This window comes from Nonomuraea sp. NPDC050536 (assembly GCF_044457685.1).
Taxonomy (GTDB): domain Bacteria; phylum Actinomycetota; class Actinomycetes; order Streptosporangiales; family Streptosporangiaceae; genus Nonomuraea.
In genome coordinates this window covers 393245-504229 of the sequence record NZ_JBITHD010000005.1, presented here as the reverse complement: position 1 = coordinate 504229, position 110985 = coordinate 393245, and the positions used below count along the sequence as shown (strand labels likewise).

At 69.9% G+C, this 110985-nt stretch carries 108 protein-coding genes, 1 tRNA gene, 1 pseudogene and 1 riboswitch (2 of these 111 only partly in view); of the genes and pseudogenes, 54 read left to right on the top strand and 56 right to left on the bottom strand.

The features are described 5' to 3' along the window. Positions 1-797 carry the 5' portion of an FAD-dependent oxidoreductase gene (locus ACIBHX_RS18370; protein ID WP_397068282.1) on the bottom strand. 343 nt of this gene lie to the left of the window's left edge, so 797 of the gene's 1140 nt are visible here — the first part of the coding sequence; it begins with the start codon at positions 795-797; the stop codon falls past the left edge of the window. Between the two features lie 37 nt (positions 798-834). Here ACIBHX_RS18370 and ACIBHX_RS18365 point away from each other — a divergent pair, with 37 nt between their 5' ends. Both ACIBHX_RS18365 and ACIBHX_RS18360 read left to right on the top strand, forming a co-directional pair. Beyond that, positions 835-1401 (top strand): TetR/AcrR family transcriptional regulator, encoded by a 567-nt coding sequence (locus ACIBHX_RS18365; protein ID WP_397068281.1) that lies wholly within the window; start codon positions 835-837, stop codon positions 1399-1401. A gap of 35 nt (positions 1402-1436) precedes the next feature. Further along, positions 1437-1853 (top strand): hypothetical protein, encoded by a 417-nt coding sequence (locus ACIBHX_RS18360; RefSeq protein ID WP_397068280.1) that lies wholly within the window; start codon positions 1437-1439, stop codon positions 1851-1853. A gap of 58 nt (positions 1854-1911) precedes the next feature. Here ACIBHX_RS18360 and ACIBHX_RS18355 read toward each other — a convergent pair whose 3' ends face one another. Further along, positions 1912-3363 carry an FAD-dependent monooxygenase gene (locus tag ACIBHX_RS18355; RefSeq protein ID WP_397068279.1) on the bottom strand — a complete coding sequence of 484 codons (1452 nt, stop codon included), beginning with the start codon at positions 3361-3363 and terminating at the stop codon, positions 1912-1914. Between the two features lie 118 nt (positions 3364-3481). On the opposite strand from ACIBHX_RS18355, the gene ACIBHX_RS18350 reads away from it, so the two are divergent. Continuing rightward, on the top strand, positions 3482-4450 hold the full coding sequence (locus ACIBHX_RS18350; RefSeq protein ID WP_397068278.1) for an Lrp/AsnC family transcriptional regulator: 969 nt from the start codon (positions 3482-3484) through the stop codon (positions 4448-4450). Here the strand turns inward: ACIBHX_RS18350 and ACIBHX_RS18345 are convergent. From ACIBHX_RS18345 to ACIBHX_RS18335, 3 genes are all read right to left on the bottom strand, one after another. After that, positions 4447-6063 (bottom strand): L-lactate permease, encoded by a 1617-nt coding sequence (locus ACIBHX_RS18345; protein ID WP_397068277.1) that lies wholly within the window; start codon positions 6061-6063, stop codon positions 4447-4449. The genes ACIBHX_RS18350 and ACIBHX_RS18345 overlap by 4 nt on opposite strands. Before the next feature lie 66 nt (positions 6064-6129). Beyond that, entirely contained in the window at positions 6130-7581 is a 1452-nt protein-coding gene (locus ACIBHX_RS18340) for a DUF2079 domain-containing protein (protein WP_397068276.1), read from the bottom strand. Between the two features lie 19 nt (positions 7582-7600). Next, on the bottom strand, positions 7601-8689 hold the full coding sequence (locus tag ACIBHX_RS18335) for a glycosyltransferase family 4 protein (protein WP_397068275.1): 1089 nt from the start codon (positions 8687-8689) through the stop codon (positions 7601-7603). A gap of 38 nt (positions 8690-8727) precedes the next feature. Here ACIBHX_RS18335 and ACIBHX_RS18330 point away from each other — a divergent pair, with 38 nt between their 5' ends. The 3 genes from ACIBHX_RS18330 to ACIBHX_RS18320 all read left to right on the top strand — a co-directional run bounded on the left by ACIBHX_RS18330 (position 8728) and on the right by ACIBHX_RS18320 (position 14161). Continuing rightward, on the top strand, positions 8728-9546 hold the full coding sequence (locus tag ACIBHX_RS18330; RefSeq protein ID WP_397068274.1) for a PIG-L deacetylase family protein: 819 nt from the start codon (positions 8728-8730) through the stop codon (positions 9544-9546). A gap of 49 nt (positions 9547-9595) precedes the next feature. Continuing rightward, the gene (locus ACIBHX_RS18325; RefSeq protein WP_397068273.1) at positions 9596-10645 is read left to right on the top strand and encodes a lysylphosphatidylglycerol synthase domain-containing protein; all 1050 of its coding nucleotides are present in this window, start codon (positions 9596-9598) and stop codon (positions 10643-10645) included. 66 nt (positions 10646-10711) lie between these two features. After that, the gene (locus tag ACIBHX_RS18320) at positions 10712-14161 is read left to right on the top strand and encodes a BTAD domain-containing putative transcriptional regulator (RefSeq protein WP_397068272.1); all 3450 of its coding nucleotides are present in this window, start codon (positions 10712-10714) and stop codon (positions 14159-14161) included. On the opposite strand, the gene ACIBHX_RS18315 is transcribed toward ACIBHX_RS18320, so the two are convergent. Then, positions 14130-14636 carry a hypothetical protein gene (locus ACIBHX_RS18315; protein ID WP_397068271.1) on the bottom strand — a complete coding sequence of 169 codons (507 nt, stop codon included), beginning with the start codon at positions 14634-14636 and terminating at the stop codon, positions 14130-14132. The genes ACIBHX_RS18320 and ACIBHX_RS18315 overlap by 32 nt on opposite strands. 146 nt (positions 14637-14782) lie before the next feature. On the opposite strand from ACIBHX_RS18315, the gene ACIBHX_RS18310 reads away from it, so the two are divergent. Further along, positions 14783-15247 (top strand): DedA family protein, encoded by a 465-nt coding sequence (locus ACIBHX_RS18310; RefSeq protein WP_397068338.1) that lies wholly within the window; start codon positions 14783-14785, stop codon positions 15245-15247. An 8-nt stretch (positions 15248-15255) separates the two neighbouring features. Here ACIBHX_RS18310 and ACIBHX_RS18305 read toward each other — a convergent pair whose 3' ends face one another. Further along, positions 15256-15447 carry a YegP family protein gene (locus ACIBHX_RS18305; protein ID WP_397068270.1) on the bottom strand — a complete coding sequence of 64 codons (192 nt, stop codon included), beginning with the start codon at positions 15445-15447 and terminating at the stop codon, positions 15256-15258. 118 nt (positions 15448-15565) lie between these two features. Here ACIBHX_RS18305 and ACIBHX_RS18300 point away from each other — a divergent pair, with 118 nt between their 5' ends. Further along, entirely contained in the window at positions 15566-16402 is an 837-nt protein-coding gene (locus ACIBHX_RS18300; RefSeq protein ID WP_397068269.1) for a D-alanyl-D-alanine carboxypeptidase family protein, read from the top strand. Positions 16403-16405: 3 nt separating this feature from the next. Here ACIBHX_RS18300 and ACIBHX_RS18295 read toward each other — a convergent pair whose 3' ends face one another. Together ACIBHX_RS18295 and ACIBHX_RS18290 are read right to left on the bottom strand one after the other, a co-directional pair. Beyond that, positions 16406-16684: a hypothetical protein gene (locus tag ACIBHX_RS18295; RefSeq protein ID WP_397068268.1), complete on the bottom strand. Its 279-nt coding sequence runs from the start codon at positions 16682-16684 to the stop codon at positions 16406-16408. 32 nt (positions 16685-16716) lie between these two features. Then, positions 16717-16890, bottom strand: coding sequence for a hypothetical protein (locus ACIBHX_RS18290; protein ID WP_397068267.1), 174 nt, complete (start codon positions 16888-16890; stop codon positions 16717-16719). A 113-nt stretch (positions 16891-17003) separates the two neighbouring features. Here ACIBHX_RS18290 and ACIBHX_RS18285 point away from each other — a divergent pair, with 113 nt between their 5' ends. Next, positions 17004-18053 (top strand): LacI family DNA-binding transcriptional regulator, encoded by a 1050-nt coding sequence (locus ACIBHX_RS18285; protein ID WP_397068266.1) that lies wholly within the window; start codon positions 17004-17006, stop codon positions 18051-18053. Here ACIBHX_RS18285 and ACIBHX_RS18280 read toward each other — a convergent pair. The 3 genes from ACIBHX_RS18280 to ACIBHX_RS18270 all read right to left on the bottom strand — a co-directional run bounded on the left by ACIBHX_RS18280 (position 18043) and on the right by ACIBHX_RS18270 (position 21248). Continuing rightward, a complete protein-coding gene (locus tag ACIBHX_RS18280; protein ID WP_397068265.1) occupies positions 18043-19605 on the bottom strand; it encodes a flavin-containing monooxygenase in 1563 nt (520 codons plus the stop codon). The two genes, ACIBHX_RS18285 and ACIBHX_RS18280, sit on opposite strands and share 11 nt — an antisense overlap. A 91-nt stretch (positions 19606-19696) precedes the next feature. Continuing rightward, positions 19697-20446 carry a TrmH family RNA methyltransferase gene (locus ACIBHX_RS18275; protein WP_397068337.1) on the bottom strand — a complete coding sequence of 250 codons (750 nt, stop codon included), beginning with the start codon at positions 20444-20446 and terminating at the stop codon, positions 19697-19699. A 46-nt stretch (positions 20447-20492) separates the two neighbouring features. Then, the gene (locus ACIBHX_RS18270) at positions 20493-21248 is read right to left on the bottom strand and encodes a DUF4184 family protein (protein ID WP_397068264.1); all 756 of its coding nucleotides are present in this window, start codon (positions 21246-21248) and stop codon (positions 20493-20495) included. 228 nt (positions 21249-21476) lie between these two features. Here ACIBHX_RS18270 and ACIBHX_RS18265 point away from each other — a divergent pair, with 228 nt between their 5' ends. The 13 genes from ACIBHX_RS18265 to ACIBHX_RS18205 all read left to right on the top strand — a co-directional run bounded on the left by ACIBHX_RS18265 (position 21477) and on the right by ACIBHX_RS18205 (position 37361). Beyond that, entirely contained in the window at positions 21477-22031 is a 555-nt protein-coding gene (locus ACIBHX_RS18265) for a hypothetical protein (protein ID WP_397068263.1), read from the top strand. A gap of 136 nt (positions 22032-22167) precedes the next feature. Next, positions 22168-23943, top strand: a complete 1776-nt coding sequence (locus ACIBHX_RS18260; protein ID WP_397068262.1) for a substrate-binding domain-containing protein — start codon at positions 22168-22170, stop codon at positions 23941-23943. 138 nt (positions 23944-24081) lie between these two features. Then, the gene (locus tag ACIBHX_RS18255) at positions 24082-25743 is read left to right on the top strand and encodes a sigma-70 family RNA polymerase sigma factor (protein WP_397068261.1); all 1662 of its coding nucleotides are present in this window, start codon (positions 24082-24084) and stop codon (positions 25741-25743) included. A 294-nt stretch (positions 25744-26037) separates the two neighbouring features. After that, complete coding sequence (locus ACIBHX_RS18250) at positions 26038-26415, top strand: hypothetical protein (protein ID WP_397068260.1); 378 nt, start codon at positions 26038-26040, stop codon at positions 26413-26415. Beyond that, positions 26412-27539 carry a GNAT family N-acetyltransferase gene (locus ACIBHX_RS18245; protein WP_397068259.1) on the top strand — a complete coding sequence of 376 codons (1128 nt, stop codon included), beginning with the start codon at positions 26412-26414 and terminating at the stop codon, positions 27537-27539. The genes ACIBHX_RS18250 and ACIBHX_RS18245 overlap by 4 nt, the downstream gene beginning before the upstream one ends. A 157-nt stretch (positions 27540-27696) precedes the next feature. Beyond that, positions 27697-28530: a glycosyltransferase family 2 protein gene (locus ACIBHX_RS18240; RefSeq protein WP_397068258.1), complete on the top strand. Its 834-nt coding sequence runs from the start codon at positions 27697-27699 to the stop codon at positions 28528-28530. A gap of 16 nt (positions 28531-28546) precedes the next feature. After that, on the top strand, positions 28547-29476 hold the full coding sequence (locus tag ACIBHX_RS18235) for a glycosyltransferase family 2 protein (protein WP_397068257.1): 930 nt from the start codon (positions 28547-28549) through the stop codon (positions 29474-29476). After that, on the top strand, positions 29473-30267 hold the full coding sequence (locus ACIBHX_RS18230) for a polysaccharide deacetylase family protein (RefSeq protein WP_397068256.1): 795 nt from the start codon (positions 29473-29475) through the stop codon (positions 30265-30267). The genes ACIBHX_RS18235 and ACIBHX_RS18230 overlap by 4 nt, the downstream gene beginning before the upstream one ends. Further along, entirely contained in the window at positions 30260-31576 is a 1317-nt protein-coding gene (locus ACIBHX_RS18225) for a lipopolysaccharide biosynthesis protein (RefSeq protein ID WP_397068255.1), read from the top strand. Before ACIBHX_RS18230 ends, ACIBHX_RS18225 begins: the two co-directional genes overlap by 8 nt. A 92-nt stretch (positions 31577-31668) precedes the next feature. Beyond that, positions 31669-34506, top strand: coding sequence for a hypothetical protein (locus ACIBHX_RS18220; RefSeq protein ID WP_397068254.1), 2838 nt, complete (start codon positions 31669-31671; stop codon positions 34504-34506). A gap of 69 nt (positions 34507-34575) precedes the next feature. Continuing rightward, positions 34576-35778, top strand: a complete 1203-nt coding sequence (locus tag ACIBHX_RS18215; protein ID WP_397068253.1) for a DUF418 domain-containing protein — start codon at positions 34576-34578, stop codon at positions 35776-35778. A gap of 10 nt (positions 35779-35788) precedes the next feature. Continuing rightward, the gene (locus tag ACIBHX_RS18210) at positions 35789-36151 is read left to right on the top strand and encodes a YciI family protein (protein WP_397068252.1); all 363 of its coding nucleotides are present in this window, start codon (positions 35789-35791) and stop codon (positions 36149-36151) included. A 4-nt stretch (positions 36152-36155) separates the two neighbouring features. Continuing rightward, entirely contained in the window at positions 36156-37361 is a 1206-nt protein-coding gene (locus ACIBHX_RS18205; RefSeq protein ID WP_397068251.1) for an RNA polymerase sigma factor, read from the top strand. Positions 37362-37365: 4 nt separating this feature from the next. Here the strand turns inward: ACIBHX_RS18205 and ACIBHX_RS18200 are convergent, their stop codons facing one another. Beyond that, positions 37366-37866 (bottom strand): MarR family winged helix-turn-helix transcriptional regulator, encoded by a 501-nt coding sequence (locus ACIBHX_RS18200; protein WP_397068250.1) that lies wholly within the window; start codon positions 37864-37866, stop codon positions 37366-37368. Positions 37867-37946: 80 nt separating this feature from the next. On the opposite strand from ACIBHX_RS18200, the gene ACIBHX_RS18195 reads away from it, so the two are divergent. After that, a complete protein-coding gene (locus ACIBHX_RS18195) occupies positions 37947-38831 on the top strand; it encodes an EamA family transporter (RefSeq protein ID WP_397068249.1) in 885 nt (294 codons plus the stop codon). Positions 38832-38844: 13 nt separating this feature from the next. Continuing rightward, entirely contained in the window at positions 38845-39195 is a 351-nt protein-coding gene (locus tag ACIBHX_RS18190) for a hypothetical protein (protein ID WP_397068248.1), read from the top strand. 204 nt (positions 39196-39399) lie between these two features. On the opposite strand, the gene ACIBHX_RS18185 is transcribed toward ACIBHX_RS18190, so the two are convergent. Next, positions 39400-39540, bottom strand: a complete 141-nt coding sequence (locus tag ACIBHX_RS18185) for a hypothetical protein (RefSeq protein ID WP_397068247.1) — start codon at positions 39538-39540, stop codon at positions 39400-39402. A 296-nt stretch (positions 39541-39836) separates the two neighbouring features. Between ACIBHX_RS18185 and ACIBHX_RS18180 the strand changes: the two genes are divergently transcribed. After that, positions 39837-41264, top strand: coding sequence for a PLP-dependent aminotransferase family protein (locus tag ACIBHX_RS18180; RefSeq protein WP_397068246.1), 1428 nt, complete (start codon positions 39837-39839; stop codon positions 41262-41264). A gap of 7 nt (positions 41265-41271) precedes the next feature. Here ACIBHX_RS18180 and ACIBHX_RS18175 read toward each other — a convergent pair whose 3' ends face one another. From ACIBHX_RS18175 to ACIBHX_RS18160, 4 genes are all read right to left on the bottom strand, one after another. After that, positions 41272-41694, bottom strand: a complete 423-nt coding sequence (locus ACIBHX_RS18175; protein ID WP_397068245.1) for a nuclear transport factor 2 family protein — start codon at positions 41692-41694, stop codon at positions 41272-41274. Between the two features lie 62 nt (positions 41695-41756). After that, positions 41757-43151, bottom strand: a complete 1395-nt coding sequence (locus ACIBHX_RS18170) for a xylan 1,4-beta-xylosidase (RefSeq protein ID WP_397068244.1) — start codon at positions 43149-43151, stop codon at positions 41757-41759. A gap of 85 nt (positions 43152-43236) precedes the next feature. Next, positions 43237-43986, bottom strand: coding sequence for an SDR family oxidoreductase (locus ACIBHX_RS18165; protein WP_397068243.1), 750 nt, complete (start codon positions 43984-43986; stop codon positions 43237-43239). Further along, positions 43983-45014, bottom strand: a complete 1032-nt coding sequence (locus ACIBHX_RS18160) for a phosphotransferase family protein (RefSeq protein WP_397068242.1) — start codon at positions 45012-45014, stop codon at positions 43983-43985. The genes ACIBHX_RS18165 and ACIBHX_RS18160 overlap by 4 nt, the downstream gene beginning before the upstream one ends. 200 nt (positions 45015-45214) lie before the next feature. On the opposite strand from ACIBHX_RS18160, the gene ACIBHX_RS18155 reads away from it, so the two are divergent. Both ACIBHX_RS18155 and ACIBHX_RS18150 read left to right on the top strand, forming a co-directional pair. Beyond that, entirely contained in the window at positions 45215-46252 is a 1038-nt protein-coding gene (locus ACIBHX_RS18155; protein WP_397068241.1) for a GNAT family N-acetyltransferase, read from the top strand. Then, positions 46249-47358 (top strand): DegT/DnrJ/EryC1/StrS family aminotransferase, encoded by a 1110-nt coding sequence (locus ACIBHX_RS18150; RefSeq protein WP_397068240.1) that lies wholly within the window; start codon positions 46249-46251, stop codon positions 47356-47358. The genes ACIBHX_RS18155 and ACIBHX_RS18150 overlap by 4 nt, the downstream gene beginning before the upstream one ends. A 21-nt stretch (positions 47359-47379) precedes the next feature. Here ACIBHX_RS18150 and ACIBHX_RS18145 read toward each other — a convergent pair whose 3' ends face one another. Beyond that, positions 47380-48099, bottom strand: coding sequence for a hypothetical protein (locus ACIBHX_RS18145; RefSeq protein WP_397068239.1), 720 nt, complete (start codon positions 48097-48099; stop codon positions 47380-47382). Between the two features lie 43 nt (positions 48100-48142). Continuing rightward, positions 48143-49558: a PLP-dependent aminotransferase family protein gene (locus ACIBHX_RS18140; RefSeq protein ID WP_397068238.1), complete on the bottom strand. Its 1416-nt coding sequence runs from the start codon at positions 49556-49558 to the stop codon at positions 48143-48145. Positions 49559-49594: 36 nt separating this feature from the next. Here ACIBHX_RS18140 and ACIBHX_RS18135 point away from each other — a divergent pair, with 36 nt between their 5' ends. The 7 genes from ACIBHX_RS18135 (at position 49595) to ACIBHX_RS18105 (ending at position 57883) form a co-directional block, all read left to right on the top strand. Then, the gene (locus ACIBHX_RS18135; RefSeq protein WP_397068237.1) at positions 49595-50233 is read left to right on the top strand and encodes a pyridoxamine 5'-phosphate oxidase family protein; all 639 of its coding nucleotides are present in this window, start codon (positions 49595-49597) and stop codon (positions 50231-50233) included. An 86-nt stretch (positions 50234-50319) separates the two neighbouring features. Beyond that, complete coding sequence (locus tag ACIBHX_RS18130; RefSeq protein WP_397068236.1) at positions 50320-52608, top strand: serine/threonine-protein kinase; 2289 nt, start codon at positions 50320-50322, stop codon at positions 52606-52608. Positions 52609-52736: 128 nt separating this feature from the next. Beyond that, positions 52737-54380, top strand: a complete 1644-nt coding sequence (locus ACIBHX_RS18125; protein WP_397068235.1) for a protein kinase — start codon at positions 52737-52739, stop codon at positions 54378-54380. 25 nt (positions 54381-54405) lie between these two features. Then, positions 54406-55749 (top strand): hypothetical protein, encoded by a 1344-nt coding sequence (locus ACIBHX_RS18120; RefSeq protein ID WP_397068234.1) that lies wholly within the window; start codon positions 54406-54408, stop codon positions 55747-55749. 39 nt (positions 55750-55788) lie between these two features. After that, on the top strand, positions 55789-57078 hold the full coding sequence (locus tag ACIBHX_RS18115) for a DUF2510 domain-containing protein (protein ID WP_397068233.1): 1290 nt from the start codon (positions 55789-55791) through the stop codon (positions 57076-57078). Positions 57079-57147: 69 nt separating this feature from the next. Beyond that, positions 57148-57741, top strand: coding sequence for an oligoribonuclease (gene orn / locus ACIBHX_RS18110; protein WP_397068232.1), 594 nt, complete (start codon positions 57148-57150; stop codon positions 57739-57741). Positions 57742-57810: 69 nt separating this feature from the next. Continuing rightward, positions 57811-57883 (top strand) — tRNA-His (locus ACIBHX_RS18105). 39 nt (positions 57884-57922) lie between these two features. Here the strand turns inward: ACIBHX_RS18105 and ACIBHX_RS18100 are convergent. Then, positions 57923-58993 (bottom strand): hypothetical protein, encoded by a 1071-nt coding sequence (locus ACIBHX_RS18100; RefSeq protein ID WP_397068231.1) that lies wholly within the window; start codon positions 58991-58993, stop codon positions 57923-57925. Between the two features lie 231 nt (positions 58994-59224). Between ACIBHX_RS18100 and ACIBHX_RS18095 the strand changes: the two genes are divergently transcribed. Further along, on the top strand, positions 59225-59449 hold the full coding sequence (locus ACIBHX_RS18095; RefSeq protein ID WP_397068230.1) for a LuxR C-terminal-related transcriptional regulator: 225 nt from the start codon (positions 59225-59227) through the stop codon (positions 59447-59449). A gap of 470 nt (positions 59450-59919) precedes the next feature. Here ACIBHX_RS18095 and lat read toward each other — a convergent pair whose 3' ends face one another. From lat to ACIBHX_RS18070, 5 genes are all read right to left on the bottom strand, one after another. Then, positions 59920-61188 carry an L-lysine 6-transaminase gene (gene lat / locus ACIBHX_RS18090; protein ID WP_397068229.1) on the bottom strand — a complete coding sequence of 423 codons (1269 nt, stop codon included), beginning with the start codon at positions 61186-61188 and terminating at the stop codon, positions 59920-59922. A gap of 99 nt (positions 61189-61287) precedes the next feature. Continuing rightward, positions 61288-61821: an HdeD family acid-resistance protein gene (locus ACIBHX_RS18085; RefSeq protein WP_397068228.1), complete on the bottom strand. Its 534-nt coding sequence runs from the start codon at positions 61819-61821 to the stop codon at positions 61288-61290. 46 nt (positions 61822-61867) lie between these two features. After that, positions 61868-62233 (bottom strand): PPOX class F420-dependent oxidoreductase, encoded by a 366-nt coding sequence (locus ACIBHX_RS18080; protein WP_397068227.1) that lies wholly within the window; start codon positions 62231-62233, stop codon positions 61868-61870. Further along, complete coding sequence (locus ACIBHX_RS18075; RefSeq protein WP_397068226.1) at positions 62230-62877, bottom strand: hemolysin III family protein; 648 nt, start codon at positions 62875-62877, stop codon at positions 62230-62232. Before ACIBHX_RS18075 ends, ACIBHX_RS18080 begins: the two co-directional genes overlap by 4 nt. A gap of 20 nt (positions 62878-62897) precedes the next feature. Beyond that, positions 62898-64373 (bottom strand): penicillin-binding transpeptidase domain-containing protein, encoded by a 1476-nt coding sequence (locus ACIBHX_RS18070; protein ID WP_397068225.1) that lies wholly within the window; start codon positions 64371-64373, stop codon positions 62898-62900. Positions 64374-64471: 98 nt separating this feature from the next. Between ACIBHX_RS18070 and ACIBHX_RS18065 the strand changes: the two genes are divergently transcribed. Next, positions 64472-65317: a spermidine synthase gene (locus tag ACIBHX_RS18065; protein WP_397068224.1), complete on the top strand. Its 846-nt coding sequence runs from the start codon at positions 64472-64474 to the stop codon at positions 65315-65317. On the opposite strand, the gene ACIBHX_RS18060 is transcribed toward ACIBHX_RS18065, so the two are convergent. Together ACIBHX_RS18060 and ACIBHX_RS18055 are read right to left on the bottom strand one after the other, a co-directional pair. Further along, positions 65314-65982 carry a response regulator gene (locus tag ACIBHX_RS18060; RefSeq protein ID WP_397068223.1) on the bottom strand — a complete coding sequence of 223 codons (669 nt, stop codon included), beginning with the start codon at positions 65980-65982 and terminating at the stop codon, positions 65314-65316. The genes ACIBHX_RS18065 and ACIBHX_RS18060 overlap by 4 nt on opposite strands. Continuing rightward, positions 65975-67681, bottom strand: a complete 1707-nt coding sequence (locus tag ACIBHX_RS18055; RefSeq protein WP_397068222.1) for a sensor histidine kinase — start codon at positions 67679-67681, stop codon at positions 65975-65977. The genes ACIBHX_RS18060 and ACIBHX_RS18055 overlap by 8 nt, the downstream gene beginning before the upstream one ends. Before the next feature lie 109 nt (positions 67682-67790). Here ACIBHX_RS18055 and ACIBHX_RS18050 point away from each other — a divergent pair. Further along, positions 67791-68570, top strand: a pseudogene (locus ACIBHX_RS18050) (serine hydrolase); the annotation flags it as partial. Positions 68571-68938: 368 nt separating this feature from the next. On the opposite strand, the gene ACIBHX_RS18045 reads toward ACIBHX_RS18050, so the two are convergent. From ACIBHX_RS18045 to ACIBHX_RS18005, 9 genes are read right to left on the bottom strand one after another with little or no spacing between them, the layout of a single operon-like run. Then, positions 68939-70588 carry an amylo-alpha-1,6-glucosidase gene (locus ACIBHX_RS18045; protein ID WP_397068221.1) on the bottom strand — a complete coding sequence of 550 codons (1650 nt, stop codon included), beginning with the start codon at positions 70586-70588 and terminating at the stop codon, positions 68939-68941. Further along, positions 70588-71409, bottom strand: a complete 822-nt coding sequence (locus ACIBHX_RS18040) for a carbohydrate ABC transporter permease (protein ID WP_397068220.1) — start codon at positions 71407-71409, stop codon at positions 70588-70590. Before ACIBHX_RS18040 ends, ACIBHX_RS18045 begins: the two co-directional genes overlap by 1 nt. Before the next feature lie 8 nt (positions 71410-71417). After that, positions 71418-72347: a carbohydrate ABC transporter permease gene (locus ACIBHX_RS18035; RefSeq protein ID WP_397068219.1), complete on the bottom strand. Its 930-nt coding sequence runs from the start codon at positions 72345-72347 to the stop codon at positions 71418-71420. Next, entirely contained in the window at positions 72347-73642 is a 1296-nt protein-coding gene (locus tag ACIBHX_RS18030; protein ID WP_397068218.1) for an ABC transporter substrate-binding protein, read from the bottom strand. The genes ACIBHX_RS18035 and ACIBHX_RS18030 overlap by 1 nt, the downstream gene beginning before the upstream one ends. Positions 73643-73660: 18 nt before the next feature. Continuing rightward, positions 73661-74401 carry an SDR family NAD(P)-dependent oxidoreductase gene (locus tag ACIBHX_RS18025; RefSeq protein ID WP_397068217.1) on the bottom strand — a complete coding sequence of 247 codons (741 nt, stop codon included), beginning with the start codon at positions 74399-74401 and terminating at the stop codon, positions 73661-73663. Further along, positions 74398-75525 (bottom strand): ATP-NAD kinase family protein, encoded by a 1128-nt coding sequence (locus ACIBHX_RS18020; RefSeq protein WP_397068216.1) that lies wholly within the window; start codon positions 75523-75525, stop codon positions 74398-74400. Before ACIBHX_RS18020 ends, ACIBHX_RS18025 begins: the two co-directional genes overlap by 4 nt. 3 nt (positions 75526-75528) lie before the next feature. Then, positions 75529-77097 carry an aminomethyl-transferring glycine dehydrogenase subunit GcvPB gene (gene gcvPB, locus ACIBHX_RS18015; RefSeq protein ID WP_397068215.1) on the bottom strand — a complete coding sequence of 523 codons (1569 nt, stop codon included), beginning with the start codon at positions 77095-77097 and terminating at the stop codon, positions 75529-75531. After that, the gene (gcvPA, locus tag ACIBHX_RS18010; protein ID WP_397068214.1) at positions 77094-78407 is read right to left on the bottom strand and encodes an aminomethyl-transferring glycine dehydrogenase subunit GcvPA; all 1314 of its coding nucleotides are present in this window, start codon (positions 78405-78407) and stop codon (positions 77094-77096) included. Before gcvPA ends, gcvPB begins: the two co-directional genes overlap by 4 nt. Next, complete coding sequence (locus tag ACIBHX_RS18005; protein WP_397068213.1) at positions 78385-80313, bottom strand: beta-galactosidase; 1929 nt, start codon at positions 80311-80313, stop codon at positions 78385-78387. Before ACIBHX_RS18005 ends, gcvPA begins: the two co-directional genes overlap by 23 nt. A gap of 111 nt (positions 80314-80424) precedes the next feature. Between ACIBHX_RS18005 and ACIBHX_RS18000 the strand changes: the two genes are divergently transcribed. Continuing rightward, complete coding sequence (locus tag ACIBHX_RS18000) at positions 80425-81063, top strand: GntR family transcriptional regulator (protein ID WP_397068212.1); 639 nt, start codon at positions 80425-80427, stop codon at positions 81061-81063. 1155 nt (positions 81064-82218) lie between these two features. Here the strand turns inward: ACIBHX_RS18000 and ACIBHX_RS17995 are convergent. The 7 genes from ACIBHX_RS17995 to ngcE all read right to left on the bottom strand — a co-directional run bounded on the left by ACIBHX_RS17995 (position 82219) and on the right by ngcE (position 88256). After that, complete coding sequence (locus ACIBHX_RS17995; protein WP_397068211.1) at positions 82219-82542, bottom strand: nuclear transport factor 2 family protein; 324 nt, start codon at positions 82540-82542, stop codon at positions 82219-82221. Next, on the bottom strand, positions 82539-83633 hold the full coding sequence (locus ACIBHX_RS17990; protein ID WP_397068210.1) for a low temperature requirement protein A: 1095 nt from the start codon (positions 83631-83633) through the stop codon (positions 82539-82541). Before ACIBHX_RS17990 ends, ACIBHX_RS17995 begins: the two co-directional genes overlap by 4 nt. 567 nt (positions 83634-84200) lie before the next feature. Beyond that, entirely contained in the window at positions 84201-84728 is a 528-nt protein-coding gene (locus ACIBHX_RS17985; RefSeq protein WP_397068209.1) for a hypothetical protein, read from the bottom strand. A 54-nt stretch (positions 84729-84782) separates the two neighbouring features. Continuing rightward, positions 84783-85028 carry a 4a-hydroxytetrahydrobiopterin dehydratase gene (locus ACIBHX_RS17980; protein WP_214323193.1) on the bottom strand — a complete coding sequence of 82 codons (246 nt, stop codon included), beginning with the start codon at positions 85026-85028 and terminating at the stop codon, positions 84783-84785. A 10-nt stretch (positions 85029-85038) separates the two neighbouring features. Further along, positions 85039-85893: a carbohydrate ABC transporter permease gene (locus tag ACIBHX_RS17975; RefSeq protein ID WP_397068208.1), complete on the bottom strand. Its 855-nt coding sequence runs from the start codon at positions 85891-85893 to the stop codon at positions 85039-85041. Beyond that, positions 85893-86807: a carbohydrate ABC transporter permease gene (locus ACIBHX_RS17970; RefSeq protein ID WP_397068207.1), complete on the bottom strand. Its 915-nt coding sequence runs from the start codon at positions 86805-86807 to the stop codon at positions 85893-85895. Before ACIBHX_RS17970 ends, ACIBHX_RS17975 begins: the two co-directional genes overlap by 1 nt. A 3-nt stretch (positions 86808-86810) precedes the next feature. Further along, positions 86811-88256, bottom strand: coding sequence for an N-acetylglucosamine/diacetylchitobiose ABC transporter substrate-binding protein (ngcE, locus tag ACIBHX_RS17965; RefSeq protein WP_397068206.1), 1446 nt, complete (start codon positions 88254-88256; stop codon positions 86811-86813). A 163-nt stretch (positions 88257-88419) separates the two neighbouring features. Between ngcE and ACIBHX_RS17960 the strand changes: the two genes are divergently transcribed. Further along, positions 88420-89670: an alkyl sulfatase dimerization domain-containing protein gene (locus ACIBHX_RS17960; protein WP_397068205.1), complete on the top strand. Its 1251-nt coding sequence runs from the start codon at positions 88420-88422 to the stop codon at positions 89668-89670. A 152-nt stretch (positions 89671-89822) separates the two neighbouring features. On the opposite strand, the gene ACIBHX_RS17955 is transcribed toward ACIBHX_RS17960, so the two are convergent. Together ACIBHX_RS17955 and ACIBHX_RS17950 are read right to left on the bottom strand one after the other, a co-directional pair. Next, positions 89823-91037: an aminotransferase class III-fold pyridoxal phosphate-dependent enzyme gene (locus tag ACIBHX_RS17955; protein ID WP_397068204.1), complete on the bottom strand. Its 1215-nt coding sequence runs from the start codon at positions 91035-91037 to the stop codon at positions 89823-89825. Between the two features lie 78 nt (positions 91038-91115). Then, the gene (locus tag ACIBHX_RS17950) at positions 91116-92084 is read right to left on the bottom strand and encodes a carbohydrate kinase family protein (protein ID WP_397068203.1); all 969 of its coding nucleotides are present in this window, start codon (positions 92082-92084) and stop codon (positions 91116-91118) included. A 64-nt stretch (positions 92085-92148) separates the two neighbouring features. On the opposite strand from ACIBHX_RS17950, the gene ACIBHX_RS17945 reads away from it, so the two are divergent. Further along, positions 92149-92736 carry a TetR/AcrR family transcriptional regulator gene (locus ACIBHX_RS17945; protein WP_397068202.1) on the top strand — a complete coding sequence of 196 codons (588 nt, stop codon included), beginning with the start codon at positions 92149-92151 and terminating at the stop codon, positions 92734-92736. A gap of 95 nt (positions 92737-92831) precedes the next feature. Then, complete coding sequence (locus ACIBHX_RS17940; RefSeq protein ID WP_397068201.1) at positions 92832-93230, top strand: YybH family protein; 399 nt, start codon at positions 92832-92834, stop codon at positions 93228-93230. 35 nt (positions 93231-93265) lie between these two features. Here the strand turns inward: ACIBHX_RS17940 and ACIBHX_RS17935 are convergent, their stop codons facing one another. Then, a complete protein-coding gene (locus ACIBHX_RS17935; RefSeq protein WP_397068200.1) occupies positions 93266-94279 on the bottom strand; it encodes a saccharopine dehydrogenase NADP-binding domain-containing protein in 1014 nt (337 codons plus the stop codon). Between the two features lie 97 nt (positions 94280-94376). Between ACIBHX_RS17935 and ACIBHX_RS17930 the strand changes: the two genes are divergently transcribed. Continuing rightward, on the top strand, positions 94377-95012 hold the full coding sequence (locus tag ACIBHX_RS17930; RefSeq protein ID WP_397068199.1) for a class II aldolase/adducin family protein: 636 nt from the start codon (positions 94377-94379) through the stop codon (positions 95010-95012). A gap of 16 nt (positions 95013-95028) precedes the next feature. On the opposite strand, the gene ACIBHX_RS17925 is transcribed toward ACIBHX_RS17930, so the two are convergent. Next, positions 95029-96600, bottom strand: coding sequence for a DUF885 domain-containing protein (locus tag ACIBHX_RS17925; RefSeq protein ID WP_397068198.1), 1572 nt, complete (start codon positions 96598-96600; stop codon positions 95029-95031). Between the two features lie 22 nt (positions 96601-96622). On the opposite strand from ACIBHX_RS17925, the gene ACIBHX_RS17920 reads away from it, so the two are divergent. Beyond that, positions 96623-97837 carry a DUF4032 domain-containing protein gene (locus ACIBHX_RS17920; protein ID WP_397068197.1) on the top strand — a complete coding sequence of 405 codons (1215 nt, stop codon included), beginning with the start codon at positions 96623-96625 and terminating at the stop codon, positions 97835-97837. On the opposite strand, the gene ACIBHX_RS17915 is transcribed toward ACIBHX_RS17920, so the two are convergent. Then, entirely contained in the window at positions 97831-98436 is a 606-nt protein-coding gene (locus tag ACIBHX_RS17915; protein ID WP_397068196.1) for an NAD(P)-dependent oxidoreductase, read from the bottom strand. The genes ACIBHX_RS17920 and ACIBHX_RS17915 overlap by 7 nt on opposite strands. Positions 98437-98490: 54 nt before the next feature. Between ACIBHX_RS17915 and ACIBHX_RS17910 the strand changes: the two genes are divergently transcribed. The 5 genes from ACIBHX_RS17910 to ACIBHX_RS17890 all read left to right on the top strand — a co-directional run bounded on the left by ACIBHX_RS17910 (position 98491) and on the right by ACIBHX_RS17890 (position 100941). Next, positions 98491-98841, top strand: coding sequence for a winged helix-turn-helix transcriptional regulator (locus ACIBHX_RS17910; protein ID WP_397068195.1), 351 nt, complete (start codon positions 98491-98493; stop codon positions 98839-98841). A 128-nt stretch (positions 98842-98969) separates the two neighbouring features. After that, the gene (locus ACIBHX_RS17905) at positions 98970-99347 is read left to right on the top strand and encodes a roadblock/LC7 domain-containing protein (RefSeq protein WP_397068194.1); all 378 of its coding nucleotides are present in this window, start codon (positions 98970-98972) and stop codon (positions 99345-99347) included. Positions 99348-99350: 3 nt separating this feature from the next. After that, positions 99351-100145, top strand: coding sequence for a hypothetical protein (locus ACIBHX_RS17900; protein WP_397068193.1), 795 nt, complete (start codon positions 99351-99353; stop codon positions 100143-100145). A gap of 29 nt (positions 100146-100174) precedes the next feature. Continuing rightward, a complete protein-coding gene (locus ACIBHX_RS17895; protein ID WP_397068192.1) occupies positions 100175-100549 on the top strand; it encodes a roadblock/LC7 domain-containing protein in 375 nt (124 codons plus the stop codon). 20 nt (positions 100550-100569) lie between these two features. Next, a complete protein-coding gene (locus ACIBHX_RS17890; RefSeq protein WP_397068336.1) occupies positions 100570-100941 on the top strand; it encodes a hypothetical protein in 372 nt (123 codons plus the stop codon). Positions 100942-100976: 35 nt separating this feature from the next. Here ACIBHX_RS17890 and ACIBHX_RS17885 read toward each other — a convergent pair whose 3' ends face one another. From ACIBHX_RS17885 to ACIBHX_RS17870, 4 genes are all read right to left on the bottom strand, one after another. Then, positions 100977-101804 (bottom strand): alpha/beta fold hydrolase, encoded by an 828-nt coding sequence (locus ACIBHX_RS17885; RefSeq protein WP_397068191.1) that lies wholly within the window; start codon positions 101802-101804, stop codon positions 100977-100979. A 98-nt stretch (positions 101805-101902) separates the two neighbouring features. Continuing rightward, a complete protein-coding gene (locus ACIBHX_RS17880) occupies positions 101903-102688 on the bottom strand; it encodes a hypothetical protein (protein WP_397068190.1) in 786 nt (261 codons plus the stop codon). A gap of 212 nt (positions 102689-102900) precedes the next feature. Further along, positions 102901-103036, bottom strand: a riboswitch (cyclic di-AMP (ydaO/yuaA leader). 164 nt (positions 103037-103200) lie between these two features. Continuing rightward, entirely contained in the window at positions 103201-103401 is a 201-nt protein-coding gene (locus tag ACIBHX_RS17875) for a DUF5302 domain-containing protein (protein ID WP_397068189.1), read from the bottom strand. A gap of 35 nt (positions 103402-103436) precedes the next feature. Next, a complete protein-coding gene (locus ACIBHX_RS17870; RefSeq protein WP_397068188.1) occupies positions 103437-104870 on the bottom strand; it encodes an MDR family MFS transporter in 1434 nt (477 codons plus the stop codon). 56 nt (positions 104871-104926) lie between these two features. Between ACIBHX_RS17870 and ACIBHX_RS17865 the strand changes: the two genes are divergently transcribed. Beyond that, on the top strand, positions 104927-105436 hold the full coding sequence (locus ACIBHX_RS17865) for a PadR family transcriptional regulator (protein WP_397068187.1): 510 nt from the start codon (positions 104927-104929) through the stop codon (positions 105434-105436). Here ACIBHX_RS17865 and ACIBHX_RS17860 read toward each other — a convergent pair. Beyond that, a complete protein-coding gene (locus tag ACIBHX_RS17860) occupies positions 105410-106747 on the bottom strand; it encodes a threonine/serine exporter ThrE family protein (RefSeq protein ID WP_397068186.1) in 1338 nt (445 codons plus the stop codon). The genes ACIBHX_RS17865 and ACIBHX_RS17860 overlap by 27 nt on opposite strands. 118 nt (positions 106748-106865) lie before the next feature. Here ACIBHX_RS17860 and ACIBHX_RS17855 point away from each other — a divergent pair, with 118 nt between their 5' ends. Next, positions 106866-107867: a rod shape-determining protein gene (locus ACIBHX_RS17855; protein ID WP_397068185.1), complete on the top strand. Its 1002-nt coding sequence runs from the start codon at positions 106866-106868 to the stop codon at positions 107865-107867. Here ACIBHX_RS17855 and ACIBHX_RS17850 read toward each other — a convergent pair. Continuing rightward, on the bottom strand, positions 107854-108075 hold the full coding sequence (locus ACIBHX_RS17850) for a CDGSH iron-sulfur domain-containing protein (RefSeq protein ID WP_397068184.1): 222 nt from the start codon (positions 108073-108075) through the stop codon (positions 107854-107856). The two genes, ACIBHX_RS17855 and ACIBHX_RS17850, sit on opposite strands and share 14 nt — an antisense overlap. Before the next feature lie 29 nt (positions 108076-108104). Between ACIBHX_RS17850 and ACIBHX_RS17845 the strand changes: the two genes are divergently transcribed. Together ACIBHX_RS17845 and ACIBHX_RS17840 are read left to right on the top strand one after the other, a co-directional pair. After that, positions 108105-108878, top strand: coding sequence for a DUF2127 domain-containing protein (locus ACIBHX_RS17845; protein WP_397068183.1), 774 nt, complete (start codon positions 108105-108107; stop codon positions 108876-108878). Next, on the top strand, positions 108875-109444 hold the full coding sequence (locus ACIBHX_RS17840) for a DUF421 domain-containing protein (protein ID WP_397068182.1): 570 nt from the start codon (positions 108875-108877) through the stop codon (positions 109442-109444). The genes ACIBHX_RS17845 and ACIBHX_RS17840 overlap by 4 nt, the downstream gene beginning before the upstream one ends. A gap of 28 nt (positions 109445-109472) precedes the next feature. Here the strand turns inward: ACIBHX_RS17840 and ACIBHX_RS17835 are convergent, their stop codons facing one another. Further along, positions 109473-109892, bottom strand: a complete 420-nt coding sequence (locus ACIBHX_RS17835; protein ID WP_397068181.1) for a MarR family winged helix-turn-helix transcriptional regulator — start codon at positions 109890-109892, stop codon at positions 109473-109475. A 58-nt stretch (positions 109893-109950) separates the two neighbouring features. Here ACIBHX_RS17835 and ACIBHX_RS17830 point away from each other — a divergent pair, with 58 nt between their 5' ends. Then, entirely contained in the window at positions 109951-110334 is a 384-nt protein-coding gene (locus tag ACIBHX_RS17830) for a nuclear transport factor 2 family protein (RefSeq protein WP_397068180.1), read from the top strand. A 51-nt stretch (positions 110335-110385) separates the two neighbouring features. Further along, positions 110386-110985, top strand: partial view of an SPFH domain-containing protein gene (locus ACIBHX_RS17825; protein WP_397068179.1) — the 5' portion only. 354 nt of this gene lie beyond the right edge of the window; only the first 600 of its 954 coding nucleotides appear in the window; its start codon is at positions 110386-110388; its stop codon lies beyond the right edge, outside the window.

Here is a 110985-nt window from a genome sequence, read left to right as displayed (position 1 = left end):
GTCGGCCCTCTCCCCCAGACCGCGGGCACCCAATGCCGGTAGTGCGGGAAGAACTCCGCGTCCTTGATGGCGTCGAGGGCCTGGCGTACCGGGGCCGCCGCCCACGTGCCGAAGCGCCTGCGGAGCCGTCCCACCGGATCCGGGTCGTCGCCCCACAGCGGCCGGCCGGGCCGGGAGCGTACGTCGAGCCACCACAGCAGCCGGTCGGGGCCCGACGGCGCCAGTCCGCACAGCCCACCGCGGCCGGTGTACATCGTGACCTCCGGGCCGGTCGGCAGTTCCGCGTAGCCCTGCCAGGTCACCCAGCCCGACAGGCGTGCCCGGTCGCGGCCCCACAGGGCCTGCCGTACGGCCGAGCGGCGGCCGTCGGCGCCGACCAGCACGTCGCCGCGGACGGTACGGCCGTCGGCGAGCTCCACCTCGGCACGGTCGGGGTTCACCCGGGTGACCCGGGCGCCGTAGGTGACGTCGAGGCCGCGTGCCAGCAGGCCGACCAGCTCGCGGCGGCCGATGTGCACGGTGGGGTGACCGTACCTGGACTCGGCGGGCGCCAGGTCGACGGTGAACATCCTGCGGCCGCTCGCGGTGTGCGAGCCCATCGTCGCCAGGCGGCGGCCAGCCTCCAAGGGGTCGACGCCGAGCTCGCGCAGGATGCCCGTGCCGGCGGGCCAGATCGACACCGAGCCCCCGGCGGTGCGCGGCTCCGGGGATTCCTCCAGGATCTCGACCTCGTGGTCCCGCAGGCCGCGCGCCAGGGCGAGTCCCGCGACTCCCCCGCCCACGATGACTACTCTCATGAGAGACCTCCAATATCAGATACTGGGAGTATCACTAATGAGTGCCCGTGGCCGCAAGCCCGATCCGACCGTCGACCTCCGCATCCGCCAGGCGGCGACGATCCTGGCGATCACCAAGGGGCTGGACTTCACCATGGACGACGTGGCCGAGCAGGCGGGGGTGGGCAGGGCCAGCGTGTTCCGCCGGTACGCCACCAAGCGCGACATGCTGCTCGAGACGCTGGCCGGGATCATGGACACGCACGTGGCGGTGCCCGACACGGGCTCGCTCGAGGGCGACCTGCGGGTGGTCGTCACCGACACGCTGGCCATCTGGCGCGACCCGGGGCTGGCGCGGATGGCCAGGCAGGTGTTCGGCGAGGCGGGCCGGGACCCGGCTGTCGCGGACCTGATCAGGACCAGCATGCGCAACCGGATGGAGCGCTCGTGGGTGGTCTACGAGCGGGCGATCGAGCGCGGCGAGCTGGCGCCCGACACCGACCTGTGGCTGCTCACGGACCTCTTCGCGGGGTTCGTCGCCTATCGGGGGCTGCTGGACCTGCCGCTACCCGAGCCCGACGAGGTCGTGCGGGCGCTTGTTAACGGGTTCGGGCTCCAGTTGTAAGTCGCATGTAAGTGACAATCAAGTATTGATCCATAATGTCCCTTCGTCCGAACCACTACGAAGGGCTAGAAATGACTTCCCCTCGCCGTCGCCTCGCCATCGCGGTCGCGACGCTCACCATTGCCACGCTCAGCACTACCGCCTGTGGCGCGATCGGCAACAAGGTTGACTGCGCTCAGGTCAGCGGCGAAGTCCAGAAGATCTCCCAGGAGTTCTCCGGCTCGATCACCAAGGCCGCGACGGACCCCAAGGCGCTCGAGACCGCCAGCCAGGACGCATCGGGCAAGCTCAAGTCGCTCGCCTCGAAGTACGACGGTGACCTCGCCGGCGCACTGAACGACCTTGGTGACGTCTTCGGCAGCATCAAGGTCGGCGCGGACCCGGCCACACTGAGCTCCTTGAGCGGAAAGATCCAGAGCGCGACCACGAAGATCCAGAGCGCCTGCGGCTGATGATCGTCCGGCCGCCGTTCCGCCCGTGGGGGGCGGCGCGGCGCGGCGGCCGGGCCGCCTAACGGCGGATACCGAACCAGCGGCGAAGCGCGCGGGCGAGCCCGTCTCCGTCCCGCGCGCCCGCCGTGGCCCACGCCACATGTCCATCGGGACGGATCAGCGCGCACGCGAACCCCGCCCCATCGGCCCGGGCACGCACCACGTCGACCCGATCGCTCCAGCCCTCCGCCGACCTCGCCCACGGCCCGTCGGCGAGCGCGAGCAGCACACCCCTGCCCCGGTGGAGCAGCCGCATCGTGTCGCTCTCCGCCCCGCCGGGCTCCAGCCGCAACGGCAGGTACGGCAGGCGGCCCCCGGCCAGCGGATGCCCTCTCTCTCCCACGTCGTAGCGGATCCCGACTCCGCTCAACTCCGCCGCGAGCCGGCGATTGACCTCCTCGGTGGACAGCAACTCCGCCAGCAGGGCCCGCAGCGCGCCGACCTCGGGCCCGCCCTGCATGAGCGCGAACTGCGCCTTGGTGCTGAGCAGGACCCGCTCGGCGACGGGACGGCGCTCGGCCTCGTACGAATCGAGCAGCTCCTCCGGAGCCCAGCCGCGGACCTGCGCCGCCAGCTTCCAGCCGAGGTTGACCGCGTCCTGAATGCCGAGGTTGAGTCCCTGCCCTCCGGCCGGCAGGTGCGCGTGCGCGGCATCGCCCGCCAGCAGGATCCGGCCACGCCGGTAGGTCTCGGCGAGCCTGGCGATGTTGCGGAACCTGCTGATCCACACCGGTTCGCCGATCGTGAGGTCGAACCCCGCCACGCCGGCGAAGAGCTTCACGACCTCCTCCCAGGTCGGCGCCTCGCGGTCGCCGGGCTGCCCGCCGTACTCGTGGACCACGACCCGCACGGTGTCATGCGCGATCGGCAGGGCGATCAGCAGGCCGCGCGGGCCGCGCTCGAACAGGGGCAGCCGCTCCAGGCGGGCGCCTTTCAGATCGACCAGGACGAAGTCCGCGGCCGAGTACTCGCCGGGAAAGGCGATGCCCGCGGCGCCGCGCACCGTGCTGCGCGCGCCGTCGCACCCGACCAGGTAGCCGGCCCGCAGGGTGGAGCCATCGGCCAGCTCGACGGTGACGCCGCCCTCGTCCTGGCCCGCACCTGCCACCTCACGACCGGGCGCGAGCTCGCCGCCCAGCTCGTGGACCCAGTCGCGCAGGATGCGTTCGGTGCGCGCCTGGGCGTGCAGGAGCTGGCCGTAGCGGGTGTCCAGGCGGGTGAAATCCAGGTCCACCATGTCGGCCGCCAGATCGGCCTGCCCGAACATCGGCCCGTCGAAGCGGTCCGCCACGCCGCGCTGGTCCAGGACCTCCAGCGTGCGCGGCAGCAGCCCGAAGGCCCTGGAGTGCGGGCTCGGCTCCGCGTCGCGCTCGAGCACGACCACGTCGATCCCGGCCAGGCGCAGCTCGGCCGCGAGCGTCAAACCCGTCGGCCCCGCGCCCGCGACCACGACCTGGGTGTTTGTCGTCATGCGATCTCCTCACCGTGTTTTCGCATCGTTTTCGCATCACGATGAGGGGGCCTGCCGCCTGTCTCCCAGAAAACGGCGGACAGAACGGCACTATCCTCCAGACAGGAGGGGATAGGCGATGCGATCGGACACTGACGGCTCTCTGGACCGCCAGATCGTGCAGGCGCTGCAGATCGACGCCAGGGCTCCCTTCAGCCGCATCGGCGAGGTGCTCGGGGTGTCGGGCCAGACGGTCGCCCGCAGGTACGCCCGGCTGCGCGCGACCGGGGCGCTGCGGGTCACCGCGCAGCTCGCGCCCCTGCTCGACGGCCAGATCCCGTGGTTCATGCGGATCCGCTGCGCGCCCGGCGCCGCGGGCACGGTGGCCGAGGCGCTGGCCCGCCGCGAGGACACCTCGTGGGTGTACCTCACCTCGGGCGGCACGGAGATCTTCTGCGGGGTGCGCGCCAGGGCCGACAGGGACGGCGGCGCCGACCTGCTCGCGCGGCTGCCGAGAACCCCGCGCGTCACCGCCGTCGAGGCGCACCGCATCCTGCACCTGTTCTACGGCGGGCCGCTCAGCTGGCTCGACAAGACCTCCGCGCTCAGCGCCGAACAGGTCTGCAGGCTCGAGACCCCCGTGGCACCCGGCCTCGCGCAGCAGGCACCGACCGAGGCCGACCGGCGCATGCTGGGCGTGCTGGCCATGGACGCCCGCGCGCCGATCGCGGACCTGGCCGCCGCCACCGGCCTGACGGCGGCCACGGTCCGCCGCAGGCTCGCCGAGCTGCGCGCCGGCGGCACGCTCTACTTCGACGTCGACTACGACGACCGGCTCTTCGACGTGGGTCTCAGGACGATCATGTGGCTGACCGTCTCCCCCGCGCACCTGGAGCGGGTGGGCGGCGAGCTGGCCGGACACCCCCAGACCGCCTTCGTCGCGGCCACGACAGGGGCCGCCGCCCTATGCGCGAGCCTGGCCTGCGCCGACAGCGCCTCCCTGTACGACTACCTCACCCGGCACGTCGCGCCACTCGACGGCATCCACCACGTGGAGACCGCGCCGGTCCTGCGCGCGGTGAAGTACGCGGGGCCTGTCATCGGCTAGGGCACCATCCAGGACAGCACGGGGGTGGACTGCAGCCCTGACAGGGCGCACATCGCGGCCAGGAACACCAGGCTCCAGCCGATCACGCGGCGGAAGAGCTCGCCCTCCTGGCCGTCGCGTGCGACCGCGGCGGCGGCGATGGCGAGGTTCTGGGGGGAGATCATCTTGCCGAGCACGCCGCCCGAGCTGTTCGAGGCCGCCATCAGCGTGGGTGACAGCCCCGCCTGGTGGGCGGCCGTGACCTGCAGCGCGCCGAACAGCGAGTTGGACGAGGTGTCCGACCCGGTGACCGCCACACCCAGCCACCCCAGGATGGGCGACAGCAGCGCGAACAGGCCCCCGGCGCCCGCCATCCAGGTGCCCAGCGTGAGCGTCTGCCCCGACAGGTTCATCACGAACGCCAGCGCCAGCACCGCCATCACGGTCAGGATCGCCCAGCGCAGCTGCTTCAGTGTGACCCCGTAGGCTCGCAGCCCGCGCCTGATCCCCACCTTCAGCACGGCCATCGTCACCAGCCCGGCGACCAGCATCTGGGTGCCCGGCGTGGTGAGCCAGTTCGCGGTGAACGTCGCTATCCCCACCGGCTTGCCCGACGGCCCGACGACGTGCAGCCCCGGCCAGGCGAGCGTCACGGTCGCCTGGTTCAGCCAGTCCTTGACGACGGGGATCTGGCAGATCACGAAGATCGCGATGATGATCGCGTACGGCGCGTACGCCCGCACCACGTCGCCCGGCGTGTCGGCTCGCGCGAAGTCCGGCGGCGGCTTGTCGACGGCCCCTCCAGCCTGTACGGCAGGCCGCGGCGCCCGCCCGAGCCGCACCATCGCCACGACGGCCCCCGCGGAGACGAGCGAGGCGATCACGTCGGTGAGCGGGACGGACACGAAGTTGGACGTCGCGTACTGGGCCAGGCCGAAAGCCAGCCCGCAGACCAGCGCGACCGGCCACGTCTCACGCAGCCCGCGCCGCCCGTCCACGATGAAGACCAGCGCCAGCGGCACGAACACGGCCAGGATCGGCGTCTGCCGCCCCACCATCGCGCCCAGCGTCTCACTGGAGATCCCGGTCACCTTGCCCAGCGTGATGATCGGCGTGGCCATCGCACCGAAGGCCACCGGCGCCGTGTTGGCCGTCAGCGCCAGCGCCGCCGCCTTGAGCGGCTTGAACCCCAGCGCGATGAGCATCACCGAGGTGACGGCCACCGGCGTGCCGAACCCGGCCAGCGCCTCCATCAGCGCCCCGAAGGAGAACGCGATGATGATCGCCTGGATCCGCTGGTCGTCGCTGACCCGGGCGAAGGAGCGGCGCAGCACGTCGAAGCCCCCGGTCTCGACGGTGATGTTGTAGATCCAGGTCGCGTTGATGACGATCCACAGGATCGGGAAGAACCCGAACGCGGCGCCCTCCGTGCCCGCGAGCAGCGCCTGGCCGAACGGCATGCCGTACACCGCGATCGCGACGAGCAGGGCGACGGCCAGCGCGATCAGCCCTGCCAGCCAGGCCCGCATCCGCACCACTCCCAGCAGCACGAACAGGGTCAGCAACGGCAGGGAGGCCACCAGCGCGCTCCAGGCGAGCGAATGGGCGACCGGATCGAGGATCTGGCGGTACATCGCCGATCAACCCCCTTGGCAGAAGGAGGACGTGACCTGCGCCTTATATCCGGAATGTGACTCCCGTCACACCTGCTTGTGAAGGACCACGATCCCGTCGCGTTCGAAGACCTTGGCGTATCCCTCCGACGCCAGGCGGTTCACCTGGTTGGCCTGGTCCTCGGCCGAGCCGAAGGGGAACTCCCAGCGGCTGGTGTCGGCCACCACCCACGGCGAGCCGTGCGACTCGCCGGTCCACAGCAGCACCGTGGCGCGCGCCGTCAGCGCGGGCCCGAGCGAGTTGACCGCCTCGACCTGGACCCCAGAGGGCACCTTGGCCACGGCCTCGCGGGCGGCGGCGGACTTGACCTCGTCGCCCTTGTAGAAGGAGGGGTGGTAGAGCTGGTCGAGCGCGAAGCGCGGCACCAGGGTCAGCGCGATCACGCACACCGCCACCGACCAGGTCAGTTTGAGCTCCGTGCGTCTGGTCCAGCGGATCAGCCTGGCCAGCCCGTCGACCCCGGCGAGCAGCAGGATCACCACGGTGAAGGCGCTGTACTGGAAGTCGGCCTGCCACCACGGGTCACGGTCGGAGAGCATGCGCTCGAGCACGTGCGGCAGCGCCATCAGCGACAGCGGCGACAGCAGGCACAGCAGCAGCGTCGGCCAGACCAGCAGGAACAGCGTGTCCACCTTGGCCTCGGCGCTGAAGGGCAGCAGCAGCGCGTGGAGCGGGTCGCGCGCGACGGCCAGCAGCGCGCTGGGCACGTCGGGTCCGAGCTGCCCGTAGGCCCAGAAGTCGTTGTGGTCGCCGCCCATCATCGGGATCAGCGCACCCCTGGTCAGCAGCGCCCCGCCGAGCCCGATCGCGGCGGCGCACACCCCTCGGTAGCGGTCGCCGATGACGAAGAGGTACAACCCGAAGCCGATCACCATCAGCCCCATGTCCTCCTTGACGAGCAGCAGCCCGAACATGGCGGCGAAGGCGGGCAGATGGCGTTCGGCGTGGTAGCGCTCGATCATGATCGCGGTGAGCACGGGCACGAACATCACCTCGTGCGCGTCGAACGCGATCGCCTGCGCCACCGGCCACGACAGCGCGTACGCGGCGGCGACCAGATACGCGGGCACGGTGCCGAGCACCCGCCTGGTGAACAGCCAGATGAACGGGATCGCCGCGGCGAACAGCAGCGCCTGCGCCACGATCAGCGACTCGGGCCCGTCATGGATCCAGTAGAACGGCGCGAGCAGCGCGTAGATCGGCGAGAAGTGGTCGGCCATCTGGAGGTAGTCCAGGCCCCGGTCGTGAAAGGCGCCCACGACCGGGATGTACGGCGCGCGGAAGTGCGCGTAGTTCCGCACCGCCTGGTCGACGATCACCAGGTCGAAGGTGCTGGCCCGATACGTGGCCAGCCTGACCAGGCCGAGCAGCGCGTAGGCACTCGCGGACAGTGTCGCGATCAACGCCAGCCAGAGGGGATGCCGATACCGCAGGCCGCGTCGCACGACGGGGGCTTCGGGGTCGGCCGCCAGCGTCACGCCCAGCAGCGTAGTGGAGTCAGCGCAGGTTCATCGCCTGCTCGTAGGCACGGTCGAACCCGTCGAGCACTACCGGCCACGACCCGGCCGCCGGCTCGGTGAGGTGGTTGTGCGCGGCGATCCGCTCGCGCAGCGAGGTGTCGGCCGCCAGCCGGGCCACGGCCGTCACCAGGTCGGCGAAGGAACGGCCGAGCAGCCCCTCCTCGCCCGGCGTGACGAAGTCGGCCACCCCGCTCTGCGCCCTGGCCACCACGGGCAGCCCGGCAGCCCTGGCCTCCAGCGCCGCGATGCCGAACGACTCGCGTGGCGCCGGCGCCACGAAGATGTCGGCCGAGTCGAGCACCTTGGCGATCTCCTCCCGGGAGTAGCGCCCCGGCAGCGACACCCACGACGTCATGCCGTGCCTGGCCAGATACCGCTCCATCTGCCCGCGCGCGGGACCGTCGCCGATCACGGTCGCCCGCAGCCCCACGCTCGCCGGCACCCGCGCGCGGACCTCGTCCAGCAGCCGCAGCAGCCGCACCGGCTGCTTGCGCGGCGCCAGCCGCCCGACCGCGACCACGTGCACCTCGGAGTCGCCCCTCGGCACGTACGGCCCGGCGGGCCGCCACCCGGACAGGTCCAGCCCGTTGGAGACCACGTGCACCGGCACCCCGCGCCCGGCCACCGCCTTGATCGGCCCGGTGGCGGCGTGGCTGACCGTGGTGGCGACCAGCCCCCAGCGCTGCCACTCGAAGGCCAGCCGCAGCGACCGGTACACCCCCCGCGTCACCGGATCCCACATGCTGTGGACGGTCACCACCGTGGGCAGCCCGCACCGCACCGCCGCCCGCACCCCCATCCAGGCGAACGGCGAGACGGCCCCGGTGTGCACGTGCACCACGTCCGGCCGGTAGGAGGTCAGCGCCCTGGTGATATGGCCCACCCCGAACGGGTGGACCGGCAGGTCGAACGGCATCCTGGCCACCATCCGGCGCACGCCGTCCATCGGCTCGCCGCGCGTGGCGGTGGCCACCTGGACCTCGTGCCCGGCCTCGCGCTGCATCCGTACGAGGTCGGCGACCTGGACCTCGATCCCCCCGAGGCGCGGCAGGTAACAGTCACTCACGTGAAAGATCCGCACCCCTCCCACACTAATCTGGGCCTGTGGCTCCACGTACCGCTGTGTTCTTCCATGCCCACCCCGACGACGAGGCCCTGCTGACTGCGGGCACGATGGCGATGCTCGCGGCCGAGGGACACCGCGTGGTGCTCGTCGTGGCCACCGCCGGCGAGCGCGGGCTGGCCGAGCTCGAGCCGGGCGACGAACTGCGCGACACCCGCATGCGGGAGCTGTACACCTCGGCGGCGCTGCTCGGCTGCGCCCGTGTGGAGTGCCTGGGATACGGCGACTCGGGCCTGAGCCCGAAGGGCGGCGTGGCCGAGGAGCGGCCCGACAACGCCTTCATCGACGCCGACTCCGAGGAGGCGGCCAAGGCGCTGGCGGCGATCCTGCAGGAGGAGGGCGCCGAGCTGCTGACGATCTACGATCCCGCGGGCGGCTACGGGCATCCCGACCACGTGCAGGTCCACCGGGTCGGCAAACGGGCGGCCCAGATCGCCGGGACGCCGATCGTGCTCGAGGCCACCGTCAACCGCGACCCGCTGCTGCGGCTGCTGCGGACGGCGGGCAAGCTCTACCGCTTCCCGCCGGAGTTCGACGTGCGGACGTTCGAGAGCGCCTACTCCTCCGGCGAGGTCATCACCCACCGGGTCAACGTCAGGAAGTACGCCGGGCAGAAGCGGGCCTCGATGGCCGCGCACGCCTCCCAGGCCAGCGGCGGCGACACCGACAGGACCCTGGCCGTCATGCTGAAGGTGCCGCGGCCGCTCTACCGGCTGGTGTTCGGCACCGAGTGGTACGTGCGGCGCGACGTGCCGCCGGGCACCCGGCTCACTCATCCTTTCGAGCAGTGGCTGAAATGACTCCGGAGGAGGAGCGGGCGGGTGCGGGCACCCGGCAGACTGGTAGGCGATGAAGAACAAGTGGCTCCAGATCGCGCTGTCCGTGCTGTCGCTCGGCCTGGCCGTCCTGCTGGTGGTGTACCTGCCGCAGATCGTGCACACGCTGACCGGCAAGCCGGTCTCCTGGCGTGCCATCGGCGCGGTCTTCGCCACGATGAACGCCGGCGTGATCGCCGCGATGACCGTGCTGTGGCTGCTCAGTCTGCTGGCCTACACCTTCGTGCTGACCAACTCGCTGCCCGGGCTGAACAACCTGCAGGCGCTCACGATCAACGCCGCGGGCAGCGCGATCAGCAACCTGCTGCCCTTCGGCGGCGCGGCGGGCGTGGCGGTGACGTTCGCCATGACCAGGGGCTGGGGCTTCGGCAACCGGCCGATCGTGGTGATGACGCTGGTCAGCGGCATCTGGAACACCCTGTTCAGATTCGTCCTGCCCGCCGTGGGGATCATCGCGCTGCTGATGTCCGGCGAGGTGCCCAACCCGACCGTGGCACACGCCGGCTGGGTGGGCGCGGTCTCGATCCTCGTCCTGTGCCTGGTCGTGGGCGCCGCTCTCTACTGGGATCGGGCCGCGGTCGTGCTGGGCAAGGTGCTCGATCTGGTGCTGCCCAAACGGCTGCACGCCTCGCAGGCGTTCTTCAAGCTGCGCCGCGACACCGCGGAGATCGTCAGGACCCGCTGGCACCGGCTCAGCCTGGCCATGGTGTTCTTCCTCGGCCTGCAGTGGGCGATCATGGTGGCCTGCATGCTGGCCACCGGCGCCTATCCCGGCCTTGCCCAGTCGATCGCGGTGTTCGCCCTGTCGCGCGTGCTGACCAGCGCGCTGATCACGCCCAGCGGCGCCGGGATCATGGAGGGCGGGGTGGTCCTGCTGCTGACCGCGTTCGGAGTCGATGCGGCTCCGGCTACGGCCACAGCACTGCTGTTCGGGTTCTGGACGTACACTATCGAGATCCCGTTCGGCGGACTCGCACTCGGCGCCTGGGCGTTCCTGCGGAGGCGCAACGGTCGGAGCACCGCCACGGAGTCCCCGTCCGCGATCTCGAAGGCCCCCCAGTGACAATCGCAAACACAATCCTGCGTCATCAACCACGGGCCTTGTGCACCTTCCAGAAGCGCGCATAGCGTGGCGGCTGACATGGTGGCGTTCCGGGTTCTGGGGCCAGTCGAGGCGTACGAACAAGACGACGAACTCGACCTCGGCGGGTTGCGGCAGCGGGCCGTCCTCGCCCGACTCCTCGTGGCCAGAGGTCAGGTCGTGCCGGTCGACACGCTGCTCTACGACCTGTGGGCGGACGACACCGCCAAGGGCGCGCAGTCGGGGCTGCAGGTCTACATCTCGCGGCTGCGCCGCGTGCTCGAGCCGGGCCGCCCGCGCGGCGGACCCAACCGCCTGCTGGTGACGGTCGCCTCCGGATACGCGCTGCGCGTCGCGCCCGAGCAGGTGGACGCGCTCCGCTTCGAGCAGCTGGTCAGGGCCGCGGGCGAGCACCTGGAGGAGAGCGACCCGCAGTCGGCCAGGGCCCGGCTGGAGAAGGCGCTGGGGTTGTGGCGCGGCACGCCGTACTCCGACTTCGCCGACCAGCAGTGGGCCGAGGCGGAGGTCAACCGGCTGGCGGAGCTGCGGCTGGTGGCGCGCGAGCGGCACGCCGACACGGGCCTGCGGCTGGGACTGCACGCCGAGACCGTGCCCGACCTGGAGGCGCTGACCACCGAGCACCCGCTGCGCGAGGAGGGCTGGCGGCTGCTGGCCCTGGGCCTGTACCGGTGCGGCAGGCAGGGCGACGCGCTGGCGGCGCTGCGGCGCGCCCGCGGCATCCTGGCCGACGAGCTGGGCATCGACCCCGGGCCGGCGCTGCGCAAGCTGGAGTCCGACATCCTCAGCCAGTCGCCCGAGCTGGACCTGGCTCCGCCGACGCGGCCCGTGCGGCCCACGCCCGTCACCGACACCTGGCCGCCCAGGCCCGCCACCCCGATCGAGCCGCCCCCGCTGGAGCCGGAGCCGTTCGTGGGGCGCGACGCCGAGCTCAACCGGCTGACCACGGCCGGCGCCCGCACCGGGCGCCTGCAGGTGGCGATCGTCACCGGCGTGGCCGGCGCGGGCAAGACCACGCTGCTGCGGCAGCTCGACGGCAGGCTCAGGACCGACGGCTGGATCACCGCCTCGGGCGCCTGCCCCGACTCCAGCGCGACGCCGCCCGGCTGGGCGTGGGTGGAGATCCTGCGCACGCTGGTGGCCGTGACCGGCGCGGGCGAGTACGCCCAGCTGCTGGCGCCGCTGCTCGAGGACGCCGACCCCGACCCGGACGAGGACGAGGTGTCGGGCGGCTTCCGGCTGCACCGGGCGGTCGGCGGCTACCTGGCGGGCGTCGCGCGCCGCGCGCCGGTGCTGCTGACGCTGGAAGACCTGCACTGGGCCGACGACCAGACGCTGGCGCTGCTGCGGGCGCTGCCGAGCCTGCTGGCCACCAGCCGGGTGCTGCTCGTGGTCACCTGCAGGGAGAGCGAGCTGGACGACCGGCAGTCCGACGTGCTGGCCGCGCTGGCCAGGCTCGGGCCTGTCCGGGTGGGGCTGTCGGGGCTCGACCCGAAGGCGGTGGCCGAGCTGGTGCGGGCCACCTGCGTACGGGAGATCGACGAGGACGCCGTCGAGACGATCGTGGAACGCACCGGCGGCAACCCGTTCTTCGTGCGCGAGACCGTGCGCCTGCTCGACTCCGAGGCGGCCGCCGACCGGGCCAGCCCCACCGAGGTGCTGTCCCGGGTGCCCTCAGGGGTGCGTGACGTGCTGCGGCGGCGCATCTCCCGGCTGCCGGCCGGGGCGCAGCAGATCCTGCTGCAGGCCGCGGTGATCGGGCGCGACGTGGACGTGGACGTGCTGGTCGACGTGGCCGGCGACACCGAGCGCAGGAGCTCGGGAGGAGAGAGCGAGGGACGAGCCAACGACGAGCGAAGCGGGCGCGATGACAGCACAGACGCCGTGGTCGAGGCGGTCGAGGCGGCGCTGCTGGCAGGGCTGGTGACCGAGCCGGGTCCCGGGCTGCTGCGCTTCGACCACGATCTCGTGCGCGACACCATCTACTCCGACGCCTCCAGGCTGCGCCGTACCCGCCTGCACGCGGCGGTGGCGGCGGTGATCGAGCGGCGTACCCCGTCGGACGTGGCGGCGCTGGCGCACCACTACTTCCTGGCCGACGCCGCCGAGAAGGCGGTGCACTACGCCGGGCTGGCGGCCGAGCAGGCCGAGCGGCGCTTCGCCCACCGCGAGGCCGCGACGCTGTGGGAGCAGGCCATCGCCGCCTTCGACCGCACCGACGGCGACGTCAAGGAGCGGCTGCAGCTGATGCTGCGCCAGATCAGGGCGCTGGCGCTGTGCGGGGACATGACCGCGGCCAGGCTGCTGCGCCGCCAGGCCATGGACGCGGCACTGCCGCTGGGCGACCTGGAGATCACCGCCCGGGTGGCGGCGTCACTGGCCGTGCCGCACAAGGGGATGGCGCGCGACTTCACCCGCACCGCGTGGGAGATCGTGGACGTCACCGAGAAGGCGCTCATGGAGCTGCCCGAGGGCGAGCAGACGCTGCGCGCCAGCCTGCTCACCACGCTGGCGCTGGAGCTCGAGGGCTCCTCGGCGCCCGAGCGGGGCAGGCAGGCCTCGCTGGAGGCGCTCGAGCTGGCCCGGCAGAGCGGCGACCCGGCCCTGCTCGCGGCCGCGCTGAGCGGGCGGCTGCGCCAGTCCTACGACATCCCGGCCGTCGACACGCGCGAGAGCATCGGGCGCGAGCTGCTCGAGGTCGCCCAGCGTTCCGGGCAGATGGCCACACAGGCGCTGGCCCACCTGGTGTTACTGGAATGCGCGGCGGCGCGCGGCGAGTTCTCGGCGGCCGACGAGCACGCGGCGGCGGCCGACCGGCTGGCCAGGCAGTACGACCTGTCAGCGCCCGCCGCGGTCTGCGCCTGGTACGCCGGGCAGCGGCTGATGATCGCCGGAGACTACGCGGGCGCGGAGCGGGCCTACCGCGAGGCGGCCAGGATGACCGCCCGCGCGGGCATGCTGGAGGGCCGCCAGGACCTGCCGCTGATCACCACGTTCTGCCTGCACCTGGTCGACGGGCGGGCCGCCGAGACCGTCGAGCTGCTGGCCGAGGCGCACCAGCGCGGCGCCAAGTGGACGCTGGACGCCTACGCGCTGGCGCTGGCCTCGGCCGGGCACCTGTCCGACGCCAAGGCCGTCGCGGCCACCCGCCCGCCGGTCCGCCCGGACTTCCTGTACGAGCTGGCGATGACCTGGCGCGCGCTGGCGGGCATGCTGCTGGACGACCGCGAGCGCATGGTCGACTGCTACGACAAGCTCAAGCCGTTCGCCGACCGCGTCGCCGGCGCGGGCACCGGCGTGGTGGCGCTGTGGCCCGTCGCCCTCACGCTCGGAGATCTGGCGGTACGGCTGGGCCAGCCGGAGGCCTCGCGCGACCACTACGTCAAGGCCCTGGAGGTGGCCGAGCGGATAGGCGTGCCGCGCTGGGTGGAGGCGGCGCGCAGGGCGGTCAGCAACTCACCTGGAAACGGTCGCTCCTGACGGTCTTGGCACCGTCGACGCGCAGCTCGAAGCGGTACCAGCCGGGGTTGCCCGAGATCCTGGTCTCCCAGTCGACCGTCCGCTCGGTGCCGGTGAAGCCGCCGTAGTCGACCTGGTAGGTGCGCCAGGTGTTGGTGCGCGGGTTCCAGCGGGCCAGGCGCCAGCCGTACATGATCGTGGAGCGTGGCTCGGGGTTGGTGACGACGCCGCGGGCGAGGAAGGCCTTGGCGCAGCCCGGCTCTCCCGGGAGCTCGCTGACGGTGATCGCGCCGGGGTCGACCTCCAGCTTGACCGGACTGGTGATCGGCAGCTCGCGCGCCGACAGGGTGACGGTCTCTGCGTGGCTGGGGGCGGAGTTGGCGGTGCCGTAGGCCGAGACGCCGACGTACGCGGCGGTGAAGGCGAGGGCCGCCACGAAGAATTTGGCCGTGTTGGCGGAACCGGTGGCCAGTACCGTCGTGCTTCTCGTAGCCATGATCAACACCTCTTTATGCTCACCTCAGGTGTAGAACAGGGCAGTTGAGGGAGACTTGTCCCCCAGTTGCACCCTTTTGCAGATGCCTTGCATGTTGAAATAAGGTAAGCCTGACCTAATGTTCTCCATGGGGTGGTGAAGTCGCCATCAAGCCGATCGGCCCGCTCTGGCTCGGGGCCCTGCTGATAGCCGCCCTGTTCGGCGCGTTCCAGGCGTACTACTGGATCGGCCGCAAGCTCGGCGGCAAGCTCTACGACTCCAGGCTCGGCCGCAGGGTGGGCCGCGAGCGGATCGAGAAGGTGGAGCAGGTCGTCGAGCGGTGGGGTGCGCTGGCCGTCTACGGGTGCTTCTGGGTGCCGATGCTGCGGCACACGCTGCCCTGGGTGGCCGGGGCGCTGCGCGTGTCCTACCCGTGGTACATCGTGGCCAGCGCGCTGGGATGCCTGACGTGGGCGCCGATCTGGTGGCTGGGCATCTCGACCCTGGTGTGGGGCTGGCTCCAGCTCGCGGCGAGGTCGCCGATCACCGCCGCGGTGGTGGCCGTGCTCGCGATTGCCGGAGTCACGGCCTACCTGGTCTGGCGGCGGCGCCGGCGATCCGTCGCCGCGTGAAGGAGTGGCTACACCGACGCGAGCGTGGTGTCGTCCACGGTCGCGTCCGGGGCGTTCTTGCGTACGGACTCCACACCGTTGACGCATGCCACCTTCGTCGAGTAGCCCTCGCTGACCGCGATCGTCTGGCCGTTGGCGGCCACGAGCTTGAAACGGTACTCGCCCCGCTTGTCCTTTGAGATCACGAACTTACCTGCCATGGCGCTCTCCCCCGTCGTGCCGGTACTACCGACGGTTTACCCGTCCGAAGAGGTTGTTTTCGCGGCTTGTGGTCAAGTTCGGCAAATCTACGGTTGATCACCTGCCACCATGTCTGGCATGCATATTGGGGGTATCTTCGGCTCCGCCGCACTCGCCCTGGTCGTGGGCTTCGCCCCGGCCGCCCACGCGGCGAACGAGCCCACCGTGGGCGCCACAGAGGCCTACGTGATCGATTCGGCGGGAACGATCCACTTCAGCAAGCGCGAGACCCGCCGCGTGCCCGTCGCCAGCCTGGTCAAGATCATGACGGCGTACGTGGTCCTGCACGAGGCCAACCTGAACGACACCGTCACGATCACCGCGGCCGACGTACGGCATGCCACCAGCAACGGCGCGACCACGGCCGGGCTGCGCAAGGGCGAGCGGCTCGCGGTGCGGGACCTCCTGTACGGCTTGATGCTCCCGTCGGGCGCGGACGCCGCCAACGCGCTGGCCCGCAGGTACGGGCCCGGCATGACCGCCTTCGTCACCAAGATGAACGCCGCCGCCAAGAGCCTGGGTCTGTCCGGCACCCGTTACACCAACGCCGACGGCCTGCCCACGCCCCGGGGCGGCGGCTACTCCACGGCCGTCGACCAGGCCAAGCTGACCCAGGCGGCCATGCAGAACGCCACCTTCCGCACGGTCGTCGGGAGCAAGGTGCAGAAGGTCGCCAAGACCGGCCTGCACCGGGCGCACACCTGGAAGAACACCAACAAGCTCCTGCAGACGGGCGACGGGGTCCTGGGCGTGAAGACCGGCTACACGAACGCGGCCGGATACTGCCTGGTCTTCGCCGGAGATCGCGGCGGCCGGCGCGTCGTCGGCGTGCTCCTGGGCGACCAGGACAAGCGCCGATTCACCACGGCCGAGGAACTGCTGGACTACGCCGGCTCGCAGATCGAGAACGGCTGAGGTTCAGAACTCGAAGCAGCGGGCGAAGGCGAACAGGAACGCGATGTAGGCGATCGCCACGGCCACTATGGCGATCGCCATCGCGACGATGATCCCGATGCCCATGCCCGTGCGCATGCCGCCGATCAGCGCCACCGCGACCAGGATCACGCCGACGACGTACCCGGCGACCAGCAGCGGGAAGAACCGGGTGACGTCGCAGTGCAGGCTGTAGACCAGCACCGTCGCGGCGATGAGCGCGATCCCGGCCAGCCCCAGCGTCAGCGCCACGTTCCGCCCCATGGCTCCAGCATCTCACCGATCTTGTCGGCCCGTCAGGAGCACATCGTGACGGGGTCGAGCCTGTCCGCGGTACGGCGCAGCGTCCGCGCCAGCCGGATCTTCGTCGGTGCCCTGTAGGGCTTGACCGGGGCGTCCGGCAGGGCTTCGTGGAGCGACCCCTGGAACCCCATCGCCGTCTCGTGCGCCAGAACCTGCATGGCATCCATGCGCCCTCCTTCTTAATCCATTAAGACCTTAATCAATTAAGAACCCCCTACACAAGCCCCCCAGGCACCGCAGCGCGCGGGAGGGTGGGGGTGCGGAGCAATAGGGTTGGGGGATGGGCAAGGTCACGTTGCAGACGATCGCCGATCGGCTCGGGGTGTCGCGGGCCACCGTGTCCTATGCCTTCTCGCGGCCCGACCAGGTCAGCGACGGGTTGCGCAGGCGCGTGATGGAGGTGGCCGACGAGCTCGGCTACGCGGGCCCCAACCCGACGGCGCGATCGCTGCGGCTGGGCCGGGCCGGCGCGCTGGGGCTGCTGTTCAGCGAGACGCTGGCCTACGCCTTCGCCGACCCGTACGCGATCGGGTTCTTCCAGGGCCTGGCGACCGCGGCCGAGGACGCGGGGGTGGGGCTGCTGATCCTGCCGATCCCGCACGGCGACCGGCGCACCGACACCGTGCGCGACGCGGTGGTGGACGCGTTCTGCGTGGTGTCGCTGCCCGACCACCATCCGGCGCTGGCCGAGGTGCTGGCCCGCAAGCTGCCCGTCGTCGTGGTGGACGAGCCGTACGTCGAGGGCCACGCACTGGTCGGCATCGACGAGCCGGCGGCCGGGGCGGAGGCGGCCGGCCATCTGCTGGGCCTGGGACACCGGCGGCTCGGGATCGCCATGGTCGGCCTGCACGACGACGGCTACACGGGCTGGGCCGATCCCGCCCGGCGCGAGGGCGCGGTGTTCGAGGCCATGCGGATGCGGATGACCGGCTACCGGACCGCCTGCGAGGCGGCCGGGCTCGGCTGGCCCGCCGTACCGTTCTACGAGGTGGCGCGCAACTCCAGGGACATGGGCAGGAAGGCGGGCCACGCGCTGCTGTCGGCGGACCCGCGGCCGACGGCGATCCTGACCAACACCGACGTGCTGGCCCTCGGCGTGCTCGACGCGGCCGCCGATCTGGGGCTGGAGGTGCCGGGAGACCTGTCGGTGGTCGGCTTCTCCGACAGCGCCGCCGAGGAGGCCGGGCTCACCACGATCCGCCAGCCCAAGCAGGAGATCGGCGAGGCCGCGGGGCGGATGCTGCTGTCGGGGAGCGAGATCGAGCCGGGCAGGCGCGTCTTCCCGCACGAGCTGGTCGTGCGGGCCTCGACGGCGCCGCTCAGATCGTGAAGCCGGCGTAGCCGGCGGCGGCCACCTCCTCGCACCTGGCCCGGTAGAGGTCGACGCCGCCCACGTAGGGCAGGAAGACGCGGGGCTTGCCCGGCACGTTGGCGCCCATGTACCAGGAGTTCGCCCGGGGGAAGAGCGTGTAGCCCGCCACCTCGGCCACGTGCGCGCCCCAGGCGTCCTCGGCCGCGGGGTCGGCGTCGATTGTGCGGCCTTCCAGGTGCTCCAGGCAGCCGGCTATCCAGTCCACGTGCTGCTCGATCGAGACGATCATGTTGCTGAGCACCGACGGGCTGCCTGGCCCGGTGATCGTGAACAGGTTGGGGAATCCCGCGCTCATCAGCCCCAGGTACGTCTTCGGCCCGGCCGCCCACTTGTCGCGCAGCGAGACCCCGTCCTTGCCACGGATGTCGATGTTCAGCAGCGGCCCCGTCATCGCGTCGAACCCGGTGGCGAACACGATCACGTCGACCTGGTGCTCGCCCGCGGTGGTGCGCACGCCGTACCTGGTGAACTCCTCCAGCGGCGCCGACCTGAGGTCGGCGAGCGTCACGTTGGGGCGGTTGAACGTGGCGTAGTAGCCGGTGTCGACGCAGATGCGCTTGCTGCCGATCGGGTGGTCGTACGGCGTGAGCAGCTCGGCGACCGCCGATTCCGTGACGGTGGCGCGGATCTTGCCGCGGACGAAGTCGGCGGCCGTGGTGTTGGCCTCCTCGCTGACCAGCAGGTCGGAGAAGGCGCCGAGGAAGGCGATGCCGCCGCGCTCCCAGCGTTCCTCGAAGGCGCGCCGCCGCGCGTCCGGGGCCGCCGACAGGGCCTGGTCGGGGTTGGGCGTGGTCATCAGGCCGCTGTGGGTGACGCGCATGCCGGCGCGGATCTCCCCGTGGTTGTCCTTGAACCACCGCCCGTAGGCGGGGTCCATGGGCCCGTTGCGGGCGGGGATGCTGAAGTTCGCGGTCCGCTGGAACACGGTGACGTGCTCGGCGACCTGGGCGATCTCCGGGATGGCCTGGATGCCGGAGGAGCCGGTGCCGATGACGGCGACCCGCCTGCCCGCCAGGTCCACGCCCCCGTGCGGCCACCTGCCGGTGTGGTGGGTCGCGCCGTGGAACATCGGCAGGCCGGGCACGCGTGGCGCGGAGGCCAGGCAGCCGACCGCGGCGATCAGGTACCGGGCGGTGACCCGCTCTCCTTGCGAGGTCTCGACGGTCCATCCGTCGTCGAAGGTGGCGCTCGTCACCTTCGTGCGGAAGGCGATGTCCTTGCGCAGGTCGAAGCGGTCGGCCACGTGGTCGAGGTAGCGCAGGATCTCCGGCTGGGAGGCGTAGCGCTCGCTCCAGGTCCACTCCTGCTGGAGCTCGTCGGAGAAGGAGTAGGAGTACTCGAGGCTCGGCACGTCGCACCTGGCGCCCGGATACCGGTTCCAGTACCAGGTCCCGCCCACGCCGTCGCCCGCCTCGAACACCTGAACGTCCATGCCGAGGCCGCGCAGCCGGTGGAGCATGTACAGCCCGGCGAAACCGGCGCCGATGATGATGGCATCTTTTTGGAGCACGATTCCAGGAAATCACCGGAACATCCGGCGTCAAGGTCATTTGCCCAGACGCCCTGTTTCAAGCGCTGGACGCGGCGGTGCGGATATTAGGTCAGCTCGCGCGCATCAGGTCGTGGCAGGCGATTGCGGCGGCGGCGACCACGTTGAGTGAGTCGACGCCGGCGGCCATCGCGGTGGCGCTCATCGGGATGCAGACGGGCACGTCCGCCTCCGCCAGCCAGTGTGAGGACAGGCCGTCGCCCTCCGAGCCGAGCAGCAGCGCCACCCGGTCTCCCAGCTCGACCTGGTCGATGGGGGTCACCTGCTGGTCCGGTGTGAGGGCCAGCGTCTGGAAGCCCGCCTTGCGCAGTTGATCGAGGCCGTCGAACCAGTCGGACATCCTGGCGTAGGGGATCGAGAAGACCGCTCCCATCGACACCTTGACCGACCGGCGATAGAGCGGGTCCGCGCAGCGCGGCGAGAGGATCACGCCCTCCACGCCGAGCGCCGCCGCGCAGCGGAAGATCGCCCCGACGTTGCCGTGGTCGACCAGGTCCTCAAGGACCAGCAGGCGCCGCAGGCCGGTGAGCTTGTCCACCGGCGGCAGCGGCAGCCTGGCCATCGAGGCCATGGCGCCCCGGTGCACGGGGAACCCGGCGATGCCCGCCATGACCTCGTCGCCGGTCACGTACACGGTGGCGTCGCCGAGCACGTCCGCCAGCGAGGACAGCCAGCGCTCCGTGGTAAGCACCGAGCGGATCGGGTATCCGGCGCCGATCGCCCGCCGGATCACCTTCTCCCCCTCGGCCAGGAACAGCCCGCGCTCGGCTTCCAGGCTCTTGCGCAGCTCCACGTCGCGCATCCGGGTGTAGTCGGCCAGGCGCGGATCGTCGGGCGAGGTCACGTACTCAAGCACCCTCCGATACTGCCACGAGCCGCCTGACCTGCCAGACGGCCGCATAGCAGGTCAGCACCAGGCACAGGCCGATCACGGTGCCCGCGCCCACCTTGGTGATCACGCTGGGCAGGCCCAGGTGCGGCGCCGGCTCGTCGACCAGCGGCCACAGCAGCGCGCCCAGTACGGTCCCCACGGCGCAGGCCAGCAGGACGGCCCGCCGTACCCAGGGACTGATCCGCAGCCGCTCGGGCAGGGCGGTCGCCGACATGCGCGCCAGGCCGCGCCACGCCCACCACGCCACGATCGTCAGGCCGACGACCGAGGAGATGTACTGCAGCAGCCGGAACAGGTGGATCACCCCGAACACGGACACAGACAGCCACTCGCCCCACTGGATGCTGGCGTAGGAGTGGGTGAAGGAGTCCCACAGCACGTGGCTGGCCGCGCCGATCACCCCGCCCACGGCCACGGCGGGCAGCGAGCGGGAGGGCGCGAGCAGCGCCGCCCTGGCCGCAAGCGGCGGCGGCAGCAGCGAGATCAGCGGCTCCCTGAACATCAGGTGGAAGAGCCCGAGCAGGATGAACACCGCGGCCAGGTCGAGCGTGACCACGCCCAACCACGAGTGCCAGTACCGGTATTCAGGCAGGAACGGCAGGAAGATCGGCAGATCGGGCACCATCGCGCCGATCGCCAGAGCCCATGGATCGGCCCATTTGCTCTTCATGAAAGGGACTACGGCTGCGATATGACTTGGCGTGAACGGCACTGACCCCTCCCCCGTGAACGATCACTTCGACGATATCCCGGCGAATCTTGACCGATCTTTTCCTGCCCGTCATAAAGTCACGCTAAGTAATGGGTATGGTACGTAGCGCTGTCGACGGCCGGATGGCGGGGATTTCGGAGGGTCAAGGTGTCTGACCAGCGGGTTCACGCGCATCCGGCCGCGTCAGCCGATTGGCTCCGCGATGCGCGGCGCGCCAGGGCGCTGTCGATGGCCACACTTGTGTGGCTCTCCGTGGAGAGCACTCTCGGCCTGTACGCCGGCCTCTCGGCGGACTCGGTGGCACTGATCGGCTGGGGCCTGTCGGCGTTCGTGGAGGCGGCCGCGAGCCTCATCGTGGTCTGGCGCTTCACCGGCTCGCGCACGCTGTCCCCCGGCGCGGAGACGACCGCGCGCCGCCTCGTCGCGGCGAGCTTCTGGCTGCTCGCGCCCTATGTGATCGCGCACGTCGCCTACGACCTGCACGAGGGCCACCGCTCCTCGCCGACCACGCTCGGCATCGCCGTGACGGCGATCAGCCTGGTCAGCATGCCCGCCCTGGGCCTGGCCAAGCGACGGCTCGGGGTACGGCTGGCCTCCACGGCGACCGCCGGAGAGGGCATCCAGAACCTGATCTGCGCCGCGATGGCGGCGGGCGTGCTGACCGGATTGTGGCTCAACACGTTCGGCTGGTGGTGGGTGGACCCGGCGATGGCGGTGGCGCTCGCGGCGGTGGCCGTGCGGGAAGGAATCCGCGCGTGGCACGATCACGCATGCTGCCATTGACCGTAACTTTCGGTAATCGTCGCACCAAAAGGGCTGTTTTGCCACGCTAAGCGTACCGAGTATCGTTCCGGAGGTATTGCGGAGCATCTCCCGCTAGGGTCTCCGGAAGGTTTCGACACATACCGAAGAGGACATCGTGGGGCGACACCGGACAGACGAGCTCGATGATGGGTATCGAGCCCAGGGTCCTCCCCCTCCCCGCAGGAGAAGCGGCGCGGGCAGGGGCAGGGTACTCGTCCCGCTGGCCGGCGCCGTGGCGCTGGCCGTGCTCCTCGGCGTCGCCGCGTTCGTCATCTTCAACCGCGACCACGACTGCTCCAGCGGCAAGCTGCCGCTGCGCGTGACGGCCTCGCCGGACATCCAGCCCGCGCTGAACAAGATCGCCGGAACCTACAACAAGGCGCTGCACTCGATCGACAGCCGCTGCGTCGAGGTCACCGTGGCCAAGGAGGCCACCGCGCGCACCGCCGGCGCCCTGGCCGCGGGCAAGGCGAACACCGACCTGTGGGTGGCCGACTCCAGCCTGGTGATGGCGCGGCTGCGCGCCGACCCCGCGGCCGCCACCGCGATCCCGCAGCCGGGCGGCTCGATCGCGACCACACCGATCGTGCTGGCCGCCGCCAAGTCCTCGGCCGCCAAGCTCGCGGGCAGCCTGCAGCCCAGCTGGTCGGGCATGATCGCCGCGTCGAACGTGGCGAACCCGGACGGGCCGGTCAAGAAGGTCCGCGTGCTGGCGCTCGACCCGCAGAAGAACTCGGCCGGGATGGCCGCACTGCTGGCCGCCGCGGGCCTGGCCAAGAAGTCCGGCCAGGACAAGGCGCTGGTCGGCGCGCTCAAGGAGCTGTCGACCCAGCTGGTCGCCGACCCCGGCTCGCTGCTGGCCAGCCTGACCGTCAAGTCGGGCAACCGGGTCCCGGTGGGCGTCACCTCCGAGCAGGCCATCTACCTCTACAACACCAAGAAGCCGGAGTCGCCGGTGGTGCCGCTGTACCCGGCCGAGGGCACGCTGAGCCTGGACTACCCGGTCATGGTGCTCACCAAGGACGCGGCGGTGCAGAAGGCGGCGGCCGCCTTCCAGAAGGAGCTCGCCCTCGACTGGGCCCAGAAGGTCCTGCGCGACCAGGGCTTCCGCAGCCCCGACGGCAAGGCGGGCGACTCGCTGTCCAAGGACAAGGGCTTCGACCCCAAGACCCCGCAGGCGCTGCCCGCACCGGACGCCAAGACCGTGGCCAGCATGACCCAGACCTGGTCCAGGCTGAACCTGGGCACCCGGATGCTCACCCTGCTGGACGTCTCGGGCACGATGGCGCTGCCGGTGCCGGGCACGAACATGACCCGCATGCAGGCCATCAGCAAGATCGCCACCGAGGGTCTCGGCCTCTTCCCTGCGGACGCGGAGATCGGCGTGTGGGCGTTCTCCACCTTCCTCAACGGCACCAAGGACTGGAAGGAAGCGGTCTCCGTCGGCCCGCTCAGCGAGACGGTCAACGGCGTGACCCGCAAGGACCTGCTGGCCAAGCAGCTGGCCACGATCCAGGCCAAGGCCACCGGCGACACCGGGCTCAACGACACGCTCAAGGCCGCCTACGCCGACATGACCGCGAACTACGCGGGCGACAAGATCAACACAATCCTGATCCTCACGGACGGCGCGGGCAACGACGACCCCAACGGCGGCACCAGCGACGCGGAGATCCTGAAGTTCCTCAAGGACAAGTACGACCCCAAGCGCCCGGTCAGCATTCTGCTGATCGCCTTCGGCCCCGACGCGCCCAAGGGCAAGAAGCAGATGGACGCGCTGGCCAAGGCCACCGGCGGCGAGGCCTACATCGCCAAGAACGTCCTGCAGGTGCGCGACTTCTTCCTGCAGGGCATGCAGCGCCGCCTCTGCTCTCCCCAGTGCGACGGCTGATCGCGCCCGCCCTTGTGACGGGTGATTTCCCACCCGCCTCCCTGGTCACAGGCCATACCGGGCGGTTATGACCCGTCATCCGCGGACATGCCGGGCACGTCCTAACCGCACAGTCACACCTGCGGGGAGGGAAGATCCGTGCCCGGATGGCCGACCGTCGACCGCGCCGACGACCACCAGCTGGCGGACGCCCTGCGGCGTGCGGACCCCGACGCCCCCGCCAGGCTCTACGACGCCTACGCCGAACGCCTGCACGACTACGCCTGCTCGCTGACCGGGGACCGCGACAGCGCGGCCGACTCCGTGCACGACGCGATCGTCACCGCCCAGGGCCGGGTCGACCGGCTCAAGGAGAGCCCCAGGCTGCGGTCGTGGCTGTACGCGCTGACCAGGTTCCAGGCCATGGCCAGGCTCGGCCGCAAGGACGACGACGGCCTGCCGCCACCCGTGCTGGACGACCCGGACGACCCTGAGCTGGCCGAGCTGGTGCACGAGGCGCTCGGCGAGCTGAGCAGGAACGAGCGCGAAGTGCTCGAGCTGTCGGTCCGGCACGGGCTGACCCCGGCAGAGGTGGGCGGCGTGCTGGGGCTCACCTCCCGCCAGGCCGCCGCCCGCCTCGGCCGGGCCCGCGACCACCTGGAGAACGCGGCCGCCGCCGTCGTGTTGGCCAGGACGGGCCGGGCGCACTGCCCCGACCTGTCGGCCATGGTCGACTCGTGGGAGGGACCGCTCACCCCGCTGCTGCGGCGCCGCCTGTCAGGGCACATCAGCGGGTGCGAGGTGTGCACCGAGGGACGGCACCGCCAGGTCTCGGCGGCCAGGCTGCTCGACATGGTGCCGGTGGCCTTCCCGCCGATCTCACTGCGCCGCCGGGTGATCGACACCTGCGGCAACCCGGACTCCGACCAGACCCGCGTCCTGATCACCGACCGCAGCGACAGCTTCGACAGGACCGGCTTCCCCGCCCCAACCAAGTCCAACGGCTCCCGCCGCCGCGGTACGGCCAGGCGTCGCGAGAGCGGGGATCCCACGGCGGCGCTCGACCTGGGTACCGGCGCCCACCGGCTGGAGCTGGACGGGCACCCCCGGCGCAGGCGGCGCAGGCTGGCTCCCGTCCTGTTGTCCGGGATCGCGGTACTGGCGGCCACCGGCACCGTGGTCATGCTCAACCGCGGCGCCGACGGCACCGAGGCGGCGCTCCACCTGGCCCCCACCCCGTCGGCCACGGCCACCAGCACCGAGCCTGAGCTGCAGACCGCCACCCAGCCGGCCGACGACCCCACCGAAGAACCCAGCACTGAACCCACCACCGAACTCACCGTGCCCACCGCCGCGCCGACCACCGGCCGTCCCGCGCCCGCAGCCGCCACCACCCGGCCGGCCGCCCCGGCGCCCACGGCCACCCGGCGCCGCCCGCCGCCGGGCGCCAAGCTCGCGGTGTCGTGCCCGGGCGCGCTCGACGGCGCTGCGAAGATCGGGCTCGCGGCCCGCAACGCGAGCGTGACCTGGAGCGCGACCTCCAGCGCGGGGCTCGACGTCTTCCCGGCCGGCGGCACGATCAAGGCCGGCGGCTCGGTGGCGATCTGGGTGACGGCCAACGACCCGAACGAGGCGGGCAGCGGCTCGGTGTCGATCGCCTCGAACGGCGGCGGCGGCAGCTGCTCGCTGTCGTGGCAGGGCCACCAGCCGCCGGCGTCGAACCCGCCCACCGACGACCCCGGTTCCCCGTCGGCGACGCCGACCGACACCCCGCCCTCCGGCGGTGAGAGCAGCACCGCTTCGCAGCCCCTCGGGTCGTGAGAGAGCAACATCACACAAGATCTGGTGCCAGCTATTACTAGAGTGACAAACGGGGATAAAACGGACCCTGACTCGAAGATCCACCCACATATAGGGCATCCTGGTGTGCTTGGGGATCGCTTTGGGCCTGGGTCTTGACGGTGTGTTTATCGACACACGAGAAAAATCGGCTCCTGGGTAAACCAGAGCGTGACTCCAAGCGTCGGCATTGACGTGCCCGGGGGCAGATTGGTCCCATGAACAATGCGATCAATCGTGCCCGTAGTCTGCCAGGAGCCAGGAGAGAGACAGTAGATGCTCAAGCACCGCAGAGCGTTCAAAGCGCTCACGTGGCTGCTCGCACTCGCGTGCATCGCGGGTGCGGTGATCGCGCTCTTCGACATCGAGACGCCACTGCGCCCGGTTCTGATCTCGCTGTTCCTACTCGTCGTCCCTGGTGCGGCGGTCGTCGGACTGTTGCGTGATCGTGACCCGCTTGCCGCACTATCAGTAGGAGCCGCGGCAAGTCTCGTGCTGAACGTTCTCCTTGCCCAGGCCATGCTGCTCTTCCACGCGTGGTCTCCGAGGGCCGGCGTGGCTACCGTCGCCGTGCTCGGAGGGTTCATGTACGTGCTTCGCGTGTTGTACCGGGGGAAGAACATGCAGACCGAACAGGGGGCCAGGGCAAGGTGAACATCACTGTCGTTCGCCCGGGGGAGCTCGGAGACTCCGAACGGTCTCGATGGCGGGAGCTACAGAAAGCCGACCCGAGCCTGGACAACCCGTTCCTTTCGGTGGAGTTCGCCCTGGCGATGGACCGCTTGCGCGACTACGTGAGGGTGGCGGTCATCCAGGACGCAAACCGGATAGTCGGCTTCTTCCCCTACGAAAGGCACAGTTTTGGGATCGGGAAGCCGCTGGGCGGCTTCCTTACTACGTGTCACGGTTTGATCTCAATTCCGGACCTGAAGATCGACGCCAAGGCGCTGCTTCGCGCGTGCAAGCTGAGCGTCTTCGACTTCGATCACCTGGTCGCGGGACAGCCGACGTTCGCCCAGTACGAGACCGACGTCCGCCCGGCGCCGGTCATGGACTTCACCTCGGGCTTCGAGGCCTGGATCGACCAGGTGAAGGCCAACTCCCCGAAGAATCTGAAGACCGTGCGCTACAAGGAGCGCAAGCTCGGCAGGGAGCAGGGTGACCTGCGCTTCGCGTGGGCCTCGGCCGACAAGAAGGTGCTCGACACACTGCTCACCTGGAAATCCGACCAGTACCGGCGTACCGGCAGGGTGGACCGTTTCGCCCAGCCGTGGATCGTCCAGCTGATCGAGGAGATGCACGGGCTCAGCACGCCCGACTTCTCCGGGGTCCTGACGATGCTGTACGCCGGGGACGTCCCAGTCGCCGGCCATTTCGGACTGCGGACGGCCACCACCCTGGTCGGGTGGTTTCCCGCCTACGACACCGAGTACGCCCGTTACTCCCCGGGCATCGTCCACCACCTGCAGATGGCCGAGGCCGCTGCGGGCGCGGGCCTGCACATGGTCGACATGGGCAAGGGCGGCAAGGAGTACAAGGACTGGCTCAAGAGCGGAGTCCTGTACGTCGCCGAGGGCCGCATCTCCAGACCGTCCGCGGCGGCGGCGGTGCACTGGATGGGAAGAACTCCTTTCAACAAAGCCCGAACAATTGTCATGGATCGACCGTCTCTCTATAGAGCGGCCGATCGTGTCCTCAAGGGCTTCGGTCGGGTGCGCACCTCTCTGCACCAAGAGTCACCCGACCCGGTTGTCAAGGAACCAACAGGAGCGCGTTGAGCGCTCCACCCTCGTCCCAGCAGTAACAGCAGCACAGCCACAGCACCCACACCCTCACCTCATTGGACCCTCCAATGCACCGTTCTCCGCATCCGCCATTCCCTCTGCACCCCGGGGTGGTTGCTCGCGGTGGGGTCCCGGAAGGATTTCCCTCACCATGAGTCCCGAGATCACCAAGCCCAACGGCAAGGTCATCAGCGCAGCGCTGCGCTCGATGCCGCCGATTGAGCGGTTCACCCCCGTCACGCCTCACCTGGCCATTTCTCCAACGGTGAGCGTCGTTGTGCCGGCGATGAACGAAGCGGAGAACCTCCCGCACGTCTTCGCCACACTCCCCCAGTGGATCGACGAGATCGTCCTGGTGGACGGCAGGTCCGTTGACGACACCGTCGCGGTGGCCAAACGCCTGCGCCCCAACGTGAAGATCGTCACGCAGACCGGCAAGGGCAAGGGCGACGCCCTGGCGGCCGGCTTCGCCGCCTGCACCGGCGACATCATCGTGATGATCGACGCCGACGGCTCCACTGACGGTCACGAGATCATCGCGTTCGTCGGCGCACTGGTCACCGGCGCCGACTTCGTCAAGGGCTCGCGCTACGCCGCGGGTGGCGGCAGCGACGACCTGACCTTCAGCCGCCGCTTCGGCAACAAGGTCCTCACCGGCCTGGTCAACCTGATGTACGGCACGCAGTACACCGACCTGTGCTACGGCTACAACGCCTTCTGGGCCCGCCACCTCGACGTGCTCGACCTCGACTGCGACGGCTTCGAGGTGGAGACGCTGATGAACGTGCGGGCCGCCAAGGCGGGGCTGAAGGTGCACGAGGTGCCCAGCCACGAGCGCTGCCGCATCCACGGTGAGAGCAACCTGCGGGCCGTCCGCGACGGCTTCCGGGTGCTCAACACCATCCTGCGCGAGTGGCGCCGGCAGCCGGCGCCCGTGCAGCTCGAGCCAGCCGCCGCTCCCGCCGCCGACCGGGGCGTCGCTTAATCCGAAGGCCAGTGAAGTGAACACGTCCGTCGTCATCTGCGTCTACACCGAGGAGCGCTGGGAGGACATCAGACAGGCTGTGGAATCGGTCGGAAACCAGACCCGCCCGCCGTACGAGCTGATTCTGGCGGTCGACCACAACCCAGACCTGCATCTGAAACTCAAGCGCGCATATCCGCAGGCCATCGTGGTGGAGAACACTCACGAGCAGGGCCTGTCAGGCGGCAAGAACACCGGGGCCGACGTGGCCACCGGTGACATCGTCGCCTACCTCGACGACGACGCGGTCGCCGATCCCGGTTGGCTGGAGGCTTTGGAGGAGGGCTTCCAGGATCCGGATGTCGTCGGCGTCGGCGGTCGTACCGATCCGCTCTGGGCGTCCCAGCGCAGGCCGCGGTGGTTCCCCTACGAGTTCGACTGGACCGTCGGGTGCACTTACCGCGGCATGCCCGCGGTCAAGGCGCCCATCCGCAACGTCATGGGCGGCAACGCCGCCTTCCGCAGGGAGGTCGTGGCCGAGGTCGGCGGCTTCCACAGCGGGATCGGCCGCAGTGTGCAGGGACGCAAGTCCCGGCCGCTGGGCTGCGAGGAGACCGAGTTCTGCATCCGGCTGAGCCAGCGCAAGCCGGGCGCGGTCATGCTGTTCCAGCCGAGCGCCGTGATCGGGCACAAGGTGCCCAGGCAGCGCGAGCGCTTCGCCTACTTCCGCTCCCGCTGCTATGCCGAGGGCCTGTCCAAGGCGCTGGTGACGCGGGAGGTCGGGTCGCAGGACGGGCTGGCCAGCGAGCGCGCGCACGCGATGAAGACCCTGCCGCTCGGCGCGCTGCGCGGCGTCGGCGAGGCGTTCCGCGGCGACGTCGGAGGTCTGGGCAGGGCGGCCGCGATCGTGATCGGCCTGGCCTGGACGACCTGGGGCTACGTGGTCGGATCCTGGAGGCTGCGATGACCCGCGTACCGATCCTGATGTACCACTCGGTCAGCGACCGGCCGAACGAGGACACCAAGCCGCACTCGGTCAGGCCGTCCGACCTGGCCGAGCAGCTGGCCTACCTGTCGGAGAACGGGTTCACGCCGCTCACGCTGGGCGCCCTGGTCGCCTCGGTGAACAAGAGCGCGCTGCCGCCCAAGCCGATCGTGGTGACCTTCGACGACGGCTACGCCGACTTCCACAGCGCCGCACTGCCGCTGCTCGAGCGCTACGACTTCCCCGCCACGGTCTTCCTGACCAGCGGCTGGGTGGCCGACGCGGATGGCGACGCGGCCGGGCGGCCGCTCGACGCCATGCTGTCCTGGGGCCAGGCCCGCGAGGCCGCACAGACCGGCATCGAGTTCGGCGGCCACAGCCACAGCCACCCGCAGCTCGACCAGCTCCGCACCGAGGAGCTGCGTCAGGAGCTGCGCAAGAACAAGGGCCTGCTGGAGGAGAGAATCGGCGCCCCGGTGGCCACCATGGCCTACCCCTACGGCTACTCCAGCGCCAGGGTCCGCCGCGAGGTGCGCAGGGCCGGCTACTTCGCCGCGTGCGCCGTGAACAACATGATCGCCGCGGACCGCCACGACATGCTCGCCATCCCCCGGCTGACGGTCGCCCGCCACACGACCATCAGCATGTTCATGCGCGCCGTCGAGGGCAGCGCCGTACCTCTGATCTACCTGCGCGAGCGCATCCTCACCAAGGGGTACGCGGTCGTCAGGCGGACCAGGTACGGCCTGCAGCGGGTGCGCGGGAATGTCTAGGCTCTGGCAGCGGATCCTGCACGATCTCAGCAACCCGCTGTTCCGCAACGGTTACGCGCTGATGGCCAACACGGTCATCACCGCCACGCTCGGCATGGGCTACTGGCTGCTGGCGGCCCACTTCTTCTCGCCCGAGGAGTTCGGGCGCGGGCAGGCGACGATCACCGCGATGCGGCTGTTCGCCTCGCTGATGGCGCTCGGCTTCCAGGGCGCGATCGTCACGTTCCTGCCGATCGCGGGCCGCCGCACGCCGGAGTTCATCCTGCGCGGGTACGGCGTGGCCGCCGGGGCCGGCGGCGCCGCGGCGGTCGGCTTCCTGCTGACGCTGCCCATGTGGGGCAAGACCTACCAGGCGCTCGGCGGGTTCGGCCCCGGGCTGTTCTTCCTGGGCTCGGTCCTGGTGTGGGCGGTGTTCACGCTGCAGGACTACGTGCTCGTCGGGCTGCGCAAGGCCACCTGGGTGCCGCTGAACAACCTGGTCTTCGGCGTGGTCAAGATGGGCCTGCTGGTCGCCATGGCCGGCGCGCTGCCCTCCGGTGGCATCTTCGTGTCCTGGATCGTGCCCACGGCTCTGGCGCTGATCCCGGTCAACTGGTTCATCTTCGGCTACGCCGTACCCAAGTACGTCAGGGAGAACTCCGGCGACCGGGAGCCGCCACAACTACGTGAGGTGGGGCGCTTCCTGGCCGGGGACTTCCCCGGCCAGCTGTCGATGATGGCCATCGTGTACCTGGTGCCCGTGGTGATCGCGACCCAGGTGGGCGAGGCCACGTTCGGGCGCTTCTCGATGGCCCACACGCTGGCCAGCATGATCGAGCTGCTGGCGATGAACATGGCGGCCTCGCTCACGGCCGAGGGCTCCTTCGACCGGAGCAGGCTGGCCGCCAACAGCCGCAGAGCGCTCAAACGGGCCTTCCTGCTCATCACGCCGTGCATCGTGGTGGCGATCGTGGCCGCGCCACTGATCCTGACGATCTTCGGCAAGGAGTTCGCGGCCGAGGGCACGACGCTGCTGCGGCTGATGGCGCTGGCGGTCTTCCCGCGGGTGCTGATCGAGGTCTACCTGAGCACGCTGCGCGCCCAGAAGCTGGCCAAGAGGCTGGCCACGATCCAGATCGGGCTGGCCGGGCTGGTGCTGGTCTCCACGGTGTCGCTGTTCCCCCTCGCGAAGGTCAACGCGGTCGGGTACGGCGTGCTCCTGAGCGAGCTGCTGATGGCGGCTTTCATCTTTCCCGGACTACGCAAACTTCTCAAATTTGGCGAAACAGGGCAGCCCAGCGTCACTCAGGGGTCACCCGGGGCCGCATGATGGTCAACGTGAGGCAACGGGACGGCGATGGCATGACAACGGGGATCACGGGCTCCTCCGGGGTGCGAGGGGAGACAGGGGAGGAGTCAGACGTGCCCTTCGATCCGGAGGCCACCGGGGTGATCCCCCGGCTGTCGCTGCCGAAGCCGGACGAGTCGTCCGGACCGGACGAGGACACCCCTGACACCCCTGACCTTCCGGACGCCTCGGAGCCTTCGGATTCGTCGGACTCCTCGGACACGTCGGATTCGTCGGAAGCCTCGAGCGCCGCCTCGGACGACGACGAGGATGACGACGACGAGACGACGACCACCCAGCGGCTGCCCGCGTCGTTCGTCGTCAAGATCGGCGGCCCTCCGACGGCCGCCGATGCGGAGCCCAAGACGCCCGCCGTACCGGACGAGAAGGACGACAAGGACGACAAGGCTGCTGCCGCGGACACGGACGTCACCGCGCCCGCGGTGAGGCGTCCTGAGCCTTCCGGTGAGCGCAAGCCCCCGGCCGAGGACAAGCCCGCGGCCGAGGCGAAGCCGTCGAGCGTGGCCGAGCCTTCCGGCGACGCCAAGCCGTCGAGCAAGCTTTCCGCCGAGGCGAAGCCCGCGAGCGAGACCACGCGTCCGGCCGCGGCCAGGACAGCACGGGATTCCGGGCTGGCGAAGCTCGTGCTCCCGGCCGAGCCTGCCGCCTCGCCCCAGGGTGCGGCGACCCCCGCGCCGGCGGCTCCCGCGCGGCCGGCCAAGCCCGCGCCGAAGACGCCGGTCCCGGCCAAGGCCGGGGGGCTGATGGGCAGGATCGCGCAGCTCGTGCCGGCGGCGCCGAACTGGCTGCCCGTGCTGCTCACGCTCGAGGGCCTGATCATGTACGTGCTGGCGCTGAAGGTGGCGCCGGGCCCGCTGCGGGGCATCGATCCGAACGACATCAACGGTTTGGGCCTGATCGCCGCGATGCCGCTGAGCGCGTTCGCGGCGATCCTCATCATGATCGTGTCGTTCTTCGTCACCGTGGCCCAGAGCACCGACAGGAAGTTCCTGCTGCTGTTCCAGATCGCGGCCATCACGTTCGCCCTGCACGGCGCGGGCGCGCTGGTGGCCACGGAGCCGCGCTTCCCCACGGCGTACATCCATGCCGGGTTCGTGGAGTTCATCGGCAGGTCCGGCGAGACCGCGATCAACATCGACGCCCGGATGGGCTGGCCCGGGTTCTTCGCGCTGTTCGCCTTCGTGACGAAGGCGGCGGGGATCACCGACCTGACGCCGATCCTGCAGTGGACGCCGCTGCTGTCGAACCTGCTCTACCTGCTGCCGTTCGTGCTGATCCTGCGCCAGATGGTGGCCACCACGCGGGCCCGGTGGTTCGCGGCGCTGCTGTTCATCCTGGTGCAGTGGATCGGCCAGGACTACTTCTCGCCGCAGGGCTTCACCTTCGCCCTCTATCTGGCGTTCGTGGCAATCCTGATGCGCTGGTTCGGCCGGGTCGAGCAGCGCACCAAGCCGCTGCCGGAGAAGGGGAAGATCCGCAGGCTGCTGGCCAGGCTCGACGGGATGACGCCCGGCGAGATCGCCAACACCGGGACCTACCGGGCCGACCGGCTGCTGATGCTGATGCTGCTGATCGCCCTGTTCTTCGCGGCGACGGCCTCGCACCAGATCACGCCGTTCATGATGCTCGGCGTGCTGACCGCGTGCCTGCTGTTCAAGCGGACCAGGCTGACCTGGGCACTGCCGTTCTTCCTGGGCCTGGTGGTGCTGGCCTGGATCAGCTACCAGACGGTCGGGTTCTGGGCCGGTCAGATCGACGCGATCTTCGGCGGGTTCGGCCGGCTCATCCAGAACTTCGTCAGCAGTTCCAGCGGCCGCATCGAGGGCAGCGACCCCGCCCACGCGGTGGTGCTGAAGGCCCGGCTGGGCATCCTGGTGATCATCCTGTCCCTGGCCGCCATCGGGCTGATCAGGCGGCTGCGGCGCGGGGTGCACGACCGGATGGTGCTGATCCTGCTGTGCATACCCGTGCTGGCGATGGGGTTGCAGAGCTACGGCGGCGAGATGGGCCTGCGCGTCTACATGTTCGCGCTGCCCGGCTCCTGCCTGCTGGCGGCGTACGCGTTCTTCCCGAACCTGCCGGCCGACAGCGCCGACGTGCGGGACGAGACCGTGCCCATCCGCAGGCGGAACGTGCGCTTCAACCCGCAGCTGACCAAGAAGCTCTCCGTGGTGCTCGCGGCCTGCATCGCGGTGCTGTTCGCGGGACTGTTCCTGCTGGCCCGCTACGGCAACGAGAAGTTCGAGCGCGTCACCACCGGCGAGATCGCGGCCATGAACTACGTCTACGACCACGACAAGCCCAGCGCCCGCGTGCTGTACCTGGTCCCCAAGGCCAGTCCCGAGGTCACGCCGACCCTGCCGTGGGGCGCCAAGGACGTCGACATCGTCAACTTCAACGGCCAGGCCAAGGTGAACAAGGACCCGACCCAGGTCCAGGACGCGATCGAGGCGCTCAAGGCGCGCGACCGCAACACCTACCTCGTGGTCAGCCGCGGGCAGGTCAGCTACCTGCAGCTCAACGAGGGCTTCCCGGAGGGCTGGGGCGAGAAGTTCAGGGCCGCGCTGGACGCCTCCCCCGACGTGAAGAAGGTCTTCTCCAACGCCGACGCGGCGCTCTACACGTGGAAGAAGTTCGTCAAGGGCACAGAGATCCCCGATCCTCAGCCCTACAAGGGTCGGGGTGACCCGACCACGCCGTGGACGCCCGTGGGGGTCGCCGCGCTCGCCGTGACGTGGATCGCGCTGTTCGGCCACGAGGTGATCCGGCTGCACGGTCCCGGACGCGCGCCGCGTGCCCGGCGGCGCCTGCTGTACGTGGCGATACCGGCTTTCCTGATAGCGCTCGCGGTGATCATCGAGCGATTCATCTATATCGCCCTAAATCACTAAATTCACAGGAACCTCTAAGGTTATGCGGGATGATGTTCGCTGATGACGACACAGGAGACACTTCGCACTATGGCGGATGGGCGACTCGCCGCATCGCGGATCACGTCGGTTGACGCGTTACGCGGGTTCTCACTCCTGGGGATCCTCGTCGTCAACATCGCCTACCTCGCCTCCGGCTACCGGATGGCGGGCCTGGCAGAGCCCGCGTTCGACTCACCCATCGACTGGGTCGTCCGGTGGACGGTCACGATGTTCCTGGAGAACAAGTTCTACCTGCTGTTCTCCTTCCTGTTCGGCTACAGCTTCACGCTCCAGCTGGACTCCGCCGTACGGCAGGGCAAGGCGTTCGTGCCGATGTTCCTGCGCCGCCTGGCCGGGCTGTTCCTGCTCGGCCTGGCGCACGCGATCCTGCTGTTCCCCGGCGACATCCTGACCACCTACGCCTTCGTCGGGCTTGCCCTGCTGATCCTGCGCAAGATCAAGCCCAAGACCGCCGTGATGCTCGCGATCGGGCTCACCTCGCTGCTCGCGCTGGGTTTCGTGCTGCTGGCCGTACTGTCGATGCTGGGTCTGGAGACCGCGGGCACGGTCTCGCACGGCACCGCCGAGGCGATCAAGTCCGACGCCGCGATGGACGGCTCGGCCCTGCAGATCATCGCCGAGCACCTGCGCAAGCTGTCGCTCATCGTGCTGCTGCGCGTCTTCTTCCAGGGGCCCGCCGTGCTGGCCGCCTGCCTCATCGGGCTGGCGATCGGCAAGCTGGGCGTGCTGCGCGACCTGGGCGCGCACACCAGGGCCCTGCGCGGGCTGCAGTGGGTCGGCTTTACGGTCGGCGTCGCCGGCGCCTTCTTCTACACGCAGTCGGCGTGGAACGGCGCCTTCCACAAGTTCCTCGGGCAGGCGGTCGACCTGGTCACCGCTCCCCTGCTGGCCGCCGCCTACGCGGCCACGTTCCTGCGGCTGCTGCCCTACATCCCGCGGGTGGGCGCGATGCTGGCGGCGCCCGGGCGGATGGCGCTGTCGAACTATCTGGGGCAGTCGCTGCTCTGCTCACTCATCTTCACCGGGTACGGCCTGGCCCTGGTGGACCAGGTGAGCCCGCCGATACTCGTGGTGATCGCGGTGGGCATCTTCGGGGTACAGGTGGCCTACAGCCATTTCTGGCTGAGAGGGCATCGCTACGGGCCGGTGGAGTGGCTGCTGCGCTTCCTCACCTACTGGAACCGGCCGTCCGGGTCCTACCGGGCGCGCCACTCCTCCACGACCGTCTAGGAGGCCGGCGGTGAAGTACCTGATCCTGATCTACCGGAACCCGTCCACCAGGAAGATCTGGGAGGAGGGCTTCACCGACGCCGACCGGGCCGCCGCCTACCGCGCCTACGCCGAGCTCAACGACTCCCTCACGGCCTCCGGCGAGCTGATCATCTCGGAATCGCTCATGGACGAGGAAGAGGCCAGGCACGTCACGGTGCGCGACGGCAAGGCGTTGGCGAGCGACGGGCCGTTCGCCGAGGTCAAGGAGCTGCTGGCCGGCTTCTACCTGGTGGAGGCGGACAGCATGGACAGGGCCGTGGAGATCGCCGCCGCCATCCCGGAGGTGGCGGCGGGCGCCGCCGAGATCCGGCCGGTGCGCGAACTGCCGTGACGGCGTGAGGGCCGGGACGGCCGGGTTCGAGGGGCTGGCGCGGGAGCTGGCGCCGGTGGTGCTCGGCGCGCTCATCCGGCGCTTCGGCGACTTCGCCGGCTGCGAGGACGCCGTGCAGGAGGCGCTGCTCGCCGCCGCCACGCAGTGGCCCGAGCAGGGCGTGCCCGACGATCCGAAGGGCTGGCTGATCACGGTCGCCGCCCGGCGCAGGATCGAGGCGTGGCGCAGCGAGACGGCCAGGCGGCGGCGCGAGGAGAGCACGGCCATGGTCGAGGTGGAGCCCGAACCCGTGGCCGCCGTGGACGACACGCTCACACTGCTGTTCCTGTGCTGCCATCCGGCGCTCACGCCGGCCACGCAGGTGGCGCTGACGCTGCGGGCGGTGGGCGGGCTGACCACCGGCGAGATCGCCAGGGCGTTCCTGATGCCCGAGGCCACGATGGGGCAGCGGATCAGCCGCGCCAAGCAGCGGATCAAGGACAGCGGGGCGCGCTTCGTGCTGCCGCCGTCCGGGGAGCGGGCCGAACGGATGGCGGCCGTGCTGCACGCGCTCTACCTGATCTTCAACGAGGGCTACGCGGCCAGCTCGGGCGCGGACCTGCAGCGGGTCGAGCTCACCGCGGAGGCGATCCGCCTGACCCGGCAGCTGCGCCTCCTGCTGCCCGATGACGACGAGGTGGCGGGGCTGCTGGCGCTCATGCTGCTCATCGATGCGCGCAGGGCGGCCAGGAGCAGCCAGGACGGCGGGCTGATCCCGCTCGACGAGCAGGACCGCGGCCTCTGGGACCCGGCGACGATCGCCGAGGGCGTCGAGCTGATCACCAGGACGCTCGCCTCGGGGCCGCTGGGGCCCTACCAGGTGCAGGCGGCGATCGCGGCCGTGCACGACGAGGCGGCGCGGGCCGAGGACACCGACTGGCCGCAGATCCTCGGGCTCTACGACCTGCTCGAGCACATCGCGCCCGGCCCGATGGTCACGCTCAACCGGGTGGTCGCGCTGGCCATGGTGGAGGGGCCCGAGGCGGGCTTGGCGGAGCTGTCCCGGGTGGAGCTCCAGGAGCACTACCGGGTGCATGCCGTACGGGCTCACCTGCTGGAGCTGGCGGGCACGCCCGAGGCGGCGCGCGGCGCGTACGAGCAGGCCGCGCGCGGCACGCTCAGCCTGCCCGAGCAGCGCTACCTGCGCGCGCGGGCCGCCCGCCTCGCGTGAGCCCTCATGTGAGGGACGTGTCTCCGGCCGCTTCGAGCAGGTGACGCAGCAGGCCGGCGAACTGCTCGCGCTGCTCGGGGTCCAGGGCCGCGAGCATCCGCTTCTCGTTCTCCACGTGCAGGTCGACGACCCGGTCGACGAGCTCGTTACCGTGCGGCGTGAGGCGGACCCGCACCGACCTGCGGTCGTCCGGGTCGGGGGTCCGCTCGACGAGACCCTTGCGTTCCATCTTGTCGATCCTGTTGGTGATCGCCCCCGACGTCACCATCGCGGCCTTGAGCAGCGCGCCCGCGCTGAGCTCGTACGGCGGGCCGCTGCGCCGCAGCGTGGCCAGCACGTCGAACTCGAAGTACTCCAGCCCGTGCTCGCTGAAGAACTCCTTGAGCTGCCGGTCGAACACCCGGAACAGCCGCGAGACTCGCCCCACGATGCCCATCGGCCACACGTCGAGGTCGGGACGCTCCCGCCCCCACTGCGCGATCAGCTCATCGACGGCGTCGGCCACGAGAATCCTCTCAATGGAAATAATCTCAACGTTCAGATACTTTGTCTCAACGTTGAGATTATCGATGAGAGGCGATCCGGATGTCCACCATCACGGCTCCGCGGGTCCAGAGCACCCGCCGCGCGAGCGACCTGGTGCTCGCCGCCCTGGCGCCGGCCAGCTGGGGCACCACGTACGTGGTCACCACGACCCTGCTCCCGCCGGACCGGCCGCTGCTGGCCGCCACGATGCGGGCCCTTCCCGCCGGGCTGGTGCTGCTCGCCTTCGCTCGCCGCCTGCCGAAGGGCTCGTGGTGGTGGAAGTCGGCGGTGCTCGGCATGCTGAACTTCGGTGCGTTCTTCCCGCTGATCTTCTTCGCGGCCTACCGGCTGCCCGGTGGCGTCGCCTCCACGATCGGCTCCGTGCAGCCGCTGGTCGTCGCGTTGCTGTCGCTGGTGGTGCTGCAGGTCAGGCCCGCGCGTGCCGTCCTGCTGTCCGCCCTGGCCGGCACGGGCGGTGTGGCGCTGCTGACGTTGACGTCCGCTGCGCGGCTTGATCCGCTCGGGATCGCGGCGTCGCTGATCGCGACCTCGCTGATGGCCACCGCGATCGTGCTGGCCAAGAAGTGGGGGCGGCCCGAGTCGCCGCTGGTGATGACCGGATGGCAGCTGACCGTGGGCGGCGTCGTGCTGCTGCCGCTGGCCCTGCTGGTCGAGGGGGTTCCCGCCGCGATCACCGGCACCAACCTGCTCGGGTTCGCCTACCTGGGGATCGTCGGGACCGCGCTGGCCTACGCGCTGTGGTTCCGCGGCATCGACCGGCTCGCGCCGACCTCGCTGTCGCTGCTCGGCCTGACGAACCCGCTGGTCGCCACGCTGGCCGGACTGCTGATCCTGGGGCAGACGCTCACCGGGTGGCAGCTGGTCGGCTTCGCGCTCGCGCTCGGCGCCCTGGTCGCCGGCCAGGCCCTGGGGAGCAGGAAGTGACCGGCCGCAGGGGATGGCTGGCCGTCATCGCGGTCGCCGTCGGGACCTTCGCCATGGTCACCGTCGAGTCGGCCTGGTCCTGCTGTGGGGCCTGGCCTTCGGCGGCGTGCCGGTCGGGGTGCAGATGCTCATCTTCAAGGCCGCCCCCGACGCGGCGGAGGCGGCCAGCGCCCTCAACACCTCGGTCTTCAACCTGGCCATCGCCCTGGGCGCGCTGTTCGGCGGGATCGTCGTCGACACGATCACGCTCACGGGCGTCCTCTGGCTCGGCGCGGTCCTCACCATCCTGACGACCCTGGTCGTCCTCCGGGCGCGGGTGGGCACGCCCGCGCGCCCGCTCGATCCCGCTACGCCACGAGTCTGAGTCCCACCTCCACCATCATCCACCCCAAGCGCCGCCGCAGAGCGCCCCTCCAACGCCCTGCGGCGGACGCTTCGCGGGCCAGCCGCCAGTTGGCGGCCTCCGCCTGAAGCTCGGCGGCCCGCATCTGCTGCATATAGAGGTGCATGCCAGCATCCATCCCCCGGCCTCCCCGAAGTGTCCGGCATCCTGGTGCCGTTGGCGTCTTCAGCGTCGCAAGGGGAGGCGTAACACCACGAACTTGCCGGGGTGGTAGGGCGCGCGCGCGAAGGACAGCTTCCGGAGCGGATGCCCCGGCGCCTTGAGCGTCTCCGCATGCGTGATGCGGCGCTGCCCGGTGGCGGCCATGGGGTCAGTCTAGGTACGCCGAGAAGCCCGAACCGTAAAGGCTTGTGCATTTCAGCAGGTACTTCCCAGCCTGCGGGATCAGCGGTCTCAGCTTCGGCGCCATCCTCTGAGCCACTGGCCGACACCCCACTGCCGTTCATCGCAGGATCGATCCGCACACGACAGGCCGGATACCGGCTTCGACTCCGGAGAAGGTGGCGGCCCCATGAGGTAGTTCGTGAGACCGATGGCCGCTGCTAGATGTCTCATACCCCCCACGTTAGGAAGCATCTGGCGCAGGGATATAGTCCAGATCTATGGAGGATCAGTGGTCCAGATGCGGACTGGATCTCCATCTGCATCTCCGGTCCGGGGCAGGTCTACGGGCCGGTCTTGAACACGCCCTGCGTGATGCCATGCGCCGGGGCCAGCTCCCGCCGGGAACGCCGCTGCCTTCGTCGCGGACGCTCGCACATGATCTGGGAGTCGCACGCGGCACCGTCACCCAGGCCCTGGACCAGCTCATCGCCGAGGGATATCTGGAGTCGAAGCCGCGGTCGGGCATTCGCGTAGCCCCGCAGCCCACCGCGCCCCCCGTCGAAGCCGCACCGCCCCCTCCCGCCACCCTGCCGCCCGTACGGGGCGTGGATCTCCGCTCGGGCTTTCCAGACCTGTCGGCCTTCCCGCGACACGAGTGGCTCGCCGCCACCCGGCACGTCATGCAGACAGCCCCCAACATCGCTTTCGGCTACCGCGAGCGAGCCGGGACCCTCGAACTGCGGCAGGCGCTGGCGGAATACCTCGGCCGGGCCCGCGGTGTCATCACCACACCGGACCGCATCATCGTGTGCGCGGGCTACACCCATGCGCTGCGAGTGATCTGCCAGGTCCTACGTCACCACGTGGGCTCCCCCGCCACGATCTCCTTCGAAGACCCGACCGAGCCCGACTACCCCGTTCTCGCCGAACAGCTGGGCCACGGCGTTCGCCGCGTCCCGATCGACCGCGAGGGGCTGATCGTCGAGGAACTCACGCGCGAGACCGCCGCCGTCGTCGTCACCCCCGCCCACCAGTATCCGCTCGGAGTCACGCTGAGCCCTGCCCGGCGCGTCGAGCTCGTGTCCTGGGCACGGCGAGCCGGCGGATTCATCGTCGAGGACGACTACGACGGCGAGTTCCGCTACGACCGCCAGCCTGTCGGCGCCCTCCAAGGAATGGCACCCGACCGGGTCATCTACGCAGGGACCGCCAGCAAGACCATCGCTCCGGGCCTGCGTCTGGCCTGGCTCGTCCTGCCCGCCAGTCTCATGGCCGCGCTCCAGGAGGCAACGCGCTGCGAAGAGTCCTACGTCAACGTCATCGACCAGCTCGTGCTCACCCGGCTCATCGAGACCGGCGAATTCGACCGGCACCTGCGCCGCTGCCGAACCCGCTACCGCCGGCGACGGGACCTGCTCGGCGACGCCGTCACCCGGCGCCTGCCCCACGGACGGCTCTCCGGCATCGCCGCGGGCCTGCACGCCGTCCTCCGCCTGCCCGGAGACTCACGGCAGGAAGCCCAGCTCATCACCCACCTGGCGGAGCGCAGCATCTACGTCGAGGGCATCTCGTCCTTCTATCACCGGCCAGAAGAGTCCCCGCTCGGCATCACCATCGGCTACGCGACCCCGGCCGACCACGCCTACGGCAACGCCGTCAGTTCTCTCATCAGCGCTCTACAGGAGCGAGAGAACGTTGTGAGGTAGTCGCCGGTCAGGCTGGGGTGCCGAAGACCATGCGGTGAGCGCGGGCGGTGTCCATGTATTCGCGGACGCGGTGGATCCGGCCATCGCGGAGCTCGAAGACGAAGCAGTAGTCGTTGGCGTAGGCGTTGCCGTTGGCCAGGGTGGCGGTCATCGTCTCCTCGACGATCACGCGGTCGCCCGCGGCGTACATGCCGTGGAAGTCGATGGCGACGTCCCGGACGAACATGCGCAGGAAGTCCACGGCGATGAAGTCGACGATCACCTTCCTGCCGACCAGGTGGCTGGGGCCTCCCAGCGCGACGGCGGTGGCGTTGCCCGGCGGGGCAAGCCACTCGGCGTCCTCGGCGAAGAAGGGCTCGATCTCGGCGGCGTCGTGCCCGGCGAAGGCCCGCCAGGCGTTCTTGACGACGTCCAGGTTCTCCTGTGACATACCGGCCAACCCTAGGTTCCCCGACCGCCACGAACTCGCCGTATCCGGACAAGGCGCGAGATCTAGCCGGGGCCCGCTCCGCGGCCGGACCACTTGATCTCGTAGGGGCGGAGCGTGACCTGCTGGCCGTCGACCGTGGCCGTGACGGCCGTGTCGGCGGTGTTGACCATGACCAGCTGCTGCTGCTGGGCCAGCACGTGGATCCGTGGATCAGAGGCCTGCACCTGGTCGAGCTGCGCCCCGGCGGGGAACCACCTGGCGAAGCCGCTGAGCAGGCCCGCCATCGGCATCTCCGTGCCGCGCCCGGGCGTCCACAGGCAGCCGCGGCAGTCGCCGCCGCCCTTCTGCTGCGGGTTCCAGTACAGCGCCGACGTCACGCCGCTCCTGGCGAACTCCATCATCGCCGTGGCCTGCACCGCGACCCGCTTGTCCTCGCTCCAGCCGGAGTTCTCCGGCTCGACGTACCACTCGGCCCACCACACCGGCATGTCGTTGCTCTTCTGCCGCAGCCAGTTGGTGATGGCGCCGAACTTGGCCTGCGCCTTGAAGTCGTCGGGCACGTTGGCCTTGTCGTTGGTCATCGACGCGCCGTCGACGACGATGAAGTCGGCGCCCTTCTTGTGCTCGAGCCAGTACTCGATCGCGTCGAGCGCGCGCTGGTCGACCGTCCCCCAGGGCCCGCTGATCTCCGACGCGCTCTTGCGGCTGTCGCTCTCGACCGGGATGTACGGCCCGCCGACCTGGATGTCTTTGTTGACCTTCTTCAGTGCTGTGTAGACCTTGTTGTACAACTCGGTGTACCCCTCGACGTCCCACCGGTTGGTCGCGGGGTCCCAGAAGCCCTTGAACTCGTTCCACACCAGGTAGTACTTGACCGTCGGGTACTGCCGGGCGACCTGGGCGGCCAGCTTGGCGAAGTCGTCGTAGTTCTCCTTCTTGGGAGCGACCGTCGGATTCTTGCTCCAGTCGGTCCGCCCCGGCTGCCCGCCCTTCATCCAGTCGGGCGCGCAGCACAGCGTGACGACCGGCATCGCCCGCGAGGAGGCCATGAACTTCAGCCGCCGGTCGAGATCGTGGAAGTTGAACTGGCCGGGGTTCGGCTCGGGGTTGTTCACGCCCCAGCCCATGATGTGCTGGTTCTGCAGCATCGGCACCCGGCCGAGCACGCCCTTGGCCTGCTCGGTGACCTGGCGCGGCTCGTTGTCCGCGCTGTACTGGGTGTGCGTCACGCCCCAGCGCGGCCAGCTCTCCACCGCGGGCGGCGGCTCGAGCGAGGGTGCCGGCTCCGTGGGCCCCACCTTGGCCACCTCGCCGCCCCGGAAGTCACCCTGGGAGCTCTTCTTGAGCCCGGTGTAGACCATGATCGCCACGACCAGCAGCACGGCGAGGATGCCCGCTCCGACGGCAATCGGCCACGGTGAACGCCTGCGGGCATGTCGACCATCGGTCGGAATCACCGGACCTCCATCCGAAGCAAAGGCCAGGCACCTCGCCTGGCCTTGACAACCGTATCCGCCCGACTTGCATCCGACTTGCGGTCGATCAGGGCGAGGGCGGCCGCTGCCCGCCGGCGGGCCCGGGGACCCCGGCGTACCTGTAGGGGACAGGCTGCCGACCAGGCTGTACAACGAGCAGGGTGCCCGGTTCCTCAGCATAGAAGGCGGATTCCACCGCGGCGGCCACGTCGGCCGCGCTCAGCAGCGGGAACCCGGCGTTGACGAACATCTCCCGCGCCCCGGCCACGAGCGGCGTGTCCGTGAAGCCCGGGCACACCGCGCCGATCCTGATCTTCTCCTTGGCCAGCGGCACGGCCATCGCCCTGACCAGGCCGACCACGGCATGCTTGGTCATCGTGTAGATCGGATCGCCGTCGTAGGCCACCAGCCCGGCCAGCGACGAGGTGGCCACGATGGCGCCGCCGCCGGACCGCCTGAGCAGCGGCCTGGCGGCCGTGATGCCGAACACCACGCCGTCGATGTTCACCCCGACCGCCCTGCGGTAGGTCTCCAGGTCGAAGGCGTCCATGTTCACACCGCTCGAGATCCCGGCGTTGAGGTGGACCAGGTCGAGCCTGCCGTACTGCTGCGCGCACAGGTCCACGGCGCGCTGCGAGGCTTCCTCGGTGCTGACGTCGGCCTGCAGCCAAGTGCCGCCGACCTCCTTGGCCATCCGCTCGGCGCCGTCACCGTCGAGGTCGACCAGCACGCAGGTGGCGCCGCCCGTCGACAGCCGCCGCGCCACCGCCGCCCCGATGCCGCTCGCCGCTCCGGTGATCAGTGCGACAGTACTCATGGCAGGTCCTCTCCGAGCATCCGATGGGCGCGGGCGATGAGCGTGGGTACGGCGGAGCCGATGCGGTCGAATCCCTCCCCAACGGTCTTACCCTGACGGAACCGGGCGTGAATACCCTCCACGATGACCGCGAGCTTGAAATTGCCGAAGGCCACGTAGAACCCGAGATCGGAAATGTCGCGACCGGAGACCTTCGCGTAGTGCGCGGCGAACTCGGCGGCGTTCATGAACCCGGGGGCGAGCGTGACGTCCCCGGCCACCGGGATCCCCGCCCGCTCGTCGTCGCCCGGGTCGTGCCAGTACGTCAGCGTGAGCCCGAGATCGGCGAGCGGATCCCCCAGGGTGGACATCTCCCAGTCCACCACGGCCAGGATCTCCGGCGGCGCCAGCCGTACCAGCGTGTTGTCCAAGCGATAGTCGCCGTGCACGAGCGTGCTCTCGCCCGAGGCGGGCAACCGGTCGCGCAGGCGGGCGACCAACCGGTCGTACTCGGGCAGATCGGCCGTCTTCGACCGCTCCCACTGCTGGCACCACCGCTCCAGCTGCCTGGCCAGGTATCCGTTGGGACGCCCGAAGTCGCCCAGCCCCACCTCCTGGTAGTCGACCGCGTGGATGGCGGCCAGCACTTCGGCCAGGCGCTCCGACAGCCGCCGCGTGTCCCCGGGGGACGGCGCGCCGAGCTCCTCGCGGGTCCGCACCGTCTCGCCCTCGACGTGGCCCATCAGGTAGAAGGGCGCGCCGATGACGTCCTCGTCGGCGCAGAAGGCCACCGGCCCGGGCACGGGAACGGGCGTGCCGGCCAGCGCCGAGATCACCCGGAACTCGCGCCGCATGTCGTGCGCGGTCGGCAGCACATGCCCGAGCGGCGGGCGGCGCAGCACGAGCCGGCGGTCGCGGGCCTCGACGAGGTAGGTCAGGTTCGACTTGCCGCCGGAGATCAGCGAGACGGACAGGGGCTCGCCCGCCTCGGGCACGTGCTCGGCCATCCACGTGACCAGCCGCGGCCAGTCAATCCCAGGTACGGTCATGGACACACAGTAGAACGTGACTCGGTTCTTAACACAGCCTCAGAGTTGTGTAACGTTCCTGGTCCGACCACATAACCCTCTACGAGATCCTTTACTCTGGGGATACACGTCTGCCCGCATGCTGTACAGAGGAAGCATGCCGACAGTAGGAGCCCATGCGCGTCACAGTTGCTCACCCCCGTGAGCTGGGAGAACCCGAAGTGAGCCGATGGCGGGCTCTGCAGGATGCCGACCCCGCCTTCGACAATCCCTTCCTGTCTCCGGAGTTCACGCTCACGGTCGGCCAACTGCGCGACATGGTCCGCGTCGCGGTGCTTTACGACGGCTCCGACATCGTCGGATTCTTTCCCTTTGAGCAACATTTTCCGGGCATCGGAAAGCCGGTGGCGGCAGGCCTCACCGATGCCCAGGGACTGGTGTACGCCAAGGACGCGGAGATCGACGCGCGCTGGCTCATCAAGGAGTGCGGGCTCGGCGTGTACGAGTTCGACCACCTGGTCGCCGGGCAGCCACTACTGCCCGACCGCTACGAGAAGCACCCGTCGCCGATCATCGACCTGCGTGTCGGTTACGAGCGGTACACCGAGTCGCTGCGCGTCAACTCCGGCAAGACGTACAAGACCACCCTGGCCAAGCAGCGCAAGCTGCAGCGTGACGTGGGTGAGATCCGTCACGATTTCGCCACCACCGACCAGGAGCCGCTGCACACGCTGCTGAGCTGGAAGACCGACCAGTACCGGCGTACCGGGCGCACCGACCGCTTCGCCCACAAGTGGATCGTGGAGCTGGTCGAGCGCCTGCTGGCCACCCAGACGGAGTCGTTCGCCGGCGTCCTGGACATGGTCTACGCCGACGGCCTTCCCGTCGCCGGTCACTTCGGGCTGCGCACGCGCACCACGCTGTCCGGCTGGTTCCCCGCCTACGACACCAGCTACGCCAAGTACTCGCCCGGGCTCATCCACCACCTGGCCATGGCCGAGCAGGCCGCCGCCGCCGGCATCCAGGTCATCGACATGGGCCGCGGCCAGAAGGAGTACAAGGAGAAGCTCAAGAACGGCGAGCTCGCGGTCGCCGAGGGGCGCGTGGCCCGCACCAGCGTGGGGGCCGGGGCCCACTGGATGCTGCGCGTCCCGGTCCGCAAGACCCGCGCCACGGTGCTGGCCAACCCGCTGCTGCACAGGACCGCCGACCGGGCGCTGAAGACGTTCGGCCGGCTGCGCACCGCCCTGCAGTCGTGAGGCTCCTCGCGGAGCGCACGGGCAGGCACTGCCTGCTGCTGCCCTCCAACCGGCTCGGCCTCTACCTCGCGCTGCGCCACTGGACGACGCCCGGGCAGCGGCTGCTCATGTCACCGATCTCGGCCGACGAGATCCTCTTCCTGGTGCTGGCGGCCGGGCTCCGGCCGGTTATCGCGCCGGTCTCGCCGCGCGACGGCAACATCGACGCCTCCCGCGTGGACCTGTCCCAGGTGGACGCGGTCCTCACCACGAACCTGTACGGCCTGCCCGACCAGCCGACCGCCTTCTCCGGAAAAATCCTGATCGAAGATGTCGCGCACGCGATGGAGACCACCGTGGACGGGCGGCCCCTGGGCACGTTCGGCCAGGCGGGGGTCTTCAGCCTGTCGAAGCATCCGGGTGCCGGCTCGGGCGGGGTGCTCGCCGTACCGGAGCTGTCGGATCTGCGGGCTCTGGAGCGCGAGCGCGACAGGCTGCTCGAGCCGGGAAACCTGCGCGCCGAGCTGTTCGCCGTGGCCACCTCGATGGCCCGCCAGGCGGCGCTGAGGCTCGACCTGGTGCGTCCCGCGCTGCGGCTCATGCGCGCGCTCGGCATGCAGGAGGAGCGCGAGGGCTACCGCATCGCGCTGCAGGCCGACGCCCTGGAGGTCGCGCTCAAGCAGGCCCCCGCGCTGCCGCCGCTGGACGCCTGGGTGCGGGCGGACCTGCACGACTACCGGGCGCGCCGCGGCCGGGTGGCCCGCTGGTACCAGGCTCGCCGCCTGGCCAAGGTGCCCGCCGACCGGGCCCGGCGGCTGGCCGGGGTACGCCTGCTCGCCGGCCTGCCCACGGTCGCCGGCGCCGTCCACGACCACCTCGACCAGCCGCTCTTCCGGGTTCCGCTGCTGGTCGACGACCGCGACGCGGCCATCGGGGCGCTCGAGTCCCGCGGCGTCGCCACGGGCTACCTCTACGACCCGCCCTACGACGACTACGCCCCCGCCTTCGTCGTCGCCTCACCCGACCCGGGACCCGCCCGGCACTGGTGCCGCCACGTCCTCCCGGTCGACCCCGTCTACGCCCACCGCGCCCTCCCCGTCCTGCGCACGCTGAGCCCACCTTCCTGACGCCGCATAAGCGGAGAGCCTTCAGGGTGAGGATGAGCGGACGAGGCGGATGAAGGCCTTGAGACCCGTGATGAGCTCCTGGTTGTCGTGGGCGCGGTCGACGGTCTCCTCGAAGCGGCGGGCCATCGCCTCGATGCGGCGGCCCTGGTCGCGGTCGGCGGCCTCGGTGGTGGCGCTGACCAGCGCCAGGTCGCGGCGGAGCCGGTCGGCTTCCTCCAGCAGGAAGCCGACCGAGGTGTCGATGCGCGTCACCCGGTCCCGCAGCTCGATGACGTCGAGCGGCGGGTGGTGCGCCTCGCCGGACATCGCCGACAGCCGGGCTCTGACGTGCGCGAAGTAGGCGGCGGCCGGGCGGAAGGCGATGGCGAGCAGGTAGAAGCCGGAGAAGTAGTAGCCGAGCTGGACCCCGGCGAAGTAGGTGATCACTGCGACGGCGGCCGCGGAGATCACGTGCCCGCCGATGGCCAGGCGGAGCAGGCGCCGAGCCATCGTGGCGGCCTCGACGTCGCGCTCGACGGGAACGTCGATGCCGCGGGCACGGGATTCCGGCAGTTCCCTGAGGACGCCCCGGGCCGTGAAGTACAGGTTCCACGGGACCGTGAGCAGGACGATCAGCCAGACCAGGAAGATCGCGCCCACACCCAGCGACAGCAGCGTCGACAGCGCCACGCCCGCATAGAGGATCAGCCACGCGGTGAAGGCCACTAAGGCCAGCGAAACCAGCAATATCCACCATTTCATGGCTTCAGGGTGAACTCCGGTGGGACCCGCGGGAAGCGCTCGACTACTCAATCGAGCTGATGAGTTCCGCCACGATCTGGCAGCCGCGTTTCACTTCCGACAGGGAGGCAGAGCCGTACCCGATGACCAGACCGTGCAGGCGCGCGCGGTCGTGGTGGTGGCGCTCGGTGGAGTCCAGGAGCACGCCGCGCTCGCGGGCCGCGGCGATGATCCCGGGCACCAGCGCGTCCGGCAGCTCGGCCAGCACGTGCAGGCCGGCCGTGTCGCCGTGCAGGCGGCAGACCTTGCCGAGCACCTCGACCACCACGGCCCGGCGCCGGGCGTACTCCAGGCGCATCCGCCGCAGGTGCCTGTCCAGGTCGCCGCTCTCCAGCAGCGTGGCCACGGCCTGCTGCACCGGCCCGCTGGTACGGTCGCCCAGCTCGTCGCGGAGCGCCGCGATCGTGGCGAGCAGCTCGGGCGAGCCGACCAGCCAGCCCACGCCCACGTCCGGCGCCAGCGACTTCGACAGCGTGCCGAGCAGCACCACGCGCGCGGGGTCGAGCCCGTAGAGCGCGGGCAGCGGCGCCACGTCGTAGCGGAACTCGGCGTCGTAGTCGTCCTCCACGATCATCGCGCCGGTCCGCCGCGACCAGGCGAGCAGCCGTTCCCTGCGGGAGATCGGCAGCCGCCCGCCCAGCGGGTACTGGTGCGCGGGCGTGGTGTAGAGCAGCGCGAGGTCCTCGGGGAGCCCGTCCACGATCACGCCGTCCTCGTCGACCGGGCACGGCACGATCTCCGCGCCCCGGGCCGCGAACACCGAGCGCGCCACCCGGTAGCCGGGATCCTCGACCCCCACCCGCGCCTTGGGGCCGAGCAGCGCCAGCGCTACCAGGTCCATCCCGTTGCCGGTGCCCCTGGTGACCAGGATGTTCTCCGGGCCGACGGCCACGGACCTGGCCCTCCTGAGGTGGCCGGCCAGCAGCTCTCTCAGGTACGGCAGGCCGTACGGGTCGGGGTTGGCGCCCGGCGGGAGGTCGGCGGCCTTGCGCCAGGCGCGTTTCCACGCGGCCTTGTCGTAGTCGCGCACCCAGGGGTTGCCGGGGATGAGGTCGATGGCTTCCGCCTGGCTCCGCCGTACCTCTTGCTTGCCGGCGCGGCGGGGGTGGGAACGCTCAGCGGGGGGCGTGAAGACCTCGACGGCGGCGACGTAGGTGCCTGAGCCGTGACGGCCCTCGAGCCAGCCCTCGGCGTACAGCTGCTGGAACGCCTCCGTGACCACGGTGCGGCTGACCTGGAGCTGCCCGGCCAGGCCGCGCGAGGACGGCAGCCGCTCGCCGGGTGCGAGGGTTCCTGAGTGCATGGCGGCCCGCAGCCAGTCGGCCAGCTGGGTGGACAGCGGCACGGAGGACTCGCGGGACAGGGTGACGGGCAGGTCGTGCACGGAAGTGGTCTCCGGAAAGCGGTCAATAGTGGCCATACAGGATAGGTCCACTGTCTCACTACCGTGAGTGACATGCTCTCCACCACGCCCCGCACCACCCTCGGCCGCGAGAAGCACCGCGGCAGCACCGACCGCACCGACCTGTACGAGGTGCTGGACTCCGGGCTGATCTGCCACCTGGGCGTGGTGCTCGACGGCCACCCGATGGTGATCCCGACCGGCTACGGCCGCATCGGCGAGACCCTCTACCTGCACGGCTCGACGGGCGCCAAGTCGCTCAGGGCGGGCGACGGCACGGAGGTGTGCGTCACGGTCACGCACGTGGACGGCATCGTGCTGGCCCGCTCGATCTTCAACCACTCCGTCAACTACCGTTCCGCGATCATCTACGGCACGGCCAGGCTCGTCACCGACGAGGCCGAGCGCCTGGACGGCCTGCGGGCGCTCACGGACCAGCTCGCGCCGGGGCAGTGGGACTACGCCAGGAAGCCCTCCCGCAAGGAGCTGGCGGCCACGGCCGTGCTGGCGCTGTCGCTGGAGGAGGCGTCGGTGAAGATCCGCGGCGGAGCGCCAGAGGACGAGGACGAGGACTACGCGCTGCCGGTGTGGGCCGGGGTGCTGCCGCTGGTGACGGCATGGGGAGCGCCGGAGCCCGATCCCGTGCTCCAAGATGGCATCGAGATGCCTGTTCACATCGCGGCTCGTGAGTAGTTCCATAATTCAGGAACCACCTGGCCAACCTTTCTCCTAGATCCTGCGTCTCATCAGGTGGGCCGAACTCCTGATGGGAGATCGCTATGGAGTGGAGTGCCCCGGGTTACACGGAGGTACGGCAGCTCGGCACGGGGGCGAGCGGGCGAGTCGTGCTGGCCGTACACGACGACACGGGCGTGAAGGTCGCGATCAAGTATCTCGACGAGCGGTTACGTGCCGACCCGGTGGCGCTGGCCAGGTTCCAGGCCGAGGCCAGGATGCTGGTGACGCTGCGGGATCAGCACATCGCCACGCTGTGGGAGTACATCCAGGACCGCTACGGCGCGGCCATCGTGATGGAGCTGGTCAACGGCGTCTCGCTGCGTGCGCTGCTGCGCGAGAACGGCACGACCGGTCCCGAGGCGGCGCTGGTCGTGTTGAAGGGCTCGCTGCTCGGCCTGGCCAGGGCGCACGGGCTCGGCCTGGTCCACCGTGACTACAAGCCGGAGAACGTGCTGGTCAGGGACGACGGCGTGAGCAAGCTCGTCGACTTCGGCATCGCGGTCACGCAGGGCACCGTCTCGCATCCCGAGGGTACGCCGCCGTACATGGCGCCGGAGATGTGGGAGGGGCTGCCCGCCTCCCCCGCCACGGACGTCTACGCCGCGACCGCGGTGTTCTTCGAGTGCCTGACCGGGCACCGGCCCTACCGCTCCACCGAGCCCAGCGTGCTGGGCTACCAGCACCTGCACGCGCCGATCCCGGCGCACGACGCGCCCGAGCCGGTTCGTGAGCTGATCATGCGCGGGCTGGCCAAGGACCCGGCCGACCGTCCGGCCGGCGCGCAGGCGTTCGTGACCGAGCTGGAGGAGACCGCCCGCGGCGCCTACGGCGAGGACTGGGAGGAGCGCGGACGCCGCCGGCTGGCCGCGCTGGTGCTGCTGCTCGGCCTGCTGCTGCCGATGCCGCGGACGCCGCCGACCACCGCCGAGGTGACGACCTCCTTCTTCCGCACGGTGTTCCGCGCGATGCGGCACAACGCGGTACGGCTGGCCGCGGGCGTGTCCGTGGCCGTCGCGATCGCCGTGGTCGTGGTGGTCGTGCTGGCCAACTACAACCGCAGGGCGACGCCCATCGACGTGGCGGCCGCCGTGCCCACGCACTCCACGGGAGGCGCCGCCGAGGTCGGCCCCACAGACCCCGAGGTCTCCCCCGAGACGGTGGTGACGCCGACCATCACCCCGTCGCTGGCCGCCGAGGTCCCCTCGACCACCCCGGCCACCACGCAGCCGCCGACGACCAAGCCGCCCACCACGAGCGCTCCCCCGACGACCCATCCACCCACGACCGCGCCCCCCACCACGAAGCCACCGACCACCCAGCCCCCGACCACGCAACCGCCGACCACCAAGCCGCCCACGAGCGCTCCCCCGACCACGCCCGCGCCGCCGCCACTGGCCGTGTCGGACCTGTCGGTCGGCGGCGTGACGGTCGACGCGAACGGCTTGGCCTCCGGCACGGTCGCGTTCTCCGCCAACCGCACCGACGCGGTCACCGCCACCGCGACGTGGACGGTGGGCGGGCAGGCCGTACGCTCGCAGACGCTGAAGCTGGCCGGCGCGAAGTCCTACTCCCGCACGCTCAGCCTGGACCTCGGCGAGCGCCCGTGCGGCAAGACCGTGACGCTCACGGTCAAGACCGCGCCCACGGCGCCCGGCGGCGCGAAGAGCGGCTCCTTCGCGGTGCCCGAATGCCCGGCCGAGGTGACCAAGCTGAGCGTCGCGGTCTCCATGGACGGCACCGGGCGCAACGCGCGGGCGCAGGCCCGGGTGGTGACCAGCGGCACCGGCAAGGTCCCGCTCACGCTCGCGTTCCTCGTCAACGGCGACCGCGTGGCCTCGCGCTCCGCCACCCTGTCAGGGAGTACGGCCTACTCCCCCGCGTTCACGCACACCTTCGCCAGTTGCCCGCACGGCGCGACGGTGTCGGTGCGGCTGACCGCGGGCGGCAAGGACGCCTCCGCGGAGACCAAGGTCGACTGCCCCGCGGGCGTGCAGAAGGTGTCGATCGCGCGCTCGGCCGTGACCGCGAGCGGGCTGGCCGTCGCCGTCGTCGCCGTCACCACCGACAACGACCAGGCCGTACGGCTGAGCGTCACGTTCACGCTGGCCGGGCGGACCGCCACCGAGACCATGACGCTGTCGGGACAGACGTCCTACACCGAGAAGGTGGCGCACAACTTCGACGCGGCGGCCTGCGGCTCGGCCTGGCGCATGGTGGCCGCCACCAACCCGGCGGCCGGCTCGGGTTCCGACTCGGCCGTCGGCAACCTGCCCGACTGCCAGTCGGAAACCCCCGCGCCGGAGGACTCCGGCGGTGACAGCCCAGGGTGATGGCTTGACAGGGGAATGTCCGGTTTCTCGACTTATCCGGGGAACGAGGCGGGAAAGGGCTGTTGCCAGTTAAGCTACGGTCCGTCTGTTCAGGGTGGGGGCCCAGACGACTCCAGAGGAGACCGTTGATGCACGGTGATGGGCAGTGGAGGGTCCCCGGGTACAGCGAGGTCAGGGAGCTTGGCACCGGAGCCGCCGGGCGCGTCATGCTCGCTCGCCGTGACCACGACGACGCCGAGGTCGCCATCAAGTACCTGGCCGACCAGCTCAGATCCGACGTCGGTTTCGTGGCCAGGTTCCGGCACGAGGCCCGCCTGCTGGGCACGATGCGCACCCCCTACAACGCCCAGCTGATCGACTACGTGGAGTCGGGCGAGGGCTCGGCCATCGTGATGGAGCTGGTCAACGGCGTCTCCCTGCGCGAGGTCCTCAGGTCGGAGGGCCCCACGGGTCCCGAGGCGGCGCTGACCGTGCTGAAGGGCTCGCTCAAGGGCCTGGCCGCGGCGCACGCGATCGGCGTGGTGCACCGCGACTTCAAGCCGGAGAACGTGATCGTCCAGGGCGACGGCACCAGCAAGCTCGTCGACTTCGGCATCGCGGTCCGCGCCGGGCAGGGCGCCAACGCCGCGGGCACCCCGCCGTACATGGCCCCCGAGCAGTGGACGGGCTCCCCGGCCGCGCCCGCCACCGACGTCTACGCGGCGACCGTGGTCTTCTTCGAGTGCCTGACCGGCACGCGCCCCTACCGGGCCGCCAACGTCGCCGCGCTGGCCCGCCAGCACCACAGCACCCCGCCGCCGGTCGAGGAGGTGCCGGTCCCGCTGCAGGGCCTGATCGAGCGCGGCCTGGCCAAGCACCCCGCCGAGCGGCCGCCGACCGCCGAGGCGTTCCTGACCGAGCTGGAGGCGGTGGCCGCCGAGGCGTACGGCGCCGACTGGGAGGAGCGGGGGCGCCGCCGACTGGCCCGGCTGGCCGGTCTGCTGCTCGTGCTGTTCCCGACGTCGCCCGATGCTCCGGCCGAAGTGCAGAGCTCGCTGGCGGAGACGACGTTCGGCGAGCCCTCGAAGCTGCTCGCCAAGCTGTCGGCGAAGATCGTGGTGGGCACGGTCAGCATCGGCGCGGTGGTCGCCGTGGCGATCGTGCTGGTGAACTCCGTGAGCCACAAGGCCCAGTTGCAGGCGCAGACCACCCAGGCCACACCGAGCATCGCCGCCCCCGCCACGGACGCGGCCGCGCCCACGGACGAGCCGGCCTCGGAGAACGCGCCGACGCCCACGCCCACCGACTCCCTGTCGGACACGCCGACACCCGGCCCCACGACCAGCAGCGCCGCACCGCCGCCGCTGCCCACCAAGACGGCCACGCCCACCCCGAGCCCGTCGAAGACGGCCACCAGGACGCCCAAACCCAAGCCGAGCAAGACCTCGACGAAGAAGCCGACGCCGAGCGACACCCCCGAGCCGGACATCACCGGCAAGGTCGGCACCAGGGAGCCCGGCGCGTCCACCTCCGCCGCGCCCACCCCCACCCCGACCCCGACGCCGCCCACGGGCAGGCCCTCGGCCTCCTCGCCGCCGCCCTCGACGACCGAGCCGAGCCCGTCGGGTGAGACGCCGCCCACGGGCCGCGAGACGCCCACCGTCACCCCGACGCCGAGCCCCGAGACGGTCCCCGCCGGCCTGCTGGCGCTGGGACTGGTGACGTCGGGCGCGGTTCCCGTCACACTTGCGGTGAAACGGCGGATGGCGGGACGGCACCGTAGGAAGCGCTGAGAGGCGTCCGGGGGGCAACGGCGGGATGGACAACGACAGGAACGGGATCGCCGGATTCCGGCTGACCCAGCACACCTGGATCACCGAGCTGGGCAACTGGATCGACGCGATCACGCCCGACGGACGCAGGGCCGGCGCGCTGCTCTTCGACTCGAAGATCATCGCGCTGCCCGGAGTGCGCGACCGCGTCGTGGCCGCGGTCCTGGCCGACCAGCGCCTGGCGCAGGGCGGGCTGGGCGGCCTGATCGGGGTGGCCGACGTGGTGGCCGCGGGCGACCAGGTCTGGCTGCTCACCGACCAGGCGGTCAGCCCGACCCTGTCGGACCTGATGGGCGCGGGCGCGGTCGATCCCGGCGGCGCGGCGGCCATCCTGGTCGAGACCGCACAGACGCTGCTCGCGCTGCACTCGGCCGGGCTGGCCCACGGCTCGGTGCACCCGGGCACGGTGGTGGTCGCCGTGGACGGCGCCGCGCTGCTGTCCGAGCGCGGCCTGGCCGACGCGATACGGGGCCAGGCGCCCTCGTTCGAGCGCGACACCACGGCGTGGGCGGCGCTGGCTCGCGGGCTGGCTGCCGCCACGGCGCCGGGCGCGCCCAGGTCCGCCGACCTGTTCGAGCGGGCCGCCGCAGCCGCCAGCACCCGCGGTCTGGCCGCCGCCAGGGACACGCTGCTGGCCGGGCGAGAGGCGCTGCCCGGCGGCGCGATCAGCCGCGACGGGCTGGCGCAGGCCGCGCGTGGCAGGTCCGCGTTCGCCGCGCCGCGGCAGCAGGTGATGGAACGCGACGAGGGCGACATCGTGACGCTGCTGCACGTGCCCGGCCGCACCAACCCCGACCATGCGGTGCACTTCGGTCCAGGCGTGACCACGGAGCCGCCGCTGCTGGGCACCACCGCGGAACGCATCTGGCGCGAGGGCCGTGACCAGCTCACCACCCGGCGCGGTGGGCGGGCGGCCAAGGCGGCCCGGGCCAGGCGGCGCCGTACCGTGATCGCGGCGGCGGTGTTCGCCCTCATCATGGCCGGAGCGTTACTGGCCTGGTTCAGGCTGGGCAGCGCGCCGGAGCTGGCGATCAAGTCGATCGACGTGGCGGCGCCCAAGAAGACGCAGGGCTGCGACAGCTCGGTCAACGTCACCGGCACGATCGTCACCAACGGCGGCGCCGGCGAGATCGCCTACGAATGGCACAAGAACCTGGACAAGGAGGTGGTCAAGCAGACCCTGCGCGCCACCTCTGGCCAGACGGTCTACAAGGTGCCGCTGCGGTGGACGCTCAAGGGCAAGAGCAGCGTCAAGGCCACGGCCACGCTCACGGTGACGACGCCGGGGCCCCAGCTGGACGACAAGGCCACCTTCACCTACAAGTGCTGACGCTGCATATCAAACCGGTTCTTTACTACGCTGACGGGCATGACCACGCAGACCCCCGCGGGCTGGTACCCCGACCCCTACGGATCGCCCCAACTGCGGTGGTGGGACGGCGGCCAGTGGACCGACGCGACCCATCCGCTGGAGCAGCCGGCGCCCCCCGAGCAGGGGTCTGGTCCGCAGTTCCCCCCGGGCCCCTCCTGGACGGACCACCCGGCCAACCCCACGCTGACCTACGGCGAGCCGCTCCAGGGTCAGGGTCAGTACGGCCAGCCGGACCACACCGAGCCGAGCGGTCCCCAGTTCACCCCGCCCCCTGGCGGCTCGCCGTACGGCGGAGCTCCTCTCACCTCGCCCGCTCCTGATGGCTCGCCGTACGGCGGAGCCCAGAGCGGGCCGCAGTTCGGACCTCAGTCCGGGCCGCAGTCCGGGCCTCAGTTCGGACCTCAGTCCGGGCCGCAGCAGGGGGTGCCGCAGTTCGCGCCGCCACCGCAGAGCGGGCCGCAGTACACCGCCCCCCAGTACGGCGCGCCGCCGCAGTACACGGTGCCGGGGGCGGCGCAGCAGCCGCCCGGATACGGGCCGCCGCGGCGGGAGAGCAACCCGCTGCCGTGGGTGTTCGGCGGGCTGGCGGCGCTGGTCGTGGTGGGCCTGATCGTGGTCGGCGCGATCTTCTTCGTCAACCGCGGCTCCGGCAGGCCGACGGCCGACGACACCTACGTGCCGCAGCCGCCGACCACGGGACAGACGCAGGAGCCGCCGCCCTCGACCTCGGTGCCGCAGCAGCTGCCCCAGCCGCAGGACGGCCGCATCACCGACCCGGTCGCGGGCCTGTCGTACGCGCCGCCGTCGGGCTGGCAGGTGCCCGACATCGCCGACGTGAACGGCACGGACCCGCAGGCGCAGGCCTGGTCGAGTGCTGTGCAGCAGACCGCGCAGGCCAAGTACAACGGCAAGAGCGACTGGATCGGCAACGTCTACACCGGCGTGCTCAACGACCTGTTCCCCTACGGCAGTTCGCAGGACCTGCAGAACCTCACGGGCACGGTCTTCATCGACTTCCAGAAGTACTACGACATCCAGCACACCCAGAAGATCGTCCAGAGCAAGGCGATCAAGATCGGTGACAAGGACGCCTGGGTGCTCCAGTTCAAGCTGGACTTCTCTGCGGAGTCGAAGAAGAAGGGCTACAAGTGGAACACCGAGAACGGCGCCATCGTGCTGATGGACCGCGGCGAGGGCGAGCGTCCCGCGATCTTCTACATGTCGGTTCCCGACAATCTGGGCACCAATGTGGTAGAGCAGGTTCTCGCCTCGCTCAAGCCCGCCTGAGCGGTGGCACTAGGCTGGTGGGACAAGCAAGCGGGCGGATGGCTCCGAGCCGCTGGGCGAGGAGAACGAATGAGTGATCTGCTGGTCTGGATCGACTGCGAGATGACCGGGCTCGACCTGAGCCGGGACGCGCTGGTGGAGGTGGCGTGCATCGTCACCGACAGCGAGCTGAACCAGCTCGACGAGGGCGTCGACGTGGTCATCAAGCCGCCGCCCGAGTCGCTGGAGCAGATGTCGCAGGTGGTGCGCGAAATGCACACGGCCTCGGGGCTGCTGCCCGAACTGGCCGGCGGCGTCACGCTGGCCGAGGCCGAGTCGCTGGTGCTCGACTACATCCGCCGCCACATCCCCGAGCCGAAGAAGGCGCCGCTGTGCGGCAACTCCATCGGCACCGACCGCACCTTCATCGCCAGGGACATGCCCGCGGTCGACGGCTACCTGCACTACCGGATGATCGACGTCTCCTCGATCAAGGAGCTGGTGCGCCGCTGGTACCCCCGCGTCTACTTCGCCGCGCCCGAGAAGCAGGGCGGACACCGGGCGCTGGCCGACATCACGGAGAGCATCAGGGAGCTGCGTTACTACCGAGCGGCCGTCTTCGTGGCGCAGCCGGGACCCGACTCGACCACGGCCCGGACGCTGGCCGAAGGTGTCAGCGGTTAATCGGGTGGCGAAAGGACTCCTGAACACCGCTACACTTTTCTCTGTGCCGTCGTCACGGTGCGCACGATGGTGGGCGTAGCTCAGTTGGTAGAGCGCCAGGTTGTGGTCCTGGATGCCGAGGGTTCAAGTCCCTTCGCTCACCCTTTCAAGAAGGGCCCCTTTCCGGGGCCTTTCTTCGTGTTCAGGAGTGCCGGAATCCGGTGACCTCGTGGCCGCCGATCCGCAGTGGAGCGTCGACCCCGGCCAAGGAGACCTTGCTGACGCCCACCGCGTAGAGCATGGAGACCAGGGCGGCCGCGGTGACGGTCACCATGGTCAGCTTGGTGCCCATCGCCTCCAGCACGGGCCTGACCGCGGGCCAGATGCCGGCCGCCAGGCCGGCCGCCACGATCGCGGCTCCCATCACCAACGTGGCGTTCGCCACCTTCCCGTTGAGGTCGTCCAACGTCTCCATCAGGTCGTTGAGCGCCCGCGACACCCGCGCCGACATCTCGGTCAGGTGGATGCCCGCCGCGACGAACTCCGTGATCCTGCCGTCCGCGGTATCCCTGGCGGCACCGGACCAGCCGACCTGCGCCAGCGCCTTCTTGATCCCGTCGAAGTCCGAGCCGAAGGTGCGGGCCAATGTCTCCGCCAGCCTGCTCCAGTCGTCGACGGTCCTGCCCACGTTCTCGTCGGACGGGATGATCGTGGCCGCCCACAGCGACACGGCCGCGGCGAGGCTCAGGGCGAAGGTGCGTGCCGCGATCAGCGTTCGGAGGGTGGCCTGGCCCCGGGCGGCCGGGTTCGCCTTGAACTCCTGGATGGCCAGATGCTTCATCCCCGCCTCCAAAAAGCCGACGGTGCTGCCGAGGAGGCCGGTGGGTATCGACAGGGATCTGTCGATGGAGTGCTTGCCGGTGCCGCCGTGGGGCAGGTGGAGCTCCGGCTGGGCCCTGTCGCCCACCATGCCTGCCACGTTGAGCAGGTTCCTGACGGCGGCGCTCTCGGGTTCGACATACGTGGAGGCGGTCTTGCCGAACGTCTCGCCGATGGCCTCCGCCTCCGCCCGGCCGTACTGCAACTGCTTCTCGACCTCGGCGCGGATGTGCTCGTGCGTGTGGCGGCAGAATTCGCCGACCACGCTCAGGGCGAACGGGTGAAGAGGCGGGGGTGCTTGGCAGAAGTTGAACGATTCGGCGACGTGGTGGAAGGAGATGCCGGCGTCTCTGACACTTTCAGGGCTGACTGCGTATCCGTCGTTCTTCGCCACGATGCGTGCTCCCTGCGGATCGACGTGATCAACGAGGCTAGCGTGATTCGCACCACGCTGCCCGCCGCTCTGGGGCATGATTGGACTCAATCCCCCGCTCAGCCCTTGCCGTTTTTCACCGACATCGTCCCCAAATCACGACAATGCGAGTTATGCTCGCTGTCTGACCGCTAACGCCGGAAGCACGGGGGCCATCGGCGATCTGACCGTCTGCGCGCCCCCGGAGGCCGGATGAGAGTCGACGACGCAGCGTTCGATTACACGTCCCTGAGCAAACGCGAAGCCGAGGTCATGGACCTCATCGCTACAGGCCATTCCAACGGCCAGATCGCGCAGCGCCTGTTCCTCAGCGAGAAGACTGTCAAGAACCACGTCAACCGCATCTATGCGAAACTCGGCGTGGACTCCCGCCCCACCGCCATCGGCCTGTGGCTGTCTCGCGCGCCCGATAACTAGCTCCTTTCTTCCGGGCCTATATGCGGTTTCCGGTCCCTTCCGGTCTCTTGCGGCCATACGGCAAGCCGCCGCCACCGCCGCCCGCCGCACAGGGCTGGCCCCTGTCCAGGGAGACGCCACGCCAGCAGGACATGGCTGATCACCGCTACGACGCCTCGTGACCGTGGCCCCCCGGCCCCAACCCCCCGCCGTATCGGGCGCCGACCTTCATCACCCCCCGACCCGCCGCCCCGGCACCCGAAGTACGAACCCGAGCACCAAGGTCCCTGGATGCCCGAGCGCCGTGAACGCCCAAGGTTCCGTGGATACCAGGGTTCATGGGTGACCCGCCGAACCGGGCGCCGACCTCCACCGCACCACGTCTCGCCGACCCGGCGCCTGGAAGCGCGGGCGCCCGCAGGGCCGGGCCCGTGGATGCCGGGGCCCAGAGGTTGCACGCCGTATTGGGCGTCGGCCTTCGCTGCGGGGGGTTAGAGGGCGGCGGCTATTGCGGTGAGGCCGTGGGTGAGGGATTCCTCTGGGATGTTGAGGGCGGGGCGGAGGCGGATCGAGCGGGGGCCGCAGGGGAGGACGAGGACGGCGTGGTCCTCGCGCAGGCAGGTGACCAGGGCGTCCCGGGCCGCCGTGTCCGGAAGGTCGAAGGCGGCCATGAGGCCGCGGCCTCGGGCGTTGGTGACCTTGTCCGGGTGGTCCACCTGGAGCTTGGTGAGGGCGTCCAGGAGGGTGACGCCGAGGCGGGCCGCGCGCGGGATGAGGGCGTCGCGTTCGACGATCTCGAGGAGGCCGCGGGAACGGACCATGTCGACCAGGCCGCCGCCCCAGGTGGAGTTGATGCGGCCCGACACCTGGAAGACGTTGTCGGGGACGAGGTCCACGCGGCGTCCCGCCATGATGCCGCCGACCTGCACCTTCTTGGCGAAGGCCACGATGTCGGGCGCCAGGCCGAGCTGCTGGTAGGCCCACGGTGTGCCGGTGGTGCCGCCGCCCGTCTGCACCTCGTCCAGGATGAACAGCGCGTCGTATTCAGCACAGAGACGCTGCATGGCCTGCAGGAACTCGGGCCGCAGGTGATTGTCGCCGCCCTCGCCCTGGATCGGCTCGGCGATGAAGCAGGCGATGTCGTGCGGGTGGGCCTCGAAGGCCGCGCGGGCCTGCGCCAGCGCCCGCTCCTCAGCCTGGGCGACATTTCCGAAATGTACGGCGGGCGTCTCGATCCGCGGCCAGGGGAACTTGGGGAACCGGTCGGTCTTGCCCGGCTCGGTATTGGTCAGGCTCAGCGTGTAGCCGCTGCGTCCGTGGAAGGCGTGGGTCAGGTGCATGACCTGCGTCCCGAGATCGCGCGAGCGCCCGGCGGCCTCGTTGCGGCGGCTCTTCCAGTCGAAGGCCGTCTTCAGCGCGTTCTCCACGGCCAGCGCGCCACCCTCGACGAAGAACAGGTGGGGCAGCTCGGGATCGCCCAGCACCCGGGTGAACGCGTCGACGAAGTCGGCCAGGTGCTCGGTGTACATGTCGGGGTTGGCGGGTTTGTTGCGCGCGACGCGCCCCAGCAAGGCCTCGAAGTCGGGGGCGAAGGGCGGGTTCACACCGAGCGGCGCCGAGGCGAAGAACGTGTAGAAGTCCAGGTATCGGCGGCCGTCCCTGGCGTCGACGAGCCAGGAGCCCCGGCTGCGCTCCAGGTCGAGCACCAGCCGATAGCCGTCGACCAGTAGGTGGCGGGCAAGGCGGGAGTGTACGTCCATGTCTCCTCCACGGTGAGCGCCAGACACGGCATACGTTCCCTCAATGGGGCATATGTATCCGAAAAAATCCGGCGATCTGGCCTGGCAGCGCAAGCATCTTCAGGTTTGCGCGGCCAAACTCTTGAACCGGAAGGACAGGACGATCATCACGATGCCGTAGATGATGGCGAAGATCGCGATCAGCCAGATCAGGGCGAGCGCCCCCGAGGCCGGCCAGATGATCAGCAGGACGCCGAAGATGGCCGACAGGATGCCGCCGAGGATCATCATCCACTCGTTCTCGATGACCGCCCTGGCCCGGATGCCCGCCACGATCTCGGCGATGCCCGTGAAGATGGCCCAGAAGGCGATGACGTAGAGCAGGGCGAGCGTGGTGATGCCCGGCCAGACGAAGGCCACGATGCCGGCCAGGATGCCGAGGATGCCGGAGATGATGAGCCAGGCCTTCGACTGCACGCCGTGCCCGAACGCGGCGAACAGCGCGAAGATCCCGCCGACGATCGCGTAGGCGCCGAAGAAGATCACCAGGACGTACAGCGTGATCCCCGGCCAGACCAGGGCCAGGATGCCGAAGATGATGGCGACGATGCCGCGAATGAGGACCAGCCACCAGGTACGCGAGATTTGCTCCATGCCCGTCTGTTATCCACACAGATCACCCAAGGAGCCCATCGCCCGGTCAAATATCCGTGATCCGCACGCCCACCGTGCCGGTGCTGCCGCGCCGGAGCTTGCTGCCCAGCAGGGTGATCCGCCCCACCAGCCCGTACTTGCGCCGCAGCAGCCCGCGCACCCGCTCGGTCTCCTCGGCCGACAGGATCGTGGCGGTCCCCCGCACCGCCTCCCCTTTGAGGTTGCCGCGGAGGTCGCAGGGCGCCACGGTCACCGACGGGTTGTTCCTGATCCGCTTGACCTTGGCCGAGTCGGTGACCGTCCAGAAGACCAGGTCCGCGCCGTCCGCGGCGACCCAGACCGGCGTGGCCACCGGGGTGCCGTCGCGGCGGTAGGTGGTCACGGAAAGGTACTGCTCGTCTCCCAAACTCATACGTGGGAGTAGACCACGATCGACACCGCGATGTACTGCACCAGGTACGCCGCGATCGTGAAGGCGTGGAAGACCTCGTGGAAGCCGAACCAGTTCGGTGACGGGTCGGGGCGGCGCAGGCCGTACACGACGGCGCCGGCGGTGTAGAACAGGCCGCCGACGGCCACGAGCACCACGGCAGCCACACCGGCGCCCTCAAGCAGCTGCGGCATCACGAAGATCGCGGTCCAGCCGAGCGCCAGGTAGAGCACGGTGTAGAGCCAGCGGGGCGCGCCCATCCAGCACACGCGGAACAGCACCCCGGCCAGCGCCCCGCTCCAGATGACGGCCAGGACGGCGATCCGGGCCGCGCCGTCCAGGGCCAGCAGCGCGAAGGGCGTGTAGGTGCCCGCGATGATCAGATAGATGTTCGCATGGTCGAGACGGCGCAGCAGCTCGGCCAGCCGGGGACCGAGCGTGCCGCGATGGTAGGTCGCCGAGATGCCGAACAGCAGCCCGGAGGTGACGGCGTAGACGGCGGCGGCGAGCCGGGCCTGCAGCGTCGGCCCCAGCGCCACCAGCACGAACCCGGCCAGCAGCGTCACCGGGAGCGCCCCGGTGTGCAACCAGCCCCGTAGCCGAGGCTTCGCGGTGATGGTCGTCATGCAACCTACGGTACCGTAGGTTAGAGTCCGGCCAGGAAGCGGACCGCGATCGGGAGCGCCGCGGCGCGGCCGGAGCCGCCGTGTCTGACGAACACGCAGAAGGCCAGGTCGCCGCGGTAGCCGATGAACCAGCCGTGCTCGCCGCCGTCGGCCGCCTCGGCGGTGCCGGTCTTGCCCGCCACGCCCGCCGGCAACCCGGCGCCGGCGGCCGTGCCGTGGTCGACGACCGCGGCCATCATGCCCCGCAGCGCCGTCAGCACCCCGTCATCCAGCTTGACCGGCTCGGGCAGCGGCCCGTCGATGCGCGTGACGTCCTTGGGCGGCAGCATCCTGACCGGCCGCCAGGTCCCGTCCTCGGCCGCGGCGGCGATGGCGGCCATGCAGGCGGGGCTGGCCTGCACGCTGCCCTGCCCGATGGCGTCCTGGCCGAGCATGTCGACGTCGTCCGTCGGCTGCATCGTGCCGCACGCCGCCGTGCCCGCGCCCGTCGGCATGCCCTTGTCGAAGCCCCACTCCCTGGCGGTGTCGATCAGGTCCTGCGCGCCGATCCTGGCGACGGTCTGCTCGACGAAGGAGGTGTTGCAGGAGTAGGCGTAGGCGTCGGCGAAGGACACCTGCCCGTGCGCGGTCTCCCCCGCGTTCTTGAACGACCGGTGGAAGGGGATCGTGTAGGTGCCGGGGCAGTCCATGGTCTCCGCCGGGTCGAGCCCGGACTTCAGCAGCGCCGCCGCGGTGATGGTCTTGAACGTCGAGCCCGGCGGGAAGGCGTCGAAGAGCGCGCTGTAGTTGCCCGTGAGCCGGTCGGCGACGGCCAGGAGTTCGCCCGTGCTGGGCCGGACCGCGACGACGGCGGCGTCGTCCACGCCGTCGAGCGCCCGCGCGGCCGCGGCCTGGACCGCCCGCGAGAGCGTGGTCTTCTTCTTGTCGGCGTCCGGCTGGACGGTCATCAACTGCTGCGCGGGCTTGCCCGGCACGTTCGAGACCAGCGCCCAGCCGCGGTGCACCTTGGCGACATGGGGCTGGATCATGCGCAGATAGCTGTCGGCGTAGCTGTTCTCGGGGATCTTGTCGCCTTCCGCGGTGACCAGCTCGGTCGAGGGCCCGTCGAAGTGCGTCAGGTCGAGCGTCCCGCCGCCCTTGAGCAGCGGGTGCAGCGTCTCGGGCGCCCACAGCACCTTCCAGGCCCTGTCGCGTACGGCCAGCCGCAGCGTGCTGCTGAAGGGCCATGCCCCGAACTCGCGTAAGCGCCTGGTCCCGGAGAACGGCACCTCGGCCGTGTTCTCGCCGGTCTTCCTGAGCGCCCCGGGCCGCAGCTCGATGGACTCGACGTGGAGCTCCTCGGTCAGCGACAGGTGCTGGGTGACGAAGTCCACAGGCGGCCGGTAGACGAGCCCGGCCATGCCCTCGATGTCGCCCGAGCCCCAGTCGCGGAAGTAGGCGTCGGCGGTCTGCTGCGGGCTGCCCTTCACCCGGCCGGCGACGGCGTTCGAGGTCATGATGGCGAAGGCTCCGGCTCCCACAACCGCAAGAACCGCGATAAGGAGCACAATCAGCCTTCTCCGTCGCATACGGTGTTCTCCCAGGAGGGATCAGCGTGGCACGTGGACAGCGGGAACCGATGCCCGGTCTGTACCCGGTGACGTTCGGCGAGATCGAACTGCTCCGGGACCTGGACAGGCAGGACGGCTGGGTGCTGTCCAAGGATGGCGTACCGCAGTCGTACGTGGACCTTCAAGACCCCACATTCCTGGAATTCGACTACGTACGCCTCATGGCGGACATCATCGACCTGCTCCCCGAGGGTCCGCTGAACTGTGTGCACGTGGGCGGCGGGGCGTTCACGATCCCCCGCTACGTCTCGGCCACCCGGCACGGCTCGCGGCACATCGTCATCGAGCCGGACGGGCTGCTGGTCAACCTGGTGCGCGAGCAGCTGGAGCTGCGGTCGGTGCCGAAGCTGAAGGTCATCGTGCAGGGCGGCCTCGAGGGCACGGCCAAGGTCTGGGACGCCACGACGGACCTGTTCGTGCTGGACGCCTTCAACGGCGCCACGATGCCGGTGGAGCTGGCGACGGTGGAGTATCTGGGCGACATCGCCAGGGTGCTGCGCCCGGACGGCACCCTGCTGATCAACATGGCCGACGGCAAGGGCCTGGCCTTCGCCAGGCGGCTGACGGCCACGGTCGCCGCCACGTTCCGGCACGTGGCGCTGCTGGCCGAGCCGGGGGTCATGCGGGGCCGCCGCTTCGGCAACCTGATCCTGGCCGCGTCCCGGACCGCGCTACCCGTCGACGACCTGACCAGGCGCGCCGCGGGCGGGCTCACGCAGGCCCGGTGCCTGCACAGCGAGACGCTGACGAACTTCGTCGCGGGCGCGGCCCCGATCCACGAGGGCGACGCCGTGCTCGCCCCGGTTCCGCCGCCGCAGGTATTCGGCTAGGGGCTCAGGTAGGTCAGCACCGCCGCGACCCGGCGGTGGACGTCGGTCCCCGGCTCCAGGCCGAGCTTGGTGAAGATGGAGTTCACGTTCTTCTCCACCGACGACACCGACAGGTGCAGCTCCCTGGCGATGCCGCCGTTGGAGCGGCCGCGGGCCATCTCCCGCAGCACGTCGCGCTCGCGCGGGGTCAGCCGCTCCCGCTCGCCGCGCACGTCGTGCCTGGCCATCAGGCCCTCCACGACCTTGGGGTCGATCACGGATCCGCCCGTGGCCACCGCCCTGATCGCTCCGAGCAGCTCCTCCAGGTCGCCGACCCGGTCCTTGAGCAGGTAGGCGAAACCGGCCGTGCCGTGCGCGAACAGCTCGAAGGCGAACAGGGCGTCCCCGAACTGCGACAGCACCACCACGCCCACCCCTGGGGCCAGCTCGCGGATGCGGTGGGCGGCGTCGATCCCCTCGAACCCGGGCCGCCAGGCGCCACCCGGCATCCGGATGTCGGTGATCACCACGTCGGGCCGGAGCCTGCCGACGGCGTCGATCAGCTCGTCGGCGTCGCCCACGGCGCCCACGACCTCCACCTCGCCCGACAGCTCCAGCAGCCGCCTGGTCCCCTCGCGGACCAGGTAGTGGTCGTCGGCCACGACCGTACGCAGCACGTCAGGCATCAACCCACGCCTCCACCCGGGTCCCCTTTCCTGCTCCGCTGTCGATCTTCAGCCCGCCGCCGAGCGCGTCCAGCCGGTCGGCGAGGGCGGCGAGCGGGGCCGCCCCGGTGTCGAATCCCCTGCCGTCATCGGCGACCGACACCCTCAGACGGCCGCCGTCGTGCGCGAGCCGTACCTCTATCTTGGCGGCGCGCGCGTGCTTGAGCGCGTTGGCGACGGCCTCGCTGACGGTGAAGTAGAGCGCGCCCTCGACCTCGTCGGGGAAGCGGCGCGCGCGCAGCCCCGCGCTCGCCGTCACCGTGGTGGGCACGGGCAGCAGGGCGCAGCGCTCCTCCACGGCCTCGACCAGCCCGCCCTGGCCGAGTGCCGACGGGTGGATGCCGGCGGCCAGCTCGCGCAGGTCCTGGAGCGTCTGGCGGGCCTGGTCGCGCAGGTGGGCGAGCTGGTCGACGCCGCCGCCGGTGGCGCGGGCCACCTCCAGCCCGGCGATCAGCGCCACGAGCTGCTGCTGGACGCCGTCGTGGATGTTGCGCTCGATGCGCCGCCGCTCCGCCTCCTGCGCGTTGACCAGCCGGGTGGCCAGCCCCGCGCTCTGGATGGCCAGCCCGGCGGGTACGGCCAGCGCCTCCAGCAGCCGTCCGTCCTCCTCGCTGAGCGGGCCGTAGTGGCCGGGGCCGCACTCGATCGTGCCCAGCCCGCCCGTGACAGGCACCGTCAGCTCCGCCTGGCCCTCCTCGGGCCCTGAGACCACGCGCGTGCCGTCGGCCAGCGCGACCGCGGCCCAGCGCACGTTCAGCCCGGATCGTACGGCTGCCGCCAGCCTGCCCAGCTGCTCGACCGGCTCGGGCGCGTCCTCCAGCGCGGTCCCCAGCGTCGTGAGCATCTCCCCCACGGTCGGCCGGACCCCGACCACGATGTGCAGCCGCGAGCCGCGCCGGCCGACGCGGATGTCGAGCAGCCGGTACCGCACGATGGCCACGCCGATCGCCACGGGCAGCGCCCCGAGCACGCTCAGCACACCGAGCAGCCCCAGTGCGAGCGCGCCGAACTGGAAGGCCAGCAGCATCACCCAGCCGACCAGGCCCGCCACCGCCCCGGCCACCATCCAGCCGTACTGCCCGCGCTCGGCCGCCTTGCTGCGCCGCCACCGCCCGACCAGCCCGCCGAGCACCACCAGGGCCAGCACGAGCACGATGAGCTGAGCGAACGACGCAACCCAGTGCATCAGACCGGAACCGGGGAAGGCCAGCGGGTTGTGCCCGCCGTACGGCAGCTCGGGCACCAGCGCGAGGGCCACGCTCTGCACGGCGATCGCGACCGCCGCGAGCCAGGCCACGGGCCGCCACCGCGGCGAGGGCAGCCGCCCGTCGGGGAACATCAACGGCACGAACACCCAGGTCAGGCCGTAGAACACGGCGAAGAGCGCCGACAGCGGCGCCACCAGCCAGCCGAGCCACGGCGCCCGGACCGCCAGCCCGACCCCGAACGTGCCCAGCCCCAGCGCCAGCGCCGTGCCCAGCAGCAGCCACCCGTACGGCACGGCGGGCCGCCGCGTGGTCAGCAGCCGGCCGAGCACCGGAAACAGGCAGCCGAGCACGATGAACATCCACTGCGAGACCGGGCCGGGCAGCCCGGACTCCATGAGCGCGCCCGCGATCACGCCGACCGCCGCGAGCGCGGCCAGCACCCTCGAAACCATAGACGCCCATCGTGGCGACAGATCCGGGAGGCGTCTATGAGGTTAACCGCACACTTGTCGACGGCTGCCCTGGTGGGCCGGGCAGGGGCGCACGGGATTGCCTGTGAGCATGCGAATTCTCCCCTTGACGCTGGCCACGCTGCTGGCGGCCTCGCTTGCCGCCACGCCCGCGGCCTTCGCTCTCAGCGAGCCCGTTCCCACCGCCACGACGCCCGCCTCCCAGGTGGGCGAGCAACTGCGCTGGGTGCTCGGCGCCGTCAACCGGGCGCCGGTCCCGGAAAGCGAGTTGACCGCGCACTTCTCCGCCGACTTCCTCGCCCACATACCCGCCGCCCAGATCAACCAGGCGATGGGCGCGTTCAAGGGAATGCGGCTCGACAAGATCGCCTCCGAGACGCCGACCGAGCTCGAAGCCCTGGTCACTCTCCAGGGCAAGCAGTTCGTGCTGGGTATCGGCGTCGACTCCGCGGGGAAGATCAACTACCTGCGGTTCTCCCGCCCTGCCCCCACCTCGTGGCAGGAGCTGGACGAGCGGCTACGGAAGGCGGCGCCGCGGGTCGGCTTCGTGGCCGCCGAGGTGCTGCCCGGCGGGCGCTGCCGTACCGTGCACACGGTCAACGCGGGTCAGGCCAGGCCGCTCGGGTCGATGTTCAAGCTGTACGTGCTCGGCGCCGTCGCCAAGGCGGTCAAGGCGGGCAGGTTCGGCTGGGACACCCCGCTGACGATCAAGCCGTCGCTCAAGAGCCTGCCCAGCGGGCAGCTGCAGAACCGGCCGGACAACAGCACCGTGCCCGTTTCCGAGGCGGCAGACCTGATGATCTCCATCAGCGACAACACCGGGGCCGACCTGCTGCTGCACCAGGCGGGGCGGCGCAGCGTCGAGGCGGTGAACCGGGCCTGGTCCTCCCACGCCAACGCGCCGTTCCTGTCGACGCGGGAGATGTTCCTGCTCAAGGGCACCGGACGCGACCAGGCCTACCTGTCGCGCGGCACCGCGCAGAAGCGCGCCTACCTGGCCGGCGAGGTGGCCAAGGTGCCGCTGTCGGACTTCAGGATGTGGACCGGGCCGCGCGACATCGACACGGTCGAGTGGTTCGGCTCCCCGCTCGACGTGTGCCGCGCGCACGCCCGCCTGCGCGGGCTGGGGTCCGCGCAGGTGAACAGGGCCATGTCGCTGAACAACGGCGGCATGGACGCCAAGGGCTGGTCCGACGTCTGGTTCAAGGGCGGCTCCGAGCCCGGCGTGCTGAACCTCGGCTACTCGGCCCGCTCGGCCTCCGGCAGGACGTTCGTGGTCACCGCGATGGCCTCCGACCCCGATACGTCGCTGCCGGACACGGACGTCACCAACGAGCTGATGGCGCTGTCGCGCGGCGCGTTCGGGCTGCTCTCCTGAGCCAGGTCCAGGAACAGGGCGGCCGACCAGCCGAAGCCCGTGGTCGCCCTGGTGGCCTTCCTGCCCGTGGCCGGGTTCCAGTACTCGTAGAGGCCGCCGCCGTCGCGGACCATCGCCAGGGTGCGCTCCCGCAGCTCGGCGGCCTCGGCGTGGAAACCGGAACGGCGCAGGCCGTCGATCAGCAGGTAGTTGACGTTCAGCCAGACCGGGCCGCGCCACATGGTGTCCGGCTCGAACCTGGGGTCGTCGAAGGCCACCGTGGGCACCGGCCGCTCGCCCCAGAAGCTCGGCGACAGCAGGTCGTCCACCAGGCGCCGGGCGACGGCGGCGGGCAGGCGGCCGGTGAACAGCGGCATCAGGTCGAGCGGCGTGCGGACGTCCGCCTGCGGGGTGACGAACCGCGTGCCGTTCCACCGCCGCGCCACCAGCAGGTCGACCACCATCTGGGCCTTCTCCCGCCACATGGTGGCATCGCCGCTCTTGCCCAGGGCCTCGGCGATGTCGGCCAGCCGGTCGTACTGCAGGGCCAGGTAGGAGTTCAGGTCCGGCGGCTCGGCGCGCGGCCCGTGGTCCCAGATCGGGCTGTCGTCCAGACCGGAGGAGTACGGGTGGAGGTACTCGGCCAGCCCGTCGCCGTCCGGGTCGGAGCGGGCGAACCACCACTCCTGGGATCGAACGAGCCGCTCGTACACCTCGGCCAGGAAGCCCACGTCGGGATCGGCCTCGTGGATCTTCCAGACGGCCCAGGCGGTCAGCGGCGGCTTGGTCACCGGCACCGGCTCGCGGATCGGCTCCCCGCCGACGTGCTGGGCCAGCCGCGCCAGGTCGGAACGCGGCAGGTCGGTCGTCTCCGCCAGCACCCCGTGGTCGTGCACCACGTCGGGGATCAACCCGTCGGGACGCTGGTTGTCCAGCAATATCCGGATCTGCTCGCGGGCCAGCGCCGGCTCCGCGTGCCTCAGCCCGATGGCGTGGAAGTAGGAGTCCCAGTTCCACAGCCCGACGTAGCCGTACTTCGACGGGATCAGCGACTCGCGCCCCTGGATGCGGACCTGGTTGACGGCCAGCGTCCACCAGGCCATCTCGGCCCGCTCCCGCAGCTCCTCCGGTACGGCGGGCATCTTCGAGAACCACTCGCCCCACCGGGCGGCGGCCTCCCCGGGCACGTCCCGCTTGAGCCGTCGCCCTTCGAAGGTGACGCACCCGTCGACGGCCACCTCGCCCCCGTCCCATCGGGCCACGGCCCCGGACCCGGACAGCGCCAGGGTCTCGGCGTCGGCGAAGGCCAGGACGACGCCTCCTTCGAACTCGATCCGGTCCGGCGTGGCACGCCGTACCGGCAGCTCGCGGGAGCCGTCGAAGAGCCGCAGGCCCGTCAGGATGGTCGTGTCGGACAGGCGGGTCTCGTAGAGCGCCCGGGCGACTCGCAGGGAGCCGTCGTCGTCGGTCATGACGAGCAGGCGGGAGCCCCGGTCGGTGAAGGGGCGTTCGCGCAGGTCGAGGGTGAACATCAGCGTCCTCCGATGCCGGAGGCGGCCATCGAGTTGATGATCCGCCGCTGCCCGATCAGGAAGGCGATCAGGGTGGGCACCACCGCGATCGACGAGGCGGCCAGGATGAGGCCGTAGTCCATCGCGCCGTGCTCCTTGGCGAAGGAGGCCAGCAGCAGCGGCACCGTGAACAGCTCGGGCGTGTTGAGGAAGATCAGCGGGAAGAGGTAGGAGTTCCAGGCGGCGAGGAAGACGATGATGCCCATCGCGCCGAGGCCCGGCTTGATGTTGGGCAGCACGACGCGCCAGAAGATCGTCCAGCGGTTGGCGCCGTCGATCCTGGCGGCCTCCTCCAGCTCCACCGGCACCGCCCTGATGAACTGGCGCAGCAGGAAGACCGCGAACGGGTTGACGATCGACGGCACGATGAGCGACATGTGCGAGTCGACCCAGCCGATCTTGGCGAGCAGCAGGTACAGCGGCACGATGGTCACCTGTGTCGGCACCATCTGCGTGGCCAGGAACAGCACGAACAGCGCGCCGGAGCCCCTGAATTTGATGCGGGCGAAGGCGTAGGCGGCCATCGCGGAGGTCAGCAGGGTGAGGCCGACGTTCAGCACCGCGATGTAGAAGCTGTTCCAGTAGGCGCCGAGGATGGAGCTGCCGCCGACCACGTCGCCGTAGTTCTGCGCCCGCCAGGGGCTGGGCAGCCAATCGGTCGGGCTGTTGAGCATCTGGTGCGTGCCCTTGAAGGATGTCAGCAGCATCCAGACGAAGGGGAACAGCATCAGGAGCCCGCCGACGGTCAGCGAGACGTGCAGGGCGACCTGCCTGGTTCGCATGGCGGATCCTAGGAGTCGTAGTGGACGAAGCGCTTCTGCGCCGCGAACTGGACGAGGGTGACGATCAGCGTCAGCAGGAGCAGCAGGATCGCGGCGGCGCTGCTCATGCCGAACTGGAACTGCTTGAAGCCCAGGTCGTAGACGCGGTACACGATCGTCTGCGCGCCCTCGTTGTCCTTGGGGTCGACCAGCACGTAGATCAGGTCGAAGGCCTGCAGCGAGCTGATCACGGCGACGATCGAGGAGAAGAAGATCGTGGGCGACAGCAGCGGCAGCGTGACGCGCCGGAAGGTCTGGAAGGCGCTCGCACCGTCGATCCTGGCCGCCTCGAAGACCGTCGGCGAGATCGTCTGGAGTCCCGCCATGAAGATGACCACGTTGAGCCCCAGCGACGACCAGATCGTCACCACTGCGATGGACAGAATCACCCACTGCGGGCTGCCGAGCCAGTCGGGGCCGGTGAGGCCGAGCCACCGCTTGAGCGAGGTGTTGAGCACGCCGTTCTCGTCGTCGGCCAGGATGACCTGCCAGATCAGCGCGACCGCCACCGAGCTGGTGACGACCGGCATGAAGTACAGGACCCGGTAGACGTTGCTGCCCTTGAGGTTGTTGAGCGCCACCGCGATGAGCACGGCCAGCGCGAGCCCCACCGGCACGGTGATCAGCGCGATCTTGACGGTGTTCCAGACGGCCCGCCCGAACAGCGGGTCGGTCAGCTGGGCGGCGAAATTGTCGAAGCCGACCCACTTCGGCTGGTCGATCCCGCCCCACTGCATGAACGCCAGCACGAAGGCGAACCCGAGCGGGATCAGCAGGAACACCACCAGGCCCAGGACCTGGGGCGCGAGGAAGAAGGCGGCCCACAGACCGTCCCGGCTCCTGACCTTCTTGGCGGAGGCGTGGGCCGGGGCGGTCCGTGAGCGGGTGAGCGTGGCCACTAGCCGAGCTTGCCTTCGACGAGCTTCTGCAGCTCGGTCATGCCCTGGTCGAAGGGCACCTTGCCCTGCCAGACCTTGAGCAGGTAGTCGTTGATGCCGGCGGTGAGGCCGGGCACGGCGACCTCCTCCGGGTAGTTGGCGAAGCCCTTGTCACGCACGTCCAGGAAGGTCTGCGCGTGCTCGGGGTAGCCGTCCAGCACGACCGACTCCGCGCCCTTGACGGACGGCACGGCGCCGCCGCCCTTGAGCCGCACCATCTGGCCCTCCTTGCTGACGAACTCGGTCAGGAACTGGAAGGCCTCCTTCGGGTGCTGGGTGTCCTTGTTCATGGCCATGTACGAGGCCGCCACGGCGCCCGACATCGGCTTACCGTCCGGGGACGGGAACGGCACGATGTCGTAGTTCGCCAGGTCGCCGCCCTTCTTGACGATGTCGATCACCCAGCGGCCGCCGGCGTAGAAACCGGCCTTGTGCTTGAGGAACTGGGTGTTGCCGCCGTTGCTGGCCGGCAGCAGGTCGATCGAGACGAAGGTCTTGTCGGCGTAGCCCTTGGCCAGGGTCTGCAGGGCCTCGCGCGCCTTCGGGTCCGTGGTGGCGGTGAACTTGGCGCCGTCCCACGCCTTGCCGCCGAAGCCGTGGATCATGCTGTACGTGGAGCCGTACCAGTTCCAGAACAGCGATCCGGACTTGCCCGCCTTGACGAGCTTGGCGCCCATCTCCAGGTACTTCGGCATGGTCCACTGGCCGGCGGCGTAGAGCTCGGCCGGGTTCTCGGTGATGCCCGCGTCCTTCAGCGCCTGCTTGTCGAACCAGAGCACCTCGGGGTTGGTGTCGTTCGGGACGCCGTAGATCTGGCCGTCCTTCTTGGCGCCGCCGTACACGCCCTCGAAGAAGTCCTCGGGCTTGCTCTTGGAGTCGGGGCCGCTCAGCTTGTCGTTGAGCGAGGTGAGCACACCGGCGGAGACGAACTTGCCGATGTTGTCGTCGCCCACGAAGAAGACGTCGGGCGCGGTCTTGCTGGTCAGCTGGGTGAGCAGCTTGGGGTGGTAGTCCTCGTACTTGGCCACCGGCTCGAGCTTGAGCTTGATGTTGGGGTGCTCGCTCTCGAACTTCTTGACCAGCGGATCGTAGAGCTTCATGTCGTCCGCCGAACCCCAGGCCGACCAGCGGATGGTCACCGGGCCGCCGGCGGCGTCCTTGCCGCTGGAACCGGGAACGCCCGGTGCGCCTCCGCCGCCGCTGCACGCGGTGACGGCGATTGCGAGGATGCCGATAACGGCTGCCGCACGCTTCATGTGTTTCTCCTGGGGGGGTTAAGCTAGCCCGCCGCCGTCGACGACGAGCGCGGATCCTGTGACATAGCTGGCGGCGTCACTCGCCAGGAAGAGCACGGCCTGAGCGATCTCGTCAGGCGTGCCGGAGCGGCCCATCGGCCGGTCGGCGGCGTCGGCCTCGAACGCCGTCCAGTCCTCGCCCAGCTGCTTGGCCTCGTCGCGCAGCATCGGCGTCATGGTGTCGCCGGGGTTGACCGAGTTGACCCGGATCCCGGCCTTGGCGTGGTCGATGGCCAGCGCCCTGGTCATGTTGACCACGGCCGCTTTGGAGGCGCAGTACGAGATCGCGTTGCCACCGCCCTTGAGCCCCCAGCCCGAGCCGGTGTTCACGATCGAGCCGCCCTCGGTCATGGCCGGGATGGCGTACTTGCACATGAGGAAGACGGATCTGACGTTGACCGCCATGACCCGGTCCCACTCCTCGACGTCCAGGTCCAGCGCGGTGGTGCGGCGGATGATCCCGGCGTTGTTGAACAGCACGTGCAGCCCGCCGTAGGTGCCCGTGGCGGTCTCGACGACCCTGCGGCAGTCGTCCGGGCTGGACACGTCCGCCTGTACGGCCAGGCCGTCGATCTCCTTGGCGACCGCCTCGGCGCCGGGCCCGTCGATGTCGACCACGACGACCTTGGCGCCCTCCTGGGCGAACAGTCGTGCCGTGGCCCGCCCGATGCCCGAGGCACCGCCGGTGACGACGGCGACCTTGCCCTCCAGCGCACTCATCCGAAACTCTCCTCACTAGCCGCACTGATGCGGTAAATCGTGCTTTCGCGGTAGCCGGTGATCACCTGGACGTGCCCGCTCAGCTTTCTGTCCAGCTCGGCGTCTCCGCTGTCGGCCAGCAGCGGGCGCCCCTTGAGCGCGGCCAGCTTCTGCTGGGTGGCCAGGACCAGCAGCTCGTGGCCGTCCAGCACCCGGGGGGAGATCTGCTGGTTGCCCCTGCCGAGCACGAAGCCCTGGCCGCCGATCACGGACAGCACGACGACCGCTTCCCGCCCCCGCACCAGGTCGACCAGCTCCCCCTCGCTCACGTCGGCCGCGACCAGCCGCCCGGACTCGATCACGTCGACCCCGAGCAGGGTCGTGACCAACCCCAGCTCCCGCCCGACGGCCATCGTCGTGGCACCTGGTCCCAGAATGTAACGGACATTCGGCAACATTCTGGACACGACCTCCCGGGCGATGCCCTCGGCCGTGGCCGGGATGGCGCTCGACGATCCCGCCTTGCGCCCGGACAGCCCGGTACGCGAGTCCGGCACCCGGACGGTCCCGTACAGGCGCGGGCTGACCAGGCCGTTGCGGTAGCGCTCCTCGTCGAGGTCCACCACCTCGGCCTCGAGCGTGCTCTCCGGATCGAAGCCGGCCGCCAGGAACCCGGCTGTGGCCGGGCTCAGCGCGAAGCAACCGGAATACACCTTGACCCCCGCCGGGATCCCCAGCACGGGCGGTGCCTGCCCGCCGAGGCCACGGACCGCGTCGAGCACGTCCCGCGCGGTCCCGTCGCCCCCGGCGAACAGCACCAGGTCGGCGCCGGCCTCGGCGAAGGCCACCACGGCCGCCCTGGTGTCGGCGGCCGTGGTGTGGCCGTCGGGTGGCGGCGGCAGCCGTACCAGCTCAGCGGCACCCTGGACGCTGTCTTCGCCCATCGCGCCGGAGACCGTGACGAACCGAGTGCCGGGACGGCGGGACAGCAGGGTGCGGACCGCCTGCGCGGCCCGCTCCCCCGCGTGCGGCACGGCGCCCCGTGACAGCGCCTCGCGCTGCACGTCGGCCCCGTCGCTGCCCTTCAGGCCCACGGAGCCGCCCAGCCCGGCAACCGGGTTGACGACCAGCCCCACGGTGAACACAGCTCAGTCCTTGCCTGTCAGGTGCTTGCGCACGTAGGCGCGCCAGGTCGGCGACCACTGCTTGGGGTCGTCGAGGGACGTCGGGTCGATCTTGTGGATCGTCTGGTTGTACGGCGCGCCCTTGACGTACTCGGGGTCCCTGCGGGCCTCGTCGGCCACGTGGGCCAGGATCGCGGCGTACTCGTCCAGGTCCTCCTTGGAGTAGGACTCCGTGGGCTCCAGCGTGAACGGCTCGGGCACCACGTAGGGGTGGTGCGAGGTCCAGTAGTGCACGCCGAAGTCGGCGGCGCGGACGCCGATCTCCTCGGAGTGGACGCCGGTCTCCTCCGACAGTTCCTGCCAGGAGTAGCGGACCTGCTCGATGCGGCGCTTGTCCCAGGGGGCCGAGGCGCCGGGGATCTGCAGGACCTTGTGCATCAGGTAGTTGTTGTTGAGCGCGGCCGTCTCGGCCACCTCGCGCAGGCCCTCGGCACCCATCGCCATGATCCAGGCGTAGGCGCGCACGATGTTCGGCGTGACGCCGAGGAACGGGCGGATCTTCCCGACCGACTTCTCCGGAACTTTCAGGAAGAATCGCCCGGCGTCCTCTTCGACCGTCGGGCCGGGGAGGAAGGGCTCGAGCGCCGGGGAGACGCCGCAGGCGCCGGCCGCCGGCCCGCCGCAGGCGTGCGGGGTGGAGAACGTCTTGTGCAGGTTGAAGTGGCACAGGTCGAACCCGGCGTCCCTGGCCCTGGTGATGCCCAGGATGCCGTTCGCGTTGGCCTGGTCGTAGCAGGCCAGCCCGCCCACGGAGTGCACCAGGTCGACGAACTCCTTGATGCGCGGGTTGAAGATCCCGGTGTCCTCCGGGTTGGTGATCATCAGGGCGGCGGTCCTGGGGCCGATCGCGGCCCGCAGCGCCTCGATGTCCGGGTAGCCGTCGGCGTCCGGCATCAGCGTGATGACCTCGTACCCGGCGGTCTTGGCGCAGGCCGCGTTCGACGGGTGCGAGAACATCGTGGTGATGACCTGGTCCCTGGTGCCGAAACCGGGGCCCTCGCCGTTGGCGGCGTGGTAGGCGCGGATCATCGCGATGTTGGCGTAGATGGCGGCCGAACCGGAGCCGGGCTGCAGCGACACCCGCGACATGCCGGAGATCTCGGCGAGCATCTGCTCCAGCCGCCAGTAGATCTCCAGCACGCCCTGCACGCTCTCCTCCGGCTGCAGCGGGTGCAGCTCGGCGATCGCGTTGGCGAACTGGTCGTTGACCTTGGGGCTGTACTTCATCGTGCAGGTGCCCTGGCCGACGTCGATGTTCAGGTCGACGCCCAGGTTCTCCTGCGAAAGCCTCAGGTAGTGGCGCAGCACGTGCAGCTGCGACATCTCGGGCAGCTTGGGCGCCTCGGCCCGCCGTACGGACTCCGGCAGCTCCACGCGCGGCGCGCCGGGCTCGGACACGGCGATGCCGCGGCGGCCCGGATGCGACAGCTCGAAGATCACCGGCTCGTCCCAGCGGGCCTGGTGGAAGCGACGCAGCGGCGGCTTGGGTGCCACCGGCAGCTCGGCGAACGACTCGGTCCCATGACCGCTCATGCCAGAACCTCCTTGACGGCTGCGGCGAGCCGGTCGATGTCGTCGATGGAGTGACGCTCGGTCACGCAGACCAGCACCGTCGTGTCGTCCAGGCGGACCCCGCCGAAGATGTCCCTGGCCAGGAGCCCGTCGAGCAGCGCCTGGGCATCCGGCACGCGGATGGCGAACTCGCGGAAGTGGATCGCGTCGGTGTGCAGCGTGTAGGGCGCGAGCGCGTCCATGGCGTAGCGGGTGCGCGCCAGGACGGTCTCGCCCAGCTCCCGCATGCCGTTCGGGCCCATCAGCGCCAGGTAGACGCCGGCGGTGATGCCCCACAGGGCGGCAGCCGTACCGACCCATTCTTTGCCCTCCTCGCGCAGGGCGAAGGAGGTGCGGTCGTAGTAGACGTCGCCGAAGCCGTACTCGCCGGGGACCTTGGTCGGGGCGATGCCGAACAGGCGCGAGGGGAACTCGGCGACCAGCGGCTCGTGGTCCTGCGTGGCGATGAAGCCGGCGTGGCCGCCGCCGAAGCTCTGGTGCATGCCGAGCGACTGGATGTCGCCGCAGACGATGTCGGCGCCGTAGGCGGCGGGCGGGGCCAGCACGCCCAGCGAGATCGGGTCGGCGCTGACCACGAGCAGCGCGCCGTGGGCGTGGGCCAGCTCGGCCAGCTCCTTGCCGCGGGTCTCGACGACGCCGTAGACGTTGGGGGTCTCGAGGTAGATCGCGGCGTAGGTCCCGTCGATGGCGACCTCGCCGATCTCGCCGTCGGCGCCCACCGGGGCGAGCTCGATCGCGATGTCCGGGGCCAGGAAGTCGCGCAGCTTGCTCAGCTTGTCCGCGCCGATGGCGCCGGTGATCAGGACCTTGTTCCGCTTGGTGTAGCGGGCGGCCATGCGCAGGGCGGTGCCCGAGGCCTGGAAGCCGTCGTAGGTGGGGACGTTGACCACGTCCATCTCGAGCAGCTCGCCCATCATGCTGACGTACTCGAACAGCGCCTGGAAGCGGCCGTGGTCCTCGTACGGCTCGCCGGCGTAGGCGGTGAGGAACTCGCTGCGGGAGTTCACCTCGTCGCACACGGCCGGCACGTGGTGGGGGTAGCAGCCGTGGCCCAGGAAGCTGAGCGCCTGCCGGTTGCGGCCGAACAGGCCGTCCATGTGGCGGATCAGGTCCTGCTCGGCGACGAAGGGGGCCGGCAGGTCGAGCGGGCGGCCGAGGCGCAGCTCGGCGGGGATGTCGGCGTAGAACTCCTCGACGCTCTCCACGCCGATGGCGGCGAGCATCTCGGCCCTGACGCCGGGCTCGGCGTTAGGGATATACGGGTGTGTCACTGGACTCCTTCAGCACGATGGCGTCTCTGGGCGCGATCTCGATCTCGCCTTCGAGGTCTTGCTGGGTCAGCAGGTCCCGTCCCGGGGTGGGGAGGATGACCTTCTTCGGGGTGGTCGCATGGTTGAGCAGGAAGAGGTAGTTCTCCCTGCGGGTCGCCTCCACGCCATCGGGGAGGTCCAGGCCTTCGATCGAGAGGATCGCCGTGGGGTCGTCGAGCAGGCAGCTGACGTAGTAGGCATCGCCCTTGCGGGTGATCGCGGGGAGCCCGTCCAGCTCGCCGCCCTGGTAGGTGGCCACGACCTCGGCGTCTATGGGCCTGATCCACTCGGCCCAGGTGTGCGCGATGCCCGCGGTCGTCTCCTGCGTCACGCCGTCCGGCAGCGGCCAGAACTCGTCCACCTCGATGCCCAGCATCGTCTTTAGTGGCCCAGGGGCGCCGCCGGGATGCACGTGGTCGTTGGGGTCCACCACGCCGGAGAACGGGCCGACGACGAGCTGACCCGTCACCGTCCTGAGCGATTCGGCGGTGCACATGTAGAGGTTGGGCGCGATGACCACCCGATAGCCCGACAGGTCCTCGTCGGGTCGAGCCAGGTCCACGTTGATGCCCCGGGCGTGCAGCGGCGCGTACCAGGCAAGCAGCAGCTCCTTGAGCCTGAGCCGGTTGGACGGCATCGACTCGGGCGCCTCCAGGCCCCACCAGCTGTCCCAGTCGAGGATCAGCGCGACGTCGGCCTTCGTGCTCGTGCCCGCGATCTCGGCCAGGTTGCGCAGGTCGCGGCCCAGGCGCAGGGTGTCCTGCCAGCCGCGGGTTGAGGTGCCGCCGTGCGGGAGCATCGCCGAGTGGAACTTCTCCGGCCCGTAGTGGGCCTGGCGCCACTGGAAGAACATCACGCCGTCGGAGCCGTGTGCCAGTGCCTGGAGGCTGTGCAGGCGCATCATGCCGGGCGGCTTGGGCACGTTGACCTCGCGCCACGACACCGCCGACGGCGCCGACTCCAGCAGCAGCCACGGCTTGCGCTTCAGCGAGCGCATCAGGTCGTAGCTGAGCGCGACGGCCACGTGCGACTCCGGGTCGGCCGGGTCGGGGTAGGCGTCGTCGCTGACCACGTCCTCCTCGGCGGCCCACTTCCAGTAGTCCAGGCCGTGCAGGATGCTCATGAAGTTCGTGGTGACCGGGATGTCCGGCGTGATCTCCCGCAGCACGGACTTCTCCGCGCCGAACAGCTCCAGGAGGGCGTCGCTGCAGAAGCGCCGCCAGTCGACCAGCTGCGACGGGTTCACCGGTCCCGGTGCTTTGCGGGGTGGCTCGACCTGGTCCAGGTTCGTGTAGTGCTGGCCCCAGCAGGAGGTCCCCCACGCTTGGTTGAGCGCGTCCACGGAGCCGTAACGCTTCTCCAGCCAGCTGCGGAAGTGCCGGGCGCTCTCCGGGCAGAAGCACTCCAGGGTGTGGTCGGCGTACTCGTTGGAGATGTGCCACATGGCCAGCGCCGGGTGGTCCTTGTACCGCTCGGCCACCGCTCTGGCCAGCCGTACGGCATGCTGCTTGAAGACCGGCGAGCTGGGACAGTAGCCCTGCCGTGAGCCGAACTCCAGGCGTGTGCCCGCGGCGTCCACCGGCATCACCTCGGGGTGCTCGCGCACCAGCCAGGGCGGCGGGGTGGCGGTCGCGGTGGCCAGGTCGGCCGCGATGCCGTATTCGTGCAGCAGGTCGAGCACCCGGTCCAGCCAGCCCCAGTCGTAGACACCGGGGCGCGGCTCCAGGCGCGACCAGGAGAAGACGGCGACCGTGGCCATGTTCACGCCGGCCTCGGCCATGAGCCGCACATCCTCGGCCCAGACCTCCTCCGGCCACTGCTCGGGGTTGTAGTCACCGCCGAACAGCAGGCCCCGAACTCGGGTCACTCCCACCGTCACTCCTTCAGTACTATTTTGTATGCAGAATTCATAGTGCAGTATTTTGCATCACGTCAAGCGCTAACATACGGGCGGGGGCAGATGAAGCGGAGGAGCGTCATGCCGATCGAGCGGCGACCGCTGCGCGAGCAGATCAGGGAAGAACTGCTGAGGAGGCTCGATCGGGGCGATTTCGCCGCCGGGACCGACATCAACGAGGCCGCGCTGGCCGGTGAGCTGGGCGTCAGCCGTACTCCCCTGCGCGAAGCGTTGATCACCCTCGCGGGCGAGGGCGTCCTGGAGAGCAGCCAGGGGCGCGGGTTCCGGTTCGCGCCGGTGAGCAAGCAGGAATTCAGGGAGCTCTGCGAGATCGTCGCCGCGCTGGAGGCGCTGGCGCTGGAGACCTCCGACCCTGTCTCCCTCAAGAAGATCGCGCCCAAGCTGCTGGAGCTGGCCCGCGAGTTCCCCGATGCGGTGGCGGAGCAGCAGGTCATCGAGCGGCACGACGACGAGTGGCACGATCTGCTGCTCAGCGGCTGCCCGAACGAGCGCCTGCTCGACCTGATCACCAGCGTCAAGGCGGGGATGCGCCGCTACGCGCACCTACTGGCCGGCGACGACGCACCCCTGCAGCGGGAGGCGGCCGAGCACTGCAAGGTCGCCGAGGAGCTCCTGTCAGGCGACCTGCCGGCTGCGACCCGGGCGCTGCGGGACAACTGGGTCAACGGCATGGAGCGGATGATGTCCCGCCTGGAATAGCCGAAATCTGACTTGATCGCGCCCGACCAGCTCTCATCCTCGGCGGCGAACCCGTCGGTCGCTACGGGCCATTTGTCATGAACACCCGCGAAGAACTCGTCCTCCCTGCCCGGCAGGCATAACTCTCTTTTAGGGGCTCCTGTACGGCGAGGCGCCACCGCGCCGTGCTTCGGTTGATGGGAACCGCGGGGCTGTCGAGGGCTTTTCCGTTGCCGTGGCCCACCTACCCTGGGGCTTGTTTGGCGCCCAGGGGTCTGGTGGGCTTTATTGCTTTTCAGCAGTATGGGTTGGCTTCGAGGTAGCCGTTCTTGAATGACTTCGAGTGGCCTCTGTAGTGCGACCTCACGCACCGCTTGAGGTTATCCGCGTCGGACTCGCCTTGGGCCTCGCCCGCCGCCCTCTGCTGGAGCTTCGCGGACGGCTTCTTTGGCTGCGATGGGGTCGAACCCCCGCACTCGCTGTGCTTCCAGCCGTCTGACCAGCCTATGGAGTAGCCATATCCATAATCCGGGTCGCCTGAGTTCGCATGACCCGACGGATTGCTGGGTTGGCATCGTACGCCATCGGCATATCCATCAGAAACTCCCTTTGCGCAGCCCGAGCCCTTGTCCATGCACGGATCGCGCTTTGCTGACGGAGCCGTCACCTCCGGATTGGCTCGGAACGAGGCTGCCATGGCCTCCGCGGCGAAGCCCGTAGGGATCGCGAGGGAGGCGACAAGCGCCGACCCGAGGATGACAAGTGAGCGATTACGAAGCATGACTTCCCCTCTCCGTCGCGCAGCGAGAGCATTCGTCTCGCTTCGAAGAATGAGCGCTCATGTACGTAACTCGGATGATGCCCGCTTATCTGGTACAAATAGCTACATAAGGTACAAATACCCTCAAAGGCGGCTCGAAGAGATCAGCCTCAATTTTGTTGACCAGCTGGGTTTGGGAACCGTGGTGCCTGGAGTACGTAGCGGCGCGTTACAGTCATCGACTCGCCGGAAGCGCCGGGCGCGGGCCCTCGGCCGGAGTACGGCGGGCGGCCGGTGACGGAGGCCTGCCGTACAGCAGCAAGCCTGCCGCGCAGCCTGCGACCTGCCGCACAACACATGACAGCGCTCGGCCCCCACCAGAGAACATGTGACCCGCGGTGCTGTGCCGAGGAGGGTCAGCGGGGCGTGGCGGCGGCGGTTTGGCGCCAGACCTTGCCGTCCTTGACGATGAGGGTGCCGAAGGCGTTGACCTGGTTGCCGCCGATGGTCATGTCGGCGTTGTAGAGGATGACGTCGCCGGCGATCTGGCGGGATTTGACCTGGTCGACCGTGGGCTTCAGAGCGAGGTAGGCCGCGAAGAAGTCGCGGATCTCCTCAGGGCCGTGGGCGACCCGGTCGAAGCGGACGACCGTGGCCTCCTCGTGGTACTGGGCGAGCAGCCCCTCCAGGTCTCCGTCCGCGATGAGGGCGAGCTGGCGTTCGAACAGTTCGGCTGTCATTCGTCACCTTTGCTGAGATCACGGCCCACCTGGGCTCCGCCGTACACAAGGATCAACGGCAGCGCGGCCACGAGCGGCAGCGCTGCGGTGGCGAGCGTCACGAGTGCGGCGCCCAGCCGGATGAAGGCCAGCGTACGGTTGCCCGAGCAGAGGCGCTGCACCCCGAGCAGCGCGAAGACGATCGCGGCGGGCACCCCGACCGACCAGCCGGCCGAACTCGGGTGCGCGATCGCGTGCTCGATCCCGATGCCGTAGGCCACCAGCCCCATCGACAGCGGCAGGTGCGAGTAGACCCAGACCTGCCCGGCGAACTGGGTGCGCAACACGACCTCCTCGTCGAGGTGGTCGAAGTACAGCCACCAGAACGCCATCGCGATGGCCACGCCGAGCAGCGCGATCAGCAGCGTGGCCGGGGTGACCGCGTGTCCCTTGAGCCCGCCCACGACGGCCGCGACGACCTCGCCCAGGACGATCACGACGAACAGCCCGAAACGCTCGGGCAGATGCTCGCTCTGCGGCGGCAGCGCCTTCTGGTGACGCCGCGACAGGAACGGCGTGGCCAGGTCGATCACCATCGCCACGGCCCAGAACCAGTACCGCGTGGGCGGCTCGACCGCCAGCGAGGCCACCCAGATCAGCATCGCGACGGTGAACCCGATCGCGTAACGCGTGGCCAGCGGCCGGGCGTCGGGGACGTGCCGCCCGACCCGCAGGTAGGCCACCAGCAACAGCACCCGGACGGCCACGTACGACAGCGCGAACAGCGCCGACCGCTCGGCCATGTCGGACACGCTGGCCGCCATCGTGGCGACGGCCAGGATCTGCGGGATCACCAGCAACCGGTGGCTGACGTCGTCGGTGTCGAACCGGTTGGCGTAGAAGACGTATCCGGCCCAGGCCCACCACACGGGCACGAACAACCCCACGAAGGTCAGCAGTCGTGCCGGGGTGGTGCCGGGCTCCAGCACGTCGGCCAGTTCGGCGACGGCCACCACGAAGACCAGGTCGTACAGCAGTTCCAGCCAGGTGGCGCGACGCTGCACGCCCTCGAACAGCCGCAACCTGGGCGGCTGCCATCGGCGCTCGCTCATCGCCACTCCTTCGCCATCGTGCGTAATCATGTAATTATGACGCCCCGCGGACCGCGGACGACACTCCATATCGCGATCAACGATCGTAAACGCATGCGAAGGTTGCAGGCCTGGGCGATGGCGATGATAGCGGGCGGCGCTGGCGTGACGGCGCGTCAAGGACGACGGTGGCGGGCTGCGCGCTGGGCAGATCGATACGGGCAGGAGCGGCAACGCGGTATGGGAAGGCGCTCGGCAGGACCGCCCATTCGGCGGCGGGACCAGGCGGGCGAAGGCGCACGCAGTGGCGTCGCACAGGCGGAGGCGCACAGGGTGGCGTCGCACAGGCGGCGACGCGGCTGGAGTGCAATGGACGTGGTCGGCGCGTGCGGCAGGGGTGAGGCCTGGGCAGCCGCAAGATCGCGCGGGGGGCGGGCGCAAGGACGCCCGTGAAACCTCGCGGGGGCGCGACGCCCGTGTGACCTCGCAGGGGCCGGACGCGCGTGAGACCTCGCGGGGGGCGGGACGCCCGTGAGACCTCGCAGGCCGGGGCCGCCCTGGTGAGAGGCCCCGGCGGACGGTGAGGGGCTATCGGCGGTGGAGGGTGAGGCAGGCGATGCGGGGCGCCGAGTCCCCCGGGGCCGCGTGGATGACGAGGGACTGCGGCAGGTTGGCAGGGTCGAGTTGCCAGTCGTGGCGGGTGGTGGCGTGCCCGATGCCGTTGCCGTCGGTGCGGAAATCGAGCCACACCTCGTCGTGCCCGTTCTTGAAGTGCGGCCCCGCCGCCTGCGGGTTGGCGCCGCACGGCTTGGCGTGCAGGTGCGCGCCGTACGCCCGGTTGCGCAGGAAGCCCTCCACGACCAGCGAGGTGACCGTGGCGTTGCCGACGGACTCGGCGGTGAGGCTGGCCTGCGCGCTCTTGGGCACGAGCGCGCGGTCGTAGGCGATCGCGGCCTTGTCGTTGCCGTTGAACTGGCCCCCGCCGGCGACGCCCACGGGCGCGACGGCGGGTGCGCCAGGCGTGGCGGTGCCGGCGGTCGACTGCGAGCAGCCGGTGGCGACAAGTGCCACCAGCATGGACAAGCTGAGCATGCCGTACGGCAAGCGAGAGCGCATGCGAGCCCCCCAGAGCGGCGATGGAGGAGGCCACTCTAGCGAGTAATCGACCGCCTACGCTCCGTGTTTGGCGGCGATGTCGTCGATCTGGTCGGCGAGTGTGTAGTCGAGCTCGGTCAGGCCGCCCTTGTCGTGCGTGGTGAGCAACAGGTGCAGCGTGCGCCACCGGATGTCGATGTCGGGATGGTGGTTGAGTTCCTCGGCCTTGACCGCGATCTCGTCGACGATCCTGATCGCCGTCGGGAAGTCGGGGGCTTGAATGGTACGGCGCAGCGTCTCGCCCTCACGTGTCCAGCTCATGGAGCCAACGCTACTTCAGTGCCCCGGCGCCGAGCCCGGACTGGATCTGCCGCTGGAAGACGATGTAGATGATCAATACCGGGATGATCGCCAGGTTGAGCGCGGCGAACAGCGCGGGCCAGTCCGCCTGGTAGCCGGCGATGATCGAGATGTTGGCGATGCCCTGGGTGATGACCCATTTGTCCTTGGCACCGGCGAGCAGCACCAGCGGCAGCAGGTACTGGTTCCACTGGCCGAGCACGTTGAAGATGGTGATGCTGATCAGCCCCGGCTTGGCCATCGGCAGCATGACCTGGAAGAACGTCCGGGTGTGCGAGGCCCCGTCGATCATCGCGGCCTCGGCCACCGCGTCCGGCAGCGTACGGAAGAAGGCCGCCATGAAGAACACGGTGAACGGCAGCGAGTAGGCGATGTAGACCAGGATCACCCCGGTGTAGGTGTCGAGCAGTCCCAGCTGCTTGACCACCCCGAACAGCGTGCTCAGCGCCAGGAACACCGGGAAGGCCATGCCCGCCACGAACAGGTAGTAGATGAACCGGTTGCCGAAGAAGGTGTAGCGGGCCAGCACGTAGGCCGCCATCGAGCCGAAGAGCATCGTGCCGAACGTGCTCAGCGCCACGACGATGACGGTGTTGAACATGTACCGCCCGATGTGCGCGGTGTCCCAGGCGCGTACCCAGTTGTCGAACCGCAGCGCGCCGGGGAGCTGCAGCGGGTCACCGAAGATCTCGGTGTTGTTCTTGAACGACGCCAGGAACGTCCACAGCAGCGGCAGCACGATCAGCAGCGCCCAGACGAACAGCGCGACGTGCGAGAGCCTGCTGAGCACCCCCTGCCGGGGCCTGTCCTCACGGGTGAGTGCCATCAGATCTCGAGCTTCTCTCGCCGGGTCACGCGGAGAGAGATCACCGCGAACGTGATGGTCAGGAAGAACAGGGCGACGCCCATGGCCGAGGCGTATCCGGCCTTGGAGTAGGTGAAGGCATTCTTGTAGATCTCGACGGGCAGCACGGTGGTGGCGCCGTCGGGGCCGCCCTGGTCGACCGACAGCACCATGACCAGGGCGAAGCAGTCGAAGGCGGCGATGCCGAGATAGACCCAGCCGACCTGGATGGTGTCCCACAGCAGCGGCAGCGTGATGGAGAAGAACAGGCGTCCGCGCCCGGCCCCGTCGAGCGCGGCGGCCTCGAAGTAGTCCTTGGGGATGGCCGCCATGCCCGCGGAGAACAGCACGACGTAGAACCCGACCGCCTGCCAGACCATCACCGCGATGAGCGAGGGCAGAGCCAGGTTCGGCTCGGTGAGCCAGCCGACCGGCTGCAGGCCCAGCCTGATCAGCACGCCGTTGATCACGCCGTACTCGTCGGGCCGGTAGATGGCCTGGAACAGCACGCCGATCACCACGACGGCCAGGACCTGGGGGAAGAAGAAGATCACCTTGTAGACCGTCGACCCCCAGATCCCGCGCATGCCCCCGCCGCGCGCTCCCCCGCCCAGGTTGAGCAGGAACGCGAAGACCAGTGCGATCGCGATCGTCACCAGCGGCAGCGCGACCAGGACGATCGCGTGGGTCCGCAGGGCCTGCCAGAAGACGTCGTCCCGGAACAGGCGGGCGAAGTTCGCGAAGCCCACGTAGTTGAACCGGGGCGAGACCCCCTTCCAGTCGGTCAGCGAGATCTGGAACGCCTGGACATACGGGCTGATCACGAAGACCACGTAGAGCACCACGGGGACCACGAGGAAGCCGGCGATGAACCCGTACTTGCGCAACCGCACCATCGGCTAGGCGCTCCGCGTCTGCTTGGTGATCGAGGAGTCGGCCTTGATGTCGTCGGCCTTCTTCTGGACCGTGCTGAAGAACTCGTCCGGCGTGATCCGCCCGGACATCACGGCGTTGGTCTGCTTGGTGGCGAAGTCGAACAGCTCCTTGTACCAGCCCTCGAAGCGGGCGTCGGTGATGATGTTCTGCCCGGCGGCGTCCTGCGCCTTGTAGGCGCTCATCAGGCCGGGCGGCAGCTCGACGCCCTCGGCGGAGCCGTTGACCACGGTCAGGCTCTTGGTCTTCTCGGTGAAGCCCTTGGCGCCCTCCTTGGAGAGCATGATCCGCAGGTACTCCAGACCGCCCTGCGGGTTCTTGCCCTTGGCCGCCACCACGAAGTTCTCGCCCACGCCGACGTGGATGGCACCGTAGGGCATCTTGTCGCCGGCCGTGACGCTGGGCACGGCCGCGATGGCGTACTCGAAGCCGGCCGGCTTGTCCTTGGCCATCTCGTTCTCGATCCACGAGCCCGTGGGGTAGAACAGCAGCTTGTGCTGCAGGTGCTTGATCTGCGTCTGGGTGTGGTCCAGGCCGAAGTAGGCCTTGTCGCCGTAGTTCTTCTGGATGTCCACCCAGGCGTTCACCGACTGCTTGACGGCGTCGGCGTTCCAGGCGTTGTCGACGAGGTTGTCGATGTCGATCAGGACCTGGTTGCCGCCGATCTGCGCGGCCGTGTAGAGCATGTTCCAGAGCTGGTAGTACGGCCCCTTCTGCCCGGGGTAGGCGAACAGGAGGATGCCCTCCTTCTTGGCGGTGTCGCCCAGCGCCTTGAACTCGTCCCAGGTCTTGGGCACCTGCCAGCCCTTCTGCTCGAAGAACTTGGCGTCGTACCAGAGCGCGCGGTGCTCGACGGTGTAGTTGAGCACCAGGTCCCTGCCGTCGATCTTGGCGTTCTCCATGACGCCCGGGGTGACGGTGTCCCTGACCTTCTTGCTCGGGTCGTCGATCGAGGGCGCGTCGAACAGCGGGCCGAGGTCGGCCAGCGAGCCGTCCTGGGCCAGCGGGGCCAGGTCGAGCGCCTCGGGCCCGGAGTTGTTGATCACGTCGGGCACGTCGCCGCTGACGAAGCGGGGCCTGAGCTGGGTGCCGATCTGCTGGGTGGCGTTGTGCTTGATCGAGACGCCGGGGAACTCCTTCTTGTAGAGCGCCTCGTGCACGTCGGTGGCGTACGCCTCGCCGAAGCCGCCGCTGAAGATGACCACCTCGAGAGGCTTCTTCGCGTCGACGCCGAAGGGGTTCTTGGGGTTGCTCGACGCGGCTGCCGAGGTCGCGGGCGCCGAGGACGGCTCGCTGCCGGAGCCGCCGGTGGCGCAGGCACTCAGCAGGCCGCCGCCGGGGCCTGCGATCAGCGCGGCCAGTCCGGCGCGCCGCAGGAGCTGGCGCCGAGTGATCTCTCCCGGGTGGGTCATGGGGGCTCCTGAAGAGAGAGAATTAGGAAAGTTTCCTAATCGTTTTGCCCGAAGGTACGAATGCCCAGGCAGACCGTCAAGGGGCCGCAATCGACCCGTGACCTTGCGACGCAACACCGTAACCCTCTTGCCTAGAATCCTGTTCTAGAAAGAGACTGGCCTCATGATTGCGGAGTACGCGGACCGGGTCTGGCGTGGTGAATCTGACGACAGCATCGTCGACCAGGGCATGGAGGGCAAGGGCGTCAAGCCGATCGTGGACGGGGTCGGCTGGTGGTCCGGCTTCGGCAACGTCGTCGCCTTCGAGGGTTCCGGCGAGCTGGCGCTCTTCGACACGAGTTCGCCGTTCTCGGCCGCTCAGCTCCACGCGGACGTGCGCGCGTGGTCGTCGGCGCCGCTGACCGCGGCGTTCTACTCGCACGGTCACATCGATCACGTCTTCGGCACCGGGCCGTTCGAGGAGTCGCGGCGGGCCACGATCTATGCGCACGAAGCGGTCGCTGCGCGCTTCGAGCGGTACGTACTGACAAGTGGCTATAACGCGGTCATCAACCAGCGGCAGTTCCAGGCGCCCGGGCTGCGGTGGCCTGTCGAGTATCGGCACCCCGATGTCACGTATCGGGACTCTCTGACGGTACGGCAGGCCGGGGTGACCTTCGATCTCTTCCACGCCAAGGGTGAGACGGACGACGCCACCGTGGCCTACGTGCCCGAGCACCGGCTCCTGCTGCCCGGCGACCTGTTCATCTGGGTTACGCCCAACTGCGGCAACCCGCAGAAGGTGCAGCGCTATCCACGGGAGTGGGTGCACGCGCTGCACCGGATGGCGGCGCTGGACGCCGAGATCATGCTGCCCAGCCACGGCGCGCCGATCTTCGGGCGCGACCGGATCAGGCAGGCGCTGCTGGAGACGGCCGAGTGGCTCGAGTCCCTCGTCACGCAGACGCTCGACCTGCTCAACGCCGGTGCCCGGCTCGACGAGATCGTCCACACGGTCACGCCGCCTGAGCACCTGGCGGACCGGCCCTACCTGCGGGCGCGCTACGACGAGCCCGAGTTCGTGGTCCGCAACCTGTGGCGCCTCTACGGCGGCTGGTACGACGGCAACCCGGCCAACCTCAAGCCCGCGCCCGACGCGGTACTCGCCACCGCGGTGGCCGACCTCGCGGGCGGCGCCGCCAGGCTCGCCGATGCCGCGCTCGACGCCCTGTCCCGCGGCGACGAGCGCCTCGCGGGGCACCTCGCCGAGATGGCCGCCCTCGCCGCGCCCACCGACGCCGGCGTCCACCGGGTCAGAGCGCAGGTCTTCTCAACCCGAGCCGCCAACGAACAGTCCCTCATGGCAAAGGGCGTCTTCACCTGGGTGTCTTCCGAATCCTCCGCCCACGCCAACCGCCTTGGCGCCCCTGAGTAAGGCCTTTCATGATCTTGTACGGCGAGCCGCCGCCACCGGCCGCCCGCCGCACTCCGGCTGAGGACCCGCGACCGGCGCCACTGGCGAGTCGATGACACTTACCCGCCGCAACGGCGCTCCGTCATCCGCGCACCGCGGTCCCCCTGTCCCGCCTAGCCGAAGTGGGCTCTGGTTTCTGTGAAGGCGGCGTCGGTGCCCTGCAGGGCCTTGGCGACGTCCTGCTCCGTGTGGGCGGCGGACATGAACCAGTTGTGCCACGGGTGGATGTAGACCCCGTGCCGCAGGCAGGCGTCGCTCCAGTACAGGGCCCTCGACAGGTCGGCGTCGCCGTCGAAGCTGAGCCACGGGATCGTGACCGGCCCGGTCTGGTTGACCACGAAGCCGTGCGCCTTGGCCTGCGCGTACAGGCCCTCGCGCAGCTGCGTCCCGGCACGCTCCATGGCCGCGATGCCGTCGGTGTCACGCAGCGTCTCGATCGTGGCCTTGGCAGCCGCCATCGCCACGGCCGAGAACCAGAACGATCCCGTCGAGTACAGCGTCTGCGCCGCACCCCGCAGCGCGTCGGTGCCCGTCACCGCGGCGATCGGGTAGCCGTTCGCCATGGCCTTGGACCACGCCGTGAGGTCGGGCCGCACGCCGTACGGCTCCCAAGACCCGCGCAGGTCGATGCGGAACCCGGCACGCACGTCGTCGATCACCAGCGCCGCGCCCAGCCGGTCGGCCAGCGCACGGGCGCCGCGCGCGAACTCCGGCTCGACCAGCTCCTGGTCCTCGAAGGAGTCGTGCTTGAACGGCGTCACGATGATCGCCGCCACGTCCCCCTCGACCGTCGCCGCGGCTGCCTCCAGCGAGGCCAGGTCGTTGTACTGGAATTCCACGAGATCGGCCCGTTCGTTGGGCGTCGTCCCGGCCGGCGAAGGCGTGCACCACGGGTCGGCGCCGTGATAGGCGCCGTGCGCCATCAGCACCTTGGCCCGCCCGGTCGCGGCCCTGGCCACCATCAGCGCCTGGGTGGTGGCGTCGGTGCCGTTCTTGGAGAACATCGCCCAGTCGGCGCTCGGGATCAGGTCGACCAGCAGCTCGGCCAGCTCCACCATGATCGGCCCTGGCCCGTTGAGCGTGTCGCCCTTGGCCAGCTGGCGCGCGGCCGCCTCTTCCACGCGCGGGTGCCTGTGTCCCAGCACGACGGGTCCCCAGCTGCACATGAAATCGATGTACTCGCGCCCGTCGACGTCCCACTGCCGGCAGCCCTCGCCTCGCTCGAAGAACTGCGGGTAGCCGGGCGCGAAGATCGCCGCGTTCAGATGCCCGTACATGCCGCCCGGCACGACCTTGAGCGCCCGCTGACGAAGTTCAGCATCTGTCATCTGAAAGTCTCCCTACAACTCTGTACGGCAGGCCCTGCGCACACCGTCCTCGCCATGCCCCGACACCTCCACGCGGTGTCATTCCTGTGCTGCTGGGGCGGGGTTGCCGGGGAGGAGGGACAGCGTGGAGGCCAGGTCGGTGATGCCGGCGTCGGAGCCGAGGCCGCTGGCGACGCGGGCGGCGGCAGCCGTACCCCAGCCGGCGGCCGTGAGCACGTCCTGGCCGTGCAGCAGGCCGGTGACGAAGCCGGCGCAGTAGGCGTCACCGCAGCCGGTGGTGTCGTTGACCTCGACCTTGAGCGCCGGGACCCGCTCGACCCGCACCCCGTCGGCGCCCGGCGAGTCGGCGCGGGTGGCCAGGAGGCTGCCTTCGGCGCCCAGGGTCACCAGGACGCCCCGCGGACCCTCCGCCAGCAGCAAAGACGCGGCCGTCTCCACGTCCGGCGCGCCGGTCATGAGCTTGGCCTGCGACTCGTTGGGCAGGAAGTAGTCCACGTGCGGCAGGAACGCCTTGGCCATCCCCAGCAGGTCCGGCATCTCCGAAAGCAGGTCCATGGTGACGATCGTCCCGGCCGCCCGGACCGAGTCCAGCAGCTCGAAGAAGGCGGGATCGCCCAGCCCGAACGTCACGTCCACCCCGCCCAGGTGCACCGCCCCGGCTTCCCGCAGCACCTCGGCGTCCACATCATCGAACGTGACGCTCAGGTTCGCGCCGGGGACGTGGAAGCTGGGCCGCCCGCCGTCCGGGCGGATCGGGAGGATCGACGCGGCCGTCTGCTCCCCCGCGCGACGGGAAAGCCATGACACGTCGACCCCGTGCCGGCTCATCACCATGACCAGGAAGTCGCCGAGCTCGTCGTCTCCGATCGCGCCCATCGTGGTGACCTGGTTGCCGAGCTTGACCAGGTCCACCGCGGTACCGGCGGCCGCACCCGCGGCGGTGAGCCGGATCTGGTCGACCAGGACGGTGTCCTGCCCTTCAGGGATGAACTCCACGGGCCTGGTCAGAACATCCACGATGTGGACACCTACCGTGACTACCCTCATGGCGGTTAGTAGACAGACGTCCGAATAAAAAGTCAATATGCTGTCCTCAGGAGGTGCCACCGGAATGCCCAAGATCGTTGACCATGACGAGCGCCGCCGCGAGGTCCTGTCGGCGGCGCGCCGGGTGATCGTCCGCGACGGCCTCGACGCCGCAACCACGCGCGCGATCGCCAAGGAGGCCGGATACTCCAACGGTGTGCTGGCGCACTACTTCGCCGACAAGGACGAGATCCTGCTGTCGGCGCTGCGCCAGTCGCACCAGCGCATCCGCGAGCGCCTCACGCGCAAGGTCGACGGCGTGACCGGCCTCGCAGCGCTGCGCGAGCTGCTGCTCGACAACCTCCCGCTCGACGCGGAACGCACCCAGGAGACCCGCCTGGAGGTCAGCTTCTGGAGCCGCAGCCTGGCCTCCGAACGCCTCGCCGAGGTCCAGCGCGCCGAGGCGGCCGAGCTCCGCGACGCCGTACGCCACCTGCTCGGCGAGGCCCGCGCGGCCGGCGAGCTGACCGCGGACGAGAACCTCGACGACCTCGCCGAATACCTGCTCGCCCTGGTCGACGGCCTCAGCCTGCACCTGCTCCTCTACCCGGGCCGGCTGACGCGGGTGGACCTCGAACGCCACCTCCTCATCGCCCTCGACCGCCTCCGCTGACGCGGGTCGACCTCGAACGACCTCCTCATCGCCCTCGACCGCCTCGGCTGACGTGGGTTGACCTTGTCACTGGCGTCAACGTTTAACATCCCGCAATGACCATCACCGCCGAGGACCGTGCCGCACTGCTCGACCATGACCGCCGTTTCTTCGACGCCCTCGTGAGCGGCGACGTCCCGGCACTGGAGCGCCTGCTCGCCGACGACTTCGTCCTGGTGAGCATCGAGGACGGCGCGATCGCCCGCCCGGACGCGCTGCTCGGCCTCATCTCGTCGGGCTCGCTCCGCTTCCCGGCCATCGAGTCCTTCCCCGAGGAGGCCATCGTCCGCCGCATCGGGGACACGGGCATCGTGGTCGGGCGCACCGCCATGAACTTCACCGGCCCCGACGGCGGCACCTTCACCGCGAGCAGCCGCTACACCCACGTCTTCGCCCGCACCCCGGACGGCACCTGGCACCTCCACTCCGCCCAAGGCACCACCATCCGCCCCTAACAACCCCTCCCGGACGCGTGCCGTACTAGAAGGCGCTACAGCGTGAGAGTCAGGGCGGCGGACGCCTCAAGCGTGCGGAGGAAGGGCTCGGCGGGGAAGGCTTCGGCGGTGCTGAGGACGCCGGGCTCCTTGGGACCGTCGCCGTGGACGAGGCGGATCGCGCCCTCGACCGAGGCCAGAACACCGGCGCGCCAGATGTCGTGACCGCGGACATGACCGTTACGCCCCCCGCCACCCACCGCGACCGCCTGCACGGCGATCATGAAGTCGGACTGGGCGCGTTCCGCGGGGGTGGCGTGCTGGCTGGTGAAGGTCCGCTCGTCCTCGAACGTGCTGGACGTCAGCTGCGACTCCACCGTCCGGGCGGCCACGTGGCGCGGGATCGTGACGACCTCACCCGACGGGAACGGCGCGATCATGGTGCGCGGCCCGACCGGCGGCGGGAACGGGAAGACCGTGTTGCGGATCTCCACGGGCCCGACGCGCTGCTCGCCACCGGTGTAGGTGATCCGGTCGATCTCGCCGATCAGCAGTTCGGCCGTCCTGACCGCGGCGGGTGTCATGCGCCAGCCGCTCACCGAGTAGCCGACGGTCAGCCGGTCGACCTCGCCCAGCCCCTCGGTCACCGCGGACGCCAGCAGGTCGGCGAGCCCGCCGTAGAAGCTGATCTGCGGGATCATGACGATGCCCGCCCGCTCGGCCGCCCCCTGGTAGTTCTCGAACAGGAACTTCACCGGATGCGGCTCGACCGCGTGATCCAGGTAGTGACACCCGCCCGCGACGGCCGCGGACGCCACCGGCTCGCACGTCTCCGCGAAGGGCCCCGCGCAGTGGATCAACACCGCGACGCTCTCCGCCAGCTCGCGTAACGCCTTGGGATCGTCCAGCGGCGCGACCTTCACCTGGACGCCGGTCGAGGCCAGTTCGTCGGCCATGGCGTGCAGCGCGGCGGAGTTCCTGCCCGCGAGCACCACCTCCTGGCCGCGGTCGAGCAGCTCGGCGGCCACCAGTCGGCCGGTGTGCCCGTTGGCGCCATAGATCGCGATCATGATGACCCCTTCCATAGCAGGATCTCGAACATACGTTCCCAAGGCGCGAACGTCAACGTCATTGAGGGATTTCGGACGACCGACTACATTGCCCTGCATGGACTTGCGCGAGGAGCTCTGCGAGTACGGCAGGCGATGCGTCGAGCAGGGGCTCGTGATCGGAACGTCGGGCAACCTGAGCGTCCGCGACGGCGACCTGGTGACCGTCACGCCCTCAGGTGTGGCGCTCGACCGGCTCACGCCCGAGGCCTGCCCGGTCGTGGATCTCGACGGCTACCTCGTCAGCGGCGACACGCAGCCGTCGTCGGAGACGCCCATGCACCTGGCGCTCTACCAGGCCACGGGCGCGCAGGCGATCGTGCACACGCACTCGGTCTTCGGCACGGTCGTCGCCACGACGATGGCCGAGCTGCCGCCGGTGCACTACAACGCGTTGCTGCTCGGTGGGACGATCAAGGTCGCTGACTACGCGACGTACGGCACGCCTGAACTGGCCGCCAACGTCCGCGCCGCGATCGACGGCAAACAGGCGGCCATCCTGGCCAACCACGGCGGTGTCACCATCGGCGGATCGCTCGAGGAGGCCTTCTCGGCGACCCGCCTCCTGGAATGGCTGTGCGAGGTCTACGTCCGCGGCCTCGCCATCGGCACCCCCACGATCCTCACGGACGCCCAACTCGCAGCAGTGGTGGACCGCGCACTCAACCCACCCACCTTCCCCCGCCGCCCATGACCGAGCCCGTCGAGGGTTACGAGAGGGCGGCGCGGCGGGCGAGGCCGAGAGGGAGGCCGCCGGAGCCGGCGAGCTTGTCGTGGAAGGAGCGGAGCGACCCCGAGTAGGAGGCCCGGATGTCGTCGATCTCCAGGGCTCCCGTGAGGTACGAGGGCGCCTGCGTGGGCCAGGCGCAGTAGCGGTTGACCTCGACGGCCGCCGTCTCGGGCGACATGGCCGACTTGGTGGCCATGAAGTGCTCCGCCTCCTCGATGGGCATGTCCGAGCAGTGCAGCGCCGTGTCCACCACGATCCGGGCCGCGCGGAAGATGCGCCCGTCGAGGTAGGCCAGCTCCGTGGCGGGCGTGTCGAAGTAGCCCTGCTCGTGCATCATCTTCTCCACGTACAACCCCCAGCCCTCGGTGAAGTACGGCGTGCGGAACACCTTGCGGACCGTGCGCGGGTTGCCTGCCATGTGTGACAGGTGCCAGTGGTGCCCGGGGTAGGCCTCGTGCACGGCGGTGTCGGGCATCGCGGCCCGGTGGTTGCTGCGCAGGCGCTGCCGTACCTGCTCCTCGGTGAAGGAGTCGGGCGTGTAGGGCACGAAGAAGTACCCCTTGCGGGAGGCGGTGAGGGGCGGCGGCGAGATGTAGTGGGCGACGGCGAGGATGGGCCGGTTGTACTCGGCCGACGGCAGCACCTCGCACTCCTCGCCGGAAGGGAAGGTGACCAGCTCGCGAGAGAGCACGAAGTCGCGCGCCCGGCGCGTCTCGGCCTCGTACTCGGCGCGCATCGCCGCCAGCGTGGGCGGATGGTCGTCCATGAGTGACTCCAGCGCCGCCCGCCAGTCGGAGGAGGAGCCGTTGATCCGCTGGGCGACGGACCGCATCTCGGCGTCCAGCAGGTCCCACTGCTCGAGCCCCTTGGCGTGCAGTTCGGCCGCGCCGTACCCGAGCATCTCCCGCTCGCGCAGCAGCGTGCTGTAGAGCTCCTCCCCCATCCGCCAGGTCCCGCCGCAGCGGAACTCCTCAAGAAACGTCGTGAAAGCATCGAACGCATCGGCCACGGGCTCCGCGGCGGCGACGAAGGCCGAACGGAGCGAGGGCGAGGAGATCATGCCGGGGATGGTCCGGGTGAGCAGCCCGCGCGCCGTGCGCGCCTGCCCGAGGCCGCGCCGCACGAGCAGGTCCGCCGCGAGGTCGGGCGAGAGGTTGGTACGGCAGGCCGCCAGCACCTCCGGCACCTCGGCCAGCCGCGCGACGGCGTCGTCGACGAGTTCGGCCTCGGGTTGGAGCGCGCGCTGGAACGGCACGAACAGCGAGCCGAAGATCGCGCTCAGGTAGGCCGACGGGTCGCGGCGCCACCACGGCCAGCTGCCCAGCGCGAGCTCACCGCGCAGGTGGGACATCACGAGACCGCGATCGATCTCGTCTTCGACCGACCCGCCCGACATTTCGGAAATGCGGGAGAGCCACGAGGCCTGCTCCTTGGAGTAGCGCAGCAGCCCGGCTTCGGTGAAGTCGCCCAGGGTGCGGGCGTAACCGTCGGCGCCGAGGAAGGTCGCGGTGATGGGGTTGTTATCGAAGTACCACGCCAGGAACTCATCCACTTTCGCACAATATCCTGATGAAATGGCCCTGCAGATCACCGGCGCACTCGGCGAACCAGACCTGATCCGTCTCCCCTGGGAGGTCCCGCTCGAGGAGTGGCCCCAGCATCATCTGGTCGACCTCCCCCGCGGCATCTCCCGGCACGTGGTCCGCTTCGCGCGGCTGTCCGGGAAGGTCTACGCGATCAAGGAGATCAGCGAGCGCTACGCCAAGCGCGAATACCAGCTGCTGTGGGACCTGGCCAGGCTCGACGCCCCCGCGGTCGAGCCGGTGGCCTACGTGACCGGCCGCGACGGCGGGCTCGACGCGGCGCTGATCACCCGGCACCTGCAGTTCTCGCTGCCCTACCGGGCGGTGATGTCGGGCACGCTGCGGCCCGACACGCTCACCCGGCTCCTGGACGCGCTGGCCGTACTGCTGGTGAGGCTGCATCTGAACGGCTTCTACTGGGGCGACTGCTCGCTGTCGAACACGCTGTTCAGGCGGGACGCGGGCGCGTTCGCCGCGTACCTGGTGGACGCCGAGACCGGTGAGATGCACCCGATGATCAGCGAGGGCCAGCGGCTGGGCGACATCGACCTGGCGCACACCAACATCTTCGGCGAGATGCTGGACCTGGAGGCGGGCGGCCTGCTGCACCCGTCGATCGACCCGATGGAGACGGCCGAGGACATCGTCGCCCGCTATCACCGGCTGTGGAGTGAGATCACCCAGGACGAGATCATCGAAGAGGTCGACTGGCACAAGGTGGAGAACCGCATCAGGCGGCTCAACCTGCTCGGGTTCGACGTGGCGGAGATGATGGTCAGGCGCAAGGTCGGCACCGGGCGGCTGATCGTGCGGCCCAAGGTGGTCGACGCCGGGCACCACCAGCGGCGCCTGCTCCGGCTGACCGGCCTGGACGTCGAGGAGAACCAGGCGCGGCGGCTACTGAACGATCTGGACGGCTTCCGCGTGGCCAAGGGGCTGCGGCACGAGGACGAGGCGATCGTCGCGCACCGGTGGCTGGCCGAGGTGTTCCAGCCCACGGTCGCCGCGATCCCGGCGGAGCTGCGCGGCAAGCTGGAGGCCGCGCAGCTCTTCCACGAGATCCTGGACCACAGGTGGTACCTCTCGGAGGCCGCGGGGGGAGACGTCGGGCTGGCCGAGGCCGTCAAGTCGTACGTGGACAACGTGCTGGTCCACAAGCCGGACGAGAAGGCCCTGCTGCCCGACGAGCCGGGACTGGATCAGTAGGCGACGCAGATGCGCGAGCGCGGGTGGCCGCCCTTCTCGACCTCGTCGGCGACGGCCACCGCGTAGTCCTCCGCGGTGATGAAGCTGCGGCCCTCGTCGTCGGTGAGCAGCTCGTCGCCGCCGACGCGGTACGTGCCGGTGCGCTCGCCGGGCGCGATCTCCGCCGCGGGCGAGATGTAGGTCCAGTCGAGGTCGTCGACGCCCCGGTAGATCTCGAGGTTGGACCGCTGGGCCCGCGCCTCCTTCAGGTAGATGTCCGGGAAGTCGGGCGTGTCGACCAGGTCGAGGTCGGGCGCGACCTTGAGGCCACCGGCGCCGCCGACCACGATCAGCCGGTTGACGCCCGCCTGCCGTACGCCGTCGATGAGCGCGCGGTTGGCGTCCAGGAACGGGGCCTCGGGCTCGGTGCCGTCGCGCGGCGGCGAGATCGCCGAGATCACCACGTCGTGGCCGCGGGCGAGCGTGCCCGCGTCGGCGACGTCGCCCTTGACCGGGCCGCCTGACCTGCTGACACCCGTGACTTCGTGCCCGCGCTTGGCGAGCTCCGCGGCGATGCGCTGACCGATCATGCCGGTCGCGCCAAAGAGAAGGATCTTCATGTCCACAAGAGTATCCAATGGATACTGGTTACTTCATCGTGCTATAAGTACCTTATGGATACTGGTGATGTCTTCGACCCGAATTGCCCGACCAGGGTGGTGCTGGATCGGATCGGGGACAAGTGGTCGGTGCTGGTGCTGCTCAGCCTGAGCGACGGGCCGATGCGGTTCACCGCGCTGCGCCAACGCATCGGCGGGGTCACGCCGAAGGTGCTGACCCAGACGCTGCGGACCATGGAGGCCGACGGGCTCATCAGCAGGAAGATCTTCGCCGAGGTGCCGCCGCGGGTGGAGTACACCCTCACCGACCTGGGGCGTTCGCTGCACGGCCCGATTTCCGTGGTGGCCTCGTGGGCGGAACTGAACGTGAGAAAGATTCTCGAATCGCGCGAACTTTCGGCATAAAGCGCGAAATTCTCCCCCGCAGGGGGATATCTCTTCCTCCCAGCGATATACACCTGCCACTTCCGGCTCCGGCGACTCACGCCGCGTCTCTACGCTTTCCCAGTCCTGCGGACGGCGAGGGAGAGCACATGTTGGGACTGGACGACTGCCTGACCGAGGTCATGGCGATCCCGGGGGCACTGGACGCGATGCTCGTCGACCATACGAGCGGCATGGCGGTGGCGACCGACGGCACGCCCCGCGGCGTGGACGCCGAGTCCTCGGCCGCCGCCCTCACCGAGGCGCTGCGCGCCACGGTGGACGGCCTGTCCAGATCCAGTCCGGGCGAGACCGTCCGGATCGACGACATGCTGGTCACCACCGACAAGGGCCACCACCTGCTCAGGCTCCTGGACACGCATTTCGACGGTCCGCTGGTCATCTACGTGCGCCTCGATCTGGAACGGTCGAACCTCGCCCTGGCGCGCTACCGCCTGCAGGCCATATCCGGCCAGTTGATGACGTGAGCCATGGCCCGCCTCGACGCACTGCTCGCCGGATTCGCCCGCGAACGCTCCACGGGCGCCCTGCGAGTGGGCAGAGCTGGAACGATCTACCTGGACGAGGGCCGGGTGACCTACATGGAATGCGCCCAGACCCCGAGCGCCGACCGCCTGCTCACCATCAACGGCCGGGTCTCGGAGGAGGCCATGCGGGCCTACCAGGGCGGCGGCGGCTGCGGCCTGATGCTCGAACAGAGCCCGGTCACCCAGGGCGAGCTGCAGTTCCTGGTGCTCGGCGCGGTGCTGGACGCCGCCTTCTTCCTGCTGCCCGTGACCGGGACCAGGCCCAAGTTCCATCCGGGCCGGCAGCACTGGCTGGGCAGGCAATGGTTCTTCGACGTGGCGGGCCTGGTGCGTGAGACGGCTCGGCGCCGTGCCCGGCTGGCGCAGGCCTGGCCGCGGGCCGACCTCGACACCTCCCCGGTACGGCCTGCGGCCCGGCTGCCCGGCTCGCGCGTGACGCTCAGCGACGTCCAGTGGGAGGTCCTGGTCGGCGCGGACCGGGAGGCGACCCCGCTCGACCTGGCCGGGCGGCTGGGCAGGTCCGGGTATTCGATCCTGCTGGCCGTACGGGAGATGGCGGCGGCTGGCCTGCTGGAGACCGGGGACCCGCTGCCGCGGCGGGACCGCCGCACAGCCGAGGACCGGCCGCCGCACGACCCGGGGGCGCCGCACCTGCCCGTCGGCCCCGTGGTGAACGCGGATCCGCTGGACCTGACGTTGCTGATGCGGCTGAAGAAGGCCCTGGAGGAGTTGTCGTGAGGTTCCCCTCACTCAGGAGGAGGCCACCCGTGGAACTACGCGAGGAGTTACTGAAGGAGATGATCCTCCTGCGCGAGCGCAACCCGAGCGTGGACGGGAGCCTGGCGTGCACGGTCGACGGGCTGACCATCGCCAGCGACCTGCGGGGAGAGCCGGAAGAGCAGGCCGCCGCGCTGTCGGCGGCGGTGCTGGCCATGAGCAGGCGCATGATGGCGCTGGCCGGCCGGGGCGCGCTGGAGGAAACGCTCATCTCGGGCACCGCGGGCTTCGCCGCCTTCTACGCCGCGGGCCCCACCATCGTCCTCACAGTCCTGGCTGAGCCCGGAACCAATCTCGGGCTGCTCCGGCTGGAGGGGCGCAAGACGGCGGCGAGCGTGGCCGCCATCGCAGCACGGAAACAGTGACCGCAACGATCGGAGGAAACATGGCCGGGATGGACGTCTCCCTCAAGGAGATGATGGGGATCGACGGCGCGCTCGGCGCCGCGATCGTCGACCACGGCAGCGGGATGGCGCTCGGCACGCTGGGCGGCTCCAAGGACCTGGATCTCCAGGTGGCGGCGGCGGGCAACACCGAGGTGGTGAAGGCCAAGCTGCGCACGATGGACTCGCTCGGGCTCAAGGACGTGATCGAGGACATCCTCATCACGCTGACCGGGCAGTACCACATCATCCGCCCGATCACCGGCAGGGGCGGCAAGGGGCTGTTCCTCTACCTCGCGCTCGACCGGACCAGGGCCAATCTGGCCCTGGCCAGGCACCACCTCAAGGCGATCGAGGAGAAGCTGGAGATCTGACGGCCGCGCGGCCCGCGCGGAAGGCGCGGGCCGCGTCAGCCGGCCGTGTGCTTGGCGATGGCGCCGACGATCTCCGGCCAGAGCGGGCGCGGGAAGTCGTGGCCCATGCCGGGGAAGGTGAGCAGCCGGGCGCCGGGGACGGCCGCGGCGGTGGCCTGCCCGCCGACCAGCGGCACGAGCTGGTCGTCCTCGCCGTGGATGACGAGCGTGGGCACGCGGACCCCGGCCAGCGCCTCGGTCCTGTCGGGCGAGGCCATGATGGCGGCGAGCTGGCGGGCGGTCCCGTCCGGGTCCCAGGCCCGGTCGTAGGCCGTCCCGGTCATCCGGGTGACCCGCTCATGGTCGAACGGAAAGCCGGGTGAGCCGATGATCGACCAGGTGTGGAGCTCGTGCTCGATGAGCGCCTCGCGCTCCGACGGCGGCGCCGACATGAGCACCGCCAGCGCGGCCTCCGTCGGCGGGGAGATCGACGGTCCCGGCGTCGACATGATCGAGGTGAGCGTGAGCACCCGCTCGGGGTGCCGGACGGCCAGCGCCTGGGCGATCATGCCGCCCATGGAGGCGCCCACGATGTGCGCCGCCTCCCAGCCGAGCGCGTCGAGCAGCCCGGCGGCGTCGTCGGCCATGTCCTCCAGCAAATAGGGAGGATCGCCCGCCTGTGGCAGGTGGGTGGACAGGCCCGAGTCGCGGTTGTCGTAGCGGACGACGTGGTGGCCGTGCTCGGCCAGAAGGCCGCACAGGTCGTCGTCCCAGTGGATGAGCTGGGCGCCGAGGCCCATGATCAGCAGAAGGGGCCGCCCGTCGGGCGACCCCATGCTCTCGTAGACGATCTCGATGCCGTTGACGGGAACGCGCGTGGTCACCCGATCAGAATGGCATTCTAGTTTCTCGACGTAAAGAGGAAAGGGCCCTCCACGCGGCCGTCCAGGGGGAAGGGGCGGCCGCGAGGAGGACCCTGGTATCAGCGGCGGACGAGCTTGCGCAGCTTGTCCTGGCCGAGCACGAGCCCACCGCCGAGGATGGCCAGGCCGCCGGCGATGGCGAACCCGCCGACGCCGTTCGACTCGTTGACCGGCTGGGCGGCGGCGGCAGCAGCCACCGCGGCGTTCAGCGGGGCGGGCTTGTCCTGCGAGGGCTTGGCAGGCAGCGCGGCCTGGGCCGGAGCGTCCGGCTGCTTGGGCGCGGGCTTCGGCTTCGGGGCCTGGGGCAGGACGATCTTCGGCGGCTTGGCCGGGTTGTGGTCCATACGCGCCCACGCGCCGGTGGAGAAGGAGACGGGGTAGTTCTTCTTGCCCGCGCCGCCGCCCCACTTGGTGATGACGTAGCTGACCTTGATGTGGCCCTCGCCACCGACGCCGTCGACGCCGAGCGTGGAGGAGTTGAACTTGCCACCGGTGAGATGGGCGAAGGTCTTGGCGTCCAGGTCGAGCATGACACCGCTGCTGGAGGGGGTACCTGGGCCGCGGTCGCCGACGAAGAACGGCGCCTTCTTGCCCTTGTAGATGACGTAGCCCTCGGTGAACAGGGGCCAGCTGGGGCTGGCGACCAGGCCCTTCTGCATGGGCTTGCCGCTGGCGGGCAGGCCGGTGTCACCGGCGCGGCCGGAGGAGTCGTCCCAGAAGTAGGAGGCGGTGGTCGCTCCCTTGAGCAGGGGCCTCTTCTGGTCGAAGGAGTCGGCGTGGGCGGCGGTGGTGCTGATGGTCAGCGCGCTGATGAGACCGGCGCCGAGCAGGGCGAAAGAACGCATGCCAAAAAGGGCAGACATGGAAAAGCAAAGTCCTTCGTGTGGAGACAGGGCAAAGCGCTCAATCAGCAGGGCGTAGCCGGGCAGAAGGCCATACGGTCACTACGCAGAGCGCAGGGGGGAAAGCTGTGGGGGGAAGCTGTGGGGAAGCGCGCCGTCAGTCGGCTGCGGCAGGGTGTGACTCTGTGCGCGGCGGGGGAGCGTGCATGTGAGTAAAGTCCTCTCCATCTCGCCTACCGGGTTAGCTGACGGGTTCGGACGTGGAGATGCCCTACCGGCTCGCGAGCCGGATTCACCCCAAGGAACGTGGTTCCCCGGTTCCCGCGGTGCGGGATTCGGCGCCTGCTGGCGGCCTCTTCCTTGTGAAGGGCACGGTCACCAGCTGGTAACGCAAAGGACTCTATGGGCCAAATCCGGCAAAAGCAAAACAAAACCCATGAAAAGGGCAGAAGATCTACCTTTGTGGGTCAAAAGAGAGGGGGTACGGCAAGCCGTACCCCCTAGAAACACCAGCGTCAGCCGCCGCTCTTGCGCCGGAACGCGCGCTTGCTGCCGGCCGGACCGTGAGCCCCGTGAATCTTCGACGGATCCCCGCCCCTGCCACCCGCGGCCGTGTCGGCGTTCTGGTTGCGCTTGCGCTCCAGGGCCTCACGGAACTTGCGCTTCATCTCGTCCTCGGGAGTCTCGCTGACTTCCTGCTCCGGTGTTTCCGCCATGAGGACCTCCTGGTGTTGGGGACCCTCAAAGTTTCTCACGATGCCAAACCCGCCTCCACCTTGACCTGCGCCTGCGAGTTGCGCGCCATCACGCCGCCGCGCAGCGCCAGGATCGCCACGAGCGCGATGGCGGCGCCCGCGACGCCCAGCATCGGGATGACCTCCGCGGCCGCGGCGGCGTGCGCGGCGGGCAGCCCGTGGCGCGGCGCCTGGCTCGCTATCACGGAGGTGTAGGCGGTGCCGGCGAAGGCGAGCGCGACCGAGCCGCCGACCTGGCGGAAGAAGGTCAGGTTGGCCGAGGCCACGCCGATGTGCTGCGGTGGCACCGACTGCTGCGCGGCCACGGTGAGCCCCGACAACATCGGGCCCATGCCCAGCCCGATCAGCACCATCCAGCCCGCCAGCAGCCAGGGCGAGGTGTCGACGGCCAGATTCACGCACAGCAGCGTGCCCGCGATCAGCAGGAACGGCGAGGCCATCAGCCACGGCTTGTACTGGCGGGTCCTGGTCATCAGGGCGCCCATGATGATGCTGCCCGACACCATGGCCAGGGTCAGCGGGTAGATCCGCATCCCCGAGGCGGTGGCGCTCACGCCGAGCGCCGACTGGAAGTAGCGCGGCAGGAAGACCACGCCGGCGTACATGCAGAACGCCGTGAAGAACGAGATCACCATGACCAGCGTGTAGTTGCGGTTGGCGAACAGCCCCATCGGCATGATCGGATGCTCCACCCGCAGCTCGACCAGCACGAACACGACCAGCAACGCCAGCGCGAGCAGGATAGGAACGACCACCGCCGCGCTCGTCCAGGTGTGCCCGTCGACGCCCTTCTCGGTCAGGCCGACCAGCAGCGCGCTGATGGCCACCGTGAACACGCCGATGCCCAGGTAGTCGGGCCGCCCGCCGCCCGTGCCCGCACGGCGCGGCAGCTGCAGCCAGACGATCGCCATCAGGACGATCCCGAGCGGCACGTTCACGTAGAACGACCAGCGCCAGTTCGCCTGGTCGGTGAAGACACCGCCGACGAACGGCCCGGCCAGGAAGCTCAGCGCCATCACCGCGCCGAGCGCGCCCTGGACGCGCGAGCCGCCTCGTTCCGGCGGGAACATCTCCATGACCAGGGCCAGCGACAACGGCATCAGCGCACCCGCGCCCAAGCCCTGCAGCGCGCGGAAGGCGATCAGCTGCGTCATGTCCTGCGCGACCCCGCACAGCGCCGATCCGACGATGAACACGGCCATTCCGATGAGCAGCAGCGGCTTCCTGCCGTGCTGGTCGGACAGCCTGCCGTACATCGGCACGGTCACCGTCGAGGTCAGCAGGTAGGCGGTGACGACCCAGGTGTAGAGCGTGGTCCCGCCCAGCTCGGCGGTGATCCGTGGCAGCGCGGTCCCGACGATCGACTGGTCGAGCATGGCCAGGAACATCCCGCCGAGCACGGCAAGCAGCAGCGATATGTTAGGTTTCACACGTGAAGATTGACCTGTAACTCCTTACATGTCAAGTGTTGCTTTAGGATGAGATCATGTCCCTGCGGATGGCACTGCTCGGCCTGCTCGAAGTCAAGGGCCCGGCCAGCGGCTACGACCTGGCCAAATCGTTCGAGCGCTCGCTCAACCACGTCTGGCAGGCCGGGCACACGCAGATCTACCCCGAGCTGGTGAAGATGGACTCCGACGGGCTGATCGCGGTCCAGTCCGAGGGAGCGCGCGGCCGCAAGATCTACGCGATCACCCAGGAGGGCATGGACCAGCTGCGCGCCTGGCTCCAGGACCGCGACCCCGCCATCACGATCCGCAGCGAAATCGCGCTCCAGGCCTTCCTGCTCCCCCTGCTGGAGACCCGGCAGGCCATCGACGTGCTGGAGCGCATCAGGCACAGCTTCGCGGAGCGGCTGTCGGTGCTGGAGTGCTACCCCGACCCCGAGACCAAGCCCAACTTCGGCAGGTTCGCGCTCAAGCTCGGCTTGGCACAGACCAGAACCGGCCTGGCCTGGGCCGAGGAGTGCCTAGCCGAACTCCGTTCTCGGCTCTGACCTCCCGGTGACCACCTCGAGGCGTTCGCGGGGGACGAAGCTCGCGCCGACCAGGATGCCCAGGGCGATCGCCAGCACGATGACCGCCGTCTGCACCAGGTCTGCCAGGCTGGCCGCGCTCTGCTCGACGACCAGCTCGCTCACCCCCGCCAGCCCCAGCGAACCCGGCACCAGCATCCAGAACGAAGGCAGGTAGAGCACCTGCGAGGGCGTCCCGGCCCGCTGCTGGATCGAGTGCGCGAGCACCGGCAGCACCAGCCCCGCCACGAACGCGCCGAACGGCGCCCCCGCCACCGTGCTGCCCAGCACCTGTGCGGCCCGCTCGACCAGCAGGACGGCCAGCAGCCACGGCAGCAACCGCCGCGGCGCCGAGTAGCAGACCACGAACCCGACGCCGAGAAGCGCCACACCCACCCACGGTGCCCACGCGCCCAGCCCGTGCGCCGCCGGTCCCGGCGGAATCGGAGCCTGCGTGGCCACCGAGGTGCCGACCAGGATGCCGAACGTCAGCAGGAGCAGCACGTTGAACGCGCTGGCCAGCCGGCTGAGCCCGGACAGCACGTCGCCTTGCGACAGCTCGATCACCCCCATGGTGAGCTGGGTGCCGGGCAGGAACGCGATCAGCGGCGCGACGAGCATGAACGTGGCCCATTCGTGCAGCACCGGCCCCGCCCAGACCCGAGCCACCATCGTCACCGCGGCCGCCGCCACCACCGGCAGCGCCGTCCTGAGCCAGGCGATTCTGGACCCGATGATGCGCAGCACGCCGACCCCGAGCCCGAGCACCGCGTATCCGGCCACGGCGGGGAGCGTGGCGTGCTGGATGACGCCGAGCCCGACGGTCTGCACGGCGTACCCGGCGACCGCCTCGATCGGGCTGAACCTTTCGGGTATCGCCGACACCCTGAGCAGCTCCTCCATGGCGTCGGCCGCCGTCGTCGGCTCGTCCCTTAGCCTGTCGACCAGCGAGTAGAGCGCCTGGATCTGGGCCAGCGTGAGCCTCTCGCCCTCGATGGGCAGGAAGTCGATGGCGTCGTTGTCGCCCTCCCCCACCCGGACGAACACCCCGGTCGGAACGACGAACGAGCGGACCCTGGCGCCGTTCCTGGCGGCCACGTCCCTGATGGCGTCCTCGACCTCCTCGATGAGCGCGCCCGCCATCACCAGCATCGAGCCGAGCTCGCACAGGAACGCCGCGAACTCGCGCTTCCACTGGGCCTGCAGATCCGCCACCGGCACCGTCGTGACGTCCTTGGGGCGGCGCCCGATGATCAGCTCCCAGGCGTGCCGTGCGGCGCGCTTCAACCTCACAGCCAAGGGTTTCCCGATCACGAGCCCCGGCAAGGTCAAAGGGAGATCCGTTCTTGGTGTTGCTGAGAAACATGACCGGTAACGACCGTTACATGACGCCAACAGCGGAACTGCGGCAATGAACCCGCTTCGTATCCTCGGCCGTGACGTGGCGATCGACCTCGGCGCGGCTAGCACGCAGATCTACGTCAAGGGCAAGGGCATCGTCCTCAACGAGCCCTCAGTGGTGACCCGCTCCCTGGCCACCGGCAAGGTGGTGGCCGTCGGCGCCGATCCAGCCCCCAAAGGGGACATCCTCACCGTCAGGCCCGTCAGTGGCGGCGTGCCGTACGACGGAGACCTCACCCGCCACATGCTGCGACATTTCCTGAAGAAGGCGCACGGGCATCCCTTCGCCCGCCCCCGCATGGTGATCGCACTGCCCAGCGACCCCACCGGGATCATCGGCGTCACCCTGCGCAACATGGCCTACGACCTCGAGGCGCGGCGCGTCTACCTGGTCCACCACGGCGTGGCGGCCGCGATGGGCGCGGGACTCCCGGTCAAGGACGCCTCGGGGAACATGGTCATCGACATCGGCTGCGACACCACCCGCATCGCGGTCGTCTCCTTCGGCGCCCTGGTCACCGCCAGGACCATCCCCGTCGGCGGCAGCGACGTGACCAGAGCCCTGGTGGCCCACATCAGGCGCGACCACGGCCTGGTGATCACCGAGGCCGCGGCCGAGGAGGCCAAGCGCGGCATCGGCACCGCGTGGAAACCCCTGCGCAGGCAGGCGGAGGTGCCCGCGGTCGACCCGTACACCGGTGAGCGCCGCACCGTCGCGATCTCGGCCGAACTGGTCTACCGGGCCACCAAGACGCCGGTCGAGCGCATCGCGCGGGCGGCCTTGGACATGGTGGAGGGCCTGTCGTCCGACCTCGCGCTCGACATCGGCGACCGCGGCGTGGTGCTGACCGGCGGCGGCTCGCTGCTGCGCGGGCTGACCCGGCGGCTGCGGCAGGAGCTGGGCATCCCGGTGCAGCGGGCCGAGCGGCCGGTGGAGACGGTGGCGCTGGGGCTGGGCCGCTGCGTCGACAACCTGCGGCGGATCCCCGGCGAGCTGGTCACGCGCCTGTGAACCCGATCGTGGCGTGCCTCCCGTCGCAGAACGGCTTGTTCCTGGAGCGGCCGCACCGGCACAGGTCGTACCGCTCGCGGGCGGGATAGGGCTCGCCCTCGACCCACGCAACGGATTGGCCGAGCTCGTCGGTGCCGATGATCTGCTTGTTGATGGGCACCGACCCGCTGACCGAGTAAGGTCCGTTCGGGGTCACTTCGATACGCACGACCGGTGCTGTATCCCGTGGAGGAATTCGTGAAACACTCCTGGCCGCTCGACTGGTCCCTGTTCACGTGCGCCTTCACCAGGCACGTGACCTACGCGCCGGACGAGGACTCCCTGCGCGAGCGGCTGCACGTCACGACCGCGGCGGGCGAGGCCTGGCGGTGCCTGCGCTGCGCCACGTACGTGGTCGGGCCGCCCGCCGGCCACGGACCGGCCGACCACGCGCCGGTCGTGGGCCGGGGCAAGCAGCTGCGCGACGCGTTCGTGCTGCGCTTCTTCGCGATCGAGCGGGCGCTGCGCGGCCTGGTGATCGCGCTGGCCGCCTACGGGGTGTTCCGCTTCGCCCACAACCGCGAGTCCATCCAGCGCGCGCTCGACCGGGACCTGCCGCTGCTGCGGACGCTGCTCGGCAACGAGGGCATCGACCTGAGCCACTCCAAGATCTACCACTGGGTCGAGGCGTCGCTGACGGCGGGCACCACCACGCTCACGCTGGTCGGCGTGGCCCTGTCGGTCTACGCGCTGATCGAGCTGATCGAGGCGGTCGGCCTGTGGATGCTGAAGCGGTGGGGCGAGTACTTCGCCTTCCTGGCCACCTCGCTGTTCCTGCCGCTGGAGATCTACGAACTGATCGAGCGGGTCACCTGGGTACGCCTGGTGATCTTCCTGATCAACGTGGCGCTGTGCGTCTACCTCGTCTACACCAAGCGCCTGTTCGGTTTGCGTGGTGGCCGCGCCGCCTACGAGGCCGAGCGGCACAGCGCCTCGCTGATCGAGGTCGAGCGCATGGCGGCGGAGAAGTGAGCCAGGATCTGCTCGTCGCGGGCATCTCCCTGGCCGACAAGGCCGTGCGGACGATCGCCGTCTACCTCGTCATCGCGCTGCTGCTGCGCCTGGCGGGCAAGCGCGACCTGGCCCAGCTCAACACCTTCGACCTGGTGGTCATGCTGCTGCTGAGCAACGTGGTGCAGAACGCGATCATCGGCCCGGACAACTCACTGATCGGCGGCCTCGAGGGCGCGGTGATCCTGGTCGCCTTCAACGCCCTGGTGGTACGGCTGGCGGCCCGCGTGTCGTGGTTGGCCAACCTGTTCGAGGGCCGCGCGACGGTCCTGGCGCAGGACGGCCGCTACAACGACAAGATCCTGGCCCGCCTGGGCCTGCGCAAGGCGGACGTGGACGTCTCCATCCAGCGCCAGGGCGGCACCGGCGTCCACGACACCGGCCTGGTCACGCTGGAGCCCGGCGGCGCCGTGGTGGTGCGCCTGCGCAAGGAGGAGGAGAACGCCACCCGCGGCGACATCACCTCCCTCACCGAACGCCTGGAGCACATCGAGCGGCAGCTCGCCGCCCTGGTCGACCGGCGCTGACGGCAACCGCCTCGAGCGGCATGGTAAATCATCCCAGTCGGATGTTCTGCTCGAGCTGGGCGAGCACCCGCTCGAAGGCGGCCAGCTCCTCCTCGCCCAGCCCGGCGCGCAGGCGCCGATCCCAGTCCACCACGACCTCGCGCAGCCGATGGAAGAGCCGCTCGCCCTCCTCGGTCAGCTCGACCACGTGCACCCGGCGATTCTCCGGATCGCGGCGGCGCACGACCAGCCCGGAGCGCTCCATCGCGTTGAGGTGATGGGTGAGCGTGGCCCCCTGGATGCCGATGCTCTCCGCGATCTGACGCTGGTTGCCCTGCTTACGCGACTTGACCGTGATGAGCACCTGCCAGATCGGCAGCGAACCGCCGGCCTCGGCGAGCACGTCGTCGAAGGCCCTGCTCAGCACCCTGGCGGTGTTCGAGAGCCGGAGCCCGATCGGTCCTGTCATGGGGCCGATCATAGCATATCGTTTGACATCTAACGCTTAGATATCTAACGTAATCGCCATGGACACGAATCAGGAAGTACGCGAACTCGGACAGCGGTGGGCAGAGGCGGAGCGGAAGGGCGACAACGCCGCGCTGGCCGAGCTGGCCGCCGAGGACTTCACGCTGGTCGGCCCGCTCGGCTTCGTGCTCGTCAGGGACCAGTGGGCCAACCGCTACGGCCACGGCGGCCTGGTCACCCACGAGCTGAGCTGGGACGACTACACCATCAGGGAGTACGGTGACGTGGCCGTGGCCGTCGGGGTGGTCACGCAGAAGGCGGAGTTCCAGGGCCAGCCGGCCGACGGGCGTTTCCGCGTGACCCAGATCAGCGTGCGCCGGGGCGACCGCAGGCTGCTCGCCGGGCTGCACTACAGCCCGATCGCCGCTCCCCCTGGTCGCTGATTCCCGTTCCGCGGTGTCCGGATCTACTCTCGAAGTGGAAGGGACACCATCATGGTCACCACTTTCATCCTGGCCCTGGTCGCGCTGGCGGTCATCTGGACCGTGTGCGCCGGCATCAGGGTCGTCAACCAGATCGAGCGCGGGATCGTCTTCCGGTTCGGCAAGGCCCAGCGACAGATCCGCGGGCCCGGGATCACCCTGATGATCCCGTACGTGGACCGGATGAAGAAGGTCAACGTGCAGATCGTCACCATGCCGATCCCCACGCAGGAGGGCATCACCCGCGACAACGTCTCCGTGCAGGTGGACGCCGTCGCGTACTTCAGAGTGCAGGACCCGCTGCGCGCGGCGATCGAGGTGCAGAACTACCTGTTCGCGGTCGAGCAGGTCGCCCAGACCTCGCTCCGGTCGATCATCGGCAAGAGCCTGCTGGACGACCTGCTGACCAACAGGGAGGAGCTCAACAAGGGCCTGGCCCTCATGATCGACAGTCCGGCGCTGAGCTGGGGCATCCACATCGACCGCGTCGAGATCAAGGACGTGCAGCTGCCCGACTCCATGAAGCGGTCGATGTCGCGCCAGGCCGAGGCCGAGCGCGAGCGCAGGGCCCGGGTCATCACCGCCGACGGCGAGTACCAGGCGGCGCAGAAG

What these genes read in the sequence shown, in the direction of transcription:
- ACIBHX_RS18215 (WP_397068253.1), top strand. Translation starts at nt 34,576, where the DNA reads ATGGCGGATGGGCGACTCGCCGCATCGCGGATCACGTCGGTTGACGCG.
- ACIBHX_RS18290 (WP_397068267.1), bottom strand. Translation starts at nt 16,890, where the DNA reads ATGGATGCCATGCAGGTTCTGGCGCACGAGACGGCGATGGGGTTCCAG.
- ACIBHX_RS18120 (WP_397068234.1), top strand. Translation starts at nt 54,406, where the DNA reads ATGGACAACGACAGGAACGGGATCGCCGGATTCCGGCTGACCCAGCAC.
- ACIBHX_RS18160 (WP_397068242.1), bottom strand. Translation starts at nt 45,014, where the DNA reads ATGACCGTACCTGGGATTGACTGGCCGCGGCTGGTCACGTGGATGGCC.
- ACIBHX_RS18055 (WP_397068222.1), bottom strand. Translation starts at nt 67,681, where the DNA reads ATGGTTTCGAGGGTGCTGGCCGCGCTCGCGGCGGTCGGCGTGATCGCG.
- ACIBHX_RS17970 (WP_397068207.1), bottom strand. Translation starts at nt 86,807, where the DNA reads ATGGTGCGGTTGCGCAAGTACGGGTTCATCGCCGGCTTCCTCGTGGTC.
- ACIBHX_RS18305 (WP_397068270.1), bottom strand. Translation starts at nt 15,447, where the DNA reads ATGGCAGGTAAGTTCGTGATCTCAAAGGACAAGCGGGGCGAGTACCGT.
- ACIBHX_RS18240 (WP_397068258.1), top strand. Translation starts at nt 27,697, where the DNA reads ATGAGTCCCGAGATCACCAAGCCCAACGGCAAGGTCATCAGCGCAGCG.
- ACIBHX_RS17920 (WP_397068197.1), top strand. Translation starts at nt 96,623, where the DNA reads ATGGCCCTGCAGATCACCGGCGCACTCGGCGAACCAGACCTGATCCGT.
- ACIBHX_RS17955 (WP_397068204.1), bottom strand. Translation starts at nt 91,037, where the DNA reads ATGACAGATGCTGAACTTCGTCAGCGGGCGCTCAAGGTCGTGCCGGGC.
- ACIBHX_RS18125 (WP_397068235.1), top strand. Translation starts at nt 52,737, where the DNA reads ATGCACGGTGATGGGCAGTGGAGGGTCCCCGGGTACAGCGAGGTCAGG.
- ACIBHX_RS18325 (WP_397068273.1), top strand. Translation starts at nt 9,596, where the DNA reads ATGAAGAACAAGTGGCTCCAGATCGCGCTGTCCGTGCTGTCGCTCGGC.
- ACIBHX_RS17975 (WP_397068208.1), bottom strand. Translation starts at nt 85,893, where the DNA reads ATGGCACTCACCCGTGAGGACAGGCCCCGGCAGGGGGTGCTCAGCAGG.
- ACIBHX_RS17950 (WP_397068203.1), bottom strand. Translation starts at nt 92,084, where the DNA reads ATGAGGGTAGTCACGGTAGGTGTCCACATCGTGGATGTTCTGACCAGG.
- ACIBHX_RS18175 (WP_397068245.1), bottom strand. Translation starts at nt 41,694, where the DNA reads ATGTCACAGGAGAACCTGGACGTCGTCAAGAACGCCTGGCGGGCCTTC.
- ACIBHX_RS17890 (WP_397068336.1), top strand. Translation starts at nt 100,570, where the DNA reads ATGGCCGGGATGGACGTCTCCCTCAAGGAGATGATGGGGATCGACGGC.
- ngcE (WP_397068206.1), bottom strand. Translation starts at nt 88,256, where the DNA reads ATGACCCACCCGGGAGAGATCACTCGGCGCCAGCTCCTGCGGCGCGCC.
- ACIBHX_RS18185 (WP_397068247.1), bottom strand. Translation starts at nt 39,540, where the DNA reads ATGGCCGCCACCGGGCAGCGCCGCATCACGCATGCGGAGACGCTCAAG.
- ACIBHX_RS17875 (WP_397068189.1), bottom strand. Translation starts at nt 103,401, where the DNA reads ATGGCGGAAACACCGGAGCAGGAAGTCAGCGAGACTCCCGAGGACGAG.
- ACIBHX_RS18095 (WP_397068230.1), top strand. Translation starts at nt 59,225, where the DNA reads ATGAGAGTCGACGACGCAGCGTTCGATTACACGTCCCTGAGCAAACGC.
- ACIBHX_RS18025 (WP_397068217.1), bottom strand. Translation starts at nt 74,401, where the DNA reads ATGAGTGCGCTGGAGGGCAAGGTCGCCGTCGTCACCGGCGGTGCCTCG.
- ACIBHX_RS17880 (WP_397068190.1), bottom strand. Translation starts at nt 102,688, where the DNA reads ATGCGTTCTTTCGCCCTGCTCGGCGCCGGTCTCATCAGCGCGCTGACC.
- ACIBHX_RS17935 (WP_397068200.1), bottom strand. Translation starts at nt 94,279, where the DNA reads ATGATCGCGATCTATGGCGCCAACGGGCACACCGGCCGACTGGTGGCC.
- ACIBHX_RS17945 (WP_397068202.1), top strand. Translation starts at nt 92,149, where the DNA reads ATGCCCAAGATCGTTGACCATGACGAGCGCCGCCGCGAGGTCCTGTCG.
- ACIBHX_RS18085 (WP_397068228.1), bottom strand. Translation starts at nt 61,821, where the DNA reads ATGGAGCAAATCTCGCGTACCTGGTGGCTGGTCCTCATTCGCGGCATC.
- ACIBHX_RS17830 (WP_397068180.1), top strand. Translation starts at nt 109,951, where the DNA reads ATGGACACGAATCAGGAAGTACGCGAACTCGGACAGCGGTGGGCAGAG.
- ACIBHX_RS18140 (WP_397068238.1), bottom strand. Translation starts at nt 49,558, where the DNA reads ATGGCCACTATTGACCGCTTTCCGGAGACCACTTCCGTGCACGACCTG.
- ACIBHX_RS18230 (WP_397068256.1), top strand. Translation starts at nt 29,473, where the DNA reads ATGACCCGCGTACCGATCCTGATGTACCACTCGGTCAGCGACCGGCCG.
- ACIBHX_RS17940 (WP_397068201.1), top strand. Translation starts at nt 92,832, where the DNA reads ATGACCATCACCGCCGAGGACCGTGCCGCACTGCTCGACCATGACCGC.
- ACIBHX_RS18300 (WP_397068269.1), top strand. Translation starts at nt 15,566, where the DNA reads ATGCATATTGGGGGTATCTTCGGCTCCGCCGCACTCGCCCTGGTCGTG.
- ACIBHX_RS17855 (WP_397068185.1), top strand. Translation starts at nt 106,866, where the DNA reads ATGAACCCGCTTCGTATCCTCGGCCGTGACGTGGCGATCGACCTCGGC.
- ACIBHX_RS18075 (WP_397068226.1), bottom strand. Translation starts at nt 62,877, where the DNA reads ATGACGACCATCACCGCGAAGCCTCGGCTACGGGGCTGGTTGCACACC.
- ACIBHX_RS18000 (WP_397068212.1), top strand. Translation starts at nt 80,425, where the DNA reads ATGCCGATCGAGCGGCGACCGCTGCGCGAGCAGATCAGGGAAGAACTG.
- ACIBHX_RS18195 (WP_397068249.1), top strand. Translation starts at nt 37,947, where the DNA reads ATGTCCACCATCACGGCTCCGCGGGTCCAGAGCACCCGCCGCGCGAGC.
- ACIBHX_RS18345 (WP_397068277.1), bottom strand. Translation starts at nt 6,063, where the DNA reads ATGTACCGCCAGATCCTCGATCCGGTCGCCCATTCGCTCGCCTGGAGC.
- ACIBHX_RS18135 (WP_397068237.1), top strand. Translation starts at nt 49,595, where the DNA reads ATGCTCTCCACCACGCCCCGCACCACCCTCGGCCGCGAGAAGCACCGC.
- ACIBHX_RS18265 (WP_397068263.1), top strand. Translation starts at nt 21,477, where the DNA reads ATGGCCACACTTGTGTGGCTCTCCGTGGAGAGCACTCTCGGCCTGTAC.
- orn (WP_397068232.1), top strand. Translation starts at nt 57,148, where the DNA reads ATGAGTGATCTGCTGGTCTGGATCGACTGCGAGATGACCGGGCTCGAC.
- ACIBHX_RS18225 (WP_397068255.1), top strand. Translation starts at nt 30,260, where the DNA reads ATGTCTAGGCTCTGGCAGCGGATCCTGCACGATCTCAGCAACCCGCTG.
- ACIBHX_RS18130 (WP_397068236.1), top strand. Translation starts at nt 50,320, where the DNA reads ATGGAGTGGAGTGCCCCGGGTTACACGGAGGTACGGCAGCTCGGCACG.
- ACIBHX_RS17960 (WP_397068205.1), top strand. Translation starts at nt 88,420, where the DNA reads ATGATTGCGGAGTACGCGGACCGGGTCTGGCGTGGTGAATCTGACGAC.
- ACIBHX_RS18080 (WP_397068227.1), bottom strand. Translation starts at nt 62,233, where the DNA reads ATGAGTTTGGGAGACGAGCAGTACCTTTCCGTGACCACCTACCGCCGC.
- ACIBHX_RS17865 (WP_397068187.1), top strand. Translation starts at nt 104,927, where the DNA reads ATGTCCCTGCGGATGGCACTGCTCGGCCTGCTCGAAGTCAAGGGCCCG.
- ACIBHX_RS18145 (WP_397068239.1), bottom strand. Translation starts at nt 48,099, where the DNA reads ATGAAATGGTGGATATTGCTGGTTTCGCTGGCCTTAGTGGCCTTCACC.
- ACIBHX_RS18360 (WP_397068280.1), top strand. Translation starts at nt 1,437, where the DNA reads ATGTCCCTTCGTCCGAACCACTACGAAGGGCTAGAAATGACTTCCCCT.
- gcvPB (WP_397068215.1), bottom strand. Translation starts at nt 77,097, where the DNA reads ATGAGCGGTCATGGGACCGAGTCGTTCGCCGAGCTGCCGGTGGCACCC.
- lat (WP_397068229.1), bottom strand. Translation starts at nt 61,188, where the DNA reads ATGGACGTACACTCCCGCCTTGCCCGCCACCTACTGGTCGACGGCTAT.
- ACIBHX_RS18180 (WP_397068246.1), top strand. Translation starts at nt 39,837, where the DNA reads ATGGAGGATCAGTGGTCCAGATGCGGACTGGATCTCCATCTGCATCTC.
- ACIBHX_RS17905 (WP_397068194.1), top strand. Translation starts at nt 98,970, where the DNA reads ATGTTGGGACTGGACGACTGCCTGACCGAGGTCATGGCGATCCCGGGG.
- ACIBHX_RS17835 (WP_397068181.1), bottom strand. Translation starts at nt 109,892, where the DNA reads ATGACAGGACCGATCGGGCTCCGGCTCTCGAACACCGCCAGGGTGCTG.
- ACIBHX_RS17990 (WP_397068210.1), bottom strand. Translation starts at nt 83,633, where the DNA reads ATGAGCGAGCGCCGATGGCAGCCGCCCAGGTTGCGGCTGTTCGAGGGC.
- ACIBHX_RS18060 (WP_397068223.1), bottom strand. Translation starts at nt 65,982, where the DNA reads ATGCCTGACGTGCTGCGTACGGTCGTGGCCGACGACCACTACCTGGTC.
- ACIBHX_RS18070 (WP_397068225.1), bottom strand. Translation starts at nt 64,373, where the DNA reads ATGACCTCGAACGCCGTCGCCGGCCGGGTGAAGGGCAGCCCGCAGCAG.
- ACIBHX_RS18190 (WP_397068248.1), top strand. Translation starts at nt 38,845, where the DNA reads ATGGCTGGCCGTCATCGCGGTCGCCGTCGGGACCTTCGCCATGGTCAC.
- ACIBHX_RS17930 (WP_397068199.1), top strand. Translation starts at nt 94,377, where the DNA reads ATGGACTTGCGCGAGGAGCTCTGCGAGTACGGCAGGCGATGCGTCGAG.
- ACIBHX_RS18045 (WP_397068221.1), bottom strand. Translation starts at nt 70,588, where the DNA reads ATGTTCACCCTCGACCTGCGCGAACGCCCCTTCACCGACCGGGGCTCC.
- ACIBHX_RS18030 (WP_397068218.1), bottom strand. Translation starts at nt 73,642, where the DNA reads ATGAAGCGTGCGGCAGCCGTTATCGGCATCCTCGCAATCGCCGTCACC.
- ACIBHX_RS18275 (WP_397068337.1), bottom strand. Translation starts at nt 20,446, where the DNA reads ATGCGCGACGTGGAGCTGCGCAAGAGCCTGGAAGCCGAGCGCGGGCTG.
- ACIBHX_RS18295 (WP_397068268.1), bottom strand. Translation starts at nt 16,684, where the DNA reads ATGGGGCGGAACGTGGCGCTGACGCTGGGGCTGGCCGGGATCGCGCTC.
- ACIBHX_RS17915 (WP_397068196.1), bottom strand. Translation starts at nt 98,436, where the DNA reads ATGAAGATCCTTCTCTTTGGCGCGACCGGCATGATCGGTCAGCGCATC.
- ACIBHX_RS17910 (WP_397068195.1), top strand. Translation starts at nt 98,491, where the DNA reads ATGGATACTGGTGATGTCTTCGACCCGAATTGCCCGACCAGGGTGGTG.
- ACIBHX_RS18355 (WP_397068279.1), bottom strand. Translation starts at nt 3,363, where the DNA reads ATGACGACAAACACCCAGGTCGTGGTCGCGGGCGCGGGGCCGACGGGT.
- ACIBHX_RS18115 (WP_397068233.1), top strand. Translation starts at nt 55,789, where the DNA reads ATGACCACGCAGACCCCCGCGGGCTGGTACCCCGACCCCTACGGATCG.
- ACIBHX_RS17900 (WP_397068193.1), top strand. Translation starts at nt 99,351, where the DNA reads ATGGCCCGCCTCGACGCACTGCTCGCCGGATTCGCCCGCGAACGCTCC.
- ACIBHX_RS18350 (WP_397068278.1), top strand. Translation starts at nt 3,482, where the DNA reads ATGCGATCGGACACTGACGGCTCTCTGGACCGCCAGATCGTGCAGGCG.
- ACIBHX_RS17995 (WP_397068211.1), bottom strand. Translation starts at nt 82,542, where the DNA reads ATGACAGCCGAACTGTTCGAACGCCAGCTCGCCCTCATCGCGGACGGA.
- ACIBHX_RS18165 (WP_397068243.1), bottom strand. Translation starts at nt 43,986, where the DNA reads ATGAGTACTGTCGCACTGATCACCGGAGCGGCGAGCGGCATCGGGGCG.
- ACIBHX_RS18250 (WP_397068260.1), top strand. Translation starts at nt 26,038, where the DNA reads ATGCTCAAGCACCGCAGAGCGTTCAAAGCGCTCACGTGGCTGCTCGCA.
- ACIBHX_RS18365 (WP_397068281.1), top strand. Translation starts at nt 835, where the DNA reads ATGAGTGCCCGTGGCCGCAAGCCCGATCCGACCGTCGACCTCCGCATC.
- ACIBHX_RS17985 (WP_397068209.1), bottom strand. Translation starts at nt 84,728, where the DNA reads ATGCGCTCTCGCTTGCCGTACGGCATGCTCAGCTTGTCCATGCTGGTG.
- ACIBHX_RS18040 (WP_397068220.1), bottom strand. Translation starts at nt 71,409, where the DNA reads ATGCGAACCAGGCAGGTCGCCCTGCACGTCTCGCTGACCGTCGGCGGG.
- ACIBHX_RS18315 (WP_397068271.1), bottom strand. Translation starts at nt 14,636, where the DNA reads ATGGCTACGAGAAGCACGACGGTACTGGCCACCGGTTCCGCCAACACG.
- ACIBHX_RS17980 (WP_214323193.1), bottom strand. Translation starts at nt 85,028, where the DNA reads ATGAGCTGGACACGTGAGGGCGAGACGCTGCGCCGTACCATTCAAGCC.
- ACIBHX_RS18285 (WP_397068266.1), top strand. Translation starts at nt 17,004, where the DNA reads ATGGGCAAGGTCACGTTGCAGACGATCGCCGATCGGCTCGGGGTGTCG.